The following is a 114,105-nucleotide window of genomic DNA, read 5'->3' on the forward strand; positions in this document are numbered from 1 at the left end:
GTCGGAAGCGTGGGGAGTCGGAACGGTCCCGTCCGACCGGCCGGAGCCGTCGTCGGCCGGCCGACGACGGCTCTCGGTGCGAGCCGGGTCAGGACGGGCAGACCGCGCGGGGCAGCTGCTCGCCGGCGGCGTCGAGCATGCACGGCTCGAAGGTGAAGATCACCAGAGTGCCGAGCACGACGATGATCGCTGCGCCGAGGACGAGGATCGTCTTCAGCCACAGCCGCGTGGAGTCCTTCTCCGCATAGTCGTTGATGATGGTGCGCATGCCGTTGGCGCCGTGCAGCATGGCCAGCCAGAGCATCACCAGGTCCCAGAACTGCCAGACCGGGTTGGCCCACTTGCCGGCCACGAACCCGAAGTCGATCTGCGCGATGCCGCCGCCGGACATCAGGTTCACCCACAGGTGCACGAAGATCAGCACCACCAGGGCGATGCCGGAGAAGCGCATGAAGACCCAGGCGGCCATCTCGAAGCTGCCCGAGGAGGTCTTGCTGCGCAGGTACTTGGGATCGATGCGGCCCGAGCGCGGGGCCTCGAGGCTCGTCGCGGGGAAGGCCGCGGGCGTGTTCGTCGTCGTCATCAGTGACCACCCTCCAGGAAGAGCATGACGTGGCGGGCGCTGAAGGCGACCATGGTCACCAGCCAGAGCGCCAGCACGCCCCAGAGCATCTGCTTGTGGTACCTGGTGCCCTTCTTCCAGAAGTCCACCAGGATGATCCGCAGGCCGTTGAAGGCGTGGAAGACGATCGCGCCGACCAGGCCGATCTCGCCGAGGATCATGATCGGGTTCTTGTACGCCCCGATGACGGCGTCGTAGGCCTCCGGAGAGACGCGCACGAGCGAGGTGTCGAGCACGTGCACCAGGAGGAAGAAGAAGATCCCGACGCCCGTGATCCGATGGGCCACCCAGGACCACATGCCTTCACGGCCCCTGTAGAGGGTGCCTCTGGTTCGCGTCACGTCTGTGATACCTCCCTGCGTCGTCGCATGGCGTCCTGCCCGGCGGGTGCTGTCGGTGCGTGCAGATCGCAGCAGGCGGTGCGAGGCGCCTCGGCGCCGGTGCGAGTGCGATCTCGGGTTCCAGGGTACGGCACCGGGACCTGTGACCGGGGTCCGCGATGCTCGCTGGAGGACACGCTGTCGTCGTCCCTCATCGTAGCTCTTCCGCAGGAGACCCGAGTGCAGATGTGTCGGCGCTCGTCGACTCCTCCTCGACTTCTACGTCACGTAGAAATTCGGGGCAGCCCCTGTGTGCGGCGCTGCTCGTCCTCGCCCGCCCGTCGTGCCGGGGATCGCCGCGGCCCCGCCGCGCGCCGCCTGCTCCCGGGCGCCCGGCAACATGTCTACCCTGGGGGAGTGACTTCCGCAGACGAGACTCAGCAGCGCCCCGCCGGCGACCCGGCCGGCCCGGCGCTGGACCGGTTCTACACGGTCATCCCGGCGGGCGGGGTCGGCACCCGGCTGTGGCCGCTCTCCCGCGCCAGCGCGCCCAAGTTCCTCCACGACCTCACTGGATCGGGCACCACGCTGATCCGCAGCACCTATGAGCGGCTGGCGCCGCTGACCGGGGAGAAGGTGATGGTCGTCACCGGCGATCCGCATCGCGACGCCGTCTGCGCCCAGCTGCCCGAGCTCGACGAGGCCGATCTGGTGCTCGAGCCCTCGCCGAAGGACTCGGCGGCGGCGATCGGACTGGCCGCGGCGATCCTGCACCGCCGTGATCCGGAGATCATCATGGGGTCCTTCGCCGCCGACCAGGTCATCGCTCCCGTCGAGGCCTTCCAATCGGCCGCGCGCGAGGCGGTGGTGACCGCCGCGACCGGGCGGATCGTGACCATCGGCATCTCGCCCACCCACCCGTCGACGGGCTTCGGCTACATCCGCCGCGGCCAGGCGCTCGGCGTCGAGGGCGCGCCGAGCGCCCACCAGGTCGTCGAGTTCGTCGAGAAGCCCGGCGAGGAGACCGCCCGGGAGTACCTGGACACCGGCGACTACCTGTGGAACGCCGGGATGTTCGTCGCGCCGGTGGGGCTGCTGCTGCAGCATCTGGCCGCCGCCCAGCCCGAGCTGCACGCCGGCGTGGTCGAGATCGCCGAGGCCTGGGGCACCGAGCGGCAGCAGGAGGTCATGGAGCGGGTGTGGCCGGACCTGCCGAAGACCGCCATCGACTACGCGGTGGCCGAGCCGGCCGCCGACGCCGGCGACGTCGCCGTCATCCCGGGACACTTCACCTGGGACGACGTCGGCGACTTCGCCGCCATCGCCCGGCTGAACCCCGCCAAGGAGCAGGACGCGATGACTGTGCTGGGGGAGAAGGCCCGGGTCTACTCGGACCAGTCCTCCGGCGTCGTGGTCTCCGACACCCGGCGGGTGGTGGCGCTGATCGGCGTCGAGGACATCGTCGTCGTCGACACGGAGGACGCGCTGCTGGTGACCACCACGGACCATGCCCAGTCGGTGAAGCAGGCCGTGGAGGCGCTGCGCGAGAAGGGGGACTCCGATGTCCTCTGATCCCTCCGCCGCCCCCGGGACCGACGACCGGCCGGCCGCGGCCGCGCGGGCCGGCGTCGTCGTCGACGGGCTGGCCGACCGGCTGGTGGCCATGCGCCGCGAGCTGCACGCCCACCCCGAGCTGTCCTGGCGCGAGGTCGAGACCACGGCGCGGCTGGCCCGCTGGCTGCGCGAGGCCGGCCTGGACCCGCAACTGTTCCCCGACACCACCGGCGTCTTCGTCGACGTCGGCTCCGGCCCCGTCGCGGCGGCCTTCCGCGGCGACGTCGACGCGCTGCCGGTGACCGAGCTGACCGGCCACGACCACGCCTCGGTGGAGGACGGAGTCGCCCATGCCTGCGGCCACGACATCCACGCGACCGTGATGCTGGGGCTGGCGCTGAGCCTGGCCGAGCTCGACGCCGCGACGCCGGGAGGACTGGGCGGCACCGTGCGGATCATCTTCCAGCCGGCGGAGGAGACCATGCCCGGCGGGGCGCAGGAGACCATCCGGCTGGGTCTGCTCGACCCGGCGCCGCGGGTCTTCGCCCTGCACTGCGACCCGCGCATCGACGTCGGCACCATCGGCACCCGCATCGGCGCCATCACCTCGGCCACCGACATCGTCCACATCGACGTCACCGGCCGCGGCGGCCACACCTCGCGGCCGCATCTGACCCAGGACGTGGTCTCGGCGCTGGCCCACATCACCGCCACCGCGCCGAGCATCCTCTCCCGGCGCATCGACGTGCGCTCGGCGGTCTCGCTGGTCTGGGGCCAGATCCACGCCGGCAGCACCTACAACGCCATCCCCTCGACCGGGATGCTGGTGGGCACGATGCGCGTGCTGGACGCCGAGGCCTGGAAGGGCGCGGGGGATCTGCTGGCCGAGATCATCGAGCAGTGCGCCGCGCCCTTCGGCGTCGAAGTGGATCTGGAGCATGTGCGGGGGGTGCCGCCGGTGGACAACGCCGAGCGCGAGACCTCGATGATCGAGGACGCCGCCCGCCGGATGCTCGGCGAGGACGCCGTCGAGCTGGCCCCGCAGTCGATGGGCGGCGAGGACTTCGCCTGGATGACCCAGCGGCGCCCCGGGGCGATGTTCCGGCTGGGCACCCGGACCCCGGGCGGCGAGACCTTCGACCTGCACCGCGGGGACTACGCGCCCGACGAGCGGGCCGTCGCCGTGGGCACGCGGGTGATGGTCGGCACCGCGCTGCGGGCGCTGACCGAGCTCGGCTGAGCGCGGCGGAGGCGCGCTCCGGCGCGGAACGTCCGCACCGGGCCGGTCGCCGGGGCCCGGTGACCGTGCCCGCTGACCGTGCCCGCTGACCGTGCCCGCTGACCGTGCCCGCTGACCGGGCGCGGGAGGCGCGCGGGGGACCTCGCGCCGTAGGATGTGCCCATGAGCAACGACGACGCCACCCCACCCTCCGGACGGGGCGCCCGTCCGGAGCCGACCGACGACACCGAGGTCACCGGCAGCCTGCGGCTGTTCCCCGGCGGCGGCGCGGTCGACTGGGAGAAGCTGAACACCCGGGCGCGCATCGCGATGACCCGGGCCTACGCGCCCTACTCGGGCTACCCGGTCGGGGCGGCGGCGCTGCTGTCGGACGGGACGGTCATCTCCGGGTGCAATGTGGAGAACGCCTCCTACGGCGTCGGCCTCTGCGCGGAGTGCACGCTCGTCGGCCAGCTGCGCATGGAGGGCGGCGGCGAGATCGTGGCCTTCACCTGCGTCAACGGCGACGGCGGGCACATCACCCCCTGCGGGCGGTGCCGGCAGCTGCTGCACGAGTTCTCCGCCGAGACGATGTACATGCTCACCGCCGAGGGCGTGACCACGCTGGCCGAGATGCTGCCGCAGGCCTTCGGCCCCCGCGACCTCGCCGAGCGCTGAGCGCCTCGCGACGCCGCACGCGCGCCCGCCGGGTCCGGCGCCGGCGCGCGGCGGCGTCCGCGCCCCTCCCGCAGCGATCTGCTCCCGCCGTCCCGCGCCTCCGCGGGGAAAGGACCCTGTCACCATGAGCCCCACCGAGACCTCGTCGCCCGCTCCCGACGCCTTCGACGTCGTCGAGCTGATCCGTGCCAAGCGTGACGGCGGCCGCCTGGAGTCGGCGCAGATCGACTGGATCATCGACGCCTACACCTCCGGCCGCGTCGCCGACGAGCAGATGTCGGCGATGGCGATGGCGATCCTGCTCCGCGGCATGGAGCGCGACGAGATCGCCCGGTGGACGCAGGCGATGATCGCCTCCGGCGAGCGGATGGACTTCTCCTCGCTGACCACCGCCGACGGCGCGCGCCGGCGCACTGCCGACAAGCACTCCACCGGCGGCGTCGGCGACAAGATCACCCTGCCGCTGGCGCCTCTGGTGGCCAGCTTCGGCGTGCCGGTCCCGCAGCTCTCCGGCCGCGGGCTGGGCCACACCGGCGGCACGCTGGACAAGCTCGAGGCGATCCCCGGGTGGCGCGCCGCGCTGAGCACCGAGGAGATGCTCGCGCAGCTCGACGACGTCGGCGCGGTGATCTGCGCCGCCGGCGCCGGGCTGGCCCCGGCCGACAAGAAGCTCTACGCGCTGCGCGACGTCACCGGCACCGTCGAGGCGATGCCGCTGATCGCCAGCTCGATCATGTCCAAGAAGATCGCCGAGGGCACCGACGCGCTGGTCCTCGACGTCAAGGTCGGCGCCGGCGCGTTCATGAAGACCCGCGCCGACGCCGAGGAGCTGGCCCGGACGATGGTCGCGCTGGGCACCGACGCCGGCGTGGCCACCACGGCGCTGCTGACCGACATGTCGGCTCCGCTGGGGCTGACCGCCGGCAACGGCGTCGAGGTCGAGGAGTCGGCGGAGGTGCTCGCCGGCGGCGGGCCCGACGACGTCGTCGAGCTGACTGTGGCCCTGGCCCGCGAGATGCTGGCCGCCGCCGGACGGCCCGACGCCGACCCCGCCGAGGCGCTGCGCGACGGCCGGGCGATGGACACCTGGCGCCGGATGATCGCCGCGCAGGGCGGCGACCCGGACGCGCCGCTGCCGCAGGCGCGGCACGAGCACACGGTGGCCGCCGCGGAGAGCGGGACGGTCGCGTCGATGGACGCGATGGGCGTGGGCCTGGCCGCCTGGCGCCTGGGCGCGGGCCGGGCTCGGAAGGAGGACCCGGTGCAGGCCGCCGCGGGCGTGCGGATGCATGCCAAGCCCGGCGACGCCGTGACCGCCGGCCAGCCGCTGTTCACGCTGCTCACCGACGAGGAGCCCCGCCTCGAGCGCGCCGAGGAGGCGCTGGCCGACGCCGTCGAGATCTCCTCGCAGGAGGTCTCGCGGGGTGACCTGGTGCTGGGGCGGATCAGCGCCGAGGACGTCGACCCCGCCTCCGACTGAGGGGCGCGATGGGGCCCGGCGAGCTGCTCGACACCGTCAACGAGGCCGTCCTCGACGCCGCCTCCGGCTGGTGGACCCTGCTGGGTCTGCTCTTCTTCTGCATCGTCGACGGGTTCTTCCCCGTCGTGCCCTCCGACTCGCTGGTCGTCGGGCTCGGCTCGCTGCTGGGCGAGCCCGGCACCCCGCCGTGGTTCGGCGTGGTGCTGGTCGCCGCCGGCGGAGCCCTGCTCGGCGACATCATCGCCCATCGGCTGGGGCGGCTGATCGGCACCGAGCGCTTCGGCTGGATGCGCCGACCGACGCCGCGACGGACGTTCACCTGGGCGCGGCACGAGCTCGACAAGCGCGGCGTGCTGCTGATCTTCGTCGGACGATTCATCCCGGGCGGCCGGGTGGGCATCAACTTCGTCGCCGGCGCCACCGGCTACTCCTTCCGGCGCTTCGTCGTCATCGACGCCGGCGCCTCGCTGCTCTGGGCGGCCTACACCACCGCGATCGGACTGGTCGGCGGGCAGCTCTTCGACTCGGTGCTGATCTCGATGGTGGTCTCCATCGGCGGGGCGGTGGTGCTCGGTTGGATCTTCGACCGCGTCTTCCGCCGGTTCACCGCCTGGCTGGACCGCCGCGGCGTGCACCTGGACCCGGAGGGCTATCAGGATCTGGGCGAGCTCGAGGTCGAGGCCCCGGTGCACCTGCCGCACCGGCGGCAGGAGCGGCCGGCGCCGCGCCGCCGGCGTCGACGGCCGAGGAACGGCCCCGGACGCCGCTGAGCCGGGGCGCCGCCGCGGCCAGGTCGCCGACGAGGAGCCCGCCTCACCCGCGGTGGACCGTCTGCACCGTCCGCGGCGGGCGGCCGCCGTGCAGGAAGAGTCCGCGGCCCGGGGGCATGCGGCTCGCCCGCATGCCGTCGACCAGCGCGCCCTCGGCGCGATCGCCGTCCATCAGGAACGTCGCCCCGCCGGTCTCGCGGACGGCGGTGAGGAACGGGTCGTGCATCCCGCGCATGGCCCCGCGCACTCGCCGGGCGGCCAGGACGTTCAAGCCGATGTCCGGCCCCAGCGGGAGCAGCTCGGAGAAGGGATGCATCGGCGACCGGCCGCCGGCGGTGAGCACGTCGTAGTCGTCGACCAGCAGCACCACCCGCGGCCCCTCGGCGCCGCCGTCCGCCGAGGCCGCGGCGGGATCCTCCGGGACGCGGGCGCGCAGCTCCCGGGCGACGCCGCCGGCCAGGCCTTCGGCCAGCTGCGGGCTCGTGGCCGTGCCGCCGAGGTAGGACTCGGGGATCACCCCCTCCAGTCCGCGTCGCGGATCGAAGACGGCGAAGACCAGCTCCTCGGGCGTGTGCCGCTCGATCAGCGACTGCGCCAGCGTGCCCAGCAGCGAGCTCTTGCCGGAGGACTCGTCGCCGAGCACCAGGAGGTTGGGCTCGGCGCCGAGGAGATCGAGGTGCTTCGGCGTGGAGGTGCGCTCGATCAGACCGAAGGGCACCTGCCCGCGACGGGCCGGTGCGGGGAACTGGTCCAGGGGGAGGATCTGGGGCAGCACCTGCACGCGCCGGGCCACCGGCTCGGGCTCCTGTTCTCGGACCGTCGCCGCCGCGTCCTGCTGTCCCTGGTTCAGCGAGTCGATCTCGGCGGCGCCGTCGAGGCGCGGCAGCGCGAGCTGACCGATGAGCCGATCGTGGTTCAGGCCTCGGCCGGGACGGTCGGCGGGCACCTGCTCGGCGACGCGGCGTCCGTGCGCCGACTCCGCGGGCTCGCCGAGCCGCAGCTCCAGCCGGGTGCCGAAGAAGGACTGCTGGGCGATGCGCACCTCGTTCCAGCGCGTCGCGGCCGCGACGACGTGCACTCCGTAGCCGCCGCCGCGGGAGAGGACGTCGTGGACCTGTTCGGCGAGCTCGGCGTGCTCCTGCTGCAGCGAGCCCCAGCCGTCGAGCAGCAGCACCACGTCGGCGGCGTGGAGCTCAGGCAGCTCGCCGGCGGCATGGCGCCGGCGCATCGTGGCCAGCGTGTCGATCTCCTGCTCCTCGAAGAGGCGTTCCCGCTCGTCGAGGATGTCGCTGAGCTCCTCGATCGTGCGGCGGATCGTCTCCCGCGAGGTGCGCGCGGCCATCCCGGCGCTGTGCGGCAGGTCGCGCAGCGGCAGCAGCCCGGCGCCGCCGAGGTCGATGCCGTAGAGCGCCACCTCCCGCACGGAGTGGGTGGCCGCCAGCGACAGCCCGATCGTCCGGAGCGCGGTCGAGGTCCCGGACGACGGCCCGCCCAGCACGGCCACGTGGCCGCCGGCGCGGGCCAGGTCCAGCGTCCACGGTCCCTGCCACTGGTTCGCCGGGTCGTCGAGCAGGCCGACGGGCACCTGCATCGGCCGCCTCCGCGCCGCCCGGAGATCGCCCTCGACAGTGCGGTCCAGCGACACCGCGTCGGGCAGCGGCGGCAGCCAGATCGGCGCGATCGGCCGCGGACGGTCCCGCATCGCCGCGACCAGCGTCGAGAGCACCGTCGGCGCCGTCGGGCTCGTGCCGCCGGGAGAGTCCTCCGCGCCCGAGGAGGTGCCCGAATCCCCGGCACCGACGGACCCTGACGACCTGCTCGCGTCCTCGGCCCCGCGGGCGCGCTCGGCCGCCGCCCGGGCCGCGGCGTCGTGCACCGCGTCCTGGGCGTAGAAGCCGTCGGCCAGCACCGGCAGCTCCTCCTCGGTCTCCACCTCCTCCTCAGCGTCGGTCTCGGCGCTCAGCGGCCCGGAGACGTAGCCGGCCTTGAACCGCGTGTAGGTCGTGGTGTCGACTTTGAGGTAGCCGTATCCGGGCTGGGGCGGCAGATGGAACGCGTCGGGCGTCTCCAGCACGGTGCGGGACTCGCCCTCGGAGAGCGTGCGCAGCCCGATCCGGTAGGAGAGATGGGTCTCCAGTCCGCGCAGCTTGCCGGTCTCGATGCGCTGGCTGGAGAGCAGCAGATGCACCCCGATCGACCGGCCGATCCGGCCGATGGACATGAACAGGTCGATGAAGTCCGGGCGGGCGGAGAGCAGCTCGCCGAACTCGTCGATGATCACGAAGAGATGGGGGAGCGGCTCCAGCTCCTCGCCGGCGGCCGCCCGCTCGGCCCGGTGGGCGCGGTACTCGCCGATGCTGGCGAAGTCCCCGGCGTCCTTGAGCACCTCCTGGCGGCGCAGCACCTCGCCCTCCAGGCTCGCGTGGATGCGATCGATCAGCGTCGCGTCGTCGTTGAGGTTGGTGATCAGGCCCGAGACGTGCGGGAGCTCGGCGAAGGGCGCGAAGGTGGCTCCGCCCTTGTAGTCGACGAGCACCATGGACAGCTCCTCGGGCGGGTGGGTCACCGCCAGTCCGGTCACCAGCGTGCGCAGCAGCTCGGACTTGCCCGATCCGGTGGCTCCGACGCACAGCCCGTGGGGCCCCATGCCGTGCTGGGCGGATTCCTTGAGATCCAGCCGCACCGGCTGGCCGCGGTCGTCGACGCCGATGGGGACGGTGAGGAAGTCCGGCGGCGTCCGCGGGCGCCAGAGCCGGTCGACGTCGTGCGCGTCGACGTCGCGGATGCCCAGATGCGCCGTGAAGCGTCGACGGTCGAGGTCCTCGTCGTGCTCCCGGGAGTCCGGGGAGAGGCGCAGCGGAGCGAGCATGCGGGCGACGCCGTCGGCGACCGCCTCCGGCACCGGGTTCAGCGCCCCGCGGGTGATCTCGGGGTCCAGCGGGTCGGCGGCGCAGTCCTCCAGACGCAGACCGTCGGGGGTCTGGACGATGCGCAGCGAGACCTCCTCGGGCTCCTGGTGCTGGGCCGCGACGAGATGCAGCGACGTGATCGCCAGGTCTCCGGGCCGCAGCGTGGGATCCGGCAGCGACGGCGCGGAGGCCGCGCCCCCGTGGGCGAGGTCGAGCATCAGCAGGCGCGGCTGGGCCACGGCGGGACGGGTGGAGAGCGTGGTGCGGCGGACCTCGGCGTGACGCTGGTGCCGGGCACGGATCTCCTCGTCGAGCAGATCCCGCAGCGCGGCCGAGGACGGGGCGACGCGGTTCAGCGGGCCCCGGGCGGTCGGGCGACGCTGGTCCAGCACATGGGGCAGCCGCGAGAACCAGAGCCAGTCCTCGCGCAGCGCCGGCGGCACCGCGGCGGCCAGCTGCAGATCCTCGGGACTGTGCAGAGCCGCGGCGGAGAGCGTCAGCGCGCGCAGCACCTGCTGGCCGAAGGACGCGTCACCGATGATCGAGACGGTGTCGTGGCGGGCCAGGTCCACCAGCAGCGGCACGTCGGGTGCCGCGCGGAAACGGCGCACCAGGGTGTCCAGCTCCTGGGAGAGGTGCGGATCGGGGCGCTCGCCGGGGGATTCCTCGCCGCCCTCGAGAGCCAGCTGACGCACCGGAGCCGTGCCGGTGCCCAGGCGCACCCGCAGGAAGTCCTCATGGCCGCGCCGCCGCTCCCACAGTCGGTGAGGATCCGAGACGACGTCCACCAGCGCCTCGGGCAGCGGGTCGCAGGCCCGGGCGGCGGTGCGGTGTGCGCGTTCGTCCTCCAGCAGCTGATGGCGACGCTCCTCGAGATAGTCGAGATAGCCGTCGCGCAGCGTCTTCCGCCGGCGTCCGGCCCGTCCGCGCTGGGAGACGAGCATGACCACCGCCCCGACGACGGTGACGATCATCATCAGCGCGCCCACGGCGGCGAACGGCGAATCGCGGAAGAGCATCATCACCGTCATGGAGCCGGCCGCGCCGAGCATCGGGATCAGCCCGAGGAGCCCCGAGCCGCCGCTCGACTCCTCGCCGACCAGCGGGGGCCGGCGGATCGTGGTGGTCTCCGCCGGTCGCGCCGGGGCGGTGGAGCGCGCGGGGCGGTGGACCAGCCGCACCCCGGAGCCGGCGTCGTCGGAGCCGGCACCGCCGGGTCCGGCGGTCGCTCGGCCGCGCGACGGCGACGGCTCCGGCGAGGCGGCGCTCCGCGCGACAGCGGACTCGGCGATGCTCATCGGGTCTCCTGGGCGGCGGGCCGCGGGCCGGGGGAAGCGGCGAGCGACAGCGCCGCCGCGGCGAGCTCGACGAGCTGCAGGCGCCGCTGCTCGCCGATGCGCTCCAGGGAGATCGGGAGGCCGGGAGCCAGGTGCCGGTCATGATCGACCAGCAGCGGGGCTGTGCCGGAGGCCGCGCCGAGCACGTCGTAGGCGCCGCGCCGTTCGGTCGAGGTCGCCGGGCGGGTGGCGGAGACGACCGGCAGGATCGGCACGTGCGGAGCGTGACGGCGCACTCGGTGCAGATGCTCGGCAGTCCGCGCGGCACTCGACGGCGCCGCCCCGGAGACCAGGATCAGGCAGTGCATCTGCTCCAGGGAGGTCGTCGGCACCGGCATCGCCGACGGCGGCAGCTCGAGCACCGAGACGCTGAACGCCCGGGCGAGCAGGTGGTGGAGCAGCACGACCTCCTCGGCGGCCGGTGCCGGAGGGGCCGTCGGGTCGGGGTCCCGGTCGAGCAGATGCAGCGACGACCCTGCCCGTCCCAGACTGCGGTGCAGGCCTGCCGCCGCCCGGTCGGGGCTGGTCGGGTCGGCCACCAGCCGCCGCCAGGAGGAGACGGGCACCTGCTCCGGCAGCCGGGCCGCGACGCCCGACGGGGTCGGTCCCATGTCCACGACGGAGACGGCGTCGGCGCGCGCCGCGGCCAGGAGCAGTCCGACGGCGGCGGTCAGCGTGGACCGGCCGACGCCGCCGTCGACGCTGAGCACCCCCACGCGGCGGCCGGTGGTCACCGGCAGCCGGCATCCGCCGAGCGCCCGCTCGTAGGCCTCGGGGAACGCGTCGTCGCCGAGCAGCCCGCGCAGGCGGCGCAGCATCCGCCGGGGCGTCGGATCCCCGTGGCGGTCGCGCAGCGCGGCGACGTCCTCGTCGGGAGCCGGCGCCGATCCGCGGCGCCCGGATGCGGCGACGCTGGCGCCGTCTCCGTCGGGCCCGGGGCCGGGGGCGGCGGAGCCGGTCGGCGCGGGGTACGGGGCGCCTGCGGCGTCCGGCGGGGCGGGGGAGAAGGACGGCGCGGCGTGCGGGGCCGGATCCACGGCCGGGGAGGGCCGCGGGGACGGGGCGGAGGGGACGGTCATCGAGCGCTCACTCCTGGAACGTGGTGGTCAGCTGGGCATACAGGCCGAAGAGACCCAGCAGCAGCGGGATGAGGGTGATCGTGGCCAGCACCTCGGCGCGTCGCGCGGTCAGCCGCAGCCGCGCGCCGACGTGCTCGGGGCGACGGGCCAGGGTGAGCGCCAGCGGCAGCGCGGCGACCACGACCAGGACCGCCAGGACTCCGGCGCCGGCTCCGCGTTCGGCGAAGTGGTGGGCGAGCAGCGTCGCCGAGACGGTGGCCGAGCCGAGCAGCGCCGCGCGTTCGAGGGCCAGCGGCATGCTGCGGGCGCGCAGCGCGGTCAGCGCGGCGACGACGACGGCCATCGCCGGGCCCCACGGCGAGGCTCCGGCGGCGAGCAGCCCGTGCACCGCCGCGGCGCCGGAGGTCGCGCAGAGCAGCACCCCGCCGGCGAGGCCGAGATGCGCGGCGGTCCAGGCGCCGCGGACGTCGGAGACAGTGGTGCGTCGTCCCGCGGAGACGCGGTCGTCGAGGGCGTCCAGCCCGGAGAGGGCCAGCGCCGCCCGCGGCGCGAGCCCCAGCATCACTGCGGTCGTCGCCCCGGCGACGCCGGCGGCGTGCCCGGCGGAGCCGGTGAGCAGCGCCGGGACCGCCCAGCCGGCGGCGAGCACCGCCGTGGTCGTCGCGCAGACAGCCAGAGCCGCCCAGTTCCGGCGCGAGATCTGCCAGGCGCACAGCGCGGCGGCTCCCCAGAGTCCGGGCAGCCATCCGCTCCACGGGTGCTCCGGCAGTCCCTGGACCAGTGCGAGGCCCAACGAGGCGGCGCCGGCGACGAGCAGCTCGGCGTCCCAGCCGATCCGCCGGCAGGGGATCGCGGCGAGGACGGCGAGCATCGCCGCGGCCGCGCCGAGCGACCACCATGACGGGACGGCCGGGGCCAGCAGATCCGTGAGCACGGTGAGCGCGCCGACCAGCGCGACGGCGACGACGGCCGCAGAGCCGGCCCGGTCGAGGTCGACGGCCCACCGGCGATCGAGCTCCGGGCTCAGCGCCTCGGCCGTCTCGGTGACGTCGTAGACCAGCGGATGCGGCACGGCCTCGTCGAGCCGGTCCAGCGCCAGCAGGCTGCCGTCGCCGACGCCCGCCTCGGCGAGGCTCTGCTCGGCGTGCAGCGAGGGGCCGCCGACGGGGGTCAGCGTCGTCGTCCGGGGCGCCGAGCCGCGATGATCGCCGCCGACGTGCCGGAGGATCTCCGGCATCAGGCTGCCGAGCGGCTGCCGGGCGGGCAGCAGCAGCTCCACGCTGCGCCGCTCGGCGGTGACGGTGACGCGGGTGTAGCCGGGGCTCATCGCACGACCTCCGCGACGAACGGCGCCGCCGTCCCGACCCCGTGGTCCGGGGCGACCGGGGAGGCGGGCGCCGAACGGGCCGCGTCCCGGTCGGCGAAGAGGTCGGTGATGAACGAGTAGCCGACGCATCCGGCGCAGAGCAGCGCGGCGAGGACGAGACTGATCAGCGTGGTCCGCACGCCGACGTCGTAGCGCCGGCGGGTGCGCTCCCGCCCGTGCAGCAGCGCTTTGAGCAGGCGATGTCGTCGGACCGAGACCGATTCGAGGATCTTCTCGTCGTGGTCGATCGTCACTGCGTCACCTGTCCTGCTCGTCCTGGGTGCTCGCCGACGGCGCGCCGTCGTCCGGCGCGACCGGCGCGGCGGGCGGCGTCGTGGGGCGAGAACATGGCCGTCGCCTCACCGGATGCTGTCAAACCCTCCGGCGGCCCCGGAGGCGATGTCGAAGATTCCAGGTTTCGGCCGGCCTGTCCAGCGGAGCACCGCCGCTTGTGGAGAACACGCGACCTCCGGACTGTCGGGGATCGGGGTTGTGGATGACTGTTTGACGCGGCCTCCCGGACCCGATGAGCTGAGGGCCGTGCGGCACCGGAGGATTCCGGGCCCTCGCAGCCGGCCCCGGACCGCCGCGGGTCGGAGGACGACACACCCAGAGACACCTCGCAGGAGGGGAGCAGCCATGAAGTTCGACATGGGGAACGAGACCCTGGGGACGCTCGCGCAGCGGACCGAGCAGTCCGGCACGGAGCTGACCTCGCTGGTGCGCCAGCTGGCCGCGGCGGCGGATCCGCTCCAGGGCCGGTTCAACGGGCAGGGGCGCGCACAGTTCGACAGCTTCAAGAGCCGCGTCGACGAGATCTCCCACGAGCTCAACAGCGCACTGACCGCGATCAACCGCGGCCAGGCCGAGATGGACGCGGCCACCCGGACCGGCGACCAGGAGTCGGCGGCGAACGCGGAGCGTCAGCAGAGTGCGGCGAACTTCGACGCCGCGCGCTTCGCCGGACGCTGAGCGTCGGGGCGCGGCCCGGCAGGACTGCAGGACCACAGGACCACGAGCCGCCCGGCGGGGCCGCGGCGGACGGAAGGAGACACCACGATGACGACGGACCGCATTTCCTACGACACCGACGCCTCCGGCCAGGTGCAGGGCGACATCGAGCAGATCGCCGCCCGGCTGGAGACGCTGATCAACGACCGGGACCAGCAGGTCGCCGCGGCGATGTCGGATTTCCAGATGGACGGAGCCGACGCGGAGTACCGCTCGGTGGAGCAGCGGTGGCGCTCGGCCTCGGACGAGGTCAAAGGGATCATCCAGCTGGTCCGCACGACGCTGTCGGAGAACGACCAGACGGCGCAGTCGACCCAGCAGCGGACCCGCAGCGCGATCAGCGGCATCGGCTGAGTCGCCCTGACCGTCCCGTTCACCCGCCCGACGGCCCGGACCACCCCGGCGGCGGCGCGGACTCCCGCCGCGTCGCCGCCGACCGATAGGCTGACACCATGACTGCGACTTCCGCTCCGGAGAGCACCGGCCCGTCCCAGGACCTGCACGAGACCATCCGCCCGCTCCCCAAAGTCAGCCTCCACGACCATCTCGACGGCGGGCTGCGCCCGTCGACGATGATCGAGCTCGCCGCCGAGGTCGATCATGAGCTGCCCGCCGACACTCCGGAGGCGCTCGCCGACTGGTTCGTCCGAGCCTCGACGTCGGGGTCCCTGGAGGCGTATCTGGCCGGCTTCGCGCACACCACCGCCGTGATGCAGACGGCCGAGTCGCTGCGCCGCGTGGCCCGCGAGTACGTCGAGGACCTGGCCGCCGACGGCGTCGTCTACGGTGAGGTGCGCTGGGCCCCCGAGCAGCACCAGCAGCGGGGCCTGTCCCTGGACGAGGCCGTCGAGGCCGTCCGGGCCGGACTCGACGAGGGGGTCGCCGCCGTCGAGGAGCAGGACGGCATCATCATCGTCGGACAGCTGATCTCGGCGATGCGGCAGAACGACCGCGGCGACGAGATCGCCGAGCTGGCGGTGCGGCACCGCGGCGCCGGCGTGGTCGGCTTCGATATCGCCGGACCGGAGGACGGCTTCTCCCCGGCCCGGTTCGCCGCCGCCTTCACCGAGCTGGCGACGCAGATGGTCCCGACGACGGTCCACGCCGGGGAGGCCGACGGCGTGGAGTCGATCCGCGACGCCCTCGTCTCCGGACGGGCCCGCCGCCTGGGCCACGGCGTCCGCATCGCCGAGGACATCAGCGTCGTCGACGATCCGGCGGCCGCCGAGGAGGAGAGTGCCGCCGAGGACGAGCAGGTCTACCAGGTGGAGCTCGGCCCGGTCGCCCGCTGGGTCCGCGACCGCGAGGTCCACCTCGAGGTCTGCCCGACCTCCAACCTGCAGACCGGGGCGACGGCGGGATTCGGCCCGGAGCTGGCCGACCACCCCGTCGACATGCTCCACCAGCTCGGCTTCAACGTCGGCATCAACACCGACAACCGGCTGGTCTCGGGCGTCACGCTCACCGGGGAGCTGGCTCTGCTGGCCTCGACCTTCGGCTACGAGCTGGCCGAGCTGGCCGACTTCCAGATCAACGCGCTGGAGGCGTCCTTCCTGGGGCTGGACGAGCGCGAGGCGCTCTCGGGCATGATCCTCGAGGCCTGGCAGTGATCCGCGCCGCGTGACCTCGCAGCAGCCCTCCTCCGTCTCCGACCCCGGGGCCGACTCCGTGTCCGACGTGCCTGCCGCGGACGGCGATGCCCTCCTCCGTCTGCGGCGGGTCGTCGACGCCCTGCGCCTCCACTGTCCCTGGACCCGTCGGCTGACCCACGAGAACCTCGTGGAGTATCTCGTCGAGGAGTCCTACGAGACTCTCGAGGAGATCGAGTCCGGTCGCGTCGACGAGTCGCTGCGTCGGGAGCTCGGCGACGTCCTCTTCCAGATCGTGCTGCATGCCCGGCTGGCCGAGGAGCGCGGCTCCTTCGACCTGGACGGCGTCGCGGAGGCGATCACCGCCAAGCTGGTCCGGCGCAGTCCGCACGTCTTCACCCCGGAGGGTCGGCTGGCCGTCGACGAGCATGCCGATCTGGAGAGCATCCAACAGGCCTGGGCGCGGATCAAGGCCGAGGAGAAGGCCGGCGAGTCCGGCGGGGCGCCGCCCCGAGGGGCCGTCGCGGACCGCGCCGACGCCGCCGAGCCCGCGGAGCCGGAGGAGGCCGAGGAGCCCGGGGAGGCCGCGGCGCTGGCCGCCGTCGTCGACTCCCTGCCGTCCCATCTGCCCGCCCTGGCCCGTGCGGCCAAGACGGTGGACCGGATCGCGCGCGACGGCGCCGCGCCGGCGGACGAGCCGGCGCGGCCGGACGCCTCCTCGCCGCTCGGCGCGGCTGACGAGGACGCCCTGGGTGAACTACTCTTCACTGTGGTGCACGAAGCCCGTCGTCGGGACCAGGACCCCGAACGCGCGCTGCGCCGCCATCTGACCTCGCTGGCGCAAGGGCGCGTCGGCCCCCGAATGTCACACCATCAGCAATAAGGAGCCGACAGACATGTCTCTCATCGCCAGTGTGTATGGCCGCGAGATCCTCGACTCGCGAGGCAACCCCACCGTGGAGGTGGACGTGCTGCTCGACGACGGCAGCTTCGGGCAGGCGGCGGTGCCCTCGGGCGCCTCCACCGGCCAGTTCGAGGCCGTCGAGCGCCGTGACGGTGACGAGGGCCGCTACCTCGGCAAGGGCGTCACCGGCGCGGTCACCGCGATCAACGACGTCATCGCCCCGGCCCTCGAGGGGCAGGACGCCACGGAGCAGCGCCAGATCGACCAGGTGCTGCTCGACCTCGACGGCACCGACAACAAGAACAGCCTCGGCGCCAACGCGATCCTGGGCGTCTCGCTGGCCGTGGCCAAGGCCGCCTCGGACGCCTCCGACCTGCCGCTGTACAAGTACCTGGGCGGGCCGAACGCCCACCTGCTGCCGGTGCCGATGATGAACATCCTCAACGGCGGCTCCCACGCGGACTCCAACGTCGACATCCAGGAGTTCATGATCGCTCCGATCGGTGCGGCGACCTTCGCCGAGGCGCTGCGCTCCGGCGTGGAGGTCTACCACGCGCTGAAGGCGCTGCTGAAGGAGAAGGGCCTGGCCACCGGGCTCGGCGACGAAGGCGGCTTCGCGCCGAACCTGCCGTCGAACCGCGAGGCGCTGGACCTGATCACCGAGGCGATCACCCGGGCGGGCTACACCCCCGGCGAGGACGTCGCCCTGGCCCTGGACGTCGCCGCCAGCGAGTTCTTCTCCGACGGGGCCTACACCTTCGAGGGCGAGCAGAAGACCCCGGAGCAGATGAGCGCCTACTACGCCGAGCTCGTCGAGTCCTACCCGCTGGTCTCCATCGAGGACCCGCTGGACGAGGACGACTGGGACGGCTGGAAGACGCTGACCGAGCAGATCGGCTCGACGGTCCAGCTCGTCGGCGACGACCTCTTCGTGACCAACCGCGAGCGGCTGGCCAAGGGCATCGAGAACGACACCGGCAACTCGCTGCTGGTGAAGGTCAACCAGATCGGCTCGCTGACCGAGACGCTGGACGCCGTCCAGCTGGCCCAGCGCAGCCGCTACACGACGATGATCTCCCACCGCTCCGGCGAGACCGAGGACACCACGATCTCCGACATCGCGGTGGCCACCAACTCCGGGCAGATCAAGACCGGCGCCCCGGCGCGCTCCGAGCGGGTGGCCAAGTACAACCAGCTGCTGCGCATCGAGGAGGAGCTCGGCGACGCCGCCGCCTACGCCGGCACCTCGGCGTTCCCGCGCTTCTCCCGCTGAGCCTGCGACGCTGAGCCTCCGACGCTGAGCGCCGAGCGCGCAGCGACGCCCCGTCCTGCGGCCGGGTCCCTCGCGAGGGGCCCGGCCGCAGGCGTCTCCGGTCTGCCGCCGGGACCGATCCTCCCGGTCAGCGCGTGTCCGGCGCGGCGCGGCCCCGGCGCCGCACTACTCTGAAGGTCCGACGTCGACACCGGCGTCGCAGCAGGTCGTCGACAGACGGCGGCGCCGAGGTCCGCGCCGCCGGGGATGGGAGGTGCCGTGGCCGCACGTCAGGACCGCGCCGCTCGCCGCCTCGCCGAGCGCGAGCAGGTCTCCGGCGAGATCCGCATGCCTGCCCGCGCCGCGGCGCGCCGCGGCGGCCGGACCGGCTCGTCCCGCCCCGCCGCCTCCGGCCGCACCGAGACGCCCGCCGGCGGCTCCGCCGACGGCACCGGCTCCGGCGGTCGCAGCCCGGTCAGCGCCCGTGCCCGGGTCCCCGAGCGGACGATCTCCGGACGGATGATCGTGCTGACCGTGGTCGCCCTGGTGGTGCTGTCCTTCCTGGTCCCCACCGTCCGCACCTATGTCCAGCAGCGTGCAGAGCTCGGCGAGCTCGAGTCCGAGATCTCCGCCGCGCAGCAGGAGCAGGACGAGCTCCAGGACCAGATCGCCCGCTGGGACGACCCCGAGTACATCCGCCAGCAGGCCCGCGAGCGGGTGGACCTGGTGATGCCGGGGGAGAAGCGGTATCACGTGGTCGGGGACCTCGACGCTCAGGACGAGGACGGGGCGACGCCCGCCGACGGCGAGGTCCGGCATGATCTGCCCTGGGCCGAGGCGCTCTGGGATTCGCTGGTCCGTTCCGCGGTGGATTAGTCTCGACGTCGACGGCCGGTGTGACCCGGCAGACATCCGTGGCCGCGACGCGTCGGCGGTCGCAGCCCCCGCCCCGGCCCCGGCACCGGCCGCCCGAGCCCGTCCCATCAGAACCCGGCGACGTCGCCGGCGCGCAGAGGAGATCGCAGATCACGATGACCCAGCACGAGGCGACGCCGTCGGAGCAGGACCTGGAGACGCTCAGCCGCCAGCTGCGCCGCCCGGTGCGCGACGTCGTGGAGATCCCCGCCCGCTGCCGCTGCGGGAATCCGCTGGTCGCCGCGACCGCTCCGCGGCTGTCGAACGGGATCCCCTTCCCGACGACGTACTACCTGACCCATCCGACCATCGTGCAGGCGGTCTCCCGGCTCGAGGCCGCCGGCGTGATGGCCGAGATGACCGAGCGGCTCGCCGACGACGCGCAGCTGGCCGCCGGCCACCGCGCCGCCCACGAGGACTACCTCGAGCGTCGTGAGCAGATCCGACGGCGGGCCGGGCTGGATCCGGTCTGGGAGATCGACGGCGTCAGCGCCGGCGGCATGCCCGGACGCGTGAAGTGCCTGCATGTCCTGGTCGGCCACGCCCTCGCCGTCGGTCCGGGCATCACCCCGCTGGGAGACGAGACCCTGGAGCGCCTCGCGGAGGAATGGACCCCGCAGACGTGCACCTGCGCGAGCGCCTGGGACCACGACGCCGAGGTCCCGACCGAGGACCTCAGCCGCCACGTCCGGCGCCGGAGCTGAAGGAGCAGACATGCGAGTTGCCGCCATCGACTGCGGGACGAATTCCATCCGCCTGCTGATCGCCGACGTCGGACGCCGGCCCGAGGAGGAGCGGACGGAGCCTCATGATCCCTACGGGCATCGCCTCGGCTGCCCGGTGCGGACCTCCCCGCTGACCGACGTGGTGCGCCAGATGATCGTGGTGCGGCTCGGCGAGGACGTCGACTCCGCCGGCCGCTTCTCCGAGGCCGCCCTCGAGCGGACCTTCGCGGCGGTCGACCAGTACGCCGCGCTCATCCGCCGGCACGACGTCGAGGCCGTGCGCTTCGTGGCCACCTCGGCCACGCGGGACGCGGCGAACCGCGACGTCTTCATCCAGGGGGTGAAGGAGCGTCTCGGGGTCGAGCCGGAGGTCATCCGCGGCGGCGAGGAGGCCGGGCTGTCCTTCGCCGGCGCGTCGTCGCTGCTGGACCCGGATCCGGCGCGGAAGGTCCTCGTCGTCGACCTCGGCGGCGGCTCCACGGAGTTCGTGCTGGGGACCTCCGCGGGCATGACCCACTCGATCTCCACCGACATGGGCTGCGTGCGCTTCACCGAGCGGCATCTGCACAGCGATCCCCCGGAGGAGACCGAGACCTCGATGGCGAGCTTCGAGACGCTCTCCTTCCTGGAGGACGTCTCGCAGGTGATGCCGCTGGACGAGACCGACGTGGTCATCGGCGTGGCCGGCACGGTCACGACCGTCACCGCCCACGCCCTCGGGCTGGAGGACTACGACCCGGATCTCATCCACGGCGCGGAGATCGACCTGGACCGGTACCAGCAGTCCGTGGACCAGCTGCTCACCGCGTCCCGCGACGCGCGCGCCCACATGCCGTTCATGCATCCCGGACGTGTCGATGTCATCGGCGCCGGCGCGCTGATCTGGGGCACCATCCTCGACTACGTGAACACGGTGACCGACGGGCGCGTGACCTCCGCGGTGGCCTCCGAGCATGACATCCTGGACGGCATCGCCCTCTCGCTGGCCGCCGGTCGCGAGCCGCAGGTCGCCGGATGACCGGAGGACCGACGCAGACGATGAGCCTGATGTCCCCGCAGAGCCCGGAGCCGCCGCGCCGGCGCCGTCCCCGCCGTCGTCCCCGCCGCCTGCTGCGGTCGACGGCGGTCGTCGGCGCCCTCGTCCCGCTGCTGCTGGCCCCGCAGGTCGGAGGCGTCCCCTCCGCCGAGGCCGACGCCTGGCGCGAGGCGCAGTACTGGCTGGACACCTACGGCGTCGCCGAGGCCTGGAAGACCACCCAGGGCGACGGCGTGCGGATCGCGGTGATGGACACCGGCATCGACGCCGAGCATCCTGCGCTGCAGGGCGCGGTCGTCGGCGGCACCGACGTCTCCGGCGGGGGCGACTCCGACGGCTCCCCGGTGGAGCAGATGACCGCCGAGCACGGCACGCTGGTCGGGTCGCTGGCCGCCGGCCGCGGCACCGAGGCCAGCGGCGACGACCCCGAGGACCTGCCCGAGCCCCACGACTTCGAGGACTTCTCCGAGCAGGACTGGAAGGAGTTCTGGGACGACCTGCGGAAGGAGATGAGCTCCTCCGGGGCGGCCGGTTCCGGCGTGGTCACCCGCGAGGCGCTGACCTCCGGCGCGGTGCGGGCCTCCGACCTGGTCTCCGGCGCGGCGATGTCGCCGAACTCGGCGCGCACCTCCGGCGTCGTCGGCGTCGCGCCGCAGGCGGATCTGCTGAGCATCTCCATGTCGCTGGAGATCCCCAGCTCCTACGGCGTCCCGCTGGAGCAGCAGGTCGTCGACGGCGTGGACTGGGCGATCGAGCACGACGCCGACATCATCAACATGTCCTTCGGCCTGCCCAACCAGCAGGAGTGGCCGAAATCCTGGGACCGGGCCTTCCAGCGGGCCGAGAAGAACGACGTGCTGGTCGTCGCCGCCGCCGGCAACCGGATCTCCGGGCAGTGGAGCGTCGGCGCACCGGCCTCGATCCCCGGCGTGGTCACCGTCGCCGGGGTCACCGAGGAGGAGGAGATCAGCCAGGACGCCTCGGCACAGGGCATCGCAGTGGATCTCGCGGCACCTTCCGAGCCGCTGGTCGGGGCGGTGCCCGAGGGCGGCTACGCGCAGTGGTCGGGCACCTCCGGGGCTTCGCCGATCGTCGCCGGGGCCGCGGCGCTGGTGATGGCCGCCCATCCGGACCTGCCGGTCGCCGAGGTCCGCCACCGCCTGCTGACCACCGCCGAGGACGCCGGCCCCGAGGGCGTCGACCCCGAGTTCGGCCGGGGGATCCTCGACGTCGCCGCCGCCGTGGGCCGCGACGACCTCCCGGACTACGACGCGGCGGACTACCAGTCGCTGGCCGACTGGGTGCGCATCCACCGGCGCGGGGAGTCCGACACCTCCCAGCACGTCGACATCCCCGAGGACTCCGGGGTGACGCCGGGACCGGAGGGCGATCCTCGCGCCCGCCCGCAGCCGGAGGAGGACGAGACCGTCCAGGACTGGGCCGGGGCGACCACGCTCGGCGTCGCGGCCCTGGTGGTGGTGCTGATCGGCGCCGGCGCGGCCGTCCATCTGGGTCGGCGGAGGCGTCGCGTCACAGGTCGCTGAGCCCCGACGTCGGACGGAGTAGACTGCTGATGTTGCGCATCGCACTGTGGCGGTGGAGCACGGCGACGCCGCCGTGGTCCACCGCCACAGGCCTGTGCGAGCAGTTCACGTTCACGTCAGCAACACGGCTAGGATGACTCCATGGCAACCTCGCAGAAGCTTTCAGACAAACCGCGCACGCTGATCGTCGGAGGCGGCTACGTCGGCCTGACCGTCGCGCAGCAGCTGCAGAAGAAGGTCAAGGAGGCCGGCGGGGTCGTGACTCTGGTCGACCCGCTGCCCTACATGACCTACCAGCCCTTCCTCCCGGAGGTCGTGGGCGGACATATCGAGGCGCGCCACGCCATCGTCTCGCTGCGCAAGCACCTGAAGGACACCGAGGTGGTCGTCGGCACGGTCACCGCCGTGGACCACGAAGGGCGCGGCGCAGTCGTCGAGCTGGACGACGGATCGGTCGTCGAGCTGCCGTACCAGGACATCGTCATGGCCGCCGGCGCGACGACCCGCACCTTCCCCATCGAGGGGCTGGGCGACCAGGGCGTGGGGCTGAAGACCATCGAGGAGGCCGTCTACGTGCGGAACCAGATCCTCGACAACCTCGAGGCGGCCTCGACGATGACCGACGAGGCGGCCAAGGCCCGCGCCCTGACCTTCACCGTGGTCGGCGGCGGCTTCGCCGGCATCGAGTGCATCGCGGAGATGGAGGACCTCATCCGCTCCGCAGTGGACGCGAATCCGCGGCTGAGCCAGTCGGACGTGCGCATCGTCCTCGTCGAGGCCATGGGCCGGATCATGCCCGAGGTCTCCGAGGAGCAGGCCGAGGGCGTCGTCGAGCACCTGCGTTCGCGCGGCATCGAGGTGCTGCTGAACACCTCGCTGGGCTCGGCGACCGAGGGCGAGCTGCAGCTGATCAACATGGCCGACAAGTCCGAGCTCGACCGCTTCGAGTGCGACGTGCTGGTGTGGACCGCCGGCGTGGCCGCCAACGAGGTCGGCAACTCCTCGGGCTTCCCGGTCGACGAACGCGGCCGCGTGAAGGCCTCCGCGACGCTGCAGATCGTCGACGACGAGGGAGCGCCCATCGAGCACGCCTGGACCGCCGGCGACGTCGCCGCCGTGCCGGACCTCACCGGCGCCGGCCCGGGCGGCTTCTGCGTGCCGAACGCCCAGCACGCCCTGCGGCAGGCGAAGATGCTGGCCAAGAACCTGCTGGCCGCCCGTGCCGGCGAGGCGCCGACCGAGTACAAGCACGAGTCGCTGGGCGCCGTCGCCGGGCTGGGCCTCTACCAGGGTGTGGGCAACCCGATGGGCATGAAGCTGAAGGGCTTCCCGGCCTGGCTGGCCCACCGCGGCTACCACGGCCTGGCCATCCCCACGGTGGAGCGCACCGCCCGCGTGGCCAGCAACTGGATCAACGAGCTGATCTTCGGCCGCGACATCACCCCGCTGCGCGACCTGGAGTCTCCGCGTCGTCAGTTCGAGAAGGCCGCCGCCCGGGCGAAGAAGAAGTGATTCTTCCTCCGGCCTCTGCCTGACCTGCTTCTCCGGTCGCCGGCGGGCGGGATGGGCGATGAGGACCCCCGAGGACGACGGCGGGCCGCCGCGGCGGATCTACGATGGATCCGCACGGCGGCCCGCCGTGCGCGTCTCGGCCCCCATAGCCCAATCGGAAGAGGCAGCTGATTTAAAATCAGCACAGTCTGGGTTCGAATCCCAGTGGGGGCACCGACCTGTCGCGGCGTCCGGCTCAGCCGGCCTGGTCGAGGTCGGCCTGCATCTCGGCGTGCATCGCCTCGGCGGCCTCCTGCGGCGTCTGCCGCTCGAAGAGGACCTCCTGGGAATAGCGGTAGATGTGGTCCGGGAAGCCGGAGGCGCCCTCCGGCGGGATCGGCGTGGGGTCGCCGACTTCGGCGTCGAGCTCGGCGGCGTAGTCGGCCAGGACCTGCTCCTGCTCGGTGAGCTCGTCGCGGATGGTCTCCAGCGCGCCCTCGGCGGCGGGCATGCCGCGGTCGGTCAGGTTGATCTCCGCCGACTCCTCCGAGGTGGCGAGGAACGCGATGAAGTCCCGGACCTCCTCGGGATGCTCGGTGCTGGAGGAGCCCGAGTAGAACATCGAGGGCTTGAAGAACATCTGGTGGTCGCCGTCGCCGTCGGTGCTGGGCATGCGCAGCGGGGTGAAGCTCGAGTCGGCGTACTCGGAGAGGCCGCCGATCATCGTGTCCCACCAGGTGCCCATCACGGCCTCGCCGCGGCCGTTCATCGACTGCTCGGCGGATCCGGGCGGCTGCTCCTCGGCCGAGGCCGAGGGCGGCGGGTAGCCGCCCTCGGCGAGCAGGTCCAGCTGGAACTGGAAGTATTCGGCGGCGTCGGCGGGCTCGAAGCCCAGCTCGCCGGCGTCGGTGGTGACCTGCTTGCCGTGCTGGCGCAGCCAGGTCTGCAGCCCGGCGGACTCGAGCAGCGGGCTGACGCCGTATTCGCCGGTGGCCTCGGCGAGCTCGGCGGCGTACCCGCTGAAGTCCTCCCAGGTCCAGGAGGTGTCGTCGGGCAGCTCGACGCCGGAGTCGGCGATCATCGAGTCGTTGGCCGCCAGCGTCATCACCGTCATCCCGTGCGGCATGGCCCAGACGCCGTCGTCGGTGGCGCCGGCGTCGCGCACGCCCGCGGCGAGGCCGCTGAAGTCCATGGCGGAGAGGTCCAGCAGCGTGCCGTTCTCGGCGTACTCGCGGAGATAGAGCGCGTCCATCTGGATGACGTCGGGAGCCTCGCCGGCGGCGGTCTGGGTGGCCAGCCGGTCCCAGTAGCCCGACCAGTCCGAGTACTCCGGCTCGATCGTGACCCCGGGATTCTCCTCCTCATAGATGTCGATGAGCTCCTGGGTGTTCTCGTGCCGGCCGTCGTGGCCCCACCAGTAGAAGCGCAGCGTGACGTCGCCGTCGTCGCCGGCGGCGGATCCGGCGCCGCAGCCGGAGAGCAGCAGGGCCCCGGCCGTCAGGACGGCGGCGGGGGCGAGGCGGCGGTGGACAGAGCGGTGCATGGGGCAGGTCCTCCCAGAGGTCGTGATGTGTCTCACAGAGATACTGTGACCGATCACATTTCGCGCGTCAAGAGGGGTGGCCGGCGGCCGTGCCGACTCAGCGGCGCGGCGCGGGGCCGACCGACTCGCGCAGCAGCAGCGTGTTCATCTCCGGCATCACAGTGGGCGGGTCCTGCTCGCGGACCAGCGCGATGAGGCGCTCCATGGCGAAGCGTCCCTGGCCGGCCCGATCGGCGGCGACGGTGGAGAGCGCCGGGACGGCGTAGCGGCTCACGCCGAGGTCGTCCCAGCCGACCACGCTCAGGTCCTCCGGGATGCGCCAGCCGCGCTCGTGGGCGGCGCGCATCACGCCGAAGGCGACGTAGTCGTTGGCCGCGACGACGGCGGTCACGCCGCTGTCCTCGGCCAGCTCCATGATCGCGGAGTGGCCGGTCTCGGGCGACCAGGCGCCGCCGACGACGCCGTGCGACTCGAGCCCGTCCGCGGCGATCGTCTCCTCGAAGATCTGCCGGCGGGCCGCCGCCGAGGCCCACTCCTGCGGCCCCTGCACGTGCAGGAAGCGGCGGTGCCCCATCGCGGCGAGCCGGCGCACGATCTCGGCGACGAGCGAGGCGTCGGCGAGCGGACCGATGCCGCGCAGTCGGTCGTCGTACTGGCCGAGCACCGCCAGCGCCGCCGTCGTCGCCGTCCGCGGAGACTCCTCCAGGCCGGGCAGGCCGCTGAGCGACAGCACGCCCTCGACGCGCCCGGAGTCCATCAGCTCCCGGGCTCGGGCGGCCCGCTCCTGCGGCGAGCCCTCCACCACGGCGATCTCCATGAGGAAGCCCTCGCGATGGGCGACCTCGCCGGCCGCGGCCAGCATCGGGGTGGGCATCTGCTCGACGGGGGAGGGGAGCACCACGGAGAGCACGCCGGTCCTCCGGGTGCGCATCGACCGGGCGATGGTGTTCGGCCGGTAGTTGAGCTCCTCGATGGCCGCCTCGACCTGCTCGATCGTCTGCGGGCGGAAGGGGCCGAGTCCGCGCAGATAGCGCGAGACCGTCTGGTGGGACACGCCGGCGGCCCGGGCGACCTCGTGGATGGTCGACCGGCGGCCGGAGGAGGCGTCGGATGTCACGGGGGCAGTGTCTCTCCGTGGTGCGGCCCGGGCCGGTCGGCGCGCCGACCGTCGGGCATATCGGCCCGTCGGGCGGATCCCCGCGGTGCGGCGGGGCGGGCTGGGCGGCGGGCCCTCCCGTCGATGTGACCGGGATGACAGAATTCTGTTGACAGTGCGGCCGGGGCCTCTCTAGTCTCGGAGGCGATCGGTCATGTGATCGGTCACACACGCTCGTCGGAGACTGCGGCCGGTCTCTCGGCGCGGCGCCCGACCATCGAGCACATCCACTGCGAGGAGCACGCATGTCAGCCGCATCCAGCACTGTCCGCGTCGGCGTCGTCGGCGCCGGCGGGATCGCCACCGGGGCGCATCTGCCCACGCTGGCCTCCCACGGCGACCGGGTCGAGGTCGTCGGCCTCGCCGATGTCGACGCCGATCGGGTGGCCCAGGTCGCCGACGAGTGGGGGATCCCCGGCCGCCACGGCGGCGTCGACGAGCTGCTCGAGGCCGAGCGCCCGGATCTGCTGGTGCTGTGCACTCCGCCCTCGGCCCACCGCGAGGGCGTGATGAAGGGGCTGCGCGCCGGCGCCTGGGTCTGGTGCGAGAAGCCGCCGATGCTCACGCTGGCCGAGTACGACGAGGTCGCCGCGCTGGAGCGCGAGGGCGGCCCCTACGCCTCCTACGTCTTCCAGCACCGCTTCGGCTCCGGCGCCCAGCGGCTGAAGCGCCACGTGCAGGAAGGCACGCTGGGGCGACCGTTGGTCGCGCTGTGCAACACGCTCTGGTACCGCCCGCACTCCTACTACGACGTCGCGTGGCGCGGGAACTGGGAGACCGAGGGCGGCGGCCCCGCGATGGGCCACGGCATCCACCAGATGGACCTGCTCTTCGAGGTCCTCGGCGACTGGACCGAGGTCTCGGCCACCGCCGCGGCGCTGGACCGCGACGTCGAGACCGAGGACGTCTCCGCGGCCACCGTCCGGCTCGCCTCCGGGGCGCTGGCGACAGTGGTCAACTCGGTGCTCTCCCCGCGCGAAGTCTCCTACCTGCGCTTCGACTTCCAGGACGCCACCGTCGAGGTCGAACACCTCTACGGCTATGACAACAGCTCCTGGACCTGGACTCCGGCTCCGCATGTCGGCGAGGAGGCCCCCGCCGACTGGACGCCCGAGGAGGACGTGCCCTCGTCGCATCGCCGGCAGCTCGGCGAGCTGCTCGACGCGATGGCCGCCGGAGCGCGCCCGCGGGCCTCGGGCGACGACGGCCGGCGGGTGCTGGAGTTCATCGCCGCCCTGTACCAGTCCGCCGAGACCGGACGTCCCGTCCGTCGTGCGGAGCTGACCCGCTCCGGCACCTACTACGCCGGCATGCACGACGCCGCCCATGACTACCGCGTCGCCGAGAACATCGCCGGCGCCGTCCAGACCCCCGCCGAGGAGCCCGCCCGATGAGCCAGACCTTCGACGTCACCCGCACCGACGAGGAGATCGCCGTCTCCGCCGCCGGCACCGAGATCCTGCGCTACGTGATCCGCCCGGACACGGCGCCGGAGGAGGCGCCCAAGCCGTACCTGTTCCCGCTGCGCTTCCTCGACGGCGGCGAGGCGGCGGTGCGCCGGCCGCACGACCACCGCTGGCACACCGGGCTGCAGTTCACCTGGTCGCATGTGGCCGACCAGAACTTCTGGGGCGGGCCGACGTTCCACGTCGAGGACGGCTACCGGATGCGCGGCAATCTGGGCACGATGCGGCACACCGGGTTCGCCGCCGAGCCGTCCTCCGGCGAGGAGGTGGTCTTCGACGAGACGCTCGAGTGGATCACCTCCCGCGGCGAGCACTGGTTCGACGAGCACCGCGTCCAGCGGGTCCACTCGCTCGACGCCGACCGCGGCATCTGGGCGATCGACCTGGAGACCGCGCTGACCAACGTCTCCGGCGAGACGCTGCCGATGGGCAGCCCGACGACGGCGGGCCGGCCGAGCGCCGGCTACACCGGCTGGTTCTGGCGCGGCCCGCGCTCCTGGACCGGCTGCCAGGTGGTCAATTCCGCCGGAGCCGCGGGCGAGGAGAGCACCATGGGCGCGATCGCCGACTGGGTCGCCTTCAGCTCCCCGCACGACGAGATCGACGGCGGCGGCACGGTCATGGCCTTCGCCGGCACCTCGGAGGCCTCCGGTCCGGAGGGTCCGGTCGAGGTCCCGCCGATCCGGTGGTTCACCCGCACCGGGATCTTCACCGTCACCAGCCAGTCGCCGGCCTTCGACCAGGAGATCCATCTGCCGGACCGCGGCGTGCTGCGGCTGAGGCATCGGTTCGTCTTCGTCGCCGAGCAGCTCGAGCCCGCCGCGCGCGAGGAGATCGGAAAGGAGTTCGCGCTGCGATGAGCACCTCTGCGAGCGAGAACGCGCCGAACGGGAGCACGCCGAGCGGGAGCACTCCGGTGCAGCGGGCGCTGCCGCGGTTCCCGGGCGGCACCTCGGTCAGCCAGCTCTGCGTCTACGACTGGGAGACCCCCGACGGGCTGCACGGCGGCTCGCCCCATCTGCACACCGTCTCCACCGAGGCCTATGTGGTCACCGGCGGCACCGGGGAAGTCCACACGCTCTCCGCGGAGGGCTTCGCCCGCGACCGGCTGGAGGCCGGCTCGCTGCTGTGGTTCACCCCCGGCACCGTCCATCGGCTGGTCAACCACGGGGATCTGCAGCTGAACGTGGTGATGTCCAACGCCGGGCTCCCCGAGGCCGGCGACGCGGTGCTGACCTTCCCCGACGAGATCCTCGCGGATCCGCAGGCGTACCGTGAGGCCGTCGCGCTGCCCGAGGGCGACGAGCAGGAGCGCGCACGGGCCGCGCAGGCCCGGCGCGACCTGGCCATCGAGGGCTGCCGCGAGCTCATCGCCGCCGTCGAGCGCGACGGGCCGCAGGCGCTGGGGCGGCTGCACGCCCGCGCCGTCGAGCTGGTCCGCCCGCGCGTCGAGCGCTGGCGCGAGATCTGGGAGGCGACCGTCGAGGCCGAGACTGCGCGGACCCGGGAGCATCTGGAGGCGCTGCAGGCCGGCGACGGCTCGCATCTGGGCCGGGCCGCCGTCGTCCGCGGCGAACCTCGCCCCGGGCCGCGGCTCTTCGGGATGTGCGGGCGGCTGCAGACCTTCACCGGCGAGGAGCCGGCCGGCTGACGATCAGCGCACGCCGCGGGCGGTCAGCGCCTCGGCGGTCCGCTCGGCGTGGCGCAGCGTCATCACCAGCAGCGGCATGATCGTCGTCCAGGGGCCGCCGCGCGCGCCCCGGGCGCGTTGGGCCTGCCGGATCTCGGCGTGGAATCCCAGGATCGTCGGCACCGAGCGGATGGTCAGCGACAGCGCCAGCGAGACCCGTTCGGGGTCGACGCCGAGGCGTCGCAGCGGGTGCAGCGCCCGTTCGACGGCGTCCAGCACGGCCTCGGTGCTGGTGGTCAGCGTCAGCAGCCCGGCCAGCAGGATCAGCGCGGTCACCCGGGCCACGTTCAGCGCCGTCTCCGCTCCGGAGAGGAAGATCAGCTGCGGGACGGTCAGCAGCAGCACCAGCCAGCGCAGCCCCCAGAGCCGGTGCAGCAGCGCGACGGCCGTCGCGCCCGAGGCCAGGTGTCCGAGGACGGCCAGCGCCCAGGCGGCGGCGACGATCCACGGATCCTCGCGGCGCAGCGAGAGCGCCAGGGCCAGCACCAGCAGCACTGCGAACTTCGCGGAGACCGGCATCCGGTGCACCGGCGAGTCGCCGGGCCGGTGCAGCGGGATGAGCGGGGTGGAGGCCATGTCCCGGGCTCAGCCCCGCCGGCGCCGGGCGTGCTCGAAGGGCGTCGGGTAGGCGCGGGCCAGCGCGTGGGTGAGCAGCACCGCCGCGGCGGCCTTGGCGAGGTCGCCCGGGAGGAAGGCGGCCGAGGAGACGGCGGCCTGCGGCAGGGTCAGCCCCAGCTGCCAGGCCATCACCGGGATGCCGCAGGCGTGGATGACGGCGACGCCGCCGAGCGCCGTGCCCGCCGCCGTGCGCCACAGTCGCAGCGGCCAGCCGGCCTGGACGATCGCCCCGACGACGAGCGCCCCGGGGATCCAGCCCAGCGCGTAGCCGGCGGTCGGCCCGGCGTAGACGGCCAGTCCGCCCGAGCCCTGGCTCAGCAGCGGCAGTCCGGCGGCGACGAGCAGGTGCAGCAGGATCATCGCCCCGGCGCCGCGCCAGGGTCCGAGCACTGCGCCGGCGAGCATGACGCCCAGCGTCTGCAGCGTGATGGGCACGCCGGCGATCACCGGCACGGCGAAGGGCTGACCGAGGACTGCGACCAGCGCGGCGAAGACGGCCATCCGCGCGATGCCGCGCACCGAGCGGCTCACCCCGCCGTCGTCGCGGGCCGTGCCGGGCCGGAGGCTCTGCGGGGACGTGGCGCCCGACGCGGCGGGCGTCGTCGGGGGCTGCGGCGCGGGGGAGGGCATCGGAGTCCTTCTTCCGGTCGGCGGTCGGCGGTCGGCGGGCCCTGGCGGACGGAGCACTCGGGTTTGAACGGCGTTCAAATCCTACGGGCGCCGCGCCGTCGACACCAGCCGGCCTCGACGAGGCCGGCGGCGCGGATCCCCTGCTGCTCCTGCCGCGCGCTCGCGCACGCGGCAGGAGTCGACCGGTGGGCGGCGGCGTGCATCACGCCGCCGCGGCGGTAGACTGGGGGCAGAGCATCGCCCGCGTCCGCGGGCGATCATCCTGAGGCAGACGAGCCCGATAGGAGTCCGGCCCGAACATGTCGAACCCGATCTTCAACACGCAGGCGTTCCCGAAGCAGTTCTCCGAGAGCGGCCGTCGCCGGTTCACGATGGACCAGCGGGGCCAGGTCACCGAGCAGCCGCAGCAGGACGACCGCCCCTACGCGCAGCAGCACGGCATGCCCGGCCAGGGCGGCGTCGCCGCGCCGCAGGCGGCTCCGCAGGACCTGGAGCCGATGACCTACGACGACGTCATCCGCAAGACGCTGGTCAGCTTCCTGGTGGTGCTGCTCGGCGCCGGCGTCAGCGTCACCGTGGGCGCGACGTCGCCGGCGCTGCTGATGGTGCTGGTGGTCGTCGGCCTGCTCGGCGGCCTCGGGCTCGGCCTGGTGAACTCGTTCAAGAAGGAGCCGAACCCCGCGCTCATCCTGGCCTACAGCGCCTGCCAGGGGCTGCTGCTCGGCGGCATCTCGATGCTGCTGGAGATGCAGTTCCCCGGCATCGTGCTGCAGGCGGTGCTCGGCACGGTGATCGTCTTCGGCTCGGTGCTCGCGCTCTTCCGCTCCGGCAAGGTCCGGGCCACGCCGAAGCTGACCAAGATGTTCATGGTCGCCGGGATGGCGTACTTCGTCTTCAGCCTGGTCAACGTGGGGCTGATGATGTTCGGCGGCACCGACTCGATGTTCGGTCTGCGCGGGGAGATGCCGCTCCTGGGCCTCGCCCTCGGCGCGCTGGGCATCCTGCTGGCGACCTACTCGCTGGTGATGGACTTCACCAACATCCAGGAGGGCGTCGACGCCGGCGTCGCCAAGCGCTTCGGCTGGGCGGCGGCCTTCGGGCTGACCGTCAGCCTGGTCTGGCTGTACATCGAGCTGCTCCGCATCATCGCGATCGTCCGCTCCATGGCGGAGTGATCGTCCCGGCGGGCCTGGCCCGCCGCCGCACTCCGGGCCCGCTCGCCGCATCTCGACCTGCGGGGGCGGGCCCGCAGTGCATGGCCCCGGAGGCCGGTCCCGGACCGGTCGGTCCGGGATCGCGCCTCGGCGCCGCACAGGAGAAGGAGGAGGCCGCTCGTGCCGTCCGGAGTGCCGGGCGTCGCCTGTGTCACTATGGAACGCATGACTCGAGATGACGAGAGCTCGTTCTCCACGCCGGCCACGCCGCCCGCGCCGTCGGCGGAGCCCGTCGACGCGTCCGACGAGCGCCGCATCCAGGAGGACATCCCGTGGGGCGTGCGGATCGCGGCGGCGTGGTCCTGGCGTGTGCTGCTCGTCCTCGCCTTCACCGGCGTGCTCCTCTGGCTGCTCAGCTTCGTCAAGCTGCTGATCATCCCGCTGCTGGTCGCCGCGCTGCTGGCCACGCTGCTGCGCCCGGTCCATGACTTCCTCCGTCGGCTGAAGTTCCCGGCGCTGCTGGCCTCGATCTCCTCGATCCTGCTGCTGCTCGCCGTCGTCAACGGCCTGCTGTACCTGGTCGGCCAGGAGCTGGTCCAGGGCTTCGCGGAGATGACCGATCAGGTCCGCACCGGCGTGCTGGAACTGGTGCGCATGGCCGAGGACGCCGGCCAGCAGCTGGGCGTCACCGTCTCCACCGAGGAGTTCGACCAGTGGCTGCAGCAGGCCCAGCAGTACCTGCAGGACAACTCCTCGACACTGCTCGGCGGCGCGGTGAGCATCGGCTCGACCGCGGGCAACATCGTCGTCGGCCTCATCCTCTCGCTGTTCACGCTGATCTTCTTCCTGGCCGACGGCGAGCGGCTGTGGCGGTTCGCCGTGGAATTCGTCCCGAGCAAGTTCCGCCCGGCCGTCCACGGCGCCGGCCGCACCGGCTGGACGGCGTTGGGCTCCTACGTGCGCGTGCAGGTCTTCGTCGCCGCCGTCGACGCCGTGGGCATCGGCATCGGCGCGCAGCTGCTGGGCGTGCCGCTGGCCCTGCCGGTGGCGGTGCTGGTCTTCCTCGGTTCCTTCATCCCGGTGGTCGGTGCGGTGGTCACCGGAGCGATCGCGATCATCCTGGCCCTGGTGGCCAACGGGCCGATCAACGCGTTGCTGATGCTCGGCGTCGTGCTGCTGGTCCAGCAGATCGAGTCCAACGTGCTGCAGCCGATCGTGATGGGCAAGGCGGTGCGGCTGCACCCGCTGGCGGTGGTGCTCGCGGTGACCGCCGGGACCACGCTGCTGGGCATCGTCGGCGCGCTCTTCGCCGTGCCGGTGCTGGCCTTCATCAACCGCTCCACCCGCTACCTCGTGCGCGAGGAGTGGCGGCACGACGACGTGGCCCTGGCGATGGAGCATGAGCAGCGGCTCGAGGCCGCCCGGCGGGAGGCGCCGCCGGAGTCCGAGGAGCCCGCGGACGAGGAAACTCTGGCCGGGCTGAAGCGCCGGCTGAAGGAGACGGTGCCCGCGCTCGACCCCGAACGGCGCGCGGCCCGCGGGGAGGCCGGAGACCCTGGAGCCTCCGGAGACTCCGACGCCGCTCGTCGGCCGCGCCGCGCGGCGGCCGGCGATGCTGAGACCCGCCGCGCCGCCGACCGTTCCGGCGGCGCCGACGAGGACCGACGACACGCTGAGGATGAGGAATGACCCAGACTGAGAACGACCCCGCCGTGACGCCGCCGGGCGAGGGGCTGAGCGTCACGCTCGACGACGTCCGCGCCGCCCGCGAGCTGCTCGACGGCGTCATCGTCCACACCCCGCTGGAGCACTCCCGGGCGCTGGGGCGGAGGATGAACGCTACAGTGCACCTGAAGTGCGAGAACCTGCAACGCGCCGGCTCGTTCAAAGTGCGCGGGGCCTACGTGCGGATGTCCCGGCTGAGCGACGAGGAGAAGGCCCGCGGCGTCGTCGCCGCCTCCGCGGGCAACCACGCCCAGGGCGTGGCCCTGGCCGCGAAGAAGCTGGGCATCTCGGCGACGATCTACATGCCGCGCGGCGTGGCCCTGCCCAAGCTCGCCGCCACCCGCGACCACGGCGCCGACGTCGTGCTGCACGGCTCCAACGTCGACGAGGCGCTGGCCGAGGCGCAGCGTCAGTCCGAGGAGACCGGGGCGGTGTTCATCCACCCGTTCAACAGCACCGACGTCGTCGCCGGCCAGGGCACCATCGGCCTGGAGATCCTCGACGAGGAGCCCGAGGTCGACACGGTCATCATGGGCATCGGCGGCGGCGGCCTGCTGGCCGGCAACGCCGTGGCGCTGAAGCAGGAGGCCGCCCGGCGCGGCCGGCGCCTGCGGATCATCGGCGTGCAGGCGGAGAACGCCGCGGCCTACCCGCCGTCGCTGGCCGCCGACGCGCTGGTGCCGCTGAAGGGCGTGCGCACCATCGCCGACGGCATCGCCGTCGGCCAGCCCGGCGAGATCCCCTTCGAGATCATCAAGGAGCTGGTCGACGAGGTCGTCACCGTCAGCGAGGACGCCATCGCCGAGGCGCTGATCTTCCTGATGGAGCGCTCCAAGATGGTCGTCGAGCCGGCCGGGGCCGTCGGCGTGGCCGCGCTGATGGAGGGCAAGCTGGAGGCGCTGGGCATCGAGGCGGAGAACATCGTCGCGGTGCTCTCCGGCGGCAACATCGACCCGATGCTGATGCTCAAGGTCATCCAGCGGGGTCTCTCGGCGGCCGACCGCTTCCTCACGGTGAAGCTGATGCTCAAGGACCGTCCCGGCGAGCTGGCGATGATCTCGCGGATCGTCTCCGAGACCGACGCCAACGTCATCGGCGTCGACCACACGCGCATCGGCGGCGAGCTGTCCATGGGCGACGTCGCGCTGGTGATTAACATGGAGACCAAGGGTGCCGAGCACTCCTCCCTGGTGCTCAACAGCCTGCGCGCCGAGGGCTATGAGCCGATGGTGCTGAACTGATGGGCGCGGTCGCGGACGGCCTCGCCCTCGGCGCGGCGACGACGGCGGAGCAGGCGCCGTCGGAGGCCTCGGCCGCCGGCGACATGCTGCTGATGGTGCTCACCGGCGTGATGTGGGCGTTGAGCCTCGCGGCGCTGGCCGGGGCCGCCTGGCTGATGGGCCGCTGGATGCAGAACCGCGAGGCCCGGCGCAGAGCCCCCGCCGAGGGCGACGACGCCGGCACGCGGGGCGGCCGCCGGCCGGGCTCGCGGGCCGCCCGGCGCAGCGTCCGCCGCGGGAAGCGACGCCAGGACAACGCCAGCGACCTCGACGGATGGGCCTGAGCCGGACGGCCGCGGTCCCTGCCGACGAGCTCCGACGATCGATCAGCCGGTGAACGGCTCCGACGCCTTGATCTCCACCGGGATCTCCTTGCCGTTCGGGGCGGCGTAGCTGAGCGTGTCGCCGACCTTGGATCCGTTGATCGCCTGCCCGATGGGGGAGTCAGGGGAGTAGACGTCCATGCCCGAGTCTCCGGCGATCTCGCGGTTGCCGAAGAGGAAGGTCATCTCGTTGCCCGCCACGGAGGCGGTCACCTTCATCCCGGGCACCACCGTGCCGTCGCCGGCCGGAGCCTCGCCGACGTAGGCTTTCTCCAGCAGCTGGGTCAGGTACTGGATGCGGGCCTCGGCCTTGCCCTGCTCGTCCTTGGCGGCGTGGTAGCCGCCGTTCTCCTTCAGGTCACCCTCTTCGCGGGCGGCCTCGATCTTGTCGACGATCTCCTGCCGGCCGGGGCCGCGGAGGTGGTTCAGCTCCGCCTGGAGCCGGTCGAAGGCCTCCTGGGTGAGCCACTGGGCGTTGGGGTCGGTCTCGTGGGTGTTCGTCGACACAGTCTTCTCCTCGGTTCGGGGAGGAACCCGTGCCGTTCTCCTCGGCCGGGGCCCGGGCCTCGCCGCGCGGGGCCGTGCCACAGCGAGCGGCACCGCTCCGCGGCGGCTCGGGAGCCCCGTCGGAACGATGCCGTCAGGTTCCTCGTCGTGCATGCAAAGACCCCGCCTGAGGATCAGCGGTCCCGGGCATCGGCCCGGGCCGTCCCCGGCGGGGTTGGTGTTGCGTACACCCCAGGATAGTGCGGATCCGGCCCGAGACTCAATGCCTCCGGGCATCTGCGACGCTCGTGTCGGGCCTGACGTCGGCTCAGCCGCGCGGGCGGAACCAGCCGCGGGCGGGACCGTGGACCAGGGCGACGACGACCAGGGCCGCGGCGATCATCACCGTCGCCAGCGCCGCGGCCGCCCGCGGATCGGACTGCTGGAGCAGGTAGATCTGCACCGGCGCGGTGCGGGTGATGCCCGGGGCCGATCCGGCGAAGGCCAGCGTGGCGCCGAACTCGCCCAGGCAGCGGGCGAAGACCAGCACCACTCCGGCGGTCAGCGCCGGGCGGATCAGCGGCAGCACCACCCACCACAGCGTCGCCAGCGGCCCGGCGCCCATGGTGGCGGCGGCCTCCTCGTACTCGCGGGCGACGCCCTGGACGGCGGACTCGACCGAGAGCACCATGAACGGCAGCGCGACGAAGCTCTGCGCCAGCACCACCGCCGCAGAGGTGAAGGTGATCTGCAGGCCCAGCAGCTCGAGCGTGCCGCCCAGGATGCCGGCGCGGCCGAAGGCCGCCAGCAGGGCGACGCCGGCGACCACCGGCGGCAGCACCAGCGGCAGCAGCACCAGCGGACGCAGCCAGCGCAGCAGCGGGCTCCTGCCGCGCCCGAGCAGCAGGCCCAGCGGGACGCCGAGCAGCAGGCAGATCAGCGTCGAGACGCCGGCGGTCCAGAGGCTGAGCACCAGCGCGTCGCGCGCCCGGTCGCCGCCGAGCAGGTCGGGGACGGCGAGCAGATCGGCCTGCAGCACCAGCGCGACGACCGGTCCGACCAGCAGCGCGGCGCCGAGCAGCGCGAGCACGCCCAGCGCCGGCGGCAGCACCGGGATCGCCGGGCGGGAGCGGAGGCGGGGTGACCGTGCGGCCATGCTCAGGAATCCGCGCCGTCGGCGGCGGACCCGGACCCGCCCTCCGGCCCGGCGTCGCCCGCCGCCCCGGCGCCGTCGTCGGACTCGGCCGCCGGCGGCGGCAGGAAGCCGGCCTCCTCGAAGGCCGCGCGGCCGTCCTCCGAGGCCAGCTCGCCGAGGAGCTGCTCGGCGGCCTGCGGATGCGTCGGCGCGGCGGAGAGACCGGCCCACATCTGATTGGTGCCCCCGTCGTGCTCCGGGACCTCCAGGGCCCGGACGTCCTCGCCGGCGGCCGCGGCGTCGGTGCGGTAGACGAGCCCGGCGTCGACCTCGCCGAGGCTGACCTTCGACAGCACCGAGGCCACCGACGTCTCCTCGGTGTCGGCATGCAGATCCAGCGCCAGCTGGTCGGACAGCGTCTCGGCGAGCATGCCGCAGGGCACCTGCGGGGCGCAGATCGCCGTGGTCAGCTCCGCGGAGCGGTCGGCGAAGTCCGCGAAGCTCTCGATCTGACCGGGGTTCTCGGCCGGCACGGCGAGCACGAGGCGGTTGGTCGCCACGGGCAGCGGGCCGTCCCCGACGTGTCCGCCGTCCTGCAGCCTGGTCATGTGACGGCGCGAGGCGCTGAGCACGACGTCGAAGGAGCGGCCGGACTCGATCTGCGAGACGAGCGTCGAAGTGCCGGCGTACTCCGGAGCCATGGCCGAGACGACGTCGGCGACGTCCGGGTCGGCGGCCAGCCGCTCCAGCGCGGGCTCGGCGGAGGCGGCGGCCAGCACCACCGGCCCGTCGGCGTCGTCGGCGTCGTCTCCGGCCCCGGCCGCGCAGCCGGAGAGCGTCAGGGCGCCGGCGACGCTCAGCACCACGGCGAGCATCAGCGGCGCGGCCGGTCGCGGCGGAGCGTGGCTCCTCACGCCTCGACCGTCCAGCAGGACTCGACGACGCCGGTCACCCCGCGGCGCTCGGTGCGCAGGTCGGCGGTGAAGCTCTGCGTCCGCTCGGAGACGTCGTCGCCGGTGTGCGGGCCGAGGGTGACAGTCGTGGCGCCGACCACTGCGTAGGAGTCGTCGAGGACCTGCACCAGGCAGCGCGCGGTGGAGTCGAACTCCTTGGTGACCTCGAAGTCGACCGAGGCCTCGGAGTCGGAGACGATGTCGTAGCCGACGTCCTTGGACTCCGGCAGGCTGCTCGGCCCCTCCACGGCGACCCAGATGCCCAGGCCCAGCGCGGCGACCAGCGCCAGGCTGATCAGCACGGTCCGCAGACGGCGGGACGGGACACGGCGCACGGGGCCGTAGCGCTCGGCGAGGACGGCGGAATCGGCGGCTCGGCTCATCAGGCATAGTCTAGAGGGTCGGCGCAGGTGTCCGCCCGGCCGCGACGCCGTGCGGCGACGTCCTGCGGCGACGTCGGACGGAGCCGTCGGGCTGAGCCGGCGTCGTCCGCGTCACGCGGCGCCGCGGGATGAACTCCGCGCGCTGTGCTGTTGCACCGCGCGACGGGTCGCTCCGCCGAGACCCGCCGCGACGCCGTCGACCGATTCGACACGACTTCGAGACCACGGAGAGAGCAGTGACCCCGACGCCAGACCAGCCGGCAGACCACGTGCCCACCACGACTCCGGTGACGCGCCTCGATCCCGACGCCGGACTGCACGCCGACGCCGAGGAGGCCGGTGCGGCCACCGTGCCGCCGTCGGAGGGCCTGCGGATGCTCGCCGTCCACGCCCACCCCGACGACGAGTCCTCCAAGGGCGCGGCGACGATGGCCGCCTACGCCGCCGCCGGCGCCCGCGTCATGGTCGCGACCGCCACCGGGGGCGAGCGCGGCGACCTGCTCAACGAGGAGGTCGCCGAGGTCCCGCAGCTCCACCGCGACCTGCCCGGGCTGCGTCGGCAGGAGATGGCCCGGGCCGCCGCGGAGCTCGGCATCGAGCACGTCTGGCTCGGCTTCGAGGACTCCGGGCTGCCCGAGGGCGACCCCACGCCGCCGCTGCCCGCCGGGTGCTTCGCCGACCTGCCGCTCGAGCAGGCCGCCCTGCCGCTGGTGCGTCTGGTGCGCCGCTTCCGGCCGCATGTGATCGTCGGTTACGACGAGTCCGGCGGCTACCCGCACCCGGACCACATCATGTCCCACCGGATCGCCAAGGAGGCCTTCGAGGCGGCCGGAGACCCGGACCGCTACCGCGGCGTCGGCGAGCCCTGGGCGCCGCAGAAGCTCTACTACGACAAGGCCTTCAACCCGGTGCGCTTCCGGGCGATCCACGAGGCGCTGGAGGAGGCGGGCATGGAGTCGCCCTTCGGCGACCGGCTGGCGCGCTTCGAGGACCCCGAGGCCATGCCGTGGCTGACCAAGCACGAGGTCACCACCCAGGTGCCGATCGGTCCGTTCATCGAGCACCGCGACCGGGCGCTGCTGGCCCATCGGACCCAGGTCGCCCCGGGCAGCTTCTTCTTCGCCACGCCGAACGACCTGCTGCGGCGGATCTGGCCCTATGACGACTACATCCTGGTCGACTCCCGCGTGGAGTCGTCGGCGCCGGAGGACGACCTCTTCGCAGGGCTGCGCTGAATGCTCCGCGCGGGAGGCGTAGACTGGTGTCCCGGGCCGGCGCGCGCCGGCCGCTGACCGACGGCTGACCCAGAGGCGAGAGACCCGTGCTTCATCTACCCGCAGCGACCGCCCTCGCCCTCGGCGGAGGCGGCGAGTCGCCCGACCTGCGCCCCGGGCTGGAGGAGACGGACATCAGTCCCGGCCCGGAGGGCTTCTTCTTCACCGCGCTGGTCGCAGTCCTGCTGATCCTCGTCGTCCGGGACCTGGCCAAGCGCATGCGCCGGATGAAGTACCGCTCGACGGTCGAGGCCGAGCAGGAGGGGACCGAGGTCGAGTTCCCCGGCGAGGTGAATCCGGCCGAGATCGTGCCCAGTCGCATCGGCGCCGGCCAGCGCCGCGCCCGCGAGGCCGCGGCGGCCGACCGCTTCGGCGATCCGCAGGAGACCGGACGCGACGCCTCCGGCGCCCCGCGCGGAGCCGACGACCAGCCGACGGAGAGCCGCGACGCGGAGGACTGAGAGCGGACGCTCGGCTCATGCTCGGCGAGCGTCCGGAGCCAGCCCCTAGACTGACGGCATGGCCTCGCATGTGACCTCTGCAACATCCTCGGCGCGCGTGCTGCCCCACGGCGCCTGGCCCTCGGCGATCACCGCCGAGCAGCTCGCCGTCGGCGGGCATCGGCTCTCGGCGCCGAGCCTCGTCGGCGACCATCTCTGGTGGGTCGAAGGACGTGCCGACGAAGGCGGCCGCCAGGCCCTGGTGCGCACTGCCGACCCGGTCGCGGCCGAGGACGAGGCGTCCGACGTCGACGTCGTCACCGTGCTGCCGGCACCCTTCGACGCCCGCTCCCGCGTGCACGAGTACGGCGGGTCGGCCTGGACGGCCGTGCCGGCCGAGCTGCTCGACGACGGCTCCGAGGCGCCGCTGGTGCTCTTCGTGAACTGCGCCGACCAGCGCATCCACCGCTTCCGCGAGGGCGAGGATCCGGTGCCGCTCAGCCCCGTCGGACCCGACGTCGCCTCGGCCGGAGGCCCGTCGCTGCGCTGGGCGCAGCCCGTCGTCGTCCCCGGCCGGCTGACCCCCGCGGGCGTCGGCACGGAGGTCTGGTGGATCTGCGAGGACCACACCGCCGACCGCTGCGGCCCCGACGGCGCTCCGCACATCGAACGCTGCGTCGCCGCCGTGCCGCTGGACGGCTCCGCGGCCGAGGACCGCTCCCGCGTGCGGCGGGTGACGCCGGCGTCGCGCTTCGTCGCCCATCCGCGCCTCGCCCCCGACGGCGAACGACTGGCCTGGATCTCCTGGGAGCATCCGCAGATGCCCTGGGACGGCACGCAGCTGCACGTCGGACGGATGGTCGACGGCGTCGTGGGCGAGGAGGAGGTCATCGACGGCGACGAGCACACCTCGGTGCTGCAGCCGGAGTGGCGCGACGCCGACCGGCTGGTCCACCTCTCCGACCGCTCCGGCTGGTGGAACCCCTGGGGCTGGTCGGCGGCGACCGGGGTGACCCAGCTGCTGCGCGAGGAGCGCGAGCACGCCGGCCCGCTCTGGCAGCTCGGCGAGCAATGGCTGACGCTGCTCGACCCGGACACCGCGCTGATCCGGCACGGCACCGCCGTCGACCAGCTCGGCGTCCTCGATCTCTCCACCGGGGCGGTGGCCGAGCTGCAGGTGCCGCACACCGCCGTCGCCGGCGCCGTCGTCCGCGACGACGGGCTGGTGGCCTTCACCGGAGCCTCGCCGGAGCAGTTCCTCGGCGTGCAGGCCGGGAGGCTGGTCAACGACGGCTACGGCTGGCGGATCACCGGACTGCGCACGCTGCGCTCCTCGCGCCGCGACGTCCCCGATCCGGGCCTGCTGCCCGTCCCGGAGCCGATCACCGTGACCGCCGAGGACGGCCAGGAGGTCCACGCCGTGCTCTACCGGCCGCGGCACCAGGGCATCGTCGGGCCCGCGGGGGAGCTGCCGCCGTACATCGCCCAGGTCCACGGCGGCCCGACGGCGCAGGCCGCCGTCGCCCTCTCTCCGGCGGTGTCCTACTGGACCTCCCGGGGCATCGGCGTCGTCGACATCAACTACGGCGGCTCCACCGGATTCGGCCGGGCCTACCGCGACCGGCTGAAGGGGCAGTGGGGCGTGGTCGACGTCGAGGACACCGTCACGGTGATGCGGCATCTGGTGGCCGAGGGGATCGCCGACGGGGACCGGCTGGCGATCGAGGGCGGCAGCGCCGGCGGGTGGACCACGCTGGCCTGCCTGACGCGGACCGAGGTCTTCTCCGCCGGAGTGTCGAGCTTCGGCGTGGCCGACGCCGTCGGGCTGGCCGAGGACACCCACGACTTCGAGTCGCGCTACCTGGACCAGATGATCGGGGCGTACCCGGAGGAGATCGCGGTCTACCGCGAGCGGGCGCCGCTGAGCCACGTGGACTCGCTGAGCTGCCCGGTGCTGCTGCTCCAGGGCGAGGAGGACCGCATCGTGCCGCCCAGCCAGGCCGAGCGCTTCCGCGACGCGCTGGCGGCGAAGGGCATCCCGCATGCCTATCTGCTCTTCGCCGGCGAGCAGCACGGCTTCCGGAAGGCGGAGAACATCATCACCAGCTTCGAGGCGTCGCTGAGCTTCTACGGGCAGGTGCTGGGCTTCGACCCGCCGGACGTGCCGCGGCTGACGCTCGCCCGGTGAGCCGGGGCGCTCCTCCTCCATCGAACGGGGGATCTCTCGGGGTGATTCCGGGGAACATCGCCGAACACCCCGAATGATCCCCCGCTCGATGCGTCGAGGGCCCTCAGACGGGAGCACCCTGCCGCCGCAGCGCCGTCCGGACCATCGCGACGGCGCCGTGGAAGCCGGCGCGCAGGTCTTCCCGATGGAAGCAGAGCACCACCCACCCGGCGGCGCGGAAGACGTTGTCCCGGTGCTGGTCGGTGCGGTGCCGCTCCGGGGTGTAGTGCGTCTCGCCGTCGTACTGGATCGCGATCCTCCACTCGGGATAGGCGAGATCCGTCGGCGGCGACAGCGGATCGCCCGGATCCGCCGGCACCTGCAGCGCCGGCTCCGGGAGCCCGGCGTCGACCAGGGCCAGCCGCAGCAGGGTCTCCGGCGGCGAGTCCGCCCCGCACCGTACCTCGTCCAGCGCCGCCAGAGCGCGACGGCGCCCGCGCACTCGGCGCGTGCCCGCGAGCACCTCGGAGAGGTCGTCCCTCGTCGCGAACGGCTCGGCCCGTCCCTCGAAGCGTGCGTAGGGCCGGCGCACCAGCTGATCGCCGAGCACCACGAGCTGCCGGACCGAGCAGCTCGCCGCCAGCTCCAGCCAGGTCCGCGCGGGCGAGCTGGCGCGCACGCCGTCGAGCGTCACGACGTCGTGGCCGCGCACTGTGCTGCGGTGCCCGACGACGCCGGACCGCTCGACGCGGGTGTCCGGCGTCGGCGCCTGGCTGAGGTGGACGCGGTGATCCTGCTCCAGATGCGGCGGCAGGTGGAGTCCGCGCATCCGCGCCGCAGTGGTGTGCGAGAGCCAGGCCTCGGGCGCCTCGGCCGCCAGCGCGCGGGCCACGAGCAGGTCGCGGTCGGCAGGCGAGGCCGAGACGACGAGTGCGGCCGGCGCGTGGACCCCGGCGCCGAGGGAGACGACGTCGGATGCGCTGAGGCGATCCTTGTCGATCCCCAGCGCCCGAGCAGTCGATGCGGTGAAGGCCCTGTTCAGCAACGTCGAGGGGAGAGGGCGGCGTCGGACCATGGACAGAGTCTGGCCCAGATCGCCCCGTCCTGCTCAACGTTCTCCACAAGGACAGATCGAGCGGGGGATCCCTCGGGGTGTTGATCGCCGGGCGGACGAATGACCCCGAGGAATCCCCCGCTCGATGGCAGGGAAGGGTGGGAGGAGCGGGTCAGCGGGCGGCGGGAGCCTCCGCGGCCTCCACGGCGTCCGCGGCGTCCCAGGAGCCCCCGGAGTCCGCAGCGTCCTCGGAAGAGTCCGTCGCGAGCTCCTCGGAGTCCTCCTCGGCCTCGTCGTCGAAGGGCAGGCCGGTGCGGCGGGACGAGTAGAGCTCGTGGTCGAGGATGCCCTCCCGCTTGGCCACGATGGTCGGCACCAGCGCCTGACCGGCGACGTTGAGCGCCGTGCGGCCCATGTCGACGATCGGCTCGACGGCCAGCAGCAGGCCCACGCCCTCCAGCGGCAGGCCCAGCGTGGACAGCGTCAGCGTGAGCATCACCGTCGCCCCGGTGGTGCCGGCGGTGGCGGCTGAGCCGATGACCGAGACGAAGACGACCAGCACGTACTGGGTGATGCTCATGTCCAGGCCGAAGAACTGGGCGACGAAGAGGGCGGCGATCGCCGGGTACAGGGCCGCGCAGCCGTCCATCTTGGTGACCGCGCCCAGCGGGACGGCGAAGGAGGCGTAGGAGCGCGGCACGCCGAGGTTGCGCTCGGTGACCCGCTGGGTCAGCGGCATCGTGCCCACTGAGGAGCGCGAGACGAAGCCGAGCTGCACCGCCGGCCACACGCCGGTGAAGTACTGCTTGGCGGCCAGCCCGTTGCTGCGCACCAGGATCGGGTAGACCACCAGGAAGACCAGCGCCAGGCCGACGTACATGCACAGCACGAAGATCCCCAGCGAGGACAGCGCATCCCAGCCGTAGGTGGCGACGGCGCGGGCGATCAGCGCCAGCGTGCCGATCGGGGCCAGGCGGATGATCCACCACAGCACCTTCTGGATGATCGCGAGCATCGCGGAGGTGACGTCCAGGAAGGGCTCGGCCTTCGGGCCGATCATCATCGCCGCGATGCCGATGGCGATGGAGATGACCAGGATCTGCAGCACGTTGAACGTCAGGTCGGTCTCCACCGCGCCGGAGGAGGCTGGGGAGGACTCGGCGGTCAGGCCCATGAAGTTCGCCGGCACGATGGAGTCCAGGAAGCCCAGCCAGGAGCCCTGGCTCGACGGCGCCGCGGCGGCGTCGGCCTCGACGCCGGTGTGCTGGCCGGGCCGGCCGATGGTGCCGATCGCCAGGCCCAGCAGCACGGCGATGAACGCGGTGATCGCGAACCAGAGCAGCGTCTGGCCGGCCAGTCGGGCGGCATTGGTGACCTGGCGCAGCTGGGCGATGGAGGTGACCACGGCGGTGAACACCAGCGGCACCACGGCGGCGGTCAGCAGCGAGACGTAGACGCCGCCGACCTCGCTGACAGTGGTGGTCAGCCAGTTCGGGTCATCCTGGTCGCCGCCCATCGACCGGGCGATGAACCCGACGCCCAGGCCCACGACCAGGGCGGCGAGGATCTGGTTGCCGAAGGAGGTCATCCATCGCGGCAATCGGCGGGTGCGGGTCTTCTCGGCGGTCTCCGCGGTGGCGGACATTGATCGGCTCCGTTCGACGTCGTGGTCACAGGCGGTGCGGCGGGCTCGGCGCGATGCGGCGCCGTCGATCTCCCGCCGCGGCACGGAGACGCCAACGGGGCCGGGATCGGCGCTATTCCGCGGATGAACGCAGGTTACGGGTCGGTGATGCACGCCACGGAAAGAAGATCGTGCATCCTCTGCACGGCAGTGTGCAGTGAATCACAATCGCCGGGGTCGGGAGTGCGCCGAGAGTGGAATGCGACCTGATCCGTCCGCCCCGGGGCGGACCGACTGAGGAGGAGACCCCTGCCATGACATCGTCATCCGCCAGCACCCCCGCCAGCACCCCCGCCAGCTCCCCCGCCAGCTCCCCCGCCAGCTCCCCCGCCAGCTCCCCCGCCAGCTCCCCCGCCAGCTCCCCCGCCGACGGCGTCGACGGCCCGGCTCCCGGGGCGCGGCCGAGCACCGCACCGGAGACCGCGTCGGGCCCGGGAGCCACGGCTCTCGTCGTCGGAGCCGGGTCGGCCGGCTGCGTGGTCGCCCGCCGGCTCGTCGACGCCGGCGTCGCGGTGACCCTGCTGGAGGCCGGCGGGGAGGACCATAATCCGGCGATCCACGACCTCTCCCGGATGGGAGAGCTCTGGCACGGTCCCGAGGACTGGGATTACTGCACCGTCGGCATGGAGGGCACCGCCGGTCAGCCGATGCATCTTCCGCGCGGGAAGGTCCTCGGCGGCTCCCATGCGCTGAACGCCACGATCTGGGTCCGCGGCGCGCCGAGCGACTTCGACGGCTGGGCGGTCGACTGCGGGCCGGACTGGTGCTGGGAGCAGGTGCTGCCGATCTATCGGGCGCTCGAGGACTCCTCCTCCGGCGCCGACGAGCTGCGGGGCGCCGGCGGTCCGCTGATCGTCGACGGAGGTTATCCGCTCGAGCCGATCCACCGGTCGATCGTCGAGGCGGCCGTGGAGTCCGGCGTCCCGTACAACTCCGACTACAACGGCGAGACGCTCGACGGAGTGTCCCAGCAGCAGGTCACCATCCGCGACGGCGAGCGGGTCAACACCTGGAAGGCGTATCTGCAGCCGGTGCGCGATCGGCTGCGCATCCTCACCGAGGCCCATGTCCATTCGGTGATCGTCGAGGACGGGGCCGCCGTCGGCGTGCGCCTGGGGACGAACGGCGAGGAGCGCGAGCTGCGCGCCGACCAGGTGATCCTCTGCGCCGGGGCGCTGGACTCGCCGCAGATCCTGCTCCGCTCCGGCCTCGGCCCGGCCGGGGAGCTGCGCGAGGCCGGCGTCGACGTCGTGCGCGACATGCCGGGCGTGGGCAAGAACCTGCACGACCACCTGCTCGCGCCGGTGATCGGGGTCTCGACCTCCCGGGAGGTCGACCCGCCGAAGCCCGGAGTCTCGGTGACCCAGACCCACCTGTTCGCCCGCAGCCGGCCCGACCTCACCGTCCCCGACACCCAGCCGATCTTCTTCGCGGTGCCGATGTACTCGCCGGGCATGGAGGAGACCGAGGGCACGGCCTTCACACTGCACTCCGGGCTCGTCGCGCCGCGCAGCCGCGGGGAGATCACGCTGTCCGGCCCCGGGCTGGAGGACCCGGCGCGCATCGACCTGGCCGCACTCTCCGACCCGGCTGACGTCGAGGCGCTGCTCTTCTCGCTGCGGCAGTGCCGGGACATCCTCGCCCAGCCCGCGCTCGCCGAGGGGTGGGGCGCGACCGAGGTCCACCCCGGCCCCGAGGTCACCGAGGAGGACGAGCTGATCGACTACATCCGTCGGTGCGCGGTGACCTATCACCACCAGGTCGGGACCTGCCGGATGGGCGTCGACGACGGCGCCGTGGTCGACCCTCGGCTGCGGGTGCGCGGGCTGGACGGCCTCCGCGTGGTCGACGCCTCGATCATGCCGACGATCACCACCGGCAACACCAATGCGCCGACGATCATGATCGGCGAGCAGGGCGCCCGGTTCATCCGGGAGGACCTCGGGCTGGGCCGGGCGGCGGAGCGTTCCGGCCCGGCGGACCGGCGAGCAGACGTCGCCCCGGCCGGATGCGCGGCGGATCGGATCCGGGGACCCGTCGACGGCGGCGCGTCGGTGGACGAGACTGGAGGCATGGGACATCGCCTCGCCGAGAGCTCGTCACGCTATCTGCGCCAGCACGCCGAGAATCCTGTCGACTGGCATCCATGGGGCGAGGAGGCCTTCGCCGAGGCCCGACGCCGCGACGTGCCGGTCTTCGTCTCGATCGGCTACTCCGCCTGCCACTGGTGCCATGTGATGGCCGCCGAGTCCTTCTCCGACGAGCAGACCGCGGCGACGCTGAACGCCGGCTTCGTCGCGATCAAAGTCGACCGCGAGGAGCACCCCGACGTCGACGACGCCTACATGGCCGCCACCCAGGCGCTCACCGGGCAGGGCGGCTGGCCGATGAGCGTCTTCACCGATCCCGCCGGACGTGTCTTCCACGCCGGAACCTACTTCCCGCCCCGGCGCCGCGGACAGATCCCCTCCTTCGCCGAGGTCCTCGACGCCGTGCAGGCCGCCTGGACGCGGCGGCGCGACGAGGTCGAGGCCTCGGCGGCGCAGATCGCCGCGGCGCTCGGCGACCAGCGACGCCGCCAGGCCCAGCTGGCCACCGCACCCACGGAGGAGCTGGGCGCGCCGCATCCGGGTCACGACGGCGTGCCGGGCCCGGACATCCTCGCGCAGGCCGACGACGCCGTCGCGGGGGCGATCCAGGCGCTGCTTGCCGAGGAGGACACCGTCCACGGCGGATTCTCCCCGGCGCCGAAGTTCCCGCCGTCGCCGCTGCTGGGCCTGCTGCTGGAGGAGGCCGCCCGGGATCCCGAGTCCCCGGCGGGTCCGCCGGCGATCCGGGTGATGGAGGCGATGGGGCGGTCCGCCCTGCACGATCAGATCGAGGGCGGCTTCGCCCGCTACGCCACGGATCGCGCCTGGGCGCTGCCGCACTTCGAGAAGATGCTCGCCGACAACGCCCAGCTGCTGGGCCACTATGCGCGGCTGAGCGTGCATCCGGCCGCGAGCCGGGCGACGCGCGCCGAGGCCGAGCGGGTCGGGCGCGGCGTCGTCGACTGGCTGCACCGCCGGATGCTGCTGGAGTCCGGACTGCTGGCGTCCTCGCTCGACGCCGACACCGTCGACTCCTCCGGCCGCCACCAGGAGGGCGGGACCTACCTGATGAGCGACCGCGATCTGCGCGCCGCCGCCCGCGCGGCGGGGCTCGGCGAGGACGATGCGGAGCGGCTGATCGCGCTGAACCGCGGCGTCCCCGCCGACGAGGCCGGGGCGGCGGCGCACGTCGCCGAGGACACGCCGCGCACTGTGCACTTCGACGCGCCGCTGACCGGCGAGGACCGCCGCGTGTGGGAGGGGGTGCTGCCGGTGCTGCGGCGTCGTCGTGCGGCCCGCGCCCAGCCGGCGCGCGACGAGAAGGCCGTCGCGGCCTGGAACGCGATGGCGGTGCGCTCGCTGGCCGAGGCCGCCGTCTGCTGGGCCGACGACGGCCTGCTGGAGCGTGCCGGACGACTCGGGGAGCGGCTCTGGGACGTCCACGTCGACGACGCCGCCGCGGACGGGGGCGACGCCGGCCCGGTGGTCCGGCGCGTCTCCCACGCCGGACGCGCCGATGCGGCGCCGGGCACGCTGACCGATCACGCCCAGGTGATCAGCGCCTGCTTCACGCTCGCCTCCGTCGGAGCCGGAGCCGGAGCCGGAGCTGGATCCGAGGCCGAGGACGCGCAGCGCTGGCTGGACCGCGGCCGTCGACTGCTGGCCACGCTGCGGACGCGCTTCGTCGTCGAGGACGAGGAGGACCGGCCTGCCCTGGTGGAGAGCGCCGACGGCGGCGCGATGCTCACCGCCGCCCTGCAGGGCCCGGCGCTGGCCACGCCCTTCGACGGCCCCGAGCCCGGCGGCGTCGCCGCGGCCGCCGACGCGCTGCAGCTGGCCGAAGCGCTGGTGGCGACCGCCGACGGCGACGGGCTGCCCGACGCGGACGCCCTGCGCGCCGTCGACATCCTCCACCACGCGCCGCCCGCCGCCCCGCGGGCGCCGATGGTCGTCGGCGCCAGTCTGCAGGTGCTGCGGCGCGTCGCCGTCGGGTCGCCGGCGTTCCGGGTCCTCTCCGCGACTGAGGAGGACCTGGCCGCCGTGCGCCGGGCGGCGGTGCTGCATGGTCTCGCCGTCGAGCCGCCCGCCGCGGAGGCCGTCGGGCCCGGGCGCCCGCTGCGGCTGAGCGTCTGCCTCAACGCCGTCGAGGCCATGGTCTGCCTGCCGCCGGAGACTTCGATCGCCGCGGCGTTGACGCGGCTGGGGGAGCGTCCGGTCGCCTGAGCCGGTTCAGCGCACCGAGCCGGGGCGGAGCGTCAGCCCAGCACGGAGCATCAGCCCAGCACGGAGAGCATGATCGCCACGGAGTGGCAGATGAAGCCGACCAGTGTGCAGGCGTGGAAGAGCTCGTGGAAGCCGAACCAGCGCGGGGAGAGCACGGGCCGCTTGAGCCCGTAGAAGACCGCCCCGGTGATGTAGGCGGCCCCGCCGACGCAGATCAGCACCGCGGCGGCGACGTCGGCGGCGAAGAAGTCGCCGAGGAAGACGACGGCGGCGAGCCCGAGCAGCACGTAGACCGGCACGTAGAGCCAGCGCGGGGCACCGGTCCACAGCAGGCGGAAGGCCACGCCGCCGAGCGCGCCGACCCAGACGCCGGTGAGCAGGATCGCATCCTTGGGCTCCGGCAGCAGCGCCAGCGTCAGCGGCGTGTAGGTGCCGGCGATGATCAGCATGATGTTGGTGTGGTCGAGCCGCTTCAGCAGCATCCGTGTGCGCGGACGCCAGCGTCCCAGGTGGTAGGTCGCCGAGACGGCGAAGAGCAGCAGGCCGGTCACCGCGTAGACCGCCGAGGCGAGCTTCAGCCCGGGCGGGGCGAGCACGACGAGCACGACGCCGGCGGCCAGCGCCAGCGGCACCATGGCGGCGTGCAGCCAGCCGCGCATCACCGGCTTGGGCGGCGGCGCGGGCGCGGTCGGAGAGGAGGCGGACGGCGCGGCCGACGGCGTTCGACGGGAGTCGCTCCGCGGGGTCATGGCCTCAGTCTACGCCGCGGAAGTGACCGGCAGGTAACACTGTCGGTGCGCGATACGGTGGTGTTCGCGCCGGCGCTCCGCCGCCGGCGACGACGATGAGCGAGGAGGCGCCATGAGGCTGCGGGACCTGCCCTATGCGGTGTATGAGCGACGGCTGCGCCGCGCCCTGCCGGCCGACCGGCTGCCCCGGCACATCGGCGTCGTCGTCGACGGCAACCGCCGTTGGGCCCGTCAGGCCGGTGCGCACACTGCCGACGGGCACCTCGCCGGGGCCGACACGATCGTCGAGTTCATCGGCTGGTGCGCCGAGCTGGGCGTGCCGACGGTGACGCTCTACATGCTCTCCACCGACAACATGAGCCGCTCCTCCGACGAGCTGGACCAGCTGATGGAGATCATCGGCGACACGCTCGAACGGCTGGCCGAGTCGCGGCCGGGCGGGCGTCCGGTGCGGGTCCACCCCGTCGGCGCCCCGGAGCTGCTGCCCGAGCCGCTGGCGGCCCGGCTGCGCGAGATCGCCGAGATCGCCGACGACGAGTCGCCTTCGGTGCACGTCAACGTCGCCGTCGGCTACGGCGGGCGCCAGGAGATCGTCGACGCGGTGAAGGCGCTGCTGCGCGACGCCGAGGATCAGGGCCGCAGCCCCGGCGCCGTGGCCGAGGAGCTGACGCCGGGGGCGATCGCGGACCGGCTCTACACCCGCGGCCAGCCCGACCCGGATCTGATCATCCGCACCTCCGGCGAGCAGCGGCTCTCCGGATTCCTGATGTGGCAGTCGGCCTACTCGGAGTTCTACTTCTGCGAGGCGCTCTGGCCGGACTTCCGCCGGGTGGACTTCATCCGCGCGCTGCGCGACTTCGCCCAGCGCCAGCGGCGCTACGGGGGCTGAGCCGCCGCAGCGCGGTGACCTGGGGCGTCATGCGCCGTCAGGCTCGTGGTCACCGACGGGGCGGGGCAGAGTTCACCGAGCCGTCATCTCGCCGTCCGTGTTGGTGACCTCCGCCGCGGCGGGCCGGTCTAGTGTAGGCAGTGTCAGGAACCTGACCGGAGAGGCCCGACACATGCCGAACGGCAGATGGGGTCGGTCCGGCCCCTGCGGGCCGAACCGCACACACCGTCCGATCGTCGAAGCGGGAGCGGCATCCGCCCCGCGTCCTTCCGGGCACGGCCGGCGACGGCCGCGGCCCGCAGGGCGTCGAGGCCGCAGCTCCCCGGTCTGGAGAAATCGTGTCCTCCCTGAACTCCTCCGTCCCGACCACCCCTGAGCACGCCGCCGCCGCGCGGGACTCCCTCGCCGGCGCGGTCGCGCAGAAGACCTATGTGCTCGACACCTCCGTGCTGCTCTCGGACCCGCGGGCGATGCTGCGCTTCGCCGAGCACGAGGTGATCGTCCCCCTCGTCGTCATCTCCGAGCTGGAGGGCAAGCGGCACGACGCCGAGCTGGGCTACTACGCCCGCACCGCCCTGCGGCTGCTCGACGAGATGCGCGTCGCCCACGGGGCGCTGAACCAGCCGATCCCGCTCAACGACGAGGGCGGGAGCCTGCTCGTCGAGCTCAACCACATCTCGCTGGAGGTGCTGCCGCACGGCTTCCGCGGCTCGGACAACGACTCGCGCATCCTCGCAGTGGCCAAGAGCTTCGCCGACGAGGGCCGCGAGGTCACCGTGGTCTCGAAGGACCTGCCGATGCGCGTGAAGGCCTCGGCCATGGGTCTCGACGCCGACGAGTACCGCAACGAGTGGGTCGCCGACACCGGCTGGACCGGCCTGGCCGAGGTCACCGCCACCGACGAGCAACTCTCCAGCCTCTACGACGGCGAGCTGATCGACCTCGACGACGCCGAGGACCTGCCCACCAACACCGGGCTGGTGATCTCCTCGGGCTCCGGCTCGGCGCTGGGCCGGGTCCGCATCGACGGCGCCTCGCAGAAGCACGTGCAGCTGGTCCGCGGCGACCGCGAGGTCTTCGGCGTCCACGGCCGCTCGGCCGAGCAGCGGCTGGCCATCGACATGCTCACCGATCGTGAGGTCGGCATCGTCTCGATGGGCGGGCGCGCCGGCACCGGCAAGTCCGCCCTGGCGCTCTGCGCCGGCCTCGAGGCGGTGCTCGAGCGGCGCGAGCACAAGCGGATCGTGGTCTTCCGGCCGCTCTATGCGGTCGGCGGCCAGGATCTGGGCTACCTGCCGGGCACCGAGACGGAGAAGATGAACCCCTGGGGGCAGGCGGTCTACGACACCCTGGGCGCGCTGGTCAGCGAGAACGTCCTCGACGAGGTCGCCCACCGCGGGCTGCTGGAGGTCATGCCGCTGACCCACATCCGCGGCCGCAGCCTGCACGACGCCTGGGTGATCGTCGACGAGGCCCAGTCGCTGGAGAAGAACGTGCTGCTGACGGTGATGTCGCGGATGGGGCACAACTCCAAGATCGTGCTCACCCACGACGTCGCCCAGCGCGACAACCTGCGCGTGGGCCGGCACGACGGCGTCGCCGCCGTCGTCGAGACGCTGAAGGACAACCCGCTCTTCGGCCATGTGACGCTGAGCCGCTCTGAGCGCTCGCGGATCGCCGCGCTGGTCACCGAGCTGCTCGACCAGGGCTGAGCGCGCCGCCTCGAGGGCGCGCGACCACGCCGATCAGGCCCGGGCCGCTCGTGCGGCCCGGGTCGTCCGCGTCATGAGGAGGGCGACGACGACGCCGGCGATCGCGCCGGAGAGGTGGGCGGTCCAGGAGACGCCCGTGCCGGCGGTGAACGGCAGCATGCCGAACAGCATCGAGACCCCGTGGACGAGCAGCACGAGCACGGCGACCAGCACGGCGACGATCCGTCGGGTCAGGAGGCCGTAGGCGATGAGGAAGGCGCCGAAGCCGTAGGTCACCCCGGATGCGCCGATGTGATGGCCGGCGCAGTCCAGCGAGCCGGGGGCCTGACAGACCCATGGAGTGCCGATGACCCACAGGACCGCGCCGGAGAGCAGCCAGATCAGCAGCAGGATCAGCGGGAAGCGGCGGTCGAGCAGGGCGATCAGTCCGCCGAGCAGCAGCCAGGCGGCGGTGTTGCCGATCAGGTGGGCGAATCCGCTGTGCACCAGCGGCATCGTGACGATGCCGATCAAACCGGAGAGCTCGCGCGCCTCGAGGCTGAGCGACAGCGTCAGCCAGTTGCCGGTGACCAGGCGGACCAGCAGCAGCACCCACATCACCGCCACCGGGAGAAGCACCGGCAGCGCGCTGCGCAGCAGGTGCGAGCGCGCGTCGCGGGCCAGCGCGCCCCAGGAGTCTGAGCCGTCGCCTTCCGGTGTCCTGGCGGGGGTGTCCCTCATGATGCCTCGCTCTCGTGAGTCCTCTCCATCCTACGGGCGGATGCAGGACGCGGCTCTCCACAGGGCGCCCCGCGCTCGTTCCAGGAATGGGGGAATCCGCCTACGCTGGATCCCGTGATCCCCCACATCGGCGAACTCCTCACCTCCGGCTCGGCGCTCGACCTGATCGCCGGCGTGCTGCTGCTGGGCGGCGGCGCGGCCTTCGCCCTCTGCGCGGTCGCGCTGAGCTTCGTGGACCTCGCCGAGCACCGGCTGCCCAACCGCATCCTCTACCCGTGGGGGCTGACGGCGCTGGGGGTGCTGGTCGCGGTCACGCTGCTCACCGGCGCCCTGGACGGACTGATGCGCGCCCTGGCGGCGGCGCTGATCTGGGGCGGGGCCTTCCTGCTGATCCGGCTGGCCCATCCGCCGTCGATCGGGATGGGGGATGTGAAGCTCGTGGCGGTGCTGGCCCTCTACACCGGGTTCCTCGGCTGGACGACGGTGCTGGCCGCCGTCGTGCTGGCCTTCCTGCTCGGCGGGCTGGTCGCCGCCGGGCTGCTGATCACCCGGCGGGCGGGCCGGCGCAGCCGCATCCCCTTCGGTCCGTTCCTGATCCTCGGCGCGGCCATCGCGCTGATCATCAGCTGACCCGCGGGCCGCCGCCGGGCTCGCCGCATCCGCGGATCCGGTGAGCTCCGCGCCGCCCCGTGGTCACGAGGAGTTCATCCGGCTCGGCGGCGGAGGGCCGCGCAACACGACATCCCGCGGCGCCGGCCCTGGGATGATGTTCTGAAAGTCTTCTCGCCCATCTCGTGCCCCTTCGGAGGAGCCTGTGCCCACTCCCGACTTCATCCGCGACCTGCGCCGTCATGTCGGCACTGCGGAGCTCTGGATCCCCGCCGTCCGCGCGGTGGTGGTCCGGCGCCGCGCGGACGGACGCGTGCTGCCCTCGCCGGAGGTGCTGCTGGTCCGGCGCAGCGACGACGGCGCCTGGACGGTGACCGCGGGGATCCTCGAGCCGGGGGAGGACCCGGCGGACGGGGCCATCCGGGAGGTCCAGGAGGAGACGGCGCTGACGGCCTGCCCGGTGCGCGTGGCCGGGGTCTTCGCCCACGGTCCCGTCGAGTACACCAACGGGGATCGCTGCCGCTATCTGGACACGGTGTTCGAGATGGAGACGCTCGACGGCGAGCCGCGGGTCAACGACGACGAGTCGATCGACGTCGGCTGGTTCCCGGTCACCGCGCTGCCGGAGTCGCTCGCCGAGGACCAGCGCATGGTCATCGGCTGGGCGCTCGACGCCGGCGCGCCGGCGCAGTTCACCGAGCCCGGGACCTCGCACACGGAGGCGGCGGGGGAGCCGGCCGCGCAGCACGACTGACCCGACGCCCGCGGCCCGCCGGCCTCACCCGCAGGCGCGGCGGGCCGGCCCGCACGACGGCGGACCGGCCCGCGGCGCGAGGCGAGGGGCGACTCAGCCCGGCTGCGTCATCGACATGACGTCCAGGGCCTCGTCGAGCTGCTCCTCGGTCAGCTCGCCGCGCTCCAGATAGCCGAGCTCGACGACGGCCTCGCGCACGGTGACCTTGTTCTTCACCGCGTGCTTGGCGATCTCGGCGGCGGCCTCGTAGCCGACGTGCTTGTTCAGCGGAGTGACCACCGACGGCGAGGCGCCGGCCAGGAAGCTGGTGCGCTCGGTGTTCGCCGTGATCCCGGAGATCATCTTGTCGGCCATCACGTAGCCGGTGTTCGTCAGCAGCCGGATCGACTCGAGCAGGTTCGCCGCCATCACCGGGATGCCGACGTTGAGCTCGAAGGCGCCGTTGGTCGCCGACAGCGACACCGTGGTGTCGTTGCCGATGACCTGGGCGCAGACCTGGATGGCCGACTCGCAGATCACCGGGTTGACCTTGCCGGGCATGATCGACGAGCCCGGCTGCAGGTCCGGCAGCGCGATCTCGCCCAGGCCGGTGTTCGGGCCCGAGCCCATCCAGCGCAGGTCGTTGTTGATCTTCATCAGCGAGTAGGCGATGGTGCGCAGCTGGCCGGAGGCCTCGACCAGCCCGTCCCGGTTGGCCTGCGCCTCGAAGTGGTCGCGCGCCTCGGTCAGCGGCAGGCCGCTCTCCTCGGCGAGCGCCCGGATCGCCGTCTCGGCGAAGCCGGCCGGCGTGTTGATGCCGGTGCCGACGGCGGTGCCGCCCAGCGGGACCTCGGCGACGCGCGGCAGTGCGGCCTCGAGGCGCTCGATGCCGTAGCGGACCTGGGCGGCGTAGCCGGAGAACTCCTGGCCCAGCGTCACCGGGGTGGCGTCCATCAGGTGGGTGCGGCCGGACTTCACGACCTCGGAGAACTCGCTCGCCTTGGCCTCCAGCGCCTCGGCCAGATGCGTCAGCGCGGGCTTGAGGTCGTTGAGCAGCGCCGACGTGGTCGCCACGTGCACCGAGGTGGGGAAGACGTCGTTGGAGGACTGCGAGGCGTTGACGTGGTCGTTGGGGTGGACCTCTTCGTCCGCCCCCTGCTCGGCCAGCGCGCGGTTGGCCAGCGTGGCCAGCACCTCGTTGGTGTTCATGTTCGACGACGTGCCGGAGCCGGTCTGGAAGACGTCGACGGGGAAGTGCTCGTCCAGCTCGCCGGAGGCCACGCGGTCGGCGGCGCCGGCGATGGCCTCGGCGCGCGCGGCGTCGAGCACGCCCAGCTGACGATTCGCCTGCGCGGCGGCCTTCTTCACCCGCGCCAGCGCCTCGATGTGGGTCCGCTCCAGCGTGCGCCCGGAGATCGGGAAGTTCTGCACGGCCCGCTGGGTCTGGGCCCGGTAGAGCGCATGGGCGGGCACCTTCACCTCGCCCATGGTGTCGTGCTCGATGCGGTATTCGGTCTCAGCAGCTGAGTTCTCAGTCATGCGGCCATTCTATGATCCCGGCCGCCGCGGCGGACGGTGTTGCGCCGTCGGGTCGGCTCCGGAGCGCTGCGGCCGAGCTCAGGCGTCCCCGGCGGCCTCGGCCCGGCGCACGATCTGCTCGGCGTGCCGGACGAGCGGCATGTCCACCATCGCGCCGCGGAAGCGGAACGCCCCGCCGTGGCGGGGGACCTCGTCCAGCAGCGCGCGGGCATGCTCCAGATCCTCGGCGGAGGGGGCGTAGGCCTGCCGGACCACCGGCACCTGGGCGGGATGGATGCAGGCCTTGGCGGCCCAGCCGCTGCCGACGGCGTCGGCGGCCTCGGCGGCCAGGCCCTCGGCGTCGTCGATGTCGGCGTAGATCGCATCGATCCCGGCCGCCCCGTGGGTGGCCGCGGCCAGCAGCACCTGGGTGCGGGCCTGCCGCGCCACATCGCGGTACAGCCCGTCGGGACGGCGGGAGGAGCTGCCGCCGATGGAGGCGATGAGATCCTCGGCGCCCCACATCAGGGCGACCACCTGCGGATGGGAGGCGATCTGCTCGGCCCGGGAGACCCCGGCGGCGGTCTCGCACAGCGCGATGATCCCCGCCGCGGGGAAGGCCGCGGCGGCCGCGGCGACGTCGTCGACGGACTCGGCCTTGGCCAGCATCACCAGGGCCGCGCCGGCGCCGGCGAGATGCTCGACGTCGGCGTCGAAGGCCTCGGTGCCGGCCGGATTGACGCGCACCACCGTCCGACGGCGCAGCGCCTCGGCCTCCGGTGCGGCCAGCGCCTCCAGGTGTCCATGCAGGTGCTGTCGGGCGGCGGGCTTGTCGTCGGCGGCCACCGCGTCCTCGAGGTCGATGATGACGGCGTCGGCGCGCTCGGCGGCCTTCGCGTAGCGCTCAGGCCGGTCGGCGGGGCAGAACAGCAGCGTCGGGCCCACATCGAACCCGGAGGAGCCGGAGAGACGGCTGCTCATGCCTCGCCTCCCGTCGCGCCGGTCCGGTGCGCATCCTCCGAGGCCCACAGCATCACCGAACGGACGCACTCGGCCACCACGGCCCCGTCCTGGTTGCGGCCCCGGTGGCGGATCCTCGCGATCCCCTGGCCGGGCCGCGAGGAGGAGAGGCGCGTGTCCAGGATCTCGGACTCGGAGTAGAGCGTGTCGCCGGGCACCAGCGGGCGGGGGAACTGCACCTCCTCGAAGCCCAGGTTGGCCACGATCGTGCCCTGGGACAGCTGCGCCACCGAGGCTCCGACGATCGTCGCCAGCGTGAACATGGAGTTCACCAGCGGGCGGCCGAAGGGCTGCTGGGCCGACCAGTGCGCGTCCAGATGGAGCGACTGGGTGTTCATCGTCAGCGTGGTGAACAGCACGTTGTCCGCCTCGGTGACGGTGCGGCCCGGCGCGTGCCGGTAGACCGCGCCCACCGTCAGCTCGTCGAGGTAGAGGCCGCGCTGCTGGATGATCCGGCGGTCCTCGCCGGCGTCCTCGTCGGTCATGAGGTCCATCTCCTTCCTCGTCGGAGGGGCGGCGATCAGTCCAGGCCGAGGCTGCGCGCGATGAGCATCAGCTGCACCTCGGTGGTGCCCTCGCCGACCTCGAGGATCTTCGAGTCCCGGTAGTGGCGGGAGACCACGAACTCGTTGATGAAGCCGTATCCGCCGAAGACCTGGGCGGCGTCGCGGGAGTTGTCCATCGCGGCCTCCCCGGCGACCACCTTGGCGATCGCCGCCTCGGTCTTGAAGGGCTCTCCGGCGAGCATCTTCGCCGCGGCGTCGTAGTAGGCCAGGCGGGCGGTGTGGGCGCGGGCCTGCATGCGCGCGATCTTGAACGAGATCGCCTGGTTCTTCCCGATCGCGGCGCCGAAGGCCTCCCGCTCCTTCGCGTAGCGGATGGACTCGTCCACGCAGCCCTGCGCCGCCCCGACGGCCAGGGCCGCGATCGCGATGCGCCCCTCGTCGAGGATGCCCAGGAAGTTGGCGTAGCCGCGCCCGCGCTCGCCGAGGAGGTTCTCCTCGGGGACCCGCACGCCGTTCAGCGTCAGCGGGTGGGTGTCGGAGGCGTTCCAGCCGACCTTGTCGTAGGCCGGCTCGGCGGTGAATCCCGCGGTGTCGGTCGGCACCAGGATGGTGGAGATCTCCTTCTTCACCGAGCCGTCCTCGCGGCGGGACTCGCCGGTCACCGCAGTGACGGTCACCAGGGAGGAGATGTCGGTGCCGGAGTTGGTGATGAACTCCTTGGTCCCGTCGATCACCCACTGCCCGTCCTCGAGGACGGCCTTGGTGCGGGTCCCGCCGGCGTCGGATCCGGCCTCGGCCTCGGTGAGGCCGAAGCCGGCCAGGTTCTGCCCGCTGGTGAGGCGGGGCAGCCAGGTCGCCTTCTGCTCCTCGGTGCCGTAGCGATGGATCGGCATCGCGCCGAGGGAGACGCCGGCCTCCAGGGTGATCGCCACCGACTGGTCGACCTTGGCCAGCTCCTCCAGGGCCAGGCACAGGGCGAAGCAGTCCCCGCCCTGTCCGCCGTGCTCCTCCGGGAAGGGCAGGCCGAAGAGGCCCATCTCGCCCATCTGGGCGACCACGTCGTAGGGGAAGGAATGCTCTCGATCATGCGTGGCCGAGACGGGCGCCACCACCTCCCGGGTGAAGTCCCGCACCGCCTCGACGAGGGCCTGGTGCTCCTCCGTGAGCTCGTAGTCCACTGCTCATGCCTCCTTCTGCTCGTCTGCGGCGGCGTCCGCCGTCACAGTGGCCAGCACCTGGCCGAGTGAGACCCGGTCCCCGGGGGCGACGGCGATCGTCGCCGTGCCCTCGAGCGGGGCCGTCAGGCGGTGCTCCATCTTCATCGCCTCGATCGTGACCAGCGGATCGCCGGCCTCCACCCGGGCGCCGCTGCTCGCCTCGACGGCGACGACGGTGCCCGGCAGCGGGGCGACGACCTCCGGGGCGGCGACGGCGTGCCGGGCCTCCCGCTGTGCGAGGAGCTGCAGGGTCCGGGCCTGGCGGTCCAGGACGGTGATCATCCCGGTGAAGCGCGCGGACCAGACCCAGACGTCGACGCCCTCCCGGCGGCGCTCCCCCTCGACGAGGGTCATCGGGCGCGTGACGCCGTTCCGGGTGAACAGCTGCGTCCCGGCGCTGCGGCGGGGCCCGCCCGGCGCCGTGGCCCGCAGTTCGGCCGGCTCGTCCAGCGGCACGACGACGGTGAGCTGCTCGCCGTCGGGGGCCCGGTGGGTCGCCGTCCAGGTGACGTCCGATCGCTCGCCGAGCCGCCACCCGTCCCGGCGCCACCCGTGGTCGGGCCGTCCGGGGGCGGGGGCCTCCCGCGCGTCGGCGACGAACTGTGCGGCGGCGACGAGGACGTCCTCGTCGGGACGGGGAAAGGTCATCTCCGGCAGTCGGCGCTCGATCATGGTGGTGTCCAGGCGCCCGGCGCGGACGTCGTCGTCGGCGGCCAGCTGCTGCAGGTAGGAGACGTTGGTCTCCAAGCCCAGCACCACGGTCTCGCCCAGCGCGCGGTGCAGCCGGGCGAAGGCCTGCTCACGGTCCGCCCCGGTCGTGATGACCTTGGCGAGCATCGGGTCGTAGTCGACGCCGACGACGTGGCCCGCGCGGAGTCCGGAGTCCACGCGGACGCCCTCGCCGACGGGCTCGGTCAGATGCACCACGGTGCCGGTGCTGGGCAGGAATCCGGACTCCGGGACCTCCGCGTAGACGCGGGCCTCCACGGAATGTCCGTCGAGGGCCACGTCCTCCTGGCGGATCGCCAGGGGCTCGCCGGCGGCGAGTCGGATCTGCTGCTCGACCAGGTCCACCCCGGTCACCTGCTCGGTGACCGGATGCTCCACCTGCAGGCGGGTGTTCATCTCCATGAAGTGGAACCGGTCCGGCTGCTCGTCGGAGACGAGGAACTCCACCGTCCCGGCGCCGAGGTAGTCGACGCTGCGCGCGGTGTCGCAGGCCGCCTGACCGATCCGCTCCCGCGTCCGCTCGTCGAGCAGGGGAGAGGGAGCCTCCTCGATGACCTTCTGGTGCCGCCGCTGCAGCGAGCACTCGCGTTCGCCGAGGTGCACGACGCCGCCGTGGGAGTCGGCGAGGATCTGGACCTCGATGTGGCGGGGCGAGCGGATGAGCTGCTCGATGAACAGCGTGTCGTCGCCGAAGGACGCCTGCGCGACGCGTCGCGTCGTCACCAGTGACTCGGCGAGATCCTCGGGGCGCTCGACGACGTGCATCCCCTTGCCGCCGCCTCCGGCGGAGGGCTTGATCAGGACCGGGAAGGTCATCCCCTCGGCGGCCTCGATCAGCCGCCGGTCGTCCATGCCGGGCTCGGAGATCCCCTCGACCAGCGGCACGCCGGCGGCGGCCACGTGGTTCTTGGACCGGATCTTGTCGCCCATGATCTCCAGGGCGTCGACGCCTGGGCCGATGAAGGTGATCCCGGCCTGCCGGCAGGCCCGGGCGAACTCGAGGTTCTCGGAGAGGAAGCCGTAGCCCGGGTGCACGGCGTCGGCGCCGGCGGCCCGCGCGGCGTCGACGACCGCTCCGATGTCCAGATAGGACTCGGCGGCCGCGGGCGGGCCGATGCACACCGCCCGGTCGGCCAGGTGCACGTGCGCCGCGTCGGCGTCGGCCTCGGAGTGGACCGCGACCGAGCTGATGCCGAGGCGCCGCAGCGTGGTGATCACCCGCACGGCGATCTCGCCGCGGTTGGCCACCAGCACTGTGCCGAAGAGTCGGGCCGAGCGTCGGGTCGAGGGAGCCGTCATCCTGATCTCCTACATCCTGAACAGGCCGAAGCCGGGGTCGGACAGCGGGGTCCGGGAGCACGTCTCCAGGGCCATGGCGAGCACGCGGCGGGTGTCGGCGGGGTCGATGATGCCGTCGTCCCAGAGCCGCGCCGTCGAGTACCAGGGTCTGCCCTGGTCCTCGTACTTCTGCCGGACGGGCTCCTTGTACTGCTCCTCCTCGTCCGCGCTCCATTCCTCGCCGACGGCCTCGAGCTGGTCGCGCTTCACCGTCGCCAGGACCGCGGCGGCCTGCTCGCCGCCCATCACCGAGGTCCTGGCGCTGGGCCACAGGAACAGGAAGCGTGGGGAGTAGGCCCGGCCGCACATCGAATAGTTGCCGGCGCCGAAGGAGCCGCCGATCACCACGGTGATCTTCGGGACCCGCGTGGTCGCGACGGCGGTGACCATCTTGGCGCCGTTCTTCGCGATGCCGCCGGCCTCGTAGTCCCGGCCCACCATGAACCCGGAGATGTTCTGCAGGAACAGCAGCGGGATGCCGCGCTGGTCGCACAGCTCGATGAAATGGGCCCCCTTCAGGGATGACTCGGAGAACAGGATCCCGTTGTTGGCGACGATGCCCACCGGGTGGCCGTCGATGTGCGCGAACCCGGTGACCAGCGTGGTGCCGTAGTCGCGCTTGAACTCGTGGAAGGCGCTGTCGTCGACGAGCCGGGCGATGACCTCGTGGACGTCGTAGGGCTGGTTGACGTCACGCGGGATGATCCCGTCGAGCTCCTCCGCCGGCAGCCGCGGCGGCCGGGCCTCGGAGGCGACGCTCCATGCCGGAGCCTCCGGCGCGGGCAGCGTGGAGACGATGTCGCGGACGATCTGCAGCGCGTGGTCGTCGTCCTCGGCGATGTGGTCGGCCACGCCGGAGCGGGAGGTGTGGACCTCCGCGCCGCCGAGCTCCTCGCCGGTGACCTCCTCGCCGGTGGCCGCCTTCACCAGCGGCGGCCCGCCCAGGAAGATCGTGCCCTGGCCCCGCACGATCACGGACTCGTCGCTCATCGCCGGGACGTAGGCTCCGCCCGCTGTGCACGAGCCGAGCACCGCGGCGATCTGCGGGATGCCCTGCGCGGAGAGCTGCGACTGGTTGTAGAAGATCCGCCCGAAGTGCTCCCGATCCGGGAAGACCTCGTCCTGCATCGGCAGGAAGGCGCCGCCGGAGTCGACGAGGTAGATGCAGGGCAGGCCGTTCTCCCCGGCGATCTCCTGGGCGCGGAGGTGCTTCTTCACCGTCATCGGGAAGTACGTGCCGCCCTTCACCGTGGAGTCGTTGCACACGACCATCACCTGCCGACCGTGGACCAGTCCGATGCCGGTGATGATGCCGGCGCCGGGGGAGGCGTCGTCATACATGCCGTGGGCCGCCAGCGCCCCGACCTCGAGGAACGGGCTGCCGTCGTCGAGCAGCCGGTCGACGCGCTCCCGGGGGAGCAGCCGGCCCCGCTCGCGATGCCGGCGGCGCGTCTTCTCCGGTCCGCCCAGCGCCGTGCGGTGCAGCAGCTCCGTCAGCTCGCGGCGCAGCTGTCGGTTCCTCGTCGCGTTGGCGGCGAACTCCTCGGAGAGGGTGTCCACTGCGCTGGGGAGTGTCTCCACGTCGTCCTCCCTGGATCCGGGTCGAGGGGTCGCCGCCGTGCCCTGCGGACGTCCCGCGCGGGGCCAGCCTTGTCGGCCCGTCGTCGAGCGGCTAGATTTGAGTTAACGATGAATAACTGAAATTCAAGATAGTGGTGGTGATCACGCTTGTCCAGTGCTGAAGTCCGCGACGGCGACACGAGAGTCATGACGCGGCGGCAGGCGGAGAAGGAGCAGCGTCGGCACGACCTCCTCGAGGCGGCCGGACGGCTGTTCGGCCTGCACGGCTTCGCCTCGGTGGCGCTCGACGACATCGGCAGCGAGGTCGGCGTCACCGGCCAGGCCATCTACCGGCACTTCCGGGGCAAGCAGGACATGCTCGGCCAGCTGCTATTGGGGGTCAGCGCGGAGCTGCTCGACGGCGCCCGCGGGATCCGGGCGCAGGAGGCCGACGTCGCCTCTCGGCTGGACCGTCTCGTCGCGTTCCAGGTGGCCTTCGCGCTGCGCAGCCCCGAGGTCATCCGGGTCCAGGACCAGGAGATGCAGCGCCTCGCCGACGCCGATCGGCGTCGGATCCGGCGCATGCAGCGCGAGTACATCGAGCTCTGGGCCGCGGCGATCGGGCAGCTGCATCCGGGCGCCGGCTCCGAGGAGCTCCGCACCCGCGTCCATGCCGTGTTCGGCCTGATCAACTCCACCGCCCACTCCATGAAGCATCACTACGGAAGCGCCCCGTCCCCGACGGCGATCGACGACAGCGCCCGGGCGCTGACCGCGATGGCCCGGGCGGCGATCGACTGTCGCATCGACCGATGAGGGTCCGGATGTTGTGAGCAGGCTCACAGCCTGGTAGCTTCGAGTTTGTCGGCATTAACTGAAAGCGACGGATCCGGGAGCTCAGATGATCGCCACACCATCCGAGGCGAGTGCGCAGGGGCCGCTGACGACGGCGTACGACCGCGGCCCGACTGACGTCCCGCTGATCGAGGGCACGATCGGCGAGAGCCTGGCGGCCGCGGCCGCCCGATTCCCCGACGGCGAGGCGCTGGTGGACGTCCCGACCGGCCGGCGGTGGACCTGGCGGCAGCTGCGGGCGGACGTGCGCCGCCTGGCCACCGGCCTCCACCGGGCCGGCCTCACCGCGGGCGAGCGCATCGGCATCTGGGGACCCAACACCTGGGAATGGACTCTCACGCAGTTCGCCACGGCCGAGATCGGGGCCGTGCTGGTCACCATCAATCCCTCCTACCGCCAGCACGAGCTCGACTACGTGCTCGAGCAGGCCGGGCTCACCGCTGTGGTCGCCTCGGGGGAGTCCGGCGGGCAGGACTATCCGGGGATGCTCGCGGCCGCGGAGGCCGAGCGCGGCCCGCTGGACCTGACGGTCATCATGGGCACCGGCGCGTGGGAGAGCCTGTTCGCGGCAGAGGCCGACGACGAGGCTCTGGACCGGATCGCCGCCGGGCTCGCCGCCGAGGACCCCATCAACATCCAGTACACCTCGGGCACCACGGGCTTCCCCAAGGGCGCGACGCTGACCCACCGCAACATCCTCAACAACGGGTTCTTCGTCGGCGAGGTCTGCCGCTACACCGAGCGCGACCGCATCTGCATCCCGGTGCCCTTCTACCACTGTTTCGGCATGGTCATGGGAAATCTCGCCGCCGTCACGCACGGATCGACGATGATCATCCCGTCGGCGGCCTTCGACCCGGAGGCCACGCTGTCGACGGTCCAGGCCGAGCGCTGCACCAGCCTCTACGGCGTGCCGACGATGTTCATCGCCGAGCTGAGCCTCGAGACCCTCGGGACGTTCGACCTCACCAGCCTCCGGACCGGGATCATGGCCGGTTCTCCGTGCCCGGAGGAGGTCATGCGCCGCGTCATCGACGAGATGAACATGGAGGAGGTCACCATCTGCTACGGCATGACCGAGACCTCCCCGGTCTCGCTGCAGACGCGCGTGGACGACGAGCTGCGCCGTCGGGTCGGCACGGTCGGACGCGTCGGCCCCCATGTGGAGGTCAAGGTCGCCGACCCGGTCACCGGCGAGACCCTGGGCGTGGACGCCGACGGCGAGCTGTGCACCCGCGGCTACCTGGTCATGCGGGGCTACTGGAACGACCCGGAGAAGACCGCCGAGGCGGTCGACCGCGACGGGTGGATGCGCACCGGGGACATGGGCCGGATGGATGCCGACGGGTACGTGCAGATCACCGGTCGCATGAAGGACCTGGTGATCCGCGGCGGCGAGAACATCTATCCCCGGGAGATCGAGGAGTTCCTCCATACCCATCCCGACATCATCGATGCCCAGGTCATCGGCGTGCCCGACGATCGATACGGCGAGGAGCTCATGGCCTGGATCCGGCTGCGCCGGGACGCCGAGCCCGTCGCCGCCCAGCAGCTGAAGGCGCACTGCGACGGTCAGCTGGCCAAGTACAAGATCCCCCGATACGTGGTCGTCGTCGACGAGTTCCCCACCACGGTCACCGGGAAGGTCCGCAAGGTGCGGATGCGCGAGCGGGCCCTGGACCTGCTCGCCACGCCCGGCGCCGTCGACGACGTCCGCGCGGACCGCTGACGATCGCACCCCGCGAGACGCCCGGCCGCCCGGGCGCAGGAAGGTGGAGACATGGCTGAACGATACGGCACGGCGGCCGAGGCGCTGCAGGACGTGCTCGCCGACGGAATGACGCTGGCCGTCGGCGGCTTCGGGCTCTGCGGGATCCCCGCGGACCTCATCGACGCGGTGCGGGACTCCGGCGTCCGTGACCTGACGATCGCCTCCAACAACATGGGCGTCGACGGCGAGGGTCTCGGCCGGCTGCTGGAGAGCGGTCAGGTGAGGCGGATCATGGCCTCCTACGTGGGCGAGAATCAGCGTTTCGCCGAGATGTATCTGGCCGACGAGGTGGAGGTGGAGTTCACCCCGCAGGGGACTCTGGCCGAGCGGCTCCGCGCCGGCGGCGCCGGGATCCCCGGGTTCTTCACGCGCACCGGCGTCGGCACCCGGGTCGCCGAGGGCAAGCAGCACCAGGAGTTCGACGGCGAGACGTTCATCCTCGAGCGCGGCATCGTCGCCGACGTCTCCCTGGTGCACGCCCGGACGGCCGACGCCGGCGGCAACCTCGTCTACAACCTGACGGCGGGGAACCTGAACCCGCTGGTGGCCACGTGCGGGCGGGTCACCGTCGTGGAGGCCGAGGAGATCGTCGAACCGGGCGAGATTCGTCCGGATGCGGTGATGACCCCGTCGGTGTTCGTGCAGCGACTGGTGCAGGCCACCGACCGCGAGAAGCTGATCGAGAAGCGCACGACCCGTCCGCGGCCCGAGCCGGCAGATGCGTGACGAGGACTTCACGGCCGGCGAGGCGCCGGACGCGAGACCCCGAGCTGGGAGGACCTGATGAGCTGGACGCGCGACGAGATGGCCGCGATCGCGGCCGGCGAGCTGCACGACGGAGACTACGTCAACCTGGGCATCGGCATCCCGACGCTGGTGGCCAACCACCTGCCCGAGGGCGTCCGGATCACCCTGCAGTCGGAGAACGGCATCCTGGGGACCGGACCGTATCCCTATGAGGGCGAGGAGGACCCCGACCTCATCAACGCCGGCAAGCAGACCGTCACGCTGCTGCCGGGGGCGGCGGTGTTCGACTCCTCGCTGAGCTTCTCCATGATCCGCGGGGGACACGTCCAGGCGGCGATCCTCGGGGCGATGGAGGTGACCGCCGCCGGCGATCTGGCGAACTGGATGATCCCCGGCAAGCTCGTCAAGGGCATGGGCGGGGCGATGGACCTCGTCGCGGGGGCTCGGCGGGTGATCGTGGTGATGGCCCACACCTCCAAGACGGGCGCTCCGAAGATCGTCGAGGAGTGCTCCCTGCCGCTGACCGGCGTCGGCGTCGTGAATCGGATCATCACCGATCTGGCGGTGCTCGACGTGGTCGACGGCGCCGGCGACGACGGCGGACGGGGGCTCGTCCTGCGGCGTCTGGCCCCGGGCGTCTCCGTCGAGGAGGTCGTCGAGAAGACCGGGCCGCGCGTCACTGCGGCGTTGGACGAGGCCGAGGCCTGAGGGTTCCGGGCAGAGTCCCGGACAGGGCCCGGACAGGGCCCGGACGAAGGAGGAGAACCATGACCGAGACCGTCATCGTCGCCGGCGCGCGCACGCCGATGGGGAGCCTGCTGGGCGCGCTGTCGTCCCTGCCGGCCGCGGCCCTGGGCGCGACGGCGATCCGCGGCGCCCTGGACCGTGCCGGCCTCGCCGCTGAGGCGGTGGACCACGTGATCATGGGACAGGTCATCCAGGCCGGCGCCGGGCAGAATCCGGCCCGCACGGCCGCCTCGCGCGCCGGAGTGCCGGCGTCGGTGCCGTCGATCACCGTCAACAAGGTGTGCCTGTCGGGGCTGAACGCCGTGGTGGAGGCGGACCGGATGATCCGGGCCGGAGACGCCGAGGTCGTCGTCGCCGGCGGCATGGAGTCGATGTCGAACGCGCCGCATCTGCTGCCGGGCTCGCGCACCGGGACCAAGTACGGCGACGCGCGGCTGGTGGACTCGATGGCCCACGACGCGCTGCACGACCAGGCCACCGACCAGTCGATGGGCGCGCTGACCGAGTCCTGCAACACCGGCGAGGTCGAGGTCTCCCGCGAGGATCAGGATCGCGCGGCGGCCGCCTCGCACCAGCGGGCCGCCGCCGCCCGGGACCGGGGAGCCTTCGCCGAGGAGATCGTGCCGGTGGAGGTCCCCCGGCGTCGCGGAGAGCCGGTCGTCGTCGACGCCGACGAGGGCATCCGGGAGCAGACCACCGCCGAGACGCTGTCGGCGCTGCGTCCGGCGTTCTCCCGGGACGGCACGATCACGGCCGGGACCTCGTCGCAGATCTCCGACGGCGCCGCGGCGCTGGTGGTGATGGCGAAGGAGAGGGCCCGGGACCTGGGGCTGGAGCCGATCGCCGAGGTCGGCGCCCACGGGATGGTCGCCGGCCCCGACTCCTCCCTGCAGCTGCAGCCGGCCCGCGCCGTCGCCGCGGCCTGCGCCCGCCAGGGAGTCGAGCCGACGGCGCTGGACCTGCTGGAGATCAACGAAGCATTCGCCGCGGTCAGCGTGGCCTCGGCGCGCCGTCTGGGGATCGACGAGTCGCGGCTCAACGTCGACGGCGGAGCGATCGCGCTGGGCCATCCGGTCGGGATGTCCGGCGCCCGGCTGGTGCTGCACCTGGCTCTGGAGCTCGGCCGTCGCGGCGGGGGGATCGGAGCCGCCGGGCTCTGCGGCGGCGGAGGACAGGGCGACGCCCTGGTGCTCCGCGTCTGAGCAGCGGTGAGCCGCCTGCTCAGCCCTCGACGTCGCCGATGGAGGAGACGACGTCGGCGCGGCCCTCGGCCAGCCGGTAGGTCACCCCGACCACTGCGGTCCGGCCGGCCTCGACGGCCTCGTGCAGCGACCGCGAATGCTCGGTGAGCCGGGCGGCGGTCTGGGCGATGTGCTCCTCGACGGTGCCGTCGACGTCGGTGATGCCCTTCCGGCGAGCGGAGAGCACGGAGGGGGTGATCCGCTCCACCAGGCTGCGCACGAAGCCGTTCGGCGTCGTCGCCGCCTCCGTGGAGTCGATGGCGGCGGTGACCGCGCCGCAGGAGTCGTGGCCGAGCACCACGATCAGCGGCACGTCGAGCACGTCGACGCTGTACTCCAGCGAGCCCAGCACCGCGTCGTCGATGACCTGGCCGGCGGTGCGCACCACGAAGATGTCGCCGAGGCCGACGTCGAAGATGATCTCGGCGGCCAGCCGCGAGTCCGAGCAGCCGAAGACGACCGCCTTCGGGCTCTGGCCTCCGGTCAGCTCGTCGCGCCGCGCGGCGTCCTGGTTCGGATGGCGCGCCTCGCCGGAGATGAAGCGGGCATTGCCCCGCGCCAGCTCCTGCCAGGCCGCGGCGGGGGTGTTCGTGGCGGTCTCGGTCATCGCTCTCCTCGTGGTGAGTTCCTCAGGGTCGTCGTCGGAGTCGTCAGGGGGCGGAGGGGGAGCCGTCGGAGGCGGCCGGCCCCTCGCCCAGGCCGGCGAGGATCGCCCGCAGCGCGGCGTCGAACTCGGCGTCGTCGGCGTCGCCGCTGATGACCACTGTGGTGCCGTCGACGGTGTTCTCCGCGGCGTCCAGCACGAAGTGCTCACGGTCGGCGTCCTCGTCCCGTCGGATGGTCAGCTCCATGCCCTCGAGAGTGGTCGTGCCGGCCTCCGGGGCCTGGTCGACCTCCTGGGCGATCCAGGTGGGGTTCGCCGCGTCGGTCTGGGCGAACCCGACGAAGTCCGTCTCGGAGGTGGTGTAGCCGGCCTCCCAGTGGGTCACCTCCTCGCCGCCCTTCCATCGGGCGTAGTTCGCCGTCCAGTCGTCGGGCACCTGCGGGACCACCGGAGCGAAGCCGGCGACGTCGGCGACCGGGCCGGCGGCCGCCTCGACGTCCTCGTCCGGAGTGAACGGCTCGGGGTCGGGGGAGGGGTTCATCAGCATCAGCACGGCCACGGCCCCGACGGTCACCAGCACCGACAGCAGGATGCCGACCATCGGCTGGGAGAGCCGCCGGGACTGAGCCGGGGTCAGCTGGGGCGTCACGGGCTGCTCGTCGCGTGCGTCCTCGTGCGCGGCCTCGGTCCCCGCGTCGGCGTCCTGATGGCCGTCCCGGCCGGCGGGCGCCGGCTCGCTCGTCTCGTCGTGTTCGCGCTCGTTCACCCGGCCCATTGTTCCAGAGTCTGCGCGGCCGCCCCGGCGGCGACCCCGGCGGCGGCCCCGACGCGGGCGGCGGGGCCTGCTCCCGCGTAGTATCGGACGGGTGGATCGCACCTCCGACGACGCCGGCGACGTCGCCCGCCCGACCCCCGACGCCGCGGCTCCGGCCGGGCCCCGATGGGGCGTCTGGGCGCGCAACGTGCTGCTGGTGCTCCTGCTGCTGGCGATGCTCTGGCTCGCGGTGAACGTCCGCCTGCCCTCGGTGGACGAGCTCCAGCGCCGGCTGGAGGGCCTCGGCGGCGTGGCCTGGATCGCCTTCGCCGGGCTCTATGCGCTCGTGGCGATGACGCCGATACCGGTGACGATCATGGCGATCACCGGCGGCCTGCTCTTCGGCGTGATCGAGGGCTCGCTGCTGTCCGTGGTCGGGGTGCTGCTGGGCAGCTGGGGCGCCTACTGGCTCGCCCGGGCGCTCGGTCGGAGCACTGTGCGCCGCCTGCTGGGCGTCCACGCCGCCACGGTCGAGCGCCACCTCGAGGATGCCGGATTCGCCGGGCTCTGCGTGCTGCGGCTGATGCCGGGAGTGCCCTACTGGCCGGTGAACTACGGCGCCGGCGCCTTCGGCGTGCCGCAGCGGACGTTCCTCGTCGCCGGCCTGGTCTCCACGCTGCCGGGGCAGGTCTCGCTGGTCTCGGTGGGCGCCTTCATCGCCGACCCGAGCGTCGTCCCCGGGGTGTGGGTGGTGTGCACCTGGGCGCTGGTGATCGGGATGACCGTCTGGGCGTGGCGCAGCTGGACGGGCGCCTCGAGCCGATCCCTGCCGGGCGAGCGGCGCCGGGCCGGCTGATCAGCGCACGGCGGACTCCCGCGCCTCCGGCGCCGGGCGCCGCAGCCCGTCGAGCCAGGTCAGCGGAGCCAGCACGACGCGAGTGACGCTCTGGGCGTAGCGCCGGACGCCGTCGTCGAAGGGCGAGAGCGCGAAGAGCCAGGTGGTGCCGGCCGCCAGCACCAGGCAGAGCACCAGCGTCGCCGGGACGGGCAGCAGCCCGGAGACGAGGTGCAGCGGGCCCTCGACGAGGCGGACCGCGAATCCGTGCAGCAGATAGATCGCCAGCGAGCGACGGCCGAGCGTGGCCACCACGTCGTCGCGTCGGCTCGTCCAGGCCAGCAGCACCAGCGTGGTCAGCGCCGCGCTGAGCGCGACGGCGGCGCGCATGCCCAGACCGTCGACGACGCCGACGTCGAACCACTCGATGCTGCGGCTGCCGTAGAGCCACATCTTGTCCACGTCGCCGAGGATGAAGAGCGCCACGGGCACGACGGCGGCGCCGGTCAGCGCCGTCCGGCCGGAGAGGCCGCGCTCGCCGGCCCAGGTCAGGATGCGCGCGCCGTAGAGCTTGCCGACGACGAAGAACGGCCAGAAGGTCAGCGTCCGGGCGACGGCGAACTCGTCGCCGAGGCTCGGGATGATCCCGCCGACGAGCCCGACGACGAGCGAGGCCGTCAGCATGGTCCGGGGATGCCGTTCGATGAGCGGGACCGAGAGCATCCACCAGACCATGGCCATCAGGAACCAGGTGAGCCAGATCGGGGTCACGCCGTCGAAGCCGACGTCGAGGTCGAGCAGCGCCATCCAGCCGTAGTAGGCGGGGATGGCGGTCACCAGCAGCACGAGGAAGAACGTGGTCCGCTCGGCGAGCCGCGTGGACTTCGCGGTGATGCCGGCCAGGAAGATGAAGGCCGGCATGTGGAAGGAGTAGATGGTCGTCTGCACGGCGCGCAGCGTCTCGGAGTCCCAGCCCGAGGCGCGGGTCAGGAAGTGGCCCAGGACGACGAGCACGATGAGGATGCCTTTGGCCCGGTCCAGGCGATGGTCGCGGGAACTCATCCTTCGGACAGTAACAAGGGCACCTCGCGTGGCCTGGAAGACGCCTGGGCACTCGCTGGAGATGGGTGGATCCGCGCCGCCGTCCCGGCATCTCATCCGGGGCGGGAAGATCGGTGAGTGCTTCGTCACACGTCACAGGCGCCGGGATTCGCCGGGGCGTCGAGACTCGCGAGGCTCCGCCGGGCTACGATCAGAACGTGGCGGCGTCGCCGCGAGCCCCGCGGGGCGCCCGAGCCGAGAGGGCTGCGGGCGCGACCGCTCGGCCCTGTCGACGCCGTCCTGACCTGGGGCGAGGCACTCGCCCTCCCACGAGACGAACAGGTGGCCCGACGACGTGTCCGACGTGTTTGAGACCGAGACCAGCGGCGAGACCAGCAACCAGACCAGCAGCACGAGCGCCGGGGCGGCCGGCGACGTCTCCGCCGCCGCGGCCCCGCCCGGCGGCGAGTCCCACGACTTCTCCCACCTCTCGCCCCGGCTGGCCGTCGGGGACTCCGAGCCCGATCGCAATCTCGCCCTCGAGCTGGTCCGCGTGACCGAGGCCGCCGCCATCGCCGGCGGCGCCTGGGTCGGCCACGGCGACAAGAACGGCGCCGACGGCGCGGCGGTGGACGCGATGCGTGCGCTGCTGGGCACGGTGAACCTCAACGGCGTGGTCGTCATCGGCGAGGGAGAGAAGGACGAGGCGCCCATGCTGTTCAACGGCGAGCGGGTGGGCAGCGGCAGCGGCCCCGAGGCCGACGTCGCCGTGGATCCGATCGACGGCACCCGGCTGACCGCGCTGGGCTACAACAACGCCCTGGCGGTGCTCGCCGTCGCCGAGCGGGGGAGCATGTTCGACCCCTCCTCGGTCTTCTACATGGACAAGCTGGTCACCGGGCCCGAGGCCGCGGACATGGTGGATCTGCGCCTGCCGGTGAAGCAGAATCTGCATCTGATCGCCAAGGCCAAGGGCAAGCGCATCAATCAGCTCAACGTCTGCGTGCTCGACCGCCCCCGCCATGCCGGGCTCGTCGAGGAGATCCGCGAGGCCGGGGCCCGGACGCGCTTCATCATGGACGGCGACGTCGCCGGCGGCATCGCCGCGGCGCGCGAAGGCTCCGACGTCGACGTCCTCATGGGCACCGGCGGCACGCCGGAGGGCATCGTCACCGCCTGCGCCATCCGTGCGGTCGGCGGCGTGATCCAGGGGCGGCTCGCGCCGGTCGACGACGTCGAGCGGCAGGCCGCCGCCGACGCCGGCCACGACGTCGAGAAGGTGCTGGCGACCGAGGACCTGGTCACCTCGGACAACTGCTACTTCACCGCCACCGGCATCACCGACGGCGACCTGCTGCGCGGCGTGCGCTATCACGGCGACACGGTGCACACCCAGTCGATCGTCATGCGGTCGAAGTCCGGGACTGTGCGCACCGTCGAGGCCGAGCACCAGGCGCGCAAGTGGGAGGCCTACACGCGGCACTGACGCCCTGCTCGGGCGGCGACGCCTCCCGGCGGCACTTCTCAACGATCGCTCGGATTGGTACTGTGCAACGGGTCACAGTCGACGACGAGGTTATGGCATACCTGATGGGAGGGACGGCCGTGATGCGGACCAGGCGGCTGCTCGGAGTGGGCGGAGTGCTGGGACTGGGAGCGAGCGTGATGCTCGCCGGACCGGCCGCGGCGACGCCGGGCGCGCCGGAGGACGGCGGAGGGGCCGGCGGAGTCCCCGTCGAGCAGCTGGACGCCGTCGACCAGGACGCGGCCGCCGACTACTGGACGCCGCGGCGCATGGCCGCCGCCCGCCCGGCGCTGCCGGAGCAGGCCGCCGGGCGCGCCGGCGAGGTCACCTCGTCGCTCTTCGGGACGATCGGCCCCGGAGGGCTCGGGCCGGACGTCGACCTGGGGCCGGACCGCGGCCCGGGGGAGGCCGCCGGGCCTCCGGAGGCGACTGCCGCACAGGCCGGCCGGGGGCCGGCCGCCGGCCCGAAGCAGGGGCGCGACTCGCGCCAGGAGCAGGCCGGGTCCGGCGCGCAGGATCCCGCCGCGAGCCCGCATGTGGGCAAGATCTTCTATTCCACCGCGGAGGGAGACTTCGTCTGCTCGGGCAATCTGGTGGAGTCGGCGAACGGGTCCACCGTCTCCACCGCAGGCCACTGCGTGGTCGACGGCGGCGAGTTCGTCGACAACCTCGTCTTCGCCCCGGCCTATGACCACGGCGTCTCCGAGCACGGGCTCTGGGCGGCGGAGGAGCTGACCACCACCGCCGCCTGGGCCGAGTCCGGGGACTTCGAGCAGGACGCCGGCTTCGCCGTGCTGGAGACGCGGGACGGACGCACCGCCGCCGAGGTCGTCGGCGAGGCCTCGCCGATCGTCTTCGACCAGCCGCGGGATCTGTTCTTCACCGCCTACGGCTACCCGGCCGTCTCGCCCTACGACGGCGAGGCGCTGCACCGCTGCCAGGGGCAGGCGCAGGATGATCCCTACGGCTCCTCGACGCGCGGCATCCCGTGCGACATGACCGGCGGATCCTCGGGCGGGCCGTGGTTCATCGGCGACGGGCCCGACGGGGCGCAGAACTCGGTGAACTCGTACAGCTACCGGGACGATCCCGACACGATGTACGGCCCGTACTTCGGGCCGGCCGTCGAAGAGGTCTACACCTATGCCGCGTCGCGATGATCGCGACCGGTGCACTGCTCCGAGGCCGTCCTCCCGCCCGTTCCGCGGGCTGCGACGGCGAGGAGCCCAGTGACTCCTGACGATTCCGGGCGCCGAGCACGGCGCCACGCCCACGGACCCTCGCCGACGGAGGACGCTTCGCCCGCAGAGGGAGGGGAGTCCGGGAAGGACGGGGAGAACGGGGACGCCGCGCCGCGTCCGGAATCGTCAGGCTTCTCCCGCGTCGCCTCCGGTCGCGGGGCCTCCGCGCCGGAGGAGGCGCGTGCGCACTGGAGTCCGCGGCGCCGCCGGGCCGCCCGCGGCCGCGAGCAGCGGCGTGAGCCGCCGGGGGGCGCCCCGGGCGACGCCGGCGGGGAGCCGGCGCCCCCGCACGACGCGGGCGACGAGAACGACGCGGACGACCCGAGCTCTGCGGACGACTCGGGCGACGCGGACGACCCGAGCTCTGCGGACGACTCGGGCGACGCGGACGAGTCGGGCGACGGGCAGGGTCGGCGCCCCTGATCCGCGGGCCGGTCCGGACGTCTCAGGCGGGGACGGCTCCGCGCGTGGCCAGGAAGGCCTGTCCGGAGCCTCCGCCGACGAGCCGATGGCGCGCCGTCGCCGGCAGGAAGGCGGACTGGCCGGGTCGCAGCCTCAGGCGTGCGGCCCCGCGTGCGGCCCCGAGGGCGACCCCGGCGTCTTCGGCAGAGCCGGTCCGGTCCTCCTCGGCCAGGCGTTCGACGACCAGCTCCCCGGCGGTGCAGAGCAGCACCGCCGGTCCCTCGTCGGCCAGCGGCAGCGGGGAGCCGGCCTCGGGCAGCTCGATGCGCTCGAGGGCGAAGTCGCGGCAGTCCGGCGTGTAGCGGCGACGGCCGGGCGCCGGCGTCGTCGGCGGACAGTGCGGCACCGGCAGGCGGCGCGCCTCGGTGACGGCCAGCAGCTCGTCGACGTCGATATGCTTGCCGGTCAGCCCGCCGCGGAGCACATTGTCCGAGCTGGCCATGACCTCCACCCCGACGCCGTGCAGGTAGGCGTGCAGGTTGCCCGCCGGCAGGAAGAGCGCCTCGCCCGGCCGCAGGTCGACGCGCTGCAGCAGCACGGTCACCAGCAGTCCCGGATCGCCGGGGAAGGCCGCGGCGACCCGGCGCAGCGTGTCCGCCGTCGACGGCGCCAGCCCGCCGGGGCGGCCGACGACGTCGGCGCGGAGGTCCGGTTCCTCGGGAGCGAGGAGCCGAGTGATCCGCTCGGCGGCGGCGACGAACTCCTCCCGGCGGCCGCGCAGGATCTCCTCCAGCGCTCCGTGGTGGTCCTCGGCGGCGAGCAGGTCGGCCAGCGATCCGACGGCCGCCGCGGCCTCGGAGCCGTCGGGGCTGTCGGCCGTGGCGCCGTCGGCGCGGAGCAGCCGGACCAGGGCCTCGAGGTCCTCGGCGGCCTCGTCGGCGTCCCGGAAGCCGCTCAGCGCGGCGAACTCGTCGAGGGCGACGAGCAGCTCGGGCTTGGGGCTGGGATCGGGATAGCAGCGCCGGCGGTCGGTGCGGGGGATGCCGGCGGCCTCCTCGGCCGCGAAGCCAGCGCGGGCCCGCTCGGCGTCGGGATGCGTCTGGATGGACAGCGGCCGGGCGGCGGCGAGCACCTTCAGCAGGAAGGGCAGACCGGCGGCGCGGGCCGAGCCGCCGTCGGCGGCGCCGGCCAGCTCCGGGTGGTCGGCGAGCAGCGTGTCCAAGCTCGTCGTCTCGGGCCCGTCGTCGTCGAGGACGACCTGCGAGGGCGCCGTCGGGTGGGCGCCCATCCACACCTCGGCCCGGGGCTCTGCGGACGGCGGCCAGTCGAAGAGCTCGGTCAGCGCCGAGGTCGACCCCCAGGCGTAGTCCTGCACGGGATTGATCATCCGGAACATCGCTCGAAGCATACCAGCGGCGGTCACCGGCGAGTCCGGCCGGTCCCGTGACGCGCCGACGGCTCACCGCGGCGCCGACGCACCGTCACCTCGCCGTCACCGCGCGGCCACCTCCCGGCCGCTCAGCCCGCCGGCGTGCACTCGTCGTTCGTCGAGGCCGCCTCCTCCAGGATCGCGGTCTGCCCGGCGTCCTGGGCCTCGATGAGGTACTCGCGGGTCAGCGGCGAACCGTCGGGCTGAGTGGGCAGCTCGTCCTCCTCGTCGGAGCCGTCCGCGCCGGCGGAGGAGTCGCCCTCGGCCGGCGCGGCGACCATGGCCGCCAGCGTCGGATGCCCGGGCGGCGGGCCGCCGGAGGCGCCGCCGAAGAGCCCGCCGCCGTCGCCGGAGGAGTCCTGCTCGGCGAGGATCTCGTCCACGCGCTGATGGATCGCGTCGTAGTCCGGGTAGGTGGAGAACAGGTCGCCGAGCTCGCCGAAGTCCGGAGGGCCCAGCACCAGCTGCTCGGGCTGCTGCTCCTTGGCCTGCGCCGCCAGCGAGACGAAGGAGCCCAGCTGCTGCTGCGGCAGGTCGGTCTCGACGACCTGCTCGCCGGCGCGCATGATCTCGGTGAATCGGGTGACCAGCGTCTGCGGGTCGAACTGGTCGATCATCGCCTGCTGGATGCACTGCTGGCGCTGGATGCGGCTGTAGTCGGTGGAGAAATCCCGCGAACGGGCATAGGCCAGCGCCTCGGTGCCGGTGAGCTCGAGGGTGCCGGGCTCGAACCAGGTGTCGCCCCAGGAGCCGTCGGGGCGGACGCCGCGGTACGGGACCCAGCCGCCGGACTCGACCTCGACTCCGCCCATCGCGTCGATGAGCTCGGTGAAGCCGCCCATGTCGATCATCGCGTAGCCCTGGATGTCGAGGTCCAGGATGCCGGAGGCCGCGTCCATCATCGCCTGTGCCCCGGGGTCCTCGGCGTCGGGGTAGAGATCCTGATGCTCCTGCATCACGTCGGTGTAGAGGAAATTGATGATGCACTCGTCGCCGCAGGAGTAGCCCTCGGGGTAGACGTCCCAGAGCGGCGACCCCTCGCGGAACGGCGCGTTCTGGAGATTGCGCGGGATGGAGATCATCAGCGACTCGCCGGTGTCGGCGTCCACGCTGACCACGTGGATCGAGTCCGGGCGCAGCCCCTGGCGGCCCTCGCCGGCGTCGCCGCCCATCAGCAGGAAGTTGTAGCGGCCGTCCACCGGGTCGAGGGAGGGGCCGGAGGAGAAGATCCCGCCCAGGGATTCGCGGGAGGTGTTCGCCGCATGCGCCGCCCACCCCAGCGAGCCCGAGGTCAGCACCAGCAGCACCACGGTGAGCGCGCCGATGATCGGCCGCATGCCCGGGGCCAGCGAGCCCAGCCGGATCAGCCGCAGCGTGTCCAGCCAGAGGATCGCCCAGCCGACGGCGAGGAGCGCCAGCACCACAGTGGCCGTCCAGAGCGACACCGGCCGGGTGAGCAGATTGAGCAGCAGCGGCCGCAGCGTGAAGAACAGCACGAGGCCCAGCAGCAGCGTCGCCCAGACGCCGACGGTCACCGCCAGTGCGACCCGGCCCAGTCTCCGCGACCCGGCGGCGATCTGGGCGGCGCCGGGGACGACGAGGGTCAGCGCCAGCAGCAGGATCGCCCGGCGCGTCCGGTCGGTCTCGGAGCCGGTCCGGGGACTGCGCAGCACCTCCGGCTCGGTGGTGAAGCGGTGGTAGGAGACGCTGGATCCGGCCATCAGCTCAGCGGGCTCCGGTTCGTGGGCAGCTCGGCGGCCTCGTCCCGCAGGGCCTCGCCCTTGGCATGCGCGGAGGAGGCCAGCTCCTGCTGGAAGCTGAGCAGCCGCTCGCGCAGCGCGGCGGCCTGCTCGCCGGTGCCGGCGGCCAGCGTGCGCACCGCCAGCAGGCCCGCGTTGCGCGCCCCGCCCACGGAGACGGTGGCCACCGGCACGCCGGCCGGCATCTGCACGATGGACAGCAGCGAGTCCATGCCGTCCAGGTGCTTCAGCGCGACCGGCACGCCGATCACCGGCAGCGGCGTCACCGCGGCGAGCATGCCCGGCAGATGCGCGGCGCCGCCGGCGCCGGCGATGAGCACCTGCAGGCCGCGCTCATGGGCGCGGCGGCCGTAGTCGAGCATCTCCTGGGGCATCCGGTGGGCGGAGACGACGTCGGCCTCGAAGCTGACGCCGAACTCGTCGAGCGCCTCGGCGGCGGCGCGCATCGTCGGCCAGTCGGAGTTCGAGCCCATCACGAGTCCGACCTGCGGAGTCTCGGGCGCGGCGGGGGTCGTCGGCGTGGACGGGGCGGCGTCGGTCATCGGCTCTCGATCCCTTCGGCGATGCGGCGGGCGGTCTCCTCGGCGGTCCGGCGCGTCGCGGCGACGTCGGCGCCGGTCTCGCCGCCGGGGGCCACCACGGTGACGTGGCCGACCTTCCGTCCCGGCCGCGGCTGTTTGCCGTAGAGGTGGATCTTGGCGGTCGGCGCGGCGCGCATGGCCTCGAGGGACTCGGCGTGCAGATCCTCGGCGGCGCCGCCGAGGATGTTCTTCATCACCGTCGTCGACCTCGGGCCGGCGATCGGGTCGGTCGCACCCAGCGGCAGCCCCAGCACGGCGCGCAGATGCTGCTCGAACTGGCCGGTGACGGCGCCGTCCATGCTCCAGTGACCGGAGTTGTGCGGGCGCATGGCCAGCTCGTTGACGTGGACGCCGGCGCGCTCGCCGTCGGCGATCTCGAAGAGCTCGACGGCGAGCATGCCGGTGACGTCGAGCTCCTCGGCCAGCGTCGCGGCGATCTGGGCGGCCTCGCGCAGCCGCTCGGCCCCCTCGCGGTCGTCGACGGCGACCGGGGCCGGCGCGGTGACCACGTCGCAGACGCCGTCGGTCTGCAGCGATTCGACCACCGGGTAGACGCGGACCTCGCCGGCGGCCGAGCGGGCGACCTGGGCGGAGAGCTCGCGGGTGTAGGGGACCTTCTCCTCGGCGAGCAGCGGCGTGCCCTGCTCCGCGGCGCGGGAGAACCAGTCGGCGGCCTCGTCGGCGGAGGCGGCGTCGTCGACGATCCGCACGCCCTTGCCGTCGTAGCCGCCGCGCGGCGTCTTCAGCACCACCGGCCAGCCGGCCTCCCCGCCGAAGGCGACCAGCTCCTCGACCGACGAGACGGCGGCCCAGCGCGGGTTCGGCAGGCCCAGGCGCTCGACGGCGCGGCGCATGCTCAGCTTGTCCTGGGCGTGGACGAGCGCCTGCGGACCGGGATGCATGGGCACTGCGGCGCCGGCCAGCGCGGCGAGCACGTCGTCGGGGACATGCTCGTGGTCGAAGGTGACGACGTCGACGGCGGCGGCGAAGGCCAGCACGTCCTCGACGCTGCGGTGGTCGCCGAGCGTGGTGCGGGCGATGACCTGGGCGGCCGAGGCCTCGGCCGAGCCGGCGAGCAGGTGCAGCTCGACGTCGAGCTCGGCGGCGGCCGGAGCCATCATCCGGGCCAGCTGACCGTCGCCCAGCACGCCGACGCGCGGCGGGCGGGCTCCGGTCTCCGGACCTCCGGGACGGGCGGGGCGGGACGCGGGGAGAGCGGCTGGTCGTGTCACAGTCCCTCATTATGGGGCATCACCGTCCCGGAGAGGATCAGGCGGACACGCCGGAGGGGTGACCTCTCAGCCGGCGCCGGGCCGACGTCCAGCTGATCGCCCGACGGGATCCGTAGACTGGGCATCGCCCGGAGACCCTCGCCGGTCCTCCGCCCCGCCGCCGTCGACCGACCAGGAGTCCGACCACCCATGATCGCCCGTCTGGCCCGCTGCGCCGTCGATCTGTTCCTGAGGCTCTGGCGGGAGGTCGCGAAGTTCGGCGTCGTGGGAGGTCTGGCCTTCATCATCGACTCCGGCGTCTTCCTGGCGCTGCTGCAGGGGCCGATGCCCGACTCGCAGCTGAAGGCCAAAGTCATCGCAGGGACTGTGGCCACGCTGTTCTCCTGGGTGGCGAACCGCTACTGGACCTTCCGGCACAAGCGGTCGGCGGGCAAGGCCCGCGAGCTGATGCTCTTCCTGGTGATGAATGCGATCGGCCTGGGCATCCAGACCGGCTGCGTGGGCGTGAGCAAGTATCTGCTCGGCCTGGACTCGGTGACGCAGGTCTTCATCGCCGGCAACGTCATCGGTCTGGTGCTGGCCACCTCGTTCCGCTTCGTCGCCTATAAGCTCTGGGTCTTCACCGGCGACCAGGAGGACCAGCACGCCCATATGCTCTCCGATCGGGAGCTGCTCACCGGCGAGGTGCCGGTGGTCGGGGAGGACGGCACAGCCGGCGACGGCGAGCACAGCACGGCCGACGGCGACCGGAGGGCGGAGCGTCCGGCCGACCGCCCGACCGGGACGCGGTCCGCCGGCGAGATGGACTGATCCGCCGACGAGGCGGCCTGATCAGCCGACCGACTCGTCGGCCAGCGCGCGCTCCCACTGGGGCCCGCCGGGCTCGGCGTCGACGAGCACCGCCGGCCGTCCCCGGGCCCAGAGGCTCAGCAGCTCCGCGGCGGTCTGCGTGGTCCAGCCGCGCAGGGCCCACCGGGCCCAGTCCGCGGCGACGGAGGACGCCGTCGTCGCCGCGTCCGCCTCGAGCACCATCAGCCCGTCCAGGCGGTCCAGGGCCTCCAGATCGAGCGCCGGCAGCGGCAGCTCCTCCAGCGGCTCGACGAGCTGGTCGGGATGCTGGCGCACCTCGGCGGAGACGTCCAGCACCCAGGCGGGCAGCTCCTCGCCGGCGACCTCGGCCCAGGAGCCGTCCAGCAGGCCGGGGGAGAGCGCGGCGAGCTCGGCGTCGCCCAGGGCGGGGGATCGCTCCCAGGCTGCGGGCCGGTCGGTGACCACCAGCGCCGGATCGGCGTCGGCCCCGACATCCGCGGCGGAGTCGGCGGCGGCGTCGCGGCGGGTGATCCGCGGTTCGGCGCCCAGCGCCCGGCAGGCCAGCACGACGGCGGCCGCCTTCCAATGCGGGGTCGTGTCGACGAGCACCGTCGCGCCGCGGACCAGCTCGACCTCCTCGCGCAGCAGGCCGATCAGCTTGACCGCCCAGTTCTGCAGCACGCGGCCCGAGAGCTCGACGCGTTCGCCCTCGGGGCCGTACCAGACGACGGCCGGCTGCGGGCGCGCGGCGAGCAGCTCCAGCAGCGCTGGGCAGGAGCTGGGAATCTCGTGTGAACTCGTGGTCGGGATCAGCGGAGCGATGAGGTCCTCCTGGACGCGGCGCGCCGATGCATGGCCCGCTGCCCCGCGGCGTGTCGCCCGCGACGGCGGGCCGGAGTGGGGTAGGGGGCGGCTGTCGACGGCACTTGACGGATAGTTGCCTACACCAGTGTAATTAGGTGCGGCGGCCCCGGATCCCCGGAATGCCGCCGGAGACGAGACGTTCGACGGGTCCTGCCGGATCCGACAGACCACCGAGATGGACCACGACGGGGAGGCCCTTGATGGGGAACGCAGAGCGGCTGAGCGAACAGCAGGAGGAGACGTCCCGACCGACGCGACGGTCCGGACTCGACGTCCCCGCCGACTGGTTCGTCGACCCGGCCGATCCTGACGCCGCCGAGGGTCTCGAGCATGGTCGGAGCCTGGACGACCAGGCTACCGCCTACCTCGCCGACCACGAGGAGGCGGACCAGGATCGGCGCGCCGCCGAGCCCGTCGAGGCTCCCGTGTCGCTGACCGAGGCTCCCTCCCGCCGTTCCGACCGAACCGACCGCACCGACCGTGAGGACGGCGAGGCAGGGCGCTCCGGCGACGGCGTCTGGCTGGGGCTGCCCTCGCTGATCCCGGCCGAGGAGATCGAGGGCGAGCTCGCCTGGCAGGTCGACGCCCTCTGCGCCCAGACCGACCCGGAGGCGTTCTTCCCGGAGAAGGGCGGCTCGACCCGTGACGCGAAGAAGGTCTGCGGCGCCTGCACCGTGCAGCAGGAGTGCCTGGACTATGCGCTGGCCAACGACGAGCGATTCGGGATCTGGGGAGGCATGTCCGAGCGCGAGCGCCGCAAGCTGAGGAAGCGAGCGGTCTGATCGCCGCCCTCGCCGCGCCGCATATCGCCGCCGTCGTCCTGAGCGCCGGCGGCGATTCCGCGTCCGGAGAACGACGCGCCGTCGCGCAGCTGCGGGCGGCCCTCGAGGCCCAGACGCGCGCCCCCGACACCATCATCGAGCTCTCCGCGCCCGGATTCCGCGGGCCGGAGGACCTCTCGCGCTCGCTGCAGTCGCGGCTGCTGCGCGACCCGGCCCACGCCCGTCGGATCTCCACCCGCGGCGTGGCCGGCGAACGCGTCACGCCGCTCTGGCGCAGCCTGGAGCGGCAGCTGCCGGAGGGCTTCGCCGGACGCCACCAGTGGCTGTGGATCCTCACCGCCGATTCCCTCCCGGCCCCCGATGCGCTGGAGCAGCTGGTCGAACGGCTGCTGACGGTCACCGACGAGGAGACCCACGCGGCGCTGCAGATCGTCGGCGCCGAGCAGCTGCACGCCGCGCCGGACGGCGTCGACGACGCCCGGGACGTCGGCGCGGACGGGCCGGACCGGCTGGTCGACGTCGGACTCTCCAGCGCTCGCTCCGGGGAGGTGGTGCCCACCACCGAGCCGATGGAGCTGGACCAGGGCCAGTACGACGGCCGCGATGCCGTCGGAGCGGCCTCGCTGCACGGGATGCTCGTCCACGCCCCGCTGTTCGGCGACCTGGGCGGCTTCGATCCCACCATCTCCGGCGACCACGCCGCCGCGCGCTTCGCCGACCGGGCCCGCGAGGTCGGCGCCCATGTCGTCGTCGCGCCGCAGGCCCGCATCCGCCGGCTGACCCCGCCGCGCCGCGAGCAGGTCCACCGGCTGGGCGGCACGCTGCATCTGCCCGCCGAGCAGCGGATCGGACAGATCCGTCGGCGCCTGGCCGAGGTCCCGCTGCTCGCGACGCCGGTGATCTGGCTGGGCGGCTGGCTGGCCGCGCTGCTGCGGCTGGTCGGGCTGACCGCGGTGAAGGCCCCCGACGCCGGCGTCGGCGAGCTGGTCGCCTCGGCCCGGGCCCTGCTGAATCTGCGTGCCCTCGTCCAGACCCGGCGCTTCGCCGCCCAGGGGCGGCGCGCCGTCCTGGAGCGGCTGCGTCGCGATGAGCGCCTCGCCTCGACCCGCGCCGCCCGGGAGCTGGTCCGCGACGGCCGGCGGACCTCGCGGCGGCTGCGGCTCCCGGCGGCGACGGTGCGCGCCGAGCGACGGCGCAGCCTCACCGCCCAGACCGTGGCCCCGCCGTCGGGCGACGGCGGCGCCCAGGACGCCGCGATGCTCGCCGGCGGCTCCGGCGACGGCGACTTCGATCAGCTGGCCTCGCGACGCTCGGGGGACCGGCTGGGCCTGTTCCTGTTGCTGCTCGGGCTGACGGCGCTGTCGCTGCTGGTCCACCGCGGCCTGCTGGGGGCCGAGGCGGTCGTCGGCGGTGCCGCGCTGCCGGTCTCCGACACGATCGGGGAGGTCTTCGCCGAGACGACGAGCCTGGTCGCGACCGACGGGCTGGGCCGGCTGGCCGCGGCGAATCCCTTCGATCTGGTGCTGCTGGTGCTCTCGGTGCTCAGCGCCGGACAGGCCTCCGCCGTGCTGGTCTGGCTCACCATCCTGGCGCTGCCGCTGGCCGCGCTGACCGCCTGGGCCGCCGCCGGCGTCGTCACCGCCGCCGCGACCGCCCGGATCCTCGCCGCGCTGCTGTGGGTCGCGGTGCCGAGCCTGCACACCGCTCTCGGCGAGGGGCGCCTCGGCGCAGTGATCGCCCATATCCTGCTGCCGCTGGTGGTGCGCCTCGGCGTGCGCGCCGCGGGCCGCCGACCGGCCGCCGCCGGCCCGGAGGCGCGCGGCGGCGCGAGCTCCTGGGAGCACGCCGCCGGCACCGCGCTGCTGCTGGCCGCCGTCACCGCCGCCGCGCCGATCCTGCTGCTTCCGGCGACGCTGGTCTGCGTCCTCGCGGCGCTGACCCGCGGCGGACGCACCTTCTGGCTGATCCCGCTGCCCTCGCTGGCGCTGGCGGCCCCCATGCTCGGCGCGGCGGCGCTGACCGGGCAGAACGTGCTCGGCGTGCTGTTCTCCGCGCCGACGCGTCTGCTGGCCGCGGACCCGGCCCCGCTGTGGCAGCAGCTGCTCGGCCACGCCCGCGCCGTCGACCCGGCCGCCGGGCTCAGCGTCGGGCCGGATCTCGACTGGCTGCCCGAGCTGCTGAGCACTCCGCACTGGGCGCTGCGACTGATGCTGGTCATCGGCCTGCCGCTGCTGCTGCTCGGCCTGGCCGGGCTGCTGCTGCCCGGACTGCATGCGGCCGGGCCGCGGTCCGCCGGTGTGCGAGGCGTCGCCGGAACGCTGCTGCTGACGCTGCTGGTCTCGGCGGCCGCCGGTCTGGTCGCCGTCGGCGACGACGGCGTCGAGCTGACGCCGGCGCATGCGGCCCCGCTGGTCTCGGTGATGATGCTCTGCCTGCTCCTCGGCGCATCCCGTCTGCTGGACGGGCTGCCCCGGGCGCTGCCGCGCGCCGGCTCCGCGGCCGGACCGGTGCTGGCCACGCTGCTGGTGCTGGCCGTGGTCGCCTCCGTCGGCTCCTGGGCCGCGCCGCGGGTGCTGGAGGGCTCCGGCTCCCGGCCCGCGCTGACGGCGATGACCGCCGAGCCCGCGGCGATCCGGGCGGGCACCGTGCGGCAGCTCCCGGCCACCGCCGCCGATCAGGGCGAGGGGCCGGCGGCGCTGCGCACCCTGGTGCTGACCAGCTCCGCCGACGGCGTGGTCGGCGAGCTGGTCGCCGGCTCCGGCCGCACTCTGGACTCCGCCCGGTCGGCGCTGACCGCCGGCGACGCGCCGCTGTGGACCGACCCGGAGCTGCTGCCGACGTGGCTGGGCGGCGGCGACGGAGCCGCCGTCGAGGAGCCGGTGCAGGGGTCGGTGGCCGAGCTGAGCCCCGGCCGCGCGCGCACCGGCCAGCTCATCTCCGCGCTCATCACGCCCGGAGCGGCCGAGGTGCCGGCGCTGATGGAGGAGCTGGCGGTGGGCTTCGTGGTCGTCGACGGCCCCGGCGACGGGGCGCTGGCCGGCGCAGTGGACACTGCCGCCGGACTCGTCGGCGTGGGGCCGACCGACCAGGGGCAGCTCTGGCGCGCCGACCTCGAGGACGCCGCGGGGCTCCCGCGGGCGGCGTCGATGAGCGGTGCGGCCACCTCCTGGGCCCGGCTGGTCGATGCCGAGGGCACCACGCTGGCGCTGCTGCCGGCCGACGGCGGGCGGGTCGACGTCGACCTGGACGCGCTCGCCGCCCCCGACGGGGGAGAGGGCCTCTCCGCCGAGGCCGCCGCGGGGGATGTCCACGTGCAGCTGGCCACCGCCCCGGCCGCGGGCTGGTCCGCGGAGCTGGACGGCGAGCCGCTGGAGTCGCTGGCCGGCGGCTCCGGCGAGGGCCCGCCGCTGTGGGGTCAGCAGTTCCGCCTGCCGGAGGGCGAGCTGTCCGGAGAGCTCGTCGTCGAGCATGGCAGCGTCTGGCGCGCGCCGGCGCTGATCGCCGTCGCCGCCGTCCTGGTGCTGGTGGCGCTGATCGCGGTGCCGCTGCCGCGGCGGGTGCGGCTGCTGCCGGTGGCCACCCGCGGCGAGCTCGGCGACCGGCCCGCGGCACGATCCGAGGGGGAGGCATGAGCGCGAAGAAGGTCCGTCGCCATATCCGCCGCCTGCAGCGCGACCGACGTCGCGCCCGGCGTCGCGGGTCCGCGAGCACGCCGCAGCCGGCCGTTCCGGCGACGCCGGACGCTGACACGACGCCGGACGCTGACACGACGCGGGATGCCGGCTCGACGCCGGACGCCGGCGGGCGACGCCGCGGCGGGGGCCGGGCCGGCGCCGTGCCGGCGGTGCTGGCGGTGCTCGCCGTCGTCGCCGTCGCCGGCGGATCCATCGCCCGCGACACGACGGACGCCGCCCCCGGCACGCGCCCGGTGGACGCCCCGCTGTTCCCCACCGCCGCGGCGGACACGCCGTTCGTCTGCCCGCCGATGCCCGGGCGTCCGGAGACGCTGAGCTCCGACGGGCGGGTGTCCTACCAGCAGCGCGACGACTCGGCCTCCTCGGTCCTCCACGGGCTCGTCCTCGCCGTCGACGACGCCGGCAGCTTCCCCGAGGTGCGGCGGGCCCTGCTCGCCGAGGACGGGCGCCGGGACGCCGAGACCGTCGTCGAAGGGTCCGACGCGCCGGCGGAGGGGGCCTCCGCCCCGGCGCTGGCCGACCGGGAGACCACTGTGGTGACCGAGGAGGATCCGCGGCGCGCCGCGCTGCTCGAGATCGGGCCGGGACCCGGCGGCGCGCCGATCGCCGCCTCGGCGATGCTCGAGTACTCGGCCTCCTCCGGGCCGGTCAGCGGCGTGGCCGCCGCCCGGTGCGCCGTGCCGCAGCGCGACCAGTTCTTCCTGGGGCCGGAGACCGGCTCGCAGGCGACCTCGCTGCTGACGCTGGCGAATCCGGCCGAGCGGGAGGCCTCAGTCGAGGTAGCCGTCCACGACGCCGACGGTCCGCGCCCGGGCGCCGGCACGCGCACGGTGGTGGTGCCCGGCGACTCGCTGCGCACGGTGAACCTCGCCGGGCTCGCCGAGGACGGGGCGATCGGCGTCTCCGTGGAGTCCTCCGGGGCGCCGGTCGCCGCGCAGCTGACGTCCTCGGCGGCCGCCGGATCGGTCGGCGCCGGCGTCGAGTTCCTGCCCGGCCGGGCCGTGGCGGCCGGCGAGCACCGGATGCCCGCGGTCCCGCTGCCGGACTCGGACGGCGGCGGGACGCTGTGGGTCCACGTGCCCGGCGAGGACGAGGCGACTGTCGAGGTGCAGGTCTTCGGCGAGGACGGCCTGGAGCCGCTGGAGGGCTCCTCGGTGTTCAGCGTCGACGGCGGCGCGGTGCGGGCCATCGACCTCGCCGGGGTGCCGGCCGGTGCGCATGACGTGGTGGTGCGCACCTCGGAGCCGACCCATGCGGCAGTGCGGACCGTCTCCGGCGATCAGTCCGGCGGCGACGACGGCGAGGATGCCGGAGCGTCCGGCCTGGACTTCGCCTGGCAGGCCGGCGCCGAGCGGCTGCGCGCCGGCTCGGGGACGCTGCTGCCCGCCGCGGGCGAGGCATCGGTGCACCTGCTGGCCGAGGAGCAGGCGACGACGGCGACCTACCGGCTGATGGACGGCGACGGGAGCTTCGGCGAGCCGCGGGACGTCGAGATCCCGGCCGAGGGCTCGGTCGCGCTCGACTCCGAGGACCTGCGGCTCTCCGGGCAGGACGGCGGGGGCGAGCAGGCCGCGGCGATCGTCTTCGCGGATCCCGGGGCCCCCGTCGTCGGCGCGCTGCGCGTCTCCGGCGAGGACGGGCTGTCGATGACCGGGCTCGAGCCGCTCGGCGACCCGCACCAGGCGGTGCGCGTGCGGCTGCGCGACTGAGGCGGCCTCGCGCCCGGCGACCGGGCCCCGGCGCGGACACCGGCTGACTGAGGGCTGGAACGTCATCAGGCTTGCCGAGCGTGTCGATCGTGGACGGCGGTGCTCAGTCGAACACGGTCGACGACCTGACCGGCCGGGAGCGCCCGGGCGGTTAGGGTGGGTGACCGTGGATTCCTCGCGACGATGCACCAGAAGCAGCTGCGGTCAGCCTGCCGTGGCGACGCTGACGTACAGCTACCGCGACTCCACTGTGGTGGTGGGGCCGATGAGCGTGTATCCCGAGCCCCACACCTATGACCTCTGCGCCCAGCACGCCGACAGCGTCACCCCGCCGCGCGGCTGGGAGGTCCTCCGGCTGGACTACCCGTCGGCGCCGACCGACGCCGGTGCCGCGGCCGCCGACGACCTGCTGGCCGTCGTCGACGCCGTCCAGCGCGAGGACGACTCGACCCCGGCGGCCGACTCCGTCGGCCATGAGCCGGGCTCTCCGACTCCCGGCACGCTGCCCTCCCGGGAGAGCCGCGGGCGCATCGCGCCGGTCGGGCCGACGTCGTCGGTGGTGCGCGGCCACCTGCGCCTGCTCGACGACTGAGGCGCGACGTCCGGATCATCCGGCCCGCGTCGAGCGCATGGCTTTCAGCTGCCGAAGGTCGGAATCGTCCGCCAGCCGGCGGTACTCCTCGGAGCCGAGCGGGACGAGAGCGACGCGACCCTCGGCGTCGTGGTGGAGGCCCCAGCCGTGCCGCCTGCCCAGCGGTGACGCACGCAGGCAGGCGCGGCTGCTCGCGAAGAATGTCTCCCGCTCGGCCGTGATCCGATCGTCGGGCACTCGCTGACGCAGCAGGTGCACATGGAACAGCAGCTCGTCGGAGGTCAGCTCATAGGGGCGTTCCGTCAGGATCCGGTGCTGACGTTCGGCGACGCTCGGCGTCGCCCGTCCGGCCGTCGGCACCCGGGCCTCGGCCACCGGACAATCCTCGGCGACCTGGATGAACGTGTCGTGGTGATTCGTGCTTCCCAAGACGGCCCTCCCTCTGTGCCGCACCGGCTGTCGGCGTCGCCCGCCTCCGCTCGTCGCCAGTCTAGGTTCTCCGGCATTCCGAGGCAGAGGCCTCAAGCCCCGAGTCTGCGGCGTTCGACGTCCACGTGCGGGTCAGGCCCGTCCGGATGAGCGCCCGAGATCCGACTCGAACGCGGACGTCGTCTCCGAGGGTCCGGCATGCACGAAGGCCTCCGCCCGGATCGGGCGGAGGCCTTCGTGGTGAGGACGGACGCCGGCGGCCGGCCGGCTGGGCAGAGCCTCAGTACCGGTAGTGCTCCGGCTTGTACGGGCCGGCGACGTCGACGCCCAGGTACTCGGCCTGCTCCTTGGTCAGCTCGGTGAGCTCGGCGCCCAGCGCGCCCAGGTGCAGCCGGGCGACCTTCTCGTCGAGGACCTTCGGCAGCACGTGCACATCGGTGGTGTAGCCGTCCTCGCCGGTGTACCCCGGGGCCGTCTTGCGGAAGAGCTCGATCTGGGCGATCGTCTGGTTCGCGAAGGAGCTCGACATCACGAAGCTCGGGTGCCCGGTGGCGTTGCCGAGGTTCAGCAGCCGGCCCTCGGAGAGCACGATGATCGAGCGCCCGGTGTCGGCGAAGCGCCACTCGTGCACCTGCGGCTTGATCTCGACCTTCTCCACGCCCGGGAGCTGGGCGAGGCCGGCCATGTCGATCTCGTTGTCGAAGTGGCCGACGTTGCCGACGATGGCCTTGTCCTTCATCGCGCGCATGTGCTCGGCGGTGATGATCGACTTGCCGCCGGTGGTCGTGATGAACACGTCGCCCTGGGAGACGGCGTCGTCCATGCGGATGACCTGGAAGCCGTCCATGGCCGCCTGCAGCGCGTTGATCGGGTCGATCTCGGTGACGATGACGCGGCTGCCCTGGCCGCGCAGCGCCTCGGCCGCGCCCTTGCCCACGTCCCCGTAGCCGGCGACGACGGCGACCTTGCCGCCGAGCAGCACATCGGTGGCGCGCATGATCCCGTCGGGCAGCGAGTGGCGGATGCCGTACTTGTTGTCGAACTTCGACTTGGTCACCGAGTCGTTGACGTTGATCGCCGGGAAGAGCAGCTCGCCGTCGCGGGCCATCTGCGACAGGCGGGTCACTCCGGTGGTGGTCTCCTCGGTCACGCCGCGGATCGCCTGCGAGACCCCGGTGTAGCGGGACGGATTCTCCGCCAGCGAGGCGCGCAGCGTCTCCAGGACCACCCGGTACTCCTCCGGGTCGTCCTCGGTGGCCGAGGGTACCGCCCCGGCGGCCTCGAAGGCCGCACCCTGGTGCACCAGCATCGTCGCGTCGCCGCCGTCGTCGAGGATCATGTTCGCCCCGGCGGAGGCGTCGGAGTCCACGCCGGGCCAGGCGAAGATCTGCGAGGCCGCCCACCAGTACTCCTCGAGCGTCTCGTTCTTCCAGGCGAAGACCGGCACGCCCTGCGGGTCCTCGACGGTGCCGTGCGGGCCGACGACGACGGCCGCGGCGGCCTCGTCCTGGGTGGAGAAGATGTTGCAGCTGGCCCAGCGCACCTCGGCGCCCAGCGCGGTGAGGGTCTCGATCAGCACTGCGGTCTGCACGGTCATGTGCAGCGAGCCCGCGATCCGCGCGCCGGCCAGCGGCTGCTCCGCGGCGTACTCCTCGCGCAGGGCCATCAGGCCGGGCATCTCGTGCTCGGCCAGCCGGATCTGGTGGCGGCCGGCCTCGTGCAGCGAGAGGTCGGCGATGCGGAAGTCGAAGCTCATGCAGGGGTCCTTCGTCTCGGGAGGGGGCGTCGACGGCGCGCTGGCAGGACGCCGTCGCGCGCGGACGGGTCGGGACCAGCGTATCGCGGGCCTCCGCCGGCGGCGGCTCCGCACGTCACCGGGGGTCACCGGTGCGACGGCGAACTCCCGGCGGACGCGCCGGTCCGGACGGGCGGCCAGGACGGGCGGAGGCGGAGCGCTCAGGTGTAGGGCAGCGCGTGCAGCCGCCGGCCCAGCCGCGCGCTGCGCTCCTGCCGGCGCACCAGCCGCCGATACTCGCGATTGCGCCGCTCCGCCATCACCGCGGTGAGGAACTCCACAGTGCTCGACGGCGGGGGCGGCGGCATGACGTGCGGGCGCAGCTCGGCGGCCAGCTGGTCGGCGCTGCGCCGCAGCGCCTCCGAGTCCACGGCCCTGCCCCCGGCGTCCAGACGCTGCAGCAGCCGGGAGATGCGCAGCGCGAGGCCGTCGGGGACGCGGCCGACGTCGGCGATCTGCGTCCAGGAGGACAGGCGCTGCGGCACCGGCAGCATCATCGGCTTCGTCTGCGGCTGGCGGGTGAGCACCCCGTAGGTGCCGGCCAGCATGTCGCCCAGGCGCTTGCCGCGGGAGTTGAGCAGCCCGCAGAGCAGCGGCAGCAGGCCCATGCTCAGCACCGCCTCGGGCCAGAGCAGCAGTCCGCGGACGATCGCATGGCGCAGCCGCACCGGGCCGCCGTCGTCGCGGACCACCCGCACGCCCAGGATCAGCCGGCCCAGCGAGCGGCCTCGGGAGAGCGCCTCGACCGTCACCGGGGCGACGACGAAGCAGAGGATCAGCGTGCTCAGCATGGCCGCCTGGGTCAGGGCGGGGTCCAGGGAGGCGGCCATCGTCCCGGAGAAGGCGCCGAAGAGCAGCAGGATCCCGAGATAGGCGGCCAGATAGACGGCCAGGTCGATCATCAGCGACAGCCCGCGGACGAGGACCGAGGCCGCCGGCAGGTCCAGCTGGACCGCCTCACCGGTGATCACTGTGCGCATGCGGCCAGCCTAGCGGCTCATCGGCGCATGAGCTGAGTTAGGGTCGGGGATGTGGACATCGATGCCTTCGTCGCCGTGCACCAGGGGGAGTGGGACCGCCTGGCCGAGCTCTCCTCCCGCACCCGACCGACCGCCGACGAGGCGGACGAGCTGCTGCGGCTCTACCAGCGCACGTCCACCCATCTGTCGATGATCCAGGCCCATGACCCCGGCGGCGCAGTCGCCGCCGGCCTCTCGGCGCGGCTGGGCCGGGCGCGCGGCCGGCTCACCGGCGGCGGGGACAATCTGCTGGTCAGCATCGCCCGCTTCGTCATGCAGGTGCTGCCGGCGGCCTTCCACCGCGTCGCCGTCCCGACAGTGGTCATCGGCGCACTGTTCCTGCTGGTCTCCGGAGCCTTCGCGCTGTGGACCCAGCATCATCCGCAGATCGAGCTGCTGATGTCCGACGAGGCGCGGGCCGCCTACGCCCGCGACGACTTCGTCGACTACTACTCGGACCACCCCAACGCCTCCTTCGCCGCTCAGGTGTGGACCAACAACGCCTGGATCGCCGCGCAGGAGGTGGCCCTCGGGGTGACCGGCGTCTGGGTGCCGGCGGTGCTGCTGGTCAATGCCCAGGGACTGGGGGTCTCGGCCGGGGTGATGTTCGAGCAGGGCGAGGCCTGGACCTTCTGGGCCCACATCCTGCCGCACGGTCTGATGGAGCTCACTGCGGTCTTCGTCGCCGGCGCGGCCGGGCTGCGGATCTTCTGGGCCTGGGTCTCGCCGGGACGCCGGCGGCGGCTCACCGCGCTGGCGGAGGAAGGGCGCCGGCTGATCACCGTCGCGATCGGCCTGACCGCCGTGCTGCTGGTCAGCGGCGTCGTCGAAGGCTTCGTCACCCCCAGCGACCTGCCGGCCGCGGTGAAGATCCTCATCGGCGCGGCGGTGCTGGCGGGCTACTGGACCTACACGCTGGTCCTGGGCGGTCGGGCCCGCCGGGCGGGCATCACCGGGGACCTGGCCCGCTACGACTCCGGAGCCCACGAGCTCACCGCCTGATCCCCGTCTCTCATCCGCCTGATCACCGACGGAGACGAACCGGCGAAGCGGCCGGAACGGCGCGGATCCTCGACTCTCCGGCAGGTCTGACCGGGCGCGACGGGCTCTGCCCCGTACCCTCGACAGTGGACATCACTGCGTGGAGAGGCAACCATGAGCGCGAACTCACAGCGGCCCGAGCACGGGGAGCCGCAGGACACCGGAGGCGGATTCGAGTCCGGCCTCGACTACGGGGCGTTCGCCGAGGACGCGCCGGACTATCCGGAGGACCGGCCGGACACGGCGACGCCGCAGGAGCCGGAGGCGGGGTCCTCCGAGGCCGCGGACGACGCCGGCGCGGCGTCGACGTCCGACGCCGAGACCACTGAGACTGCTGAGACCGCCGGGCGCGCCGCCGCGGCCGGCGAGCAGCCCACTGAACCGATCGGCGGGGCGTCCGCTCCGCGCGCCGAGGACCAGCCCACGGCCGCGATGCCGCGCACTGCGGCCTCCGACGACGCGACGCGTCCGCTGGGCGACGTCGCGACCGAGGCGACCGGCGGGCAGTCGTCGGGCACTTCGCAGGCCGGCTCCGCGTCGACGCCGACCCCGGCCCCGGCGCCGGCCGTGGACTCCGAGCCGGCTCCCGGCGCGCAGCCGGCGAGCCGCGGCGCCGACGAGCAGGAGACCGCCACGCTGAGCGCGGCCCGCGAGCCGCAGCCGCAGCCGAGCGAGGCCTCCCGCGACCTGCCCTATGAACCGGCCCCCGCGGGCGCGGCCGGTGCGGGCGCAGCGGGCGCGGCCGGTGCGGCCGGCGGCTCCGCAGTCGTCGGGCGCACCGCCGCCGACGAGGCGATCACCGATCAGGACCTCGACGAGGAGGTCGCCAAGGACAAGCGCGGAGCCTCGCGCCTGCTGCAGGTGCTGCTGGCGATCTTCGTCCCGCTGCTGGTGCTGGCCGCCGCCGTCCGGCTGGTGGCCTCGCCGCTGTTCGTCTGGCTGGAGTACCGGCTGCCGCACTTCCCGGCCGACGAGCTCGGCTTCGGCACCGACGACCGGACCCTCTACGGCTCCTACGGCGTGGACTACCTGTTCAACGGCGCCGACTCCCGGTACCTCTCGGAGCTCGCCGTCGAGGGCGGTCCGCTGTTCACCGAGGCCGAGGTCGGGCACATGGCCGACGTCAAGCGGGTCATGCTCATCGGCATGGCCGTCGCGGCGGTGCTGCTGATCGTCACGCTGATCTTCGCGCTGCTGCTGCGCCGGTGGCGCCCCGGGGCGGTCGCCCGCGGATTCTTCTCCGCCGCCTGGGTCGCCCTGGTGCTCGTCGCCGCACTGGTGACGCTGGCGGTGCTGGGCTGGCAGGACTTCTTCTCCGGCGTGCACGGGGTGCTCTTCGCCGAGGGCAGCTGGCAGTTCCCGGCCGACTCGACGCTGATCCGGCTGTACCCGGGGCAGTTCTGGATGGACGCCGCCATCGGCGTCGGCGGTCTCATGGTGCTCATCGCGCTGCTGCTGCTGATCATCACCTGGCCGACGAAGAAGCGCCGCGCCCGCCGTCGGGCCCGGCTCGAGGAGGTCCAGGCCGCCCGTCGCGAGAAGCTGGTCGCCGAGCTGACCAAGGACGCCGAGTACTCCAACGCCGCGCGCGGCTGAGCCGACCGCACCGTCTCCCTCGCAGAGATCCGGGCCCGCAGGGGAATCCTGCGGGCCCGGATCTCGTTCTACCCGGTGCTCGACCGTGTGCTCGAGCCTGAGGCCGGACGCCCGGCGCCTGCCGAGCGAGTCCGGCACGTCCAGTACACTGTCGGGGTCCGCGGGCCGCCGCGGCGCGTGCCGGACGCGCCGACGGGCCGCCGGGACCACGAGCACGACCGAGTCCTCCGTCGAAAGCGAGCGCCTCATGCTGAGAACCGTCATGGGCGGCAAGATCCACCGCGCCCGGGTCACCCAGGCCGACCTGCACTACGTGGGGTCGATCACTGTGGACCAGGATCTGCTCGACGCCGCCGGGATCGTCGAGGGGGAGAAGGTCCAGGTCGTCGACATCACCAACGGCGCGCGCCTGGAGACCTACACCATCGCCGGCGACCGCGGGACCGGCATCATCGGCATCAACGGCGCCGCCGCGCACCTGGTCGGCACCGACGACCTGGTCATCATCATCTCCTACCGGATGGGCACCGACGCCGAGATCGCCGAGCACGTCCCGCAGGTCGTCCACGTCGACGCCGACAACCGGATCGTGCAGCTGGGGAACGACCCCGCCGAGCCGGTGCCCGGCTCGGCCGATCAGCTTTCCCCGCGCAGCCCGCTGCCGGCCTGAGCCGAGACGGGCCGGGGCGCCCCGGACCCGGGCTCGGACCTCCGGCGCGCGGCCGGGGCAGTCGGCCTCGTGGGCCGCGTCCGGCCGTGCGCCGGTGCGCCGCGGCGTCGCCGCCGGCCAGTAGACTCGCGTCACGATGCTGAAACCCCTCGTGCTGGCCGCCGACGTCGGCCGTCGCGCCGTCCGCACCGCCGCGAAGGCCCCCGGAGCCGATCTCGCCCTGGCCCGCGCCGTCGTCGCCGCCGGCCGCACAGTCCCCGCTGCCCGGGGCGACACGCTGCGCCCGGATCGTTCGCGGCTGGGGGCGCTGCACGAGCAGGCCGCCGACGTGCTCTTCACCGCCAATCCGGACGGGGCCGCGCGGCTGCTGGCCGCGACCGACGTCGCGAGGATCGACGACGCGGACCGGCTCGAGCGTCTGGCCCGGCGATTCCTGGCCGTGGACGAGTACGAGGCCGCGCTGCGCCTGCGTCGACGGGCCGTCGACCTGCAGCCGGAGAACCCCGTGCGCTGGGGCGCCCTGGCGGCCTCGCTGCGCCGCTCCGCCGCCGGCGGGCTGGTCCGTGACTCCGTCGCCGGCCTCGTCGAGGGCCCGGTGGCCGAGGAGGAGGCCGCGCGTCGCGCGCTGGCCCGTGCCGTGGAGCTGGCCGGCGACGACGCCGAGATCCGCTTCGAGCTCGGCTGTCTGACCTTCGACCAGGGCCGGACCGAGGACGGGCTGGATCACCTGCAGGGCGCCGTGGCGCGCCGGCCCGACGCCCGATGGCTGATCGAATACGCCCACCGCGCCCGACGGCCCCACGTGCTGCAGCTGGATCGTGCGCTGGACGCCTACGAGCAGGCCCTCGACCGGGCGCCGCACTCCAACGTCGCGCTGCGCGGGGTCATCTCCGCCGGCGCCCGGGCCGGCCAGGACTGGCCGCGGCTCTGGGCCGCGGCGATGCGCTACGAGGCCAGCCTCCGCCGCGGGCTGGCGCGGCGGCAGGCGCTGGCCGCCGAGCTGGAGCCGCTGGTGACCGCCGCGCACCTCGACGCCGAGCGGGCCGAGACGATCATGGCGCTGCTCTCCCACGCCGAGACCCGCGGCACCCGGCTGCGCTGGGCGACCACCTCGCTCATCGTGCTGCGGCTGCAGTTCGCCGGCCGCCTGCGCGACGGCTTCGCCCTGCGCCGGAGACTGGCCGAACGCACGCTCGACTGGCTCGGCCGCTCCTCGGGCGGCCACGCCGGGCACCGACAGAAGGTCCTCGCCGCGCTGCTGGCCCTCGGCCGCGAGCAGGAGGCGCTGGAGCTGATCGACCCGCTGCCCTGGGAGCCCGACAGTCGACGGGGCCGTCGCCAGCTGGAGAAGCTGCGCGCCGACGCCCAGCTGGCCGCCGGGGAGCCGGGCCCCTATCTGGAGTACTCCTCGCAGGTCCGCTCCGAGGTGCCGCTGCCCGGCGAGGAGCGCATGGCCGCGCTGGTCGCCGGCCGCCGCGTCGCCGTCGTCGGACCGGCGCAGACCGACGATCAGCTGGGCGAGCTCATCGACTCCTACGACGTCGTCGTCCGCACCCGCTTCCAGGCCGGCTTCGTCGCCGAGAACGCCGCACGCCTCGGATCCCGCACCGACATCACCTACTACGCCGGCCGCGACCAGGAGCTGCTCGCCGCCGAGGGCGCCGCGGCCGCCGAGGCCGGGGATCTGGCGCTGGTGGTCGCCCGACCGCTGAGCATGGACGCCGCCCGCGGACTGCTGGGCGGCGAGCTGCCGGAGTGGCTGCGCGTGGCGCGCCACGACTTCTCGCTCTGCTACCACGGCGCCCTGCTCGGGGTGCCGCGCATCGTCTACGACGTGCTGCAGTTCGATCCGGCCGAGATCGCGCTGTTCCACGCCGACTTCTACGCCGGATCGCAGGCCTACTCCGCCGGGTACTGGGAGGAGCAGCACATCGGCTTCGGACCGTACTCGAAGATGAACGACGTCATCGCCAGCCACGACCTCGCCGGCGACTTCCGGTTCATGCAGGCCGTCGCCGCCACCGGACGGCTCACCGCCCACGGGGCCTCCGCCGAGGTCATGGCGCTGGACCTGGACGACTACCTGGAGCGGGTCGAGGCCGCTCCGCTCTTCGGCTGAGGCGCGGCCATGGCGGTGAACCTCCACCACCTGCGGTACAAGATCGCCGCGGCGGCGGTGCTCAAGGCCGGCGTGCGACGGGCGGCGCGGCTGCCGGGGGCGCGCGGCGCGGCCTCCGCCCTCGCCGAGCGGCTGCAGCCCGCCGGCGAGCCCACCGGCTCGCACCGCGGGATCGCGGCCACGCTGCTGCGGCAGGCCGTGGGGCGCAGTCCCGGAGGCGACGCCGTCGCCCAGGACGTCGTGGCCGGCCTGCTCCCCGCCGCGGCGCCGGAGCCCGCCCCGGATCTGCCCGCCCTGCGCGCCCGCGCCGACCAGGCCCCCTCCGCCGGGAACCTCATCGCCGTGGCCGCGGCGCTGCGGAGGTCCTACGCCGCCGACTTCGAGGCCTCCGCCGCCGCCTATGAACAGGCGCTCGCGGCGAACCCCCGGGACCTGCGCGCCGTCGAGGGAGTGCTGGTCAGCGGAGCGCGGTCGCACTACGACTGGCCGCGGATCTGGCGCGCCGCGGCGACGCTGAAGCCGTCGCGCGGCCCGCTGGTCGCCGGCGCGCACCTCTGGGAGGCGGTGGACCCGCTCTTCGCCCGGGAACCGGAGGCCGAGACCGTCGGCCGGGCGGTGCAGGCGCTCGACGCCCGCGCCGAGGATCTCCCGCGGCTGCACCAGCTGCTGATCGAGACGCTGGCGGCGCGGCTGCAGCTGCTGGGCGCCTTCCGCGCCGGAGCCCGGATGCGTCGGATGATGGCGGTCGACCGCGTCCGCGAGCTGGGCGGCATCCCGCTGGAGTCGGGCCTGTGGCTGAAGCACCTGCTGGGCGCGCTGGCACATCTCGAGGAGGACGATCGGCTGGCCCGCACGGCGGCACGGCCCCCGGTGGACCGCGCCGACCCGATCGTCGCCCGCCAGGCCGCGGCGCTCCAGGCCGACGCCGCTCTGTGGTCCGGCGATCCGACGCCGCTGCGCGACCACGTCGCCGCCCGCGCCGCCGAGCTGACGCTGCCCGGCGAGGAGCGGATGCGCGAGCTGGTGGCCGGCCGGCGGGTCGCCGTCGTCGGCCCGGCCGCGCCGGACGCCGCCGTGGGCGAGCTCATCGACTCCCACGACGTCGTCGTGCGGACCAATCTGCGACGGCCCCCGGGCCCCGAGGCCGCCGAGGAGATCGGGGCCCGGACCGACATCGCCTACTACGCGGTCATCGACGTCGCCCGGACCGGCGAGCAGATCGCCCGGCTGATCGAGGACGGCGAGCTGCGGCTGGCGGTCACCCGCCCGCACGCGCTGCCGTTCTTCGGCGGCGAGCTCGCCGGCCTGCCCGAGGGGCTCCGCCTGGCGCGCACCGAATTCGGCCTGTACTTCCGCGGCGCCCCGATGGGCGTGCAGCGCATCCTCTACGACCTGCTGCAGTTCTCGCCGGCGGAGATCTCGCTGTTCCACGCCGACTTCTACGCCGGCCCCGAGGTGACCACGGCCGGCTATCGCGACGAGGCGGCCAGCTTCGGCCCGCACTCGCTGGCCAACGACCCGGTGGTGATGCACGACCTCAGCTTCGAGTTCCGGTTCACCCGCCGGCTCGTCCGCGCCGGACTCGTCACTCCGCACGGTCGGGCGGCCGAGGTGCTGGCGCTGGACGAGGAGGACTACCTCGCCCGGCTGGAGACGGGGCCGCTGGCCGCCGGACTGCCGGGATGCGGGCCCCGACGGCGATGACTCCGCCGGAGGTGTGGGAACGCGCGCGCTTTCCCACAGTTTCCACGGGGCCATCGTGGCGGTGAAGCCATCGTGGCGGCGGGGGAGGCCGCAGGGCGCGACGCGCCGCCCGGTAGGCTGGAGAGCTCGCGCAGCAGGCCCGTCGGAGGGACGGGGGAGAGGAAGGGATCGCATGATCCGGGTGATCTGTGTCCGGCACGGGGAGACCGAGTGGAACATCGCCCACCGCCTGCAGGGCCGCTCGGCGGTGGACCTCGCGGCCAGCGGGGTCGAGCAGGCCCGTGCGGCCGGCCGCTACGTGCGCGGGCAGCACCCGACCGCCGGCTACGTCTCGCCGCTGTCCCGCACTCGGGCCACCTTCGACGCCTTCGGCCTGGACTTCGAGCCGACGGAGCGGGCCGATCTCGTCGAGCAGAGCCTCGGGGACTGGGAAGGTCGGAAGACCGCCGCAGTGCGCGACGGCGACGCCGAGCGGTACCGGGCATGGAAGCGCGGGGAGGGCGCGCCGCCGCGCGGCGAGCCGACCGACGCGGTCGTCGAGCGCATGACCCGGGCGTTCTGCGGCATCGTCCGCTCCGCCGCCGAGCTGCCGGCCACCCCCTCGGTCGATGCCGAGCAGGACCTGCGCACCGTGGTCCTCGTCTCGCACGGCACCGCCACCAAGGCGCTGCTGGAGGGGCTCGGCCTGGCCGAGCGCTCGCAGGTCATCTCCCTGACGGCGGGGGCGATCAGCGTGGTCGACGTGCCGCTGCACGACGGACCGCTGAGCTCCTCGCTGCCCGGCGGGGGCGCCGCCGTCGCCGGCGGGTCCGAGGCCGAGGCGGAGATCATCCGCGGGCTCGACGACGAGCAGATCCGCTCCCGGGCCAGGCTGCGGATGTACAACCTGTCCCCGGAGGTGCTGGCGACGGCGGCCGGAACGGCGGAGACGTCCGCCTGAGGCCGCCGGCGGGGCGGAGCCTCAGATCGTGACGTGGCCCTGCGGGGAGCGGAAGGTCACCGACATGATCCCGGGCGTGCCCGAGGGGGCGACCCAGTCGACGTCGACGTCCGCGAAGGGATCGGCGTCGGGGCAGGACAGCCAGTCGGCCACGCGGTCGCGGGAGCCGGCGATGGACAGGCGGACCAGCTCGGCCTCCGGCTCGTAGGCCTGCGAGGGGTGGAGGTCCTCGGTGCCGTCGTCCCAGCGCAGCAGGTAGGGGACCTGGGGATCGGCGATGAGCCCCTTGATCCCGATCTGCCGCCAGGTCAGCTCCTGGCCGTCGGGGAACTTGCGGTTGCCGGGGACGGCGCGGCGGCCCAGCCGCTCCTCGAAGGGGGCCAGGTCGTCGACGGTGACGCACCAGCCCATCCAGCCTCCGCCGACCTGCGAGCGGTTGCGCACCGCCTGGCCGAAGGGCGCCTTGTCCGCCGAGGGGTGGTCGAGCACCTCGACGACTTCGAGGTACTGACGGTTCGCCAGCGGGATGATGGCGTTGCGCGTGCCGAAGCGCGGATGGATGCCGCCTCTGACGCGCTCCACCCCGAGTGCGGACACGATCCGGTCGACTGTGGCGTCCATGCCATCGGGGCCCACCGCATAGGAGACGTGATCCAGACGCATCATGGGTGCATTCATGCCCCCATCCTGACACCGCCGTGGTCCGTCTCACGAATCCGGGCCGGTTCATGACGCCGGCCGCTGACCTGGGGTGATCTTCTACGGCATGTAGAAACACCCGGTCGGCGGCACGCGGCGCGGGGCCGCGGGCACGTATCCTGGTCAGGTGCTCAAGACCGCTCTGCAGCCGAGATGGCTGGCGACCCTCGCCCTGGCGCTGATCCTCGCGACGGTGTTCGTGGTGCTCAGCGCCTGGCAGTTCGGCCGCTCGCAGATCGACGACGACGCCACCGGCGCGGACCCGGCGACGGCCGGCTCCTCGCTCGAGGAGGCGCTGGACGACCCGACGCCGCTGACCGAGGTGATCCGCCCCGGCGAGCCGATGGGCGGTCCGCAGGCCGACACGGTGGTGAGCCTGCAGGGGGAGTTCGTCGAGGGCACCGAGGTGCTGATCGACCAGCGGCTCCAGGATGATCGCGAGGGCTACTGGGCAGTGGCCGCCTTCGCCGTCGACGGCGCCCCGGAGGGCCAGGTCATCCCGGTGGTCCGCGGCTGGGTGGCCGATCCCGACGACGCCGACGCCGCGCCCTCCGACGACCAGCTCGCCGTGGTCGGCCGGCTGCTGCCCACGGAGGCCCCGGTGGCCGAGCCGCGGCCCGACGGCCGCGTGCTGCCCTCGCTCTCCGTGGCCGAGCTGATCAACCGGTGGGACACCTCCTCCTACTCCGGCTTCGTCGTGGCCTTCTCCGCGCAGCCGGCCGAGGCGGCCGGGTCGGCGGGAGGGCCCGACGGCGCCGAGGTCGACGCCGCCGCCGAGGACTCGCCGCTGGAGAGCGTCTGGGTCGGTCCGCAGCCTGAGGGCCCGCAGATCCACTGGCTCAACGTCTTCTACGGGGTGGAGTGGACGTTCTTCGCCGGCTTCGCGTGCTATCTGTGGTGGCGATTGGTCAGGGACGACCACGAGCGCCGCCTGGAGGAGGAGCGGCTGGATCGCGAGTGGGAGGAGCAGTGGCGCCGCGAGCAGCTGGCCCGGCGCGCCGAGCAGTCCGGCCGCCCGGCCGGAGAGCCAGGATCTGATGGACCCGAGGAGCAGACGCATGACTGACCAGCCGACCCCCGACGACGACCTCCCTCCCGCCCCGCCGCGGCCGAAGCAGCGCCGCTTCCAGGGGACCATCGCCCAGATCTCCGGGGCGCTGGGCTTCTACCGCGTCTGCGCCTACGTCACCGGCATGATGCTGCTGCTGCTGGTGGCCAAGATGATCATGACCTACGCCGTCGGCGTCGAGCTCTACGCCGGCGGCACCGCCGAGGACGGCTCGGCCAATGCGCTGGGCTTCCACAGCATCGGCTCGGTGGTCGGCGGACAGGCCGTCTCCTACTGGGTGGCGGTGGTCCACGGCTGGATCTACGTGGTCTACCTGATCTCCGGCTTCCGCCTGTGGTTCCTGATGCGCTGGCCCTTCGGCCGGCTGGCGACGATCGTGCTCGGCGGCGTGGTGCCGTTGCTGAGCTTCATCGTCGAGCGCCGCATCGCCGGCGAGGCCCGCCGCGAGATGGAGCAGAACCCCGAGGCCGCCCGCCGGTACTGAGCTCCCGGCCCCGGCGTCCGCACCGCCGGCGGCGTCCTTTAGGATGGACGAGTGACTTCTCAGCCTGCTTCCGAACGGCCCGCCCACGAGGCCCAGACCGTGCTGGTCGTCGACTACGGCGCCCAGTACGCTCAGCTCATCGCCCGCCGCGTGCGTGAGGCCCGCGTCTACTCCGAGGTCGTGCCGCACAGCCTCACCGCCGCCGAGATCCTTGAGCGTCGCCCGTCCGCGGTGATCCTCTCCGGCGGTCCCGCCAGCGTCTACGCCGACGGCGCGCCGTCGGTGGAGGAGGAGCTCTTCGCCGCCGGGGTGCCGGTGCTCGGCATCTGCTACGGCTTCCAGGCGATGGCTCACGCCCTCGGCGGCGAGGTCGCCCGCACCGGCGACCGTGAGTACGGCAAGACCGAGGTGCGGTCGACGAACGCCCCGCACTCGCTGCTGTCCGGCACCGACACCACGCAGACCACCTGGATGAGCCACAGCGACTCCGTGCAGGCCGCGCCGGCCGGCTTCGAGGTGCTGGCCTCCTCCGACGGCGCGCCGGTCGCGGCCTTCGCCGACGCGGACCGCCGCCTCTACGGCGTGCAATGGCACCCCGAGGTCCGGCACTCGCCGCAGGGCCAGAAGGTGCTGGAGAACTTCCTCTACGACGGCGCGGGGCTGACGCCGGAGTGGACCACCGGCAACATAGTCGAGGAGCAGGTCGCCGCGATCCGCGAGCAGGTCGGCGACGCCCGGGCGATCTGCGGACTGTCCGGCGGCGTCGACTCCGCCGTCGCCGCCGCACTCGTCCAGCGCGCCATCGGCGAGCAGCTGACCTGCGTGTTCATCGACCACGGCCTGCTGCGCGAGGGCGAGGCCGAGCAGGTCGAGCGCGACTTCGTCGCCGCCACCGGGGCGAAGCTGCACGTCGCCGACGGGCGCGAGCGCTTCCTCACCGCCCTGGAGGGCGTCTCCGATCCCGAGCAGAAGCGGCGGATCATCGGCCGCGAGTTCATCCGCGCCTTCGAGGACGCCGAGGCCGCGGTGCTCTCCGCGGCCCACGCCGAGGGCGCGAAGGTCGAGTTCCTCGTCCAGGGCACGCTCTACCCCGACGTCGTCGAGTCCGGCGGCGGCGAGGGCGCGGCCAACATCAAATCCCACCACAACGTCGGCGGGCTGCCCGAGGACATGGTCTTCCAGCTCGTCGAGCCGCTGCGCGCCCTGTTCAAGGACGAGGTCCGCGCCGTCGGCGCCGAGCTGGGCCTGCCGGCCGAGATCGTCCAGCGTCAGCCCTTCCCGGGGCCGGGGCTGGGCATCCGCATCATCGGCGAGATCACCGAGGACCGCCTGGAGGTGCTCCGCCGCGCCGACGCCATCGCGCGCGAGGAGCTCACCGCCTCCGGGCTGGACCAGGACGTCTGGCAGATGCCGGTGGTGCTGCTCGCCGACGTCCGGTCGGTGGGCGTGCAGGGCGACGAGCGCACCTACGGCCACCCGATCGTGCTGCGCCCGGTCAGCTCCGAGGACGCGATGACCGCCGACTGGTCGCGGCTGCCGCACGACCTGCTGTCGCGGATCTCCAACCGCATCACCAACGAGGTCTCCGAGGTCAACCGAGTGACCCTCGACGTGACCTCGAAGCCCCCGGGGACCATCGAATGGGAATGATCCAGCATCATCGTCCACGAGAAGGTGATCCTGCCGGAAGGTCAGAAGTGAGCAGAGACGACACGAGCACCGCCGGATCGGCGGTGCACGAAGACCTGGTCAGCGCCGCGCGCACGGAACAGACCGTCGACCACGCCGCGGGGCGGGCCGACGACGTCGCGGACCCCGCGGACCCGGTGGGCGCCTGGGCGGAGTCGCTGGACTCGGGGGCGGACAACGACACGATGCTGCGCTTCACCCCGTCGCGACAGAACGCCGTCGACCTGACCGATGCCAACTCCTCGGGTCAGATGCAGCTCTTCGCCGGACGGCGCACGCGCCTGTCGACGCTTCTCAACGAGGACGCCGCCTTCGCGGCAGGACGCGAGGCCGCCGCGGCGATCCGCGCCAAGGTCCGCGAGATGTCCGAGGAGCGCGGCATCGACGTCGGGCATCTCGCCGCCGGCGTCGCCAGCTGGACCGAGGAGACCGCCGCCGGCGCCGAGCAGTTCACCGCCCCGGTGATGCTGGTGCCGGTCTCGCTGCGGCCGCGGCCCGACGGCGACGACTTCGAGGTCCAGTTCACCGCCCCGGCCCGGCTGAATCCGGCGCTGGCTCGGCATCTGGCCGACCGCCACGGACTCGTGCTGGATCCGGCCGAGTTCGAGGTCGCCGGATACGCCACGGCGCGCTTCGACCCCTCGCGCACCTCCGAGCTGCTCGACCGGCTGGCCGCCCGCCGTGCCGGAGAGTCCGAGGACGGCGACGGTGCGCTGGGCTCGCTGCAGGTCTGGCGCCAGGTCTACCTGTCGACCTTCGCCGACGTCAGCGGTCTGGGTCGGCCCGCCGGGCTGGACTCGTCGCATCCGGTGCTGCGCGCGCTGGCCGCGTCCGAGCCGCTGTCCCAGCCGGAGGCCGACGCCGAGGCGCAGGCGGCGCCGAGCCTGGACGATCGCGATCCGCAGGACGAACGACTGGTGGTCGACGCCGACGCCGATCAGCAGGCCGTGCTCGACGCCGTCGCGGCCGGGCAGTCGATGGTGGTGTCCGCCCCGCCGGGCACCGGACAGACGCAGACGGCGGTCAACGCCGTCGCCGCGCTGGCCTGGGCGGGCAAGCGCACTCTGGTGGTCTCCGAGCGGGCCGCCGCGGTGGAGGAGTTCACCCGCCGGCTCTCGCAGGCGCGGCTGGGCACGCTGGCGCTGCAGGTGCCGGCGTCGACGACCACCGAGGACCTCCGGCAGCAGCTCATCCGCGCGATCAAGCGGGTCGAGCGCTCCGAGCCGCCGCGACTGACCGGTCTGCAGGAGCGGCTGCGCGAGCGCCGGCACGAGCTCGTCGACCACGTGGACTCGCTGCACCAGGTGCGCAGCCGGTGGAGCTGCTCGCCCTACCAGGCGATGCAGGCGCTGGCGGCGCTGACCTCGCTGAACCCGGCGCCGTCGACGAGCGTGCGGCTCAAGCGCTCGGTGCTGGACACCACAGTGGACCGCAGCCAGGTCACGGTGAAGCTCGCGCGCGCCGCTGAGCTGGGCGCCTTCTCCGCCGAGACCCGGCGCAGCCCCTGGTACAACGCCCGGCCGCGGAATCGGCAGGAGACCGACGACGCGGCGGCTCTGGTCGCCCGGCTGCGCGAGGAGCTGCCGCAGCTGAAGGGCCACATGGAGACTGCGGCCGCGGTCACCGGGCTGCGGCCCGGGACCTCCTTCTCCGACTGGCACGCCCAGGTGATGCTCTTCCAGCGCGTGCAGGAGTCGCTGGGGAAGTTCGCCCATGACGTCTACACCAAGCCGGTCGACGACCTGATCGCGGCCACGGCCCCGGGGTGGTGGCGCAAGCAGCACGGTGTGGAGATGACCTCCATCGCCCGCTCGCGGCTGCGCCGGGTGGCCAAGGAGTACATCCGCCCCGGCGTCTCCATCCATGATCTGCATTCCTCGCTGGTCGAGGTCCAGACCGAGCGCGAGGAGTGGGCCGAGCACGCCGTCGACGAGGTCCGGCCGAAGGTCCCGAAGAACCTGGACCGGCTGGCCGACGCAGTGGGCGCCGTGCAGGCGCATCTGGAGAAGCTCGTCGAGGTGCTCGACCCCGACGTCGCCGAGCGGCACCTGCACGGCGTCGCCGGCGGCTCCGAGCCGGTCGGCGGCGACGGCGCCGCGGACTCGGCGGACTCCGGGCGTCGGACGCTGCTGGACATCCCGTTCGCCCGCATGGTCGACGTCGTCGAGGCCCTCGCCGAGGACCAGGAGCCGCTGGAGACGCTGCCCGAGCGCACGCTGGTCACCGAGCAGCTGCGCGAGCAGGGATTCCGGGAGCTGATGGAGGACCTGGCCGAGCGCGAGGTCCCGGCCGAGCGCGTCGCCGACGAGCTGGAGCTGGCCTGGTGGCAGTCCACGCTGGAGGCGATGATCTCCGGCGACGACTATCTCGCGATGACCTCGGGGGAGAACCTGCGGCGCATCGAGGAGGAGTTCCGCGCCGCCGACGCCGCGCACATCGAGGCCGGCGCCCGGCGGCTGGACCACAGCCTGTCGGTCCGCTGGAAGTCCGCCGTCGAGGCTCATCCCCAGGCCGCGGCGCGGCTGAAGGAGCTGCTGCGCGACGGCAGCCCGACGGTCGCGGCGCTGGACGAGGTCGCCGACGAGCTCGTCCAGCCGCTGGTCCCGGTCTGGACGAGCTCCCCGCTGGGTCTGGTCGAGCAGTTCCCCGAGGATCTGCGCGCCGACGCGGTGGTGCTGCTCGACGCCGAATCGCTGTCCACGGCGTCGGCGCTGGGCGCGATCACCCGCGGCGCGCAGGTGGTCGCCTTCGGCGACCCGGCGACCGGGGCGCCGAAGCCGCTGCAGATCTCCGCCGATCCGACGGCTCCGGCCGTCGACCGGGAGGTCCCCGAGTCGATCCTCGACCGGCTGGCCCGGGTGCTGCCGGTGCACCGGCTGCGCCGCGTGCACCGCGGCGTGGACCAGGAGCTCACCGAGCAGCTCTCCGAGGAGGTCTACGACGGCGACCTGATGCGCCTGCCCGACGCCGCGCAGCTGACCGGTCAGGGGCGCCGGCTGACAGTGGAGTCGCTGGCCGAGTCCTCGGCCGTGCCGAGCGCCGGCGACGTCCCCGACTCGCCCACCCGCGAGGTCAACCGCGTCGTCGACATGGTCTTCGACCACATTCGGTCCCGGCGGGACGCCTCGCTGGCGGTGATCACCGGCTCGGAGCGCCACGCCCGCCGGGTGGCCGACGCGCTGAAGGTGAATCTGGCCAACCACTCCTGGGCCCGGGGCTTCTTCGAGGCCGAGGGGCGCGAGCGGTTCGTCGTCGCACCGGTGGAGCGGGCCCATCACCTGGTCCGTGACCAGGTGATCTTCTCGCTGGGCTTCGGCCGCGGCGTGTCCGGCGATCCGGTGCGGGAATTCGGCGCGCTCTCCGGCCCCCGCGGCCGCGAGTACGCCGCCGTCGCCGCCACCCGGGCGCGCGAGCAGCTGCGTCTGGTGACCTCGCTGACGCCGGAGCAGCTCGACGTCGCGTCGCTGGATCCGGGGGCGGCGCTGGTGATGCGGCTGGTCGACCGCGGCCTGCGGGGCGGCGGCAACCCGACGGCGTCGGCGACGCTGACCGACCCGCTGGTGATGGACCTGGTCGACCGCATCCGGGCTCGCGGCGGTCGGGTCGAGGACGGCTTCCACGGGACGCTGGATCTCGCGGCCTGCCCGCGCAAGATCTCGCCGCAGGTGCCGGTCACCCCGGTGGCGATGGTCTCCGACGGCACCGACGGCTATGCGGCGATGTCGGTGCGCGAGCGCTCCCGGCAGAATCCCGAGCAGTTCGAGCAGCTGGGCTGGACCCACGTGGTGCTCTGGACCATCGAGGTCTTCACCGATCCGGCGCGCTGCACGGAGACGGTCGCCGAGAAAGTCGGTCTGGCCGCCGGACCGGAGTTCGCCGAGCACGGCCGCATCGCGCTGAAGACCACCGGCGCCCTGGCCGACCGCGAGCCGGAGGAGGCCGTCGGGGCCCGCGTGCGCTTCGGCGGGGCCGCCGACGTCGGCGACGAGGACTCCCGGCGCCGCGCGACGACTGAGCCGTCGCCGCGTCAGCGCGGCCGGACCAGCTGAGCCGATGTCCGCGGACCGCAGCGAGGATCGCGTCGAGGACGCCGCCGGGGCGGAGGGCGCCGAGCGGCCGAGCCCCCGGCGCCCGGCCGCTCCCGCGGCCCGGCGCGGGCGGCGCGGGACGCGACGGGTGGTGGCTCCGGCGACGTCGGGCCGGCCCGAGGCCGAGGAGGCCAGGCGGTTCCACTCCGCCTCGGCCGACGGCGACGCGGCGACGAGCGAGCCGGCGTCCGGCACGGCCGACGACGGCTCGGAGGAGTCGGCGCAGGCGCCGAGGACGCGCGTGGCCCGTCCGGCCGAGGGAGCCGAGCGGCTGAGCCCGCGCGACCGGTGGATCCTCGAGGAGCGCCCGCCGCACTGGTGAGTCTCTCCGGGGCCTTCCTGCACAGGCCTCTGCTCTCCGCGTCGGACACGCCGTCCCGTCCACAATTCCCCGGCCGCGGCTGGTCGCCGGGGCCCGCTGCGGCGACGCTGGAGCCATGAGCACAGCCTCCCGTGGACCCGCCGTCTCCGCCGCCGTCGCCGGTTCCTCCGCGGCGCCGCCGCTTCCGCCGACGTCGCGTCGAGCCCGCCGCCTCGGCCAGCAGCAGCCGATGCGCCTGCCGGCCCCGCCGCGTCCCACTCCGGCCGCCGCGCGGAGCGGGACGCCCGACCCTGACTCCGTCACCCCGGATCCGCCCCCGCCGGGCCGCGGGGACCGGACGCGTCCTGCGGGGCGGAGTCATCGATCCGGGCGCTGGTCCGGCCGCCGGCCCGGGCGCCGGGCCGACGGCCGGTCGGCGCGAAGACCTCGCGGAGAGCGTCCGCCGCGGATGGCGCGCCGGCTCCGCGGCGCCTCGTCGACGCGCGTGGTGCGCCGGATGCGCCTGCCGCTGGCGCTGCTCTTCGCCTGCTGCGCAGTGGCCGCGGGGATGCTCGCCGGCGGCACGGCGCCGCCGGGCGAGAGAGTCACCGTCGTGCGCACCACCGGCGAGGCCGCTGCGGGCGAGACGCTGGAGGCGGCGCAGCTGGAGACGGCCCGGGTCGAGGCCGCCTCGGTGCCGGCCGAGGCCGCGGCCGCCGCATGGGGCGGGCCCGGGGAGGGCAGGGACGAGTCCGGCGCGGGGCCGAGCGAGGCCGGCGAGGAGCTCCTCGACCGAGTGGCCGGACGTCAGGCGGCCGTGCCCCTGCCGCAGGGCGCCGTGGTCCTGGAGTCTCAGCTCGTCGGGCCGGGGCTGCTCGACGGGCAGGATGAGGAGGTGGTGGCCATGCCGGTGCGGCCGGCCGACACGGCGCTGGTCGGGATGCTCACCCCGGGGCGTCGGGTCGACGTGCTGGTCTCCGGGTCAGGCCCGGAGAGCACGCCGCCGGCGGAGACGGTCGCGGAGGCCGCGCCGGTGCTCTGGACGCCGCAGAGCGCCTCCGACGACTGGCTGCCGGCTGATGATCAGGCCGGCGAGGTGGTGATCCTCGCCGTGGAGCCCGACGTCGCCGAGACGCTGGCCGAGGCCGCTCACCGCGGGCGGATCGATCTCAGCCTGGTCGAGTGAGCCTGGTCGAGTGAGCACGGGCGGCGGGTCTGGTGCGGCGGCGCCGCGAGGACCGGCCGTCGGCGGGGGACGGCCCGGTGCGTGCCGCTCAGGAGGAGGCGGCCTGGGCGCCGGAGCTGCCCGTGGATCCCGACGCGGCCGAGGAGGACTCGGAACCGGAGGAGCCCGCCGAGGACTCGGAGGAGCTCGAGGAACTCGAGGACCCTGAGGAGCTCGACGACTCCGACGAGGAGCCGGAGGAGGACCCGGACGAGGAGCTCGAGGCACTGTCGGAGGACGAGCCGGAGCCGCGGGAGTCGTTGCGGTAGAAGCCCGATCCCTTGAAGGTCACCCCGACGTTTCCGAACTTCTTGCGCAGCGTGCCGCCGCACTCGGGGCACTCGGTCAGCGAATCCTCGCTGAACGGCTGGACGATGTCGAAGGCGTGGCCGCAGTCCTTGCAGCCATAGGCATAGGTGGGCATCGAGATTCCTCGGGGGACAGGTCATGGCGGCGCGTCCGCCGCCGGCGGATCGGGCAGACGCTCCATTCTATACTGCGCCGCATCCCGCCCCCGCATCGTCGGCGGGGGACGCGGCATCGGCGGGCGCGTCGGTCACCCGGTCGGGTCGAGCAGCACCGGACCCTGCGCGGTGATCGCTCGGGCCACGCGCAGATCATGCGGTTCGACCGGGATGTCGCCGGCGGAGAGCAGCTCCTCAGGATGGACCACGGCGATCCGCTCCGGACCCGCGGCGCCCTCCGGCTCGGCGTCAATGCCCGCCGGACCGGCGTCCACCCCGTCCTCGGCGGTCTCGGAGCCCGGCCCCAGCAGGCGGTCGTAGTAGCCGCCTCCCTGCCCCAGGCGCACCCCGTCGCGGCCGACGGCCAGCGCCGGCACCAGCATCACGTCGACGTCCCGAGGGACCTCCAGAGCGGCGGGTTCTCCGGCGGGCTCGTCGAGGGGGAGCTGCCGACTGCGCCGCATCGTCGTCTCCGGGGTCCACGGGATCCACTCCATCCGGCGTGCGGGACCGGGGACGACGCGCGGCAGCAGCACAGTGCCGCCGCGCGCCAGGTGTGCGGTCAGGAACGGGCCGACATCGGGCTCGCCGGTCATCGGCCGGTAGGCGGCCACCACGGCCGTCGGGTGGATATGCGCCTGCAGCACCGCGGCGAGCTGGTCGGCACGGCGGGCCTGCTCCGCGGCGTCGAGCCCGGTCCGGGCGGCGCGCAGCCGGCGGCGCAGCTCAGTCTTCGTCGACATGCCCCCAGCGTATCCGCCGCCTCCGACCTGCGGTGAGTGCGGCCCGCGGGAACGCCGCCGCCGACGGGAACAGGGGGTCGGCGAGGACGGCGTCGTCGCCGTCGGCCGGAGGGGGTCACGCCGGGTCGGGGGAGCCGGCCTGGTCCGGCGTGGCGGCCGCCGTCGCAGTGTCCACCACCGGAATCGGCGTGGTCAGCCCCGCATGCGTGCTGCTGGGCAGGCTCAGCAGGCGCAGGACCTCGCCGGCGCGCCGCGTCCAGGTGTGGCGCTCGACGACGGCGGCCCGGCCGGCGAAGGCCATCCGCGCCCGCAGATCCGGCTGGTCGGCCAGCTGACCCAGTGCCGCGGCCAGAGCGCCGACATCGCCGGGCGGGACCAGCAGTCCGCGGTCGGCGTCGGAGATCCGCTCGGCCGAGTCCACCGGTTCACGGGTCGGCTGGTCGCCGGCGGCGCCCTGCCGAGAAGCCGGGCCGCGCAGCAGCGCCGGCAGGTCGCCGACGGCCGAGGCGACCACCGGCACGCCGCAGGCGAGGTGCTCGTAGACCGTCAGCGGCGAGATCGGCCGCCCCTCGCCCTCCTGCGCGGCGGGGAAGGGCGCCACTGCCACGTCGGCGCGGGTGAGCATCTGGGGCATGTCCGCGGAACGGGCCGGTCCGTGGAACGTCACCTGACGGTAGACGTCGAGCTCCGCGGCGCGAACCTGAAGCTGCTCCATCTGCGGGCCGCCGCCGATGATCTCCAGCATCCAGTCGCGGCGCCGCGGGTGGGGCGCCTCGGCCAGCGCGCGCAGCAGCAGGTCGATGTCGTGGCGGGGGTCCAGCGAGCCGACCAGTCCGACGGTGAACGGAGCCTCCGGGTCGCGGTCGGCAGGGATGAACCGGTCGGTGTTGACGCCGTGGGGGACCACGGCGAGGCGGGAAGCCGCCGCCTGCGCGGCCGCCGAGCCGCGCTCGGCACCCTGCTCGTCCTGTTCCTCCTGCTCGTCCGCGGCGTCGCTCCCGTCGCCGGCGAGCAGCTCGCCGGCCCACCGGGCCAGCGAGCTCGAGGCGCAGGTGATCAGGTCCGCCGCCGTCAGCGCGCGGACGGTGGGGGACCAGCAGGAGGTCGTCGCGTCGGCGCGCTCCTCCACCAGCGGGGCGTCGAGCTCCATGACCAGCTGGGCGGAATGTCCGGCGGCGGCCAGCTGCTCCTTCACCCGGGCGCCGGCGTCGGAGAACATCGAGCAGCGCTCGTAGATCAGGTCGAACGGCACCGCCTCCTCGACGGCGCGGAAGGCCAGCTGCGCCGCGGCACGGCCGACGGCCTCACGGCGAGCGTCGCCGGCGGACTCCGCCCCGGCCCCGCCGGATCCCGTCGGGGGCGAATCCTCGGCCTCGGCCGGCTGCATCGGACTCCGCGGCGCCTCGACCGGCACGGTGACCACCGGCAGGTCCCGCAGATCGGCGGGCTCCAGTCCCGGCGCCGTTCCCGAGGCCTCCTCCGGACGGTCCTGCCGGGTCAGGCAGAACACGGTGACGTCGTGGCCGTGCGCCTGGAAGGCGCGGATCATCTCCTGCACGCGGACCGAGGCCCCGGTCGTGCCGAAGAGCCCCACCGCGGGGTCGACGAGCAGATAGGCGATCTTCATGTCAGTTCCCTCCCCACCAGGTGCGTCCTGCCGGTCGACGGCGCGACGGCGTCGGCGCCGAGCTGCCCCGGGCACCTCGGCGCTGACGATACGCGGCGAGTCTCGGCGTCAGCTGTGCACCGTCTGAACGTCCGACGGCGGTCCGCTGGAGCCGCGGGGGATCACGACCGGCCCGGCGATCGACCGCCCCGACCGCCGTCGGGCCTGCTAGGCTCCGCCACGGAACAACGAGGACGGCGCCGCACCGGCGCCGCACCGGCGCGGCGCCCCGGCCCGGCGAACGGCGACGGCGCCGCGGCGACCATCGGTGATCCGTCGAGGCGACGACGCAGCGAGGCAGCGAGGAGAGACCTGCATGAAGGTGCTGGTGACCGGAGGAGCCGGCTACATCGGAGGCGTGGTGGCTCAGCAGCTGCTCGCCGGCGACCACGAGGTGGTGATCCTCGACGACCTCTCCACCGGCCATGACGACGCCGTGCTGGCGGGCGCGCAGTGGCACGAGGGCAGCATCGCCGCCGCCGGCGAGGTGCTGGACTCCAGCTTCGACGCGGTCATCCACCTGGCGGCGAAGTCCCTGGTGGGCGAGTCCGTCCAGCACCCCGAGCGGTACTGGCACGGCAACATCGTGGCCTCGCTGGCGCTGATCGACGCCGTCCGCGCCGCCGGCGTGCCGCGGTTCATCTTCTCCTCGACCGCGGCGGTCTACGGCACGCCCGTCAGCGACGCGATCACCGAGGACCACCCGACCGCCCCGATCAACCCCTACGGCGCCTCGAAGCTGGCCATCGACCACATGCTCGCCGCCGAGGCGGCCGCCCACGGGCTGGCCGCGGCGAGCCTGCGCTACTTCAACGTCGGCGGCGCCAGCGACGGGCTGTCCGAGCGCCACGACCCGGAGACGCACCTGATCCCGAACCTGCTGCGGGCCGCGGCCGGCGGCGGCGAGCCGGCGAAGCTCTTCGGGACCGACTACCCGACGCACGACGGCACCGCGGTGCGCGACTACATCCACGTGCTCGACCTCGCCGACGCGCATCTGCGCGCGATGGAGCAGATCCGGCCGGGCACCCATGAGGTGTTCAACCTCGGCACCGGCGTGGGCTCCAGCGTGCGCGAGGTCCTCGACGCCGTCGAGACCGTCACCGGTCGTCGGGTGCCGGTGACCGAGGAGGATCGCCGCCCCGGCGACCCGGCCACGCTGGTCGCCTCCGGGGAGAAGGCCCGCGAGGTGCTGGGCTGGACGCCGCGGCGCGCGCTGGTCGACATCGTCCGCGACGCCTGGGAGCACCTCTGAGCCGGCCCCGGCGCTGAGCCTACCCTGGCGCTGAACCGCGCGCGGCGTCGTCGCGACGCGCGGCCGCGGGGCGTTCAGCCCTTCCGGGCGGCGACGGCGGCGTCGTAGAGCTCGCGGGAGGTCGCCCCGTGCGCGGCGGCGACCTCCTTGGCCGCGGCCTTGACCTTCTCTCCGGCCTCGGCCCGGCGCAGCACCTCGGCCACCAGGTCCTCGTGGGAGGGCGCCGCCTGCTCCGCGGCGCCGCCGATGACCAGCACCACCTCGCCGCGCAGCTGCCGGGAGGCGGTCTGCTCGGCCAGCTCGGCGAGGCTGCCGCGCAGCACCTCCTCGTGCTTCTTGGTCAGCTCCCGGCACATCGCCGCGCCGCGCTCGCCGCCGAGCTGCTCGGCGCATTCGGCCAGCGTGGCCGCCGTGCGATGCGGGGACTCGAAGAGCACCGTGGTCCATTCCTCGGCGGCCAGCCGATGCAGCAGCCGACGGCGGTCGGCGCCCTTGCGCGGCATGAAGCCGGCGAAGGTGAACCGGTCGGTGGGCAGTCCGGAGAGCGCCAGGGCGGTGGGCACCGCCGAGGCTCCGGGGGCGGCGGTGACCTCCACCCCCGCCTCGACGGCGGCGGCGACCAGCCGGAATCCGGGGTCGGAGACGGCCGGCATCCCGGCGTCGGAGACCACCAGCACCCGGGCGCCGGCGGCGGCGCGCTCGACCACCTCCGCGGCGCGGGAGGCTTCGTTGTGCTCGTGCAGGCTGACCAGCCGCCCGGTCGGGCGCACGCCCAGCGCCTGGCACAGGTGCCGGGTGCGGCGGGTGTCCTCGGCGGCGACGATCTCGGCGCTGGCCAGCAGCGCGCGCAGCCGCGGGCTGGCGTCGGAGAGATTGCCGATGGGGGTCGCGGCGAGCACCAGCGGCACGTCCCAGAGACCGGCGGGGACGGCGACGGCGGAGGTCTCGTGCTCGTCCTCGGCAGCGTCCTCGGAGGCATCGTCGGAGGCGTCGTCGGCGCGGTCGGCCGGGGCGTCCTCCGGGGCGTCCTCCGGGGCGTCGTCCTGCGGTCCGCCCCGGAGCTCGTCCTGCGCGTCGTGGTCGGACATGGCGGCGGCCTCCATCGGCGGGCGGGTGCGGGAGCGTTCCGGAGATGCGTCGGCGACGTCGCGATCGTCCGGAGTGGGAGCGCCGAGGTCTCGGAGCTCGCCACGTAGCATACCCACCGTGACCCGCCAGACTCCCATCGTCGCCGCGACGGATCGCGCGACGTCGACCGAGGCCGCCCGCGGCGCCCGGCGCGCCCGGCTGCTCCGTCGACTGGGCGCCGAGCCCTTC

General features: G+C 73.6%; 97 protein-coding genes, 1 tRNA gene and 1 pseudogene (1 of these 99 only partly in view). 59 read left to right on the plus strand and 40 right to left on the minus strand.

Features of this window, described 5'->3' with window-relative positions; genetic code table 11:
- Positions 1–88: 88 nt before the first annotated feature.
- Positions 89–583: a succinate dehydrogenase hydrophobic membrane anchor subunit gene (locus ABD652_RS07915; protein WP_153143068.1), complete on the minus strand. Its 495-nt coding sequence runs from the start codon at positions 581–583 to the stop codon at positions 89–91.
- Positions 583–963 carry a succinate dehydrogenase, cytochrome b556 subunit gene (gene sdhC / locus ABD652_RS07920; RefSeq protein WP_344719988.1) on the minus strand — a complete coding sequence of 127 codons (381 nt, stop codon included), beginning with the start codon at positions 961–963 and terminating at the stop codon, positions 583–585. The genes ABD652_RS07915 and sdhC overlap by 1 nt, the downstream gene beginning before the upstream one ends.
- Before the next feature lie 396 nt (positions 964–1,359).
- On the opposite strand from sdhC, the gene ABD652_RS07925 reads away from it, so the two are divergent.
- The 5 genes from ABD652_RS07925 to ABD652_RS07945 all read left to right on the plus strand — a co-directional run bounded on the left by ABD652_RS07925 (position 1,360) and on the right by ABD652_RS07945 (position 6,643).
- Positions 1,360–2,514 (plus strand): mannose-1-phosphate guanylyltransferase, encoded by a 1,155-nt coding sequence (locus ABD652_RS07925; RefSeq protein WP_153143069.1) that lies wholly within the window; start codon positions 1,360–1,362, stop codon positions 2,512–2,514.
- Positions 2,504–3,736, plus strand: coding sequence for an amidohydrolase (locus ABD652_RS07930; protein ID WP_344719991.1), 1,233 nt, complete (start codon positions 2,504–2,506; stop codon positions 3,734–3,736). Before ABD652_RS07925 ends, ABD652_RS07930 begins: the two co-directional genes overlap by 11 nt.
- A 162-nt stretch (positions 3,737–3,898) precedes the next feature.
- The gene (locus ABD652_RS07935; RefSeq protein WP_344719993.1) at positions 3,899–4,393 is read left to right on the plus strand and encodes a cytidine deaminase; all 495 of its coding nucleotides are present in this window, start codon (positions 3,899–3,901) and stop codon (positions 4,391–4,393) included.
- A gap of 124 nt (positions 4,394–4,517) precedes the next feature.
- Positions 4,518–5,873 (plus strand): thymidine phosphorylase, encoded by a 1,356-nt coding sequence (locus tag ABD652_RS07940; protein ID WP_344719996.1) that lies wholly within the window; start codon positions 4,518–4,520, stop codon positions 5,871–5,873.
- Positions 5,874–5,881: 8 nt separating this feature from the next.
- Positions 5,882–6,643: a DedA family protein gene (locus ABD652_RS07945; protein WP_344719998.1), complete on the plus strand. Its 762-nt coding sequence runs from the start codon at positions 5,882–5,884 to the stop codon at positions 6,641–6,643.
- 43 nt (positions 6,644–6,686) lie between these two features.
- Here the strand turns inward: ABD652_RS07945 and eccCa are convergent, their stop codons facing one another.
- The 4 genes from eccCa to ABD652_RS07965 are packed head-to-tail and all read right to left on the minus strand — an operon-like array spanning position 6,687 to position 13,588.
- Positions 6,687–10,850 (minus strand): type VII secretion protein EccCa, encoded by a 4,164-nt coding sequence (eccCa, locus tag ABD652_RS07950; RefSeq protein ID WP_344720000.1) that lies wholly within the window; start codon positions 10,848–10,850, stop codon positions 6,687–6,689.
- Complete coding sequence (locus ABD652_RS07955; protein ID WP_344720002.1) at positions 10,847–11,968, minus strand: CpaE/TadZ family protein; 1,122 nt, start codon at positions 11,966–11,968, stop codon at positions 10,847–10,849. The genes eccCa and ABD652_RS07955 overlap by 4 nt, the downstream gene beginning before the upstream one ends.
- Before the next feature lie 7 nt (positions 11,969–11,975).
- On the minus strand, positions 11,976–13,295 hold the full coding sequence (eccD, locus tag ABD652_RS07960; protein ID WP_344720004.1) for a type VII secretion integral membrane protein EccD: 1,320 nt from the start codon (positions 13,293–13,295) through the stop codon (positions 11,976–11,978).
- Complete coding sequence (locus ABD652_RS07965; protein WP_344720006.1) at positions 13,292–13,588, minus strand: hypothetical protein; 297 nt, start codon at positions 13,586–13,588, stop codon at positions 13,292–13,294. The genes eccD and ABD652_RS07965 overlap by 4 nt, the downstream gene beginning before the upstream one ends.
- A gap of 385 nt (positions 13,589–13,973) precedes the next feature.
- Between ABD652_RS07965 and ABD652_RS07970 the strand changes: the two genes are divergently transcribed.
- The 11 genes from ABD652_RS07970 (at position 13,974) to ABD652_RS08020 (ending at position 24,035) form a co-directional block, all read left to right on the plus strand.
- Positions 13,974–14,306 (plus strand): hypothetical protein, encoded by a 333-nt coding sequence (locus ABD652_RS07970; RefSeq protein WP_344720008.1) that lies wholly within the window; start codon positions 13,974–13,976, stop codon positions 14,304–14,306.
- 87 nt (positions 14,307–14,393) lie between these two features.
- Positions 14,394–14,699, plus strand: coding sequence for a pore-forming ESAT-6 family protein (locus ABD652_RS07975; protein WP_153143081.1), 306 nt, complete (start codon positions 14,394–14,396; stop codon positions 14,697–14,699).
- A 98-nt stretch (positions 14,700–14,797) separates the two neighbouring features.
- Positions 14,798–15,955 carry an adenosine deaminase gene (locus tag ABD652_RS07980; RefSeq protein ID WP_344720011.1) on the plus strand — a complete coding sequence of 386 codons (1,158 nt, stop codon included), beginning with the start codon at positions 14,798–14,800 and terminating at the stop codon, positions 15,953–15,955.
- 10 nt (positions 15,956–15,965) lie between these two features.
- Complete coding sequence (locus ABD652_RS07985; RefSeq protein ID WP_344720014.1) at positions 15,966–16,817, plus strand: MazG nucleotide pyrophosphohydrolase domain-containing protein; 852 nt, start codon at positions 15,966–15,968, stop codon at positions 16,815–16,817.
- A 13-nt stretch (positions 16,818–16,830) separates the two neighbouring features.
- The gene (gene eno, locus ABD652_RS07990; RefSeq protein WP_344720016.1) at positions 16,831–18,111 is read left to right on the plus strand and encodes a phosphopyruvate hydratase; all 1,281 of its coding nucleotides are present in this window, start codon (positions 16,831–16,833) and stop codon (positions 18,109–18,111) included.
- A gap of 258 nt (positions 18,112–18,369) precedes the next feature.
- Positions 18,370–18,966: an FtsB family cell division protein gene (locus tag ABD652_RS07995; protein WP_344720018.1), complete on the plus strand. Its 597-nt coding sequence runs from the start codon at positions 18,370–18,372 to the stop codon at positions 18,964–18,966.
- A 155-nt stretch (positions 18,967–19,121) separates the two neighbouring features.
- Positions 19,122–19,709, plus strand: a complete 588-nt coding sequence (locus tag ABD652_RS08000) for a DUF501 domain-containing protein (protein WP_344720020.1) — start codon at positions 19,122–19,124, stop codon at positions 19,707–19,709.
- Between the two features lie 10 nt (positions 19,710–19,719).
- Complete coding sequence (locus ABD652_RS08005; protein ID WP_344720022.1) at positions 19,720–20,748, plus strand: Ppx/GppA phosphatase family protein; 1,029 nt, start codon at positions 19,720–19,722, stop codon at positions 20,746–20,748.
- Between the two features lie 20 nt (positions 20,749–20,768).
- Entirely contained in the window at positions 20,769–22,310 is a 1,542-nt protein-coding gene (locus ABD652_RS08010; protein ID WP_344720024.1) for a S8 family peptidase, read from the plus strand.
- A gap of 141 nt (positions 22,311–22,451) precedes the next feature.
- The gene (locus tag ABD652_RS08015; RefSeq protein WP_153143086.1) at positions 22,452–23,822 is read left to right on the plus strand and encodes an NAD(P)/FAD-dependent oxidoreductase; all 1,371 of its coding nucleotides are present in this window, start codon (positions 22,452–22,454) and stop codon (positions 23,820–23,822) included.
- 139 nt (positions 23,823–23,961) lie between these two features.
- Positions 23,962–24,035 (plus strand) — tRNA-Leu (locus ABD652_RS08020).
- Positions 24,036–24,057: 22 nt separating this feature from the next.
- Here the strand turns inward: ABD652_RS08020 and ABD652_RS08025 are convergent.
- Both ABD652_RS08025 and ABD652_RS08030 read right to left on the minus strand, forming a co-directional pair.
- Positions 24,058–25,344, minus strand: a complete 1,287-nt coding sequence (locus ABD652_RS08025) for an ABC transporter substrate-binding protein (protein ID WP_344720028.1) — start codon at positions 25,342–25,344, stop codon at positions 24,058–24,060.
- Between the two features lie 97 nt (positions 25,345–25,441).
- Positions 25,442–26,461 carry a LacI family DNA-binding transcriptional regulator gene (locus ABD652_RS08030; protein ID WP_344720030.1) on the minus strand — a complete coding sequence of 340 codons (1,020 nt, stop codon included), beginning with the start codon at positions 26,459–26,461 and terminating at the stop codon, positions 25,442–25,444.
- A gap of 284 nt (positions 26,462–26,745) precedes the next feature.
- On the opposite strand from ABD652_RS08030, the gene ABD652_RS08035 reads away from it, so the two are divergent.
- Genes ABD652_RS08035 through ABD652_RS08045 form a run of 3 tightly spaced genes read left to right on the plus strand, consistent with a single transcriptional unit; the run spans position 26,746 to position 29,617 of the window.
- Positions 26,746–27,894, plus strand: coding sequence for a Gfo/Idh/MocA family protein (locus ABD652_RS08035; RefSeq protein ID WP_344720032.1), 1,149 nt, complete (start codon positions 26,746–26,748; stop codon positions 27,892–27,894).
- Positions 27,891–28,826 (plus strand): DUF6807 domain-containing protein, encoded by a 936-nt coding sequence (locus tag ABD652_RS08040; RefSeq protein ID WP_344720034.1) that lies wholly within the window; start codon positions 27,891–27,893, stop codon positions 28,824–28,826. Before ABD652_RS08035 ends, ABD652_RS08040 begins: the two co-directional genes overlap by 4 nt.
- Positions 28,823–29,617 (plus strand): cupin domain-containing protein, encoded by a 795-nt coding sequence (locus ABD652_RS08045; RefSeq protein ID WP_344720036.1) that lies wholly within the window; start codon positions 28,823–28,825, stop codon positions 29,615–29,617. The genes ABD652_RS08040 and ABD652_RS08045 overlap by 4 nt, the downstream gene beginning before the upstream one ends.
- A gap of 3 nt (positions 29,618–29,620) precedes the next feature.
- On the opposite strand, the gene ABD652_RS08050 is transcribed toward ABD652_RS08045, so the two are convergent.
- Entirely contained in the window at positions 29,621–30,232 is a 612-nt protein-coding gene (locus tag ABD652_RS08050) for an energy-coupling factor transporter transmembrane component T (protein ID WP_344720038.1), read from the minus strand.
- A gap of 9 nt (positions 30,233–30,241) precedes the next feature.
- Positions 30,242–30,904, minus strand: coding sequence for a biotin transporter BioY (locus tag ABD652_RS08055; RefSeq protein ID WP_344720040.1), 663 nt, complete (start codon positions 30,902–30,904; stop codon positions 30,242–30,244).
- Positions 30,905–31,203: 299 nt separating this feature from the next.
- On the opposite strand from ABD652_RS08055, the gene ABD652_RS08060 reads away from it, so the two are divergent.
- The 4 genes from ABD652_RS08060 (at position 31,204) to ABD652_RS08075 (ending at position 35,347) form a co-directional block, all read left to right on the plus strand.
- The gene (locus tag ABD652_RS08060) at positions 31,204–32,079 is read left to right on the plus strand and encodes a Bax inhibitor-1/YccA family protein (protein ID WP_344720042.1); all 876 of its coding nucleotides are present in this window, start codon (positions 31,204–31,206) and stop codon (positions 32,077–32,079) included.
- Positions 32,080–32,283: 204 nt separating this feature from the next.
- The gene (locus ABD652_RS08065) at positions 32,284–33,747 is read left to right on the plus strand and encodes an AI-2E family transporter (protein WP_344720044.1); all 1,464 of its coding nucleotides are present in this window, start codon (positions 32,284–32,286) and stop codon (positions 33,745–33,747) included.
- Positions 33,744–35,024: a threonine ammonia-lyase gene (ilvA, locus tag ABD652_RS08070; RefSeq protein ID WP_344720046.1), complete on the plus strand. Its 1,281-nt coding sequence runs from the start codon at positions 33,744–33,746 to the stop codon at positions 35,022–35,024. Before ABD652_RS08065 ends, ilvA begins: the two co-directional genes overlap by 4 nt.
- Entirely contained in the window at positions 35,024–35,347 is a 324-nt protein-coding gene (locus tag ABD652_RS08075) for a hypothetical protein (protein WP_344720048.1), read from the plus strand. Before ilvA ends, ABD652_RS08075 begins: the two co-directional genes overlap by 1 nt.
- Before the next feature lie 42 nt (positions 35,348–35,389).
- Here ABD652_RS08075 and greA read toward each other — a convergent pair whose 3' ends face one another.
- From greA to ABD652_RS08095, 4 genes are all read right to left on the minus strand, one after another.
- Positions 35,390–35,893, minus strand: coding sequence for a transcription elongation factor GreA (gene greA / locus ABD652_RS08080; protein ID WP_344720051.1), 504 nt, complete (start codon positions 35,891–35,893; stop codon positions 35,390–35,392).
- A gap of 307 nt (positions 35,894–36,200) precedes the next feature.
- Positions 36,201–37,028 (minus strand): ABC transporter permease, encoded by an 828-nt coding sequence (locus ABD652_RS08085; RefSeq protein ID WP_344720053.1) that lies wholly within the window; start codon positions 37,026–37,028, stop codon positions 36,201–36,203.
- A 2-nt stretch (positions 37,029–37,030) separates the two neighbouring features.
- On the minus strand, positions 37,031–37,921 hold the full coding sequence (locus ABD652_RS08090) for an extracellular solute-binding protein (protein WP_344720055.1): 891 nt from the start codon (positions 37,919–37,921) through the stop codon (positions 37,031–37,033).
- The gene (locus tag ABD652_RS08095; protein WP_344720057.1) at positions 37,918–38,343 is read right to left on the minus strand and encodes a DUF4307 domain-containing protein; all 426 of its coding nucleotides are present in this window, start codon (positions 38,341–38,343) and stop codon (positions 37,918–37,920) included. Before ABD652_RS08095 ends, ABD652_RS08090 begins: the two co-directional genes overlap by 4 nt.
- 374 nt (positions 38,344–38,717) lie before the next feature.
- Between ABD652_RS08095 and mca the strand changes: the two genes are divergently transcribed.
- The 3 genes from mca to ABD652_RS08110 all read left to right on the plus strand — a co-directional run bounded on the left by mca (position 38,718) and on the right by ABD652_RS08110 (position 42,245).
- Positions 38,718–39,578 (plus strand): mycothiol conjugate amidase Mca, encoded by an 861-nt coding sequence (gene mca / locus ABD652_RS08100; protein WP_344720461.1) that lies wholly within the window; start codon positions 38,718–38,720, stop codon positions 39,576–39,578.
- 86 nt (positions 39,579–39,664) lie between these two features.
- On the plus strand, positions 39,665–40,078 hold the full coding sequence (locus tag ABD652_RS08105; protein ID WP_153143101.1) for a hypothetical protein: 414 nt from the start codon (positions 39,665–39,667) through the stop codon (positions 40,076–40,078).
- A 58-nt stretch (positions 40,079–40,136) separates the two neighbouring features.
- A complete protein-coding gene (locus tag ABD652_RS08110) occupies positions 40,137–42,245 on the plus strand; it encodes a S9 family peptidase (protein WP_344720060.1) in 2,109 nt (702 codons plus the stop codon).
- A 103-nt stretch (positions 42,246–42,348) separates the two neighbouring features.
- Here the strand turns inward: ABD652_RS08110 and ABD652_RS08115 are convergent, their stop codons facing one another.
- Entirely contained in the window at positions 42,349–43,299 is a 951-nt protein-coding gene (locus ABD652_RS08115) for an endonuclease domain-containing protein (RefSeq protein WP_344720062.1), read from the minus strand.
- Between the two features lie 151 nt (positions 43,300–43,450).
- Positions 43,451–44,923 carry a dicarboxylate/amino acid:cation symporter gene (locus tag ABD652_RS08120; protein WP_344720064.1) on the minus strand — a complete coding sequence of 491 codons (1,473 nt, stop codon included), beginning with the start codon at positions 44,921–44,923 and terminating at the stop codon, positions 43,451–43,453.
- A gap of 293 nt (positions 44,924–45,216) precedes the next feature.
- Here ABD652_RS08120 and ABD652_RS08125 point away from each other — a divergent pair, with 293 nt between their 5' ends.
- A complete protein-coding gene (locus ABD652_RS08125) occupies positions 45,217–49,275 on the plus strand; it encodes a DUF255 domain-containing protein (RefSeq protein ID WP_344720066.1) in 4,059 nt (1,352 codons plus the stop codon).
- 50 nt (positions 49,276–49,325) lie between these two features.
- Here ABD652_RS08125 and trhA read toward each other — a convergent pair whose 3' ends face one another.
- On the minus strand, positions 49,326–50,024 hold the full coding sequence (gene trhA, locus ABD652_RS08130; RefSeq protein ID WP_344720068.1) for a PAQR family membrane homeostasis protein TrhA: 699 nt from the start codon (positions 50,022–50,024) through the stop codon (positions 49,326–49,328).
- Between the two features lie 112 nt (positions 50,025–50,136).
- Between trhA and ABD652_RS08135 the strand changes: the two genes are divergently transcribed.
- Positions 50,137–50,913 (plus strand): isoprenyl transferase, encoded by a 777-nt coding sequence (locus ABD652_RS08135; RefSeq protein ID WP_344720070.1) that lies wholly within the window; start codon positions 50,137–50,139, stop codon positions 50,911–50,913.
- 338 nt (positions 50,914–51,251) lie between these two features.
- A complete protein-coding gene (gene phoH2, locus ABD652_RS08140; protein WP_344720072.1) occupies positions 51,252–52,625 on the plus strand; it encodes an RNA 5'-3' helicase PhoH2 in 1,374 nt (457 codons plus the stop codon).
- A 33-nt stretch (positions 52,626–52,658) separates the two neighbouring features.
- Here the strand turns inward: phoH2 and ABD652_RS08145 are convergent, their stop codons facing one another.
- Positions 52,659–53,345, minus strand: coding sequence for a rhomboid family intramembrane serine protease (locus ABD652_RS08145; RefSeq protein WP_344720074.1), 687 nt, complete (start codon positions 53,343–53,345; stop codon positions 52,659–52,661).
- A gap of 114 nt (positions 53,346–53,459) precedes the next feature.
- Between ABD652_RS08145 and ABD652_RS08150 the strand changes: the two genes are divergently transcribed.
- Both ABD652_RS08150 and ABD652_RS08155 read left to right on the plus strand, forming a co-directional pair.
- On the plus strand, positions 53,460–53,975 hold the full coding sequence (locus tag ABD652_RS08150) for a prepilin peptidase (RefSeq protein WP_344720076.1): 516 nt from the start codon (positions 53,460–53,462) through the stop codon (positions 53,973–53,975).
- Between the two features lie 184 nt (positions 53,976–54,159).
- A complete protein-coding gene (locus ABD652_RS08155; RefSeq protein WP_344720077.1) occupies positions 54,160–54,708 on the plus strand; it encodes an NUDIX hydrolase in 549 nt (182 codons plus the stop codon).
- A gap of 93 nt (positions 54,709–54,801) precedes the next feature.
- Here the strand turns inward: ABD652_RS08155 and ABD652_RS08160 are convergent, their stop codons facing one another.
- The 6 genes from ABD652_RS08160 to ABD652_RS08185 form a co-directional block, all read right to left on the minus strand.
- Entirely contained in the window at positions 54,802–56,226 is a 1,425-nt protein-coding gene (locus tag ABD652_RS08160; protein ID WP_344720079.1) for a class II fumarate hydratase, read from the minus strand.
- Positions 56,227–56,304: 78 nt separating this feature from the next.
- Entirely contained in the window at positions 56,305–57,186 is an 882-nt protein-coding gene (locus ABD652_RS08165; RefSeq protein ID WP_344720081.1) for an HpcH/HpaI aldolase/citrate lyase family protein, read from the minus strand.
- The gene (locus tag ABD652_RS08170) at positions 57,183–57,710 is read right to left on the minus strand and encodes a MaoC family dehydratase (protein ID WP_344720083.1); all 528 of its coding nucleotides are present in this window, start codon (positions 57,708–57,710) and stop codon (positions 57,183–57,185) included. The genes ABD652_RS08165 and ABD652_RS08170 overlap by 4 nt, the downstream gene beginning before the upstream one ends.
- A gap of 35 nt (positions 57,711–57,745) precedes the next feature.
- Complete coding sequence (locus tag ABD652_RS08175) at positions 57,746–58,909, minus strand: acyl-CoA dehydrogenase family protein (RefSeq protein ID WP_344720085.1); 1,164 nt, start codon at positions 58,907–58,909, stop codon at positions 57,746–57,748.
- A gap of 3 nt (positions 58,910–58,912) precedes the next feature.
- The gene (locus ABD652_RS08180) at positions 58,913–60,976 is read right to left on the minus strand and encodes an acetyl/propionyl/methylcrotonyl-CoA carboxylase subunit alpha (RefSeq protein WP_344720087.1); all 2,064 of its coding nucleotides are present in this window, start codon (positions 60,974–60,976) and stop codon (positions 58,913–58,915) included.
- Between the two features lie 9 nt (positions 60,977–60,985).
- The gene (locus ABD652_RS08185) at positions 60,986–62,596 is read right to left on the minus strand and encodes a carboxyl transferase domain-containing protein (protein WP_425574561.1); all 1,611 of its coding nucleotides are present in this window, start codon (positions 62,594–62,596) and stop codon (positions 60,986–60,988) included.
- Positions 62,597–62,782: 186 nt separating this feature from the next.
- Between ABD652_RS08185 and ABD652_RS08190 the strand changes: the two genes are divergently transcribed.
- From ABD652_RS08190 to ABD652_RS08210, 5 genes are all read left to right on the plus strand, one after another.
- On the plus strand, positions 62,783–63,391 hold the full coding sequence (locus tag ABD652_RS08190; RefSeq protein ID WP_344720089.1) for a TetR/AcrR family transcriptional regulator: 609 nt from the start codon (positions 62,783–62,785) through the stop codon (positions 63,389–63,391).
- 85 nt (positions 63,392–63,476) lie between these two features.
- A complete protein-coding gene (locus tag ABD652_RS08195; protein WP_344720091.1) occupies positions 63,477–65,159 on the plus strand; it encodes an AMP-binding protein in 1,683 nt (560 codons plus the stop codon).
- Between the two features lie 51 nt (positions 65,160–65,210).
- Positions 65,211–65,927, plus strand: coding sequence for a CoA transferase subunit A (locus ABD652_RS08200; RefSeq protein WP_344720093.1), 717 nt, complete (start codon positions 65,211–65,213; stop codon positions 65,925–65,927).
- 57 nt (positions 65,928–65,984) lie between these two features.
- The gene (locus ABD652_RS08205) at positions 65,985–66,656 is read left to right on the plus strand and encodes a 3-oxoacid CoA-transferase subunit B (RefSeq protein WP_344720095.1); all 672 of its coding nucleotides are present in this window, start codon (positions 65,985–65,987) and stop codon (positions 66,654–66,656) included.
- Positions 66,657–66,715: 59 nt separating this feature from the next.
- Positions 66,716–67,897, plus strand: a complete 1,182-nt coding sequence (locus tag ABD652_RS08210) for an acetyl-CoA C-acyltransferase (protein WP_344720097.1) — start codon at positions 66,716–66,718, stop codon at positions 67,895–67,897.
- Positions 67,898–67,916: 19 nt separating this feature from the next.
- Here the strand turns inward: ABD652_RS08210 and ABD652_RS08215 are convergent, their stop codons facing one another.
- A complete protein-coding gene (locus ABD652_RS08215) occupies positions 67,917–68,543 on the minus strand; it encodes a carbonic anhydrase (RefSeq protein WP_344720099.1) in 627 nt (208 codons plus the stop codon).
- Between the two features lie 43 nt (positions 68,544–68,586).
- Positions 68,587–69,306 (minus strand): DUF4245 domain-containing protein, encoded by a 720-nt coding sequence (locus ABD652_RS08220; RefSeq protein WP_344720101.1) that lies wholly within the window; start codon positions 69,304–69,306, stop codon positions 68,587–68,589.
- A gap of 100 nt (positions 69,307–69,406) precedes the next feature.
- On the opposite strand from ABD652_RS08220, the gene ABD652_RS08225 reads away from it, so the two are divergent.
- Complete coding sequence (locus ABD652_RS08225) at positions 69,407–70,150, plus strand: TVP38/TMEM64 family protein (protein ID WP_344720103.1); 744 nt, start codon at positions 69,407–69,409, stop codon at positions 70,148–70,150.
- On the opposite strand, the gene ABD652_RS08230 is transcribed toward ABD652_RS08225, so the two are convergent.
- Positions 70,151–71,191 carry an acyltransferase family protein gene (locus ABD652_RS08230; protein ID WP_344720105.1) on the minus strand — a complete coding sequence of 347 codons (1,041 nt, stop codon included), beginning with the start codon at positions 71,189–71,191 and terminating at the stop codon, positions 70,151–70,153.
- 478 nt (positions 71,192–71,669) lie between these two features.
- Between ABD652_RS08230 and glpX the strand changes: the two genes are divergently transcribed.
- Complete coding sequence (gene glpX, locus ABD652_RS08235) at positions 71,670–72,656, plus strand: class II fructose-bisphosphatase (protein WP_344720465.1); 987 nt, start codon at positions 71,670–71,672, stop codon at positions 72,654–72,656.
- A 119-nt stretch (positions 72,657–72,775) separates the two neighbouring features.
- Positions 72,776–73,855 (plus strand): trypsin-like serine peptidase, encoded by a 1,080-nt coding sequence (locus tag ABD652_RS08240; RefSeq protein ID WP_344720108.1) that lies wholly within the window; start codon positions 72,776–72,778, stop codon positions 73,853–73,855.
- 526 nt (positions 73,856–74,381) lie between these two features.
- Here ABD652_RS08240 and manA read toward each other — a convergent pair.
- The 4 genes from manA to ABD652_RS08260 all read right to left on the minus strand — a co-directional run bounded on the left by manA (position 74,382) and on the right by ABD652_RS08260 (position 79,229).
- Complete coding sequence (gene manA, locus ABD652_RS08245; protein WP_344720110.1) at positions 74,382–75,734, minus strand: mannose-6-phosphate isomerase, class I; 1,353 nt, start codon at positions 75,732–75,734, stop codon at positions 74,382–74,384.
- A gap of 122 nt (positions 75,735–75,856) precedes the next feature.
- Positions 75,857–77,488 carry an LCP family protein gene (locus ABD652_RS08250; protein ID WP_344720112.1) on the minus strand — a complete coding sequence of 544 codons (1,632 nt, stop codon included), beginning with the start codon at positions 77,486–77,488 and terminating at the stop codon, positions 75,857–75,859.
- Positions 77,488–78,069: a 5-(carboxyamino)imidazole ribonucleotide mutase gene (purE, locus tag ABD652_RS08255; RefSeq protein ID WP_153143140.1), complete on the minus strand. Its 582-nt coding sequence runs from the start codon at positions 78,067–78,069 to the stop codon at positions 77,488–77,490. Before purE ends, ABD652_RS08250 begins: the two co-directional genes overlap by 1 nt.
- On the minus strand, positions 78,066–79,229 hold the full coding sequence (locus ABD652_RS08260) for a 5-(carboxyamino)imidazole ribonucleotide synthase (RefSeq protein WP_425574565.1): 1,164 nt from the start codon (positions 79,227–79,229) through the stop codon (positions 78,066–78,068). The genes purE and ABD652_RS08260 overlap by 4 nt, the downstream gene beginning before the upstream one ends.
- 300 nt (positions 79,230–79,529) lie before the next feature.
- Here ABD652_RS08260 and ABD652_RS08265 point away from each other — a divergent pair, with 300 nt between their 5' ends.
- Positions 79,530–80,150 carry a GtrA family protein gene (locus tag ABD652_RS08265; RefSeq protein WP_344720117.1) on the plus strand — a complete coding sequence of 207 codons (621 nt, stop codon included), beginning with the start codon at positions 79,530–79,532 and terminating at the stop codon, positions 80,148–80,150.
- Positions 80,151–80,171: 21 nt separating this feature from the next.
- Here the strand turns inward: ABD652_RS08265 and ABD652_RS08270 are convergent, their stop codons facing one another.
- On the minus strand, positions 80,172–81,185 hold the full coding sequence (locus tag ABD652_RS08270) for a TIGR03089 family protein (protein WP_344720119.1): 1,014 nt from the start codon (positions 81,183–81,185) through the stop codon (positions 80,172–80,174).
- A 29-nt stretch (positions 81,186–81,214) separates the two neighbouring features.
- Here ABD652_RS08270 and ABD652_RS08275 point away from each other — a divergent pair, with 29 nt between their 5' ends.
- From ABD652_RS08275 to ABD652_RS08290, 4 genes are all read left to right on the plus strand, one after another.
- Positions 81,215–81,796, plus strand: coding sequence for a WhiB family transcriptional regulator (locus ABD652_RS08275; protein WP_344720121.1), 582 nt, complete (start codon positions 81,215–81,217; stop codon positions 81,794–81,796).
- Positions 81,700–85,428, plus strand: a complete 3,729-nt coding sequence (locus ABD652_RS08280) for a hypothetical protein (RefSeq protein ID WP_344720123.1) — start codon at positions 81,700–81,702, stop codon at positions 85,426–85,428. Before ABD652_RS08275 ends, ABD652_RS08280 begins: the two co-directional genes overlap by 97 nt.
- Positions 85,425–87,200, plus strand: a complete 1,776-nt coding sequence (locus ABD652_RS08285; protein WP_344720125.1) for a DUF5719 family protein — start codon at positions 85,425–85,427, stop codon at positions 87,198–87,200. Before ABD652_RS08280 ends, ABD652_RS08285 begins: the two co-directional genes overlap by 4 nt.
- Before the next feature lie 214 nt (positions 87,201–87,414).
- On the plus strand, positions 87,415–87,792 hold the full coding sequence (locus tag ABD652_RS08290) for a DUF3499 family protein (protein WP_425574563.1): 378 nt from the start codon (positions 87,415–87,417) through the stop codon (positions 87,790–87,792).
- Positions 87,793–87,807: 15 nt separating this feature from the next.
- Here the strand turns inward: ABD652_RS08290 and ABD652_RS08295 are convergent, their stop codons facing one another.
- The 3 genes from ABD652_RS08295 to ABD652_RS08305 all read right to left on the minus strand — a co-directional run bounded on the left by ABD652_RS08295 (position 87,808) and on the right by ABD652_RS08305 (position 90,996).
- Positions 87,808–88,221: a DUF6157 family protein gene (locus ABD652_RS08295; RefSeq protein ID WP_344720129.1), complete on the minus strand. Its 414-nt coding sequence runs from the start codon at positions 88,219–88,221 to the stop codon at positions 87,808–87,810.
- Positions 88,222–88,501: 280 nt separating this feature from the next.
- A complete protein-coding gene (gene ahcY, locus ABD652_RS08300) occupies positions 88,502–89,977 on the minus strand; it encodes an adenosylhomocysteinase (protein ID WP_344720131.1) in 1,476 nt (491 codons plus the stop codon).
- Between the two features lie 200 nt (positions 89,978–90,177).
- Complete coding sequence (locus ABD652_RS08305; RefSeq protein ID WP_344720133.1) at positions 90,178–90,996, minus strand: RDD family protein; 819 nt, start codon at positions 90,994–90,996, stop codon at positions 90,178–90,180.
- A 51-nt stretch (positions 90,997–91,047) separates the two neighbouring features.
- On the opposite strand from ABD652_RS08305, the gene ABD652_RS08310 reads away from it, so the two are divergent.
- From ABD652_RS08310 to ABD652_RS08335, 6 genes are all read left to right on the plus strand, one after another.
- Positions 91,048–92,037: a stage II sporulation protein M gene (locus ABD652_RS08310; protein ID WP_344720135.1), complete on the plus strand. Its 990-nt coding sequence runs from the start codon at positions 91,048–91,050 to the stop codon at positions 92,035–92,037.
- 153 nt (positions 92,038–92,190) lie between these two features.
- Positions 92,191–93,672: a lipoprotein intramolecular transacylase Lit gene (locus ABD652_RS08315; protein ID WP_344720137.1), complete on the plus strand. Its 1,482-nt coding sequence runs from the start codon at positions 92,191–92,193 to the stop codon at positions 93,670–93,672.
- A gap of 247 nt (positions 93,673–93,919) precedes the next feature.
- Positions 93,920–94,342: an aspartate 1-decarboxylase gene (gene panD / locus ABD652_RS08320; protein WP_344720173.1), complete on the plus strand. Its 423-nt coding sequence runs from the start codon at positions 93,920–93,922 to the stop codon at positions 94,340–94,342.
- Positions 94,343–94,478: 136 nt separating this feature from the next.
- A complete protein-coding gene (locus tag ABD652_RS08325) occupies positions 94,479–96,461 on the plus strand; it encodes a hypothetical protein (RefSeq protein ID WP_344720175.1) in 1,983 nt (660 codons plus the stop codon).
- 9 nt (positions 96,462–96,470) lie between these two features.
- Positions 96,471–98,165 carry a hypothetical protein gene (locus ABD652_RS08330; RefSeq protein ID WP_344720177.1) on the plus strand — a complete coding sequence of 565 codons (1,695 nt, stop codon included), beginning with the start codon at positions 96,471–96,473 and terminating at the stop codon, positions 98,163–98,165.
- A gap of 172 nt (positions 98,166–98,337) precedes the next feature.
- Positions 98,338–99,105, plus strand: a complete 768-nt coding sequence (locus ABD652_RS08335) for a histidine phosphatase family protein (RefSeq protein WP_344720179.1) — start codon at positions 98,338–98,340, stop codon at positions 99,103–99,105.
- 21 nt (positions 99,106–99,126) lie between these two features.
- Here the strand turns inward: ABD652_RS08335 and ABD652_RS08340 are convergent, their stop codons facing one another.
- Positions 99,127–99,771, minus strand: coding sequence for a VOC family protein (locus tag ABD652_RS08340; protein WP_344720467.1), 645 nt, complete (start codon positions 99,769–99,771; stop codon positions 99,127–99,129).
- Positions 99,772–99,931: 160 nt separating this feature from the next.
- Between ABD652_RS08340 and ABD652_RS08345 the strand changes: the two genes are divergently transcribed.
- From ABD652_RS08345 to ABD652_RS08375, 7 genes are all read left to right on the plus strand, one after another.
- Complete coding sequence (locus ABD652_RS08345) at positions 99,932–100,870, plus strand: SURF1 family cytochrome oxidase biogenesis protein (protein WP_344720181.1); 939 nt, start codon at positions 99,932–99,934, stop codon at positions 100,868–100,870.
- Positions 100,863–101,357, plus strand: coding sequence for a DUF3817 domain-containing protein (locus ABD652_RS08350; RefSeq protein ID WP_153143161.1), 495 nt, complete (start codon positions 100,863–100,865; stop codon positions 101,355–101,357). Before ABD652_RS08345 ends, ABD652_RS08350 begins: the two co-directional genes overlap by 8 nt.
- A gap of 99 nt (positions 101,358–101,456) precedes the next feature.
- Positions 101,457–103,007, plus strand: a complete 1,551-nt coding sequence (guaA, locus tag ABD652_RS08355) for a glutamine-hydrolyzing GMP synthase (RefSeq protein WP_344720469.1) — start codon at positions 101,457–101,459, stop codon at positions 103,005–103,007.
- Between the two features lie 47 nt (positions 103,008–103,054).
- The gene (locus tag ABD652_RS08360; RefSeq protein ID WP_344720184.1) at positions 103,055–107,095 is read left to right on the plus strand and encodes a DUF4011 domain-containing protein; all 4,041 of its coding nucleotides are present in this window, start codon (positions 103,055–103,057) and stop codon (positions 107,093–107,095) included.
- Positions 107,096–107,099: 4 nt separating this feature from the next.
- Positions 107,100–107,456 carry a hypothetical protein gene (locus ABD652_RS08365; RefSeq protein ID WP_344720186.1) on the plus strand — a complete coding sequence of 119 codons (357 nt, stop codon included), beginning with the start codon at positions 107,100–107,102 and terminating at the stop codon, positions 107,454–107,456.
- 448 nt (positions 107,457–107,904) lie between these two features.
- The gene (locus ABD652_RS08370; RefSeq protein ID WP_344720188.1) at positions 107,905–108,621 is read left to right on the plus strand and encodes an RcpC/CpaB family pilus assembly protein; all 717 of its coding nucleotides are present in this window, start codon (positions 107,905–107,907) and stop codon (positions 108,619–108,621) included.
- 77 nt (positions 108,622–108,698) lie between these two features.
- Positions 108,699–108,929 carry a hypothetical protein gene (locus ABD652_RS08375; RefSeq protein ID WP_344720477.1) on the plus strand — a complete coding sequence of 77 codons (231 nt, stop codon included), beginning with the start codon at positions 108,699–108,701 and terminating at the stop codon, positions 108,927–108,929.
- Between the two features lie 14 nt (positions 108,930–108,943).
- Here the strand turns inward: ABD652_RS08375 and ABD652_RS08380 are convergent.
- The 3 genes and pseudogenes from ABD652_RS08380 to ABD652_RS08390 all read right to left on the minus strand — a co-directional run.
- Positions 108,944–109,084 (minus strand): annotated as a pseudogene (locus tag ABD652_RS08380) (FmdB family zinc ribbon protein); the annotation flags it as partial.
- A gap of 132 nt (positions 109,085–109,216) precedes the next feature.
- Positions 109,217–109,867 carry a 5-formyltetrahydrofolate cyclo-ligase gene (locus ABD652_RS08385; protein ID WP_344720190.1) on the minus strand — a complete coding sequence of 217 codons (651 nt, stop codon included), beginning with the start codon at positions 109,865–109,867 and terminating at the stop codon, positions 109,217–109,219.
- A gap of 115 nt (positions 109,868–109,982) precedes the next feature.
- Positions 109,983–111,494, minus strand: a complete 1,512-nt coding sequence (locus ABD652_RS08390; RefSeq protein WP_344720192.1) for a glycosyltransferase family 4 protein — start codon at positions 111,492–111,494, stop codon at positions 109,983–109,985.
- 355 nt (positions 111,495–111,849) lie between these two features.
- Between ABD652_RS08390 and galE the strand changes: the two genes are divergently transcribed.
- Complete coding sequence (gene galE, locus ABD652_RS08395; protein WP_344720194.1) at positions 111,850–112,788, plus strand: UDP-glucose 4-epimerase GalE; 939 nt, start codon at positions 111,850–111,852, stop codon at positions 112,786–112,788.
- A 74-nt stretch (positions 112,789–112,862) separates the two neighbouring features.
- On the opposite strand, the gene rsmI is transcribed toward galE, so the two are convergent.
- Positions 112,863–113,876, minus strand: coding sequence for a 16S rRNA (cytidine(1402)-2'-O)-methyltransferase (rsmI, locus tag ABD652_RS08400; protein WP_344720196.1), 1,014 nt, complete (start codon positions 113,874–113,876; stop codon positions 112,863–112,865).
- 118 nt (positions 113,877–113,994) lie between these two features.
- Between rsmI and ABD652_RS08405 the strand changes: the two genes are divergently transcribed.
- Positions 113,995–114,105, plus strand: partial view of a dolichyl-phosphate-mannose--protein mannosyltransferase gene (locus ABD652_RS08405; protein ID WP_344720198.1) — the beginning only. It continues 1,539 nt past the right edge of the window; only the first 111 of its 1,650 coding nucleotides appear in the window; its start codon is at positions 113,995–113,997; the stop codon falls past the right edge of the window.

The organism is Nesterenkonia halobia (assembly GCF_039536005.1).
Taxonomy (GTDB): domain Bacteria; phylum Actinomycetota; class Actinomycetes; order Actinomycetales; family Micrococcaceae; genus Nesterenkonia; species Nesterenkonia halobia.

Excerpts from the sequence above, each read along its gene's own strand:
- ABD652_RS07915 (WP_153143068.1), bottom strand. The coding sequence starts at position 583 with ATGACGACGACGAACACGCCCGCGGCCTTCCCCGCGACGAGCCTCGAG.
- ABD652_RS07930 (WP_344719991.1), top strand. The coding sequence starts at position 2,504 with ATGTCCTCTGATCCCTCCGCCGCCCCCGGGACCGACGACCGGCCGGCC.
- ABD652_RS07935 (WP_344719993.1), top strand. The coding sequence starts at position 3,899 with ATGAGCAACGACGACGCCACCCCACCCTCCGGACGGGGCGCCCGTCCG.
- ABD652_RS07940 (WP_344719996.1), top strand. The coding sequence starts at position 4,518 with ATGAGCCCCACCGAGACCTCGTCGCCCGCTCCCGACGCCTTCGACGTC.
- ABD652_RS07945 (WP_344719998.1), top strand. The coding sequence starts at position 5,882 with ATGGGGCCCGGCGAGCTGCTCGACACCGTCAACGAGGCCGTCCTCGAC.
- eccCa (WP_344720000.1), bottom strand. The coding sequence starts at position 10,850 with ATGAGCATCGCCGAGTCCGCTGTCGCGCGGAGCGCCGCCTCGCCGGAG.
- ABD652_RS07955 (WP_344720002.1), bottom strand. The coding sequence starts at position 11,968 with ATGACCGTCCCCTCCGCCCCGTCCCCGCGGCCCTCCCCGGCCGTGGAT.
- eccD (WP_344720004.1), bottom strand. The coding sequence starts at position 13,295 with ATGAGCCCCGGCTACACCCGCGTCACCGTCACCGCCGAGCGGCGCAGC.
- ABD652_RS07970 (WP_344720008.1), top strand. The coding sequence starts at position 13,974 with ATGAAGTTCGACATGGGGAACGAGACCCTGGGGACGCTCGCGCAGCGG.
- ABD652_RS07975 (WP_153143081.1), top strand. The coding sequence starts at position 14,394 with ATGACGACGGACCGCATTTCCTACGACACCGACGCCTCCGGCCAGGTG.
- ABD652_RS07980 (WP_344720011.1), top strand. The coding sequence starts at position 14,798 with ATGACTGCGACTTCCGCTCCGGAGAGCACCGGCCCGTCCCAGGACCTG.
- eno (WP_344720016.1), top strand. The coding sequence starts at position 16,831 with ATGTCTCTCATCGCCAGTGTGTATGGCCGCGAGATCCTCGACTCGCGA.
- ABD652_RS08000 (WP_344720020.1), top strand. The coding sequence starts at position 19,122 with ATGACCCAGCACGAGGCGACGCCGTCGGAGCAGGACCTGGAGACGCTC.
- ABD652_RS08005 (WP_344720022.1), top strand. The coding sequence starts at position 19,720 with ATGCGAGTTGCCGCCATCGACTGCGGGACGAATTCCATCCGCCTGCTG.
- ABD652_RS08010 (WP_344720024.1), top strand. The coding sequence starts at position 20,769 with ATGAGCCTGATGTCCCCGCAGAGCCCGGAGCCGCCGCGCCGGCGCCGT.
- ABD652_RS08015 (WP_153143086.1), top strand. The coding sequence starts at position 22,452 with ATGGCAACCTCGCAGAAGCTTTCAGACAAACCGCGCACGCTGATCGTC.
- ABD652_RS08025 (WP_344720028.1), bottom strand. The coding sequence starts at position 25,344 with ATGCACCGCTCTGTCCACCGCCGCCTCGCCCCCGCCGCCGTCCTGACG.
- ABD652_RS08035 (WP_344720032.1), top strand. The coding sequence starts at position 26,746 with ATGTCAGCCGCATCCAGCACTGTCCGCGTCGGCGTCGTCGGCGCCGGC.
- ABD652_RS08040 (WP_344720034.1), top strand. The coding sequence starts at position 27,891 with ATGAGCCAGACCTTCGACGTCACCCGCACCGACGAGGAGATCGCCGTC.
- ABD652_RS08045 (WP_344720036.1), top strand. The coding sequence starts at position 28,823 with ATGAGCACCTCTGCGAGCGAGAACGCGCCGAACGGGAGCACGCCGAGC.
- ABD652_RS08050 (WP_344720038.1), bottom strand. The coding sequence starts at position 30,232 with ATGGCCTCCACCCCGCTCATCCCGCTGCACCGGCCCGGCGACTCGCCG.
- ABD652_RS08055 (WP_344720040.1), bottom strand. The coding sequence starts at position 30,904 with ATGCCCTCCCCCGCGCCGCAGCCCCCGACGACGCCCGCCGCGTCGGGC.
- ABD652_RS08060 (WP_344720042.1), top strand. The coding sequence starts at position 31,204 with ATGTCGAACCCGATCTTCAACACGCAGGCGTTCCCGAAGCAGTTCTCC.
- ABD652_RS08065 (WP_344720044.1), top strand. The coding sequence starts at position 32,284 with ATGACTCGAGATGACGAGAGCTCGTTCTCCACGCCGGCCACGCCGCCC.
- ilvA (WP_344720046.1), top strand. The coding sequence starts at position 33,744 with ATGACCCAGACTGAGAACGACCCCGCCGTGACGCCGCCGGGCGAGGGG.
- ABD652_RS08075 (WP_344720048.1), top strand. The coding sequence starts at position 35,024 with ATGGGCGCGGTCGCGGACGGCCTCGCCCTCGGCGCGGCGACGACGGCG.
- ABD652_RS08085 (WP_344720053.1), bottom strand. The coding sequence starts at position 37,028 with ATGGCCGCACGGTCACCCCGCCTCCGCTCCCGCCCGGCGATCCCGGTG.
- ABD652_RS08095 (WP_344720057.1), bottom strand. The coding sequence starts at position 38,343 with ATGAGCCGAGCCGCCGATTCCGCCGTCCTCGCCGAGCGCTACGGCCCC.
- mca (WP_344720461.1), top strand. The coding sequence starts at position 38,718 with ATGCTCGCCGTCCACGCCCACCCCGACGACGAGTCCTCCAAGGGCGCG.
- ABD652_RS08110 (WP_344720060.1), top strand. The coding sequence starts at position 40,137 with ATGGCCTCGCATGTGACCTCTGCAACATCCTCGGCGCGCGTGCTGCCC.
- ABD652_RS08115 (WP_344720062.1), bottom strand. The coding sequence starts at position 43,299 with ATGGTCCGACGCCGCCCTCTCCCCTCGACGTTGCTGAACAGGGCCTTC.
- ABD652_RS08120 (WP_344720064.1), bottom strand. The coding sequence starts at position 44,923 with ATGTCCGCCACCGCGGAGACCGCCGAGAAGACCCGCACCCGCCGATTG.
- ABD652_RS08125 (WP_344720066.1), top strand. The coding sequence starts at position 45,217 with ATGACATCGTCATCCGCCAGCACCCCCGCCAGCACCCCCGCCAGCTCC.
- trhA (WP_344720068.1), bottom strand. The coding sequence starts at position 50,024 with ATGACCCCGCGGAGCGACTCCCGTCGAACGCCGTCGGCCGCGCCGTCC.
- ABD652_RS08135 (WP_344720070.1), top strand. The coding sequence starts at position 50,137 with ATGAGGCTGCGGGACCTGCCCTATGCGGTGTATGAGCGACGGCTGCGC.
- ABD652_RS08145 (WP_344720074.1), bottom strand. The coding sequence starts at position 53,345 with ATGAGGGACACCCCCGCCAGGACACCGGAAGGCGACGGCTCAGACTCC.
- ABD652_RS08160 (WP_344720079.1), bottom strand. The coding sequence starts at position 56,226 with ATGACTGAGAACTCAGCTGCTGAGACCGAATACCGCATCGAGCACGAC.
- ABD652_RS08165 (WP_344720081.1), bottom strand. The coding sequence starts at position 57,186 with ATGAGCAGCCGTCTCTCCGGCTCCTCCGGGTTCGATGTGGGCCCGACG.
- ABD652_RS08170 (WP_344720083.1), bottom strand. The coding sequence starts at position 57,710 with ATGACCGACGAGGACGCCGGCGAGGACCGCCGGATCATCCAGCAGCGC.
- ABD652_RS08180 (WP_344720087.1), bottom strand. The coding sequence starts at position 60,976 with ATGACGGCTCCCTCGACCCGACGCTCGGCCCGACTCTTCGGCACAGTG.
- ABD652_RS08190 (WP_344720089.1), top strand. The coding sequence starts at position 62,783 with ATGACGCGGCGGCAGGCGGAGAAGGAGCAGCGTCGGCACGACCTCCTC.
- ABD652_RS08195 (WP_344720091.1), top strand. The coding sequence starts at position 63,477 with ATGATCGCCACACCATCCGAGGCGAGTGCGCAGGGGCCGCTGACGACG.
- ABD652_RS08200 (WP_344720093.1), top strand. The coding sequence starts at position 65,211 with ATGGCTGAACGATACGGCACGGCGGCCGAGGCGCTGCAGGACGTGCTC.
- ABD652_RS08205 (WP_344720095.1), top strand. The coding sequence starts at position 65,985 with ATGAGCTGGACGCGCGACGAGATGGCCGCGATCGCGGCCGGCGAGCTG.
- ABD652_RS08210 (WP_344720097.1), top strand. The coding sequence starts at position 66,716 with ATGACCGAGACCGTCATCGTCGCCGGCGCGCGCACGCCGATGGGGAGC.
- ABD652_RS08215 (WP_344720099.1), bottom strand. The coding sequence starts at position 68,543 with ATGACCGAGACCGCCACGAACACCCCCGCCGCGGCCTGGCAGGAGCTG.
- ABD652_RS08230 (WP_344720105.1), bottom strand. The coding sequence starts at position 71,191 with ATGAGTTCCCGCGACCATCGCCTGGACCGGGCCAAAGGCATCCTCATC.
- manA (WP_344720110.1), bottom strand. The coding sequence starts at position 75,734 with ATGTTCCGGATGATCAATCCCGTGCAGGACTACGCCTGGGGGTCGACC.
- ABD652_RS08250 (WP_344720112.1), bottom strand. The coding sequence starts at position 77,488 with ATGGCCGGATCCAGCGTCTCCTACCACCGCTTCACCACCGAGCCGGAG.
- purE (WP_153143140.1), bottom strand. The coding sequence starts at position 78,069 with ATGACCGACGCCGCCCCGTCCACGCCGACGACCCCCGCCGCGCCCGAG.
- ABD652_RS08260 (WP_425574565.1), bottom strand. The coding sequence starts at position 79,229 with ATGATGGCTCCGGCCGCCGCCGAGCTCGACGTCGAGCTGCACCTGCTC.
- ABD652_RS08265 (WP_344720117.1), top strand. The coding sequence starts at position 79,530 with ATGATCGCCCGTCTGGCCCGCTGCGCCGTCGATCTGTTCCTGAGGCTC.
- ABD652_RS08275 (WP_344720121.1), top strand. The coding sequence starts at position 81,215 with ATGGGGAACGCAGAGCGGCTGAGCGAACAGCAGGAGGAGACGTCCCGA.
- ABD652_RS08285 (WP_344720125.1), top strand. The coding sequence starts at position 85,425 with ATGAGCGCGAAGAAGGTCCGTCGCCATATCCGCCGCCTGCAGCGCGAC.
- ahcY (WP_344720131.1), bottom strand. The coding sequence starts at position 89,977 with ATGAGCTTCGACTTCCGCATCGCCGACCTCTCGCTGCACGAGGCCGGC.
- ABD652_RS08305 (WP_344720133.1), bottom strand. The coding sequence starts at position 90,996 with ATGCGCACAGTGATCACCGGTGAGGCGGTCCAGCTGGACCTGCCGGCG.
- ABD652_RS08315 (WP_344720137.1), top strand. The coding sequence starts at position 92,191 with ATGAGCGCGAACTCACAGCGGCCCGAGCACGGGGAGCCGCAGGACACC.
- panD (WP_344720173.1), top strand. The coding sequence starts at position 93,920 with ATGCTGAGAACCGTCATGGGCGGCAAGATCCACCGCGCCCGGGTCACC.
- ABD652_RS08325 (WP_344720175.1), top strand. The coding sequence starts at position 94,479 with ATGCTGAAACCCCTCGTGCTGGCCGCCGACGTCGGCCGTCGCGCCGTC.
- ABD652_RS08330 (WP_344720177.1), top strand. The coding sequence starts at position 96,471 with ATGGCGGTGAACCTCCACCACCTGCGGTACAAGATCGCCGCGGCGGCG.
- ABD652_RS08335 (WP_344720179.1), top strand. The coding sequence starts at position 98,338 with ATGATCCGGGTGATCTGTGTCCGGCACGGGGAGACCGAGTGGAACATC.
- ABD652_RS08340 (WP_344720467.1), bottom strand. The coding sequence starts at position 99,771 with ATGATGCGTCTGGATCACGTCTCCTATGCGGTGGGCCCCGATGGCATG.
- ABD652_RS08350 (WP_153143161.1), top strand. The coding sequence starts at position 100,863 with ATGACTGACCAGCCGACCCCCGACGACGACCTCCCTCCCGCCCCGCCG.
- ABD652_RS08365 (WP_344720186.1), top strand. The coding sequence starts at position 107,100 with ATGTCCGCGGACCGCAGCGAGGATCGCGTCGAGGACGCCGCCGGGGCG.
- ABD652_RS08370 (WP_344720188.1), top strand. The coding sequence starts at position 107,905 with ATGGCGCGCCGGCTCCGCGGCGCCTCGTCGACGCGCGTGGTGCGCCGG.
- ABD652_RS08385 (WP_344720190.1), bottom strand. The coding sequence starts at position 109,867 with ATGTCGACGAAGACTGAGCTGCGCCGCCGGCTGCGCGCCGCCCGGACC.
- ABD652_RS08390 (WP_344720192.1), bottom strand. The coding sequence starts at position 111,494 with ATGAAGATCGCCTATCTGCTCGTCGACCCCGCGGTGGGGCTCTTCGGC.
- galE (WP_344720194.1), top strand. The coding sequence starts at position 111,850 with ATGAAGGTGCTGGTGACCGGAGGAGCCGGCTACATCGGAGGCGTGGTG.
- rsmI (WP_344720196.1), bottom strand. The coding sequence starts at position 113,876 with ATGTCCGACCACGACGCGCAGGACGAGCTCCGGGGCGGACCGCAGGAC.